Below are 112009 nucleotides of genomic sequence, written 5' to 3'. Positions count from 1 at the left end.
TGGCTGACCGCGAACGCGATCGATGCGCCCTGGACGATGGTGGCCATCTGCGAAGGGTGTGCTGCGGAAACAATTGACCAGCGCAGGGCCGTCCGCGATGCGGTGCGGTACTGCGTAGGCGCGGGATTCATTGCGCGCACGGAGACCAAGATCGGACCTGTGTATGAGCTGACTGGGCAGGGGATGCGGCGAGTGGTGCTGACCGACGCCGAGCGGAAAGAGCGCCAGCGCGAGAAGGATGCGGGTCGTGCCAGGTCTGGCCGCCGGCCGCAGCAGCAGGCTGTAGCAGCCCCCAAGCGGTCGCGCGCTGCACGCGTGGGGATGCAAGCCGCGAATACGCCGGCACCAAGTGCGGTGAAGGCCACGCCGCCGGTGGAGACGATTGAGCAGTTCCTGGCGCGGGGCGGCCGGGTGCAGCGCCTGACGGCGCACTGGGAGCAGATGGAGCGTGCGGCATGAGCGACTGTCCCTTCGTCAACGAGGCTCGCTGGCTCGCGCAGGAAGCGCACGCTGGGCAGGTGGACAAGGCTGGCCGGCCTTACATCGAGCACGTCGCGCGGGTTGCGGCGGCAGTCGAGGGCGACGACGAGGCTGAGGCGGTCGCGTGGCTCCATGACGTACTGGAGGATCAGCCAGCCTTCTCGGCCAACGTCATGCTGTTCCCGCAGGCCGTGGTGGAGGCTGTGTTCGATCTGACGCGCGGCGTGAACAAGAGCCCGGCGTTCTACTACTGGAACATTCGGCAGAACCTGCTGGCGCTCAAGGTAAAGCTGGCAGACATCGCCGACAACAGCGACGAGGCACGCCTGGCTCTGCTGGACCCAGCGACGGCCGATCGGCTGCGCACGAAGTATGCAAAGGCGCGCGCTGCACTGGGGGCCGCATGATCGAGCTGGTGCTGCCCTGGCCGAGCAAGGATCTGTCGCCGAACGTGCGGCTCCACTGGAGCAAGAAGGCCGCCGCGACTGCCATGGCGAGGCAAACCGGCGCGCTGCTGGCGTTCCAGGCAGGTTGGAAGGGACTTCCGCTGCCGCCGGGCCGGCTGTTCCTGTGGCTGGACTTTTATCAACAGCCCCACAAGGCACTGCCCGATGACGACAACATGTTGAGGCGATTCAAGCCCTACCGGGACGGTATTGCTCAGGTCCTGGGGATCGACGACAAGGTGTTCATCACCCGGCACATGGTGCACGAAGAGCGCAGAAAAGGCGGGCAGGTGGTGGTGCGCATTACCGGTGCGGGAAATCTCAACGATCAACTGGGGAGTGAAGATGGCAAACGTCCGTGAGCTGATGGCCCGTCTGGGTCCGTCCACCGTCAAATTCGACACCGGCCGCGGCGGGACGCCCGACCTCACCAACCAGGACATTGCGGCTGCGCTGGGCATGGTTCCTGCCGGGCTGGGCCGGGAGCTGTTGGAGGCCTGCTGGTGGCCGGACGGCGCGGCCCTGCGCCGGCACAAGCTGCGGGACGCGGTGATCGCCCTGGTGACCCCTGAGCTGCGCCGGCAGCAGCGCCGCCTGGCTGACGCGCGCACGGAGCTGGGCCTGGCCGAGGTGTGCATGGGCTGGGCCGGGGCGGTGACGGCTGAGCAGCGGGCCGAGCGCGACCGGGCCGCCCTCCGTCTGGGCCAGATCAAGGCGCAGTGCTGGCCGATCAGCACATTGGAGTCGCTGCCGAGCCTGGCTGGTGCTGTGATAAACGAGATCGCCACCAGGCCGCATTGCCTTACCTGCGAGGGGCGCGGCGAAACGACGGTCGGGGATCTTCGGGTGGTCTGCAAGGTCTGCAGCGGGTCAGGACTGGGCGCGGTAAGCGACCGCCGGCGTGCAGCTGCCATCGGGCGCGATGAGTCTACCTATCGGGCCAAATGGCGCGGAGTCTACGAGTGGCTCCTGCAGCAGATGATCGAGTCGGAGCAGGAGGCGTGTTGGGCGCTGTCGAATGCTCTGAGCCGGGCTGCCTGACCGAGGCGGCAAGGTAGACTCTGGGAAAGCGGGCCGATATGGCTCGCTATTCACGGAGGAAACATGAAGTTCACTGATGAGCAGCGTCTGATCGTCTATATGTTGAGTGGCGTGCAAAGAGCGCTGAAGGTTCAGAGTGAGGTTGATCCAGAGTTCATTCAGCGGGTGGCTGTGGCTGGTGACGAATGGGCCATTCTTGAGAAGTACCCGTGGTTGGATCAGGACGGGAGTAGCGCGCCTGACTTCGTGGTGGAGACCCGGCATATCTTGCAGGCCTTCCGCATCATCTATCGCAGCCTGGAGAATCTATCGGACGCGGATCGCGAGCGAGCGCAAAGCGGCAGTAGTCGTCACGTTCTCACTTTCGATGGATTCGATGGGAACAATGAATCCGACCACTACAGCGCAGCGGCCTTGATTACGCAGGAGGCAGGGCGCTGGCCTGAGTTCGCCGCGTTGGCCGTAAATTCTCACCACCCCACGTTGCACAGATACAGAGCCATCTTGGAAGCGGTGTCTGACCATCAGTCGGCGAATCCAGGCGGGCTGCTCTCTGCTGACCAGCTCATCGAAGTGGCAGGTCGTGCGCGGCGAGCTCAGCTCGACTGAAGTGCGGGAGTGACACTCCCGCAGTTTTGAGGGTAGATTCCCTACCATCGCGCACGACCCAGCCCCGGCCAACCACCGGGGCTTTTTCTTTGCCCGCTTCCCAGACCGGATCAACCCTTGCGCCCAGCCGGCGGCGGGGCGGGCGCCCTGACAGAGAAAGCCCATGGCTCGCATCACTCCCCAACAAGCAGGCGGCGTGAACGTCGTGGCGTTCCTGGACATGCTGGCCTGGTCAGAGGGCACCGACAACGGCAAGCAGCCCACCAAGGATCACGGCTATGACGTGATCGTGGGTGGCAGGCTGTTCACCGGCTATGCCGACCACCCTCGCGAACTGGTGCCGCTGCCCAGGCTGGGCATCAAGTCCACGGCGGCCGGTCGCTACCAGCTGCTGTCGCGGTACTACGACGCGTATCGCCGTCTGCTGGGGCTGCCGGACTTTTCTCCGATCAGCCAGGATCTGATCGCTATCCAGCAGATCAGGGAGCGGCGGGCGTTGGACCTGATCAAGGCTGGCCATGTCGTCAAGGCGATCAGCTTCGTCCGCAACATCTGGGCGAGCCTGCCGGGCGCCGGGTACGGGCAGCACGAGCGGAAGCTGGATGACCTGCTGGCGGCCTACCGCAAAGCCGGCGGCGTGGTCGTGTCATGACCGAGGAAACCGTCCCGTGGTGGATGGCCGGCGGTCTCGCCGCGTTCTGGGTGGCAAGGGAAACGTGGGGGGCGCTGCTCTCCCGCCGTAAAGAGCGGACCGAGACGGACGCCAACGTCGACCTGTTGAACGGCTTGGTGCAGCGAGTGAAGTCGCTGGAGGAATCCCAGGCGGCGACCACGCTGCAGCTGGCCGAGGAAATTAAGTTGCGCATGACGGCGCAGGAAGAGGCCCACCGACTGAGGCTGCGGGTTATGTCGTTGGAGTCGGCCATGCGCCAAGTAGGCGCGGTGATCCCGCCGGAGATGCCCTGATGATCCGTCTCTATGCCCTGCTCGCCGCCGTGGCGATAGCCTTTTCCTTCTGGGCGGGCTGGTCCTGGCGCGGCGACCGCGCGAACGTGGCCGAATCTGACCAGCGGGCGAAAGGCGCAGAGGCGGTTGTCGATCAAGTGAACGAAGCTCGTGCAATCGAGCATAGCCAGGCCGACACCATGGCCACTATCGGAGCGAAGCATGAAGATGACCGCGCTGCGGCCCCGGCCGTCGCTGATGCTGTTGTGGCTGACCTGCGCTCTGGTGCTCTCCGCCTGCGCAACGACCTCGCCGCGTGCCACACCGGCCTCCTGTCCCAAGCCGCAGCCGGCACCCTCGAACGTGATGCGGCCACCCAGCGCCGAGAAGAGTTTGCGGGCCGAGTTGTTCGAATCGGTCGAGACGCTGACGACCAGCTCCGAGCCTGCCAAGCAGTAATCACCGCCGACAGAACCTTCAAGGAGACGAACGATGAATGACCAGCTGAGCGACGACGCACTGGCCCGCGCGTTCAATGCGTGGATGGACGATTACGTGAACCACCCGGAGACCTTCACCAGTACCACGGCTACCGCACTTGCGCATCTTCGCGATCGAATCGATGGCAGGGAGCCGACCTATGGTGAGGTTTCAGCGGCCACGCTCAAGGCCTACCTGAGCCATGGCGGAAGCGCCACTGGTCGAAGCGCTGCGTGACATGGTCGTGTCGTCCCACATCCACACCTGGTCCGATGGTCGGGGGCTGCGGCGCGTGACGGTCAACGGCAAGGAGGTGGATAAGGTGGTTTACGCCGACACCCATAAGGGGATCGTCCGCGTCCACGACATGCCAGCTCGGGTCCACAAGCACGGCAAGCGGTTCATCGAGAGGACCAGGCGCGGCAAGGTCGAGGTGGAGTTCATCTGATGCCAGGCTTTCCATCCAGCCATAAGCCACTGCCGAACCTCGCGCCAATTCATGAAGCGCAAGAGGCGAACAGGTATGGACAGGGGCGCGGAGGAAGGCCGTGGCGCCGGAAGCGTGAAGCCGTCATGGTCCGAGACAAGTACCGCTGCCAGCCGTGCCAGCTGGATGGCCGCGTGACGCTAGCGGTGGAGGTCGATCACATCGTGCCGCAGGCAGAGGGTGGAGACGACGGCGAGTCCAACCTGCAGGCCATATGCGGCGACTGCCATGAAGTGAAGACCAGGGCTGAGGCGGCGCGCGGCGTAACTCGTTCGCGTTTCGGCGCGCGCCCGCGCGGCGCCAAGCCCACCACCCCAGGGGGGGAGGGGGGAAATATCTGAGGCGATGTCACCGGACACCGTCTGCCCAGCCGTTTTATTGCACCGTCAATTCGAAAAATTCAGTTTTTGAGACCCAAACATGGCCCGCCCCCGCAAGCCCACAGCGCTGAAGGTGGTTGCCGGGACCGACAGGCCTGACCGTGCGCCGACCGAGGTGGCTGAACTGCCGCTGGTTTCGGACATTCCGAGGGCGCCGGACTGGCTGCCGAATGCCCACGCCATCAAAGAATGGGATCGGCTCGCGCCGATCCTCCACGCAAACAAGCTGCTGACCGAGGCCGGACTATCCGCCTTGGGCCAGCTCTGCGCCCTGCACGGAAAGACAGTGCAGCTGTACGCCGCCGGCGAGGCGCCAGTCGCATCCATGGTCGCCCAGCTCCGGGGCTTGATGAACGACTTCGGCCTTACGCCGGCAGCGCAAGGAAAAGTGAGGCCGAATGGCGACGCGGAAAAGCCCGGGAACGCGTTCACCGCGCTCGGCAAGCCGAGAGCCCACGCCGCCAAGTGATTACGTTGACGTAGCGATCGCGTATGCGCGAGCTGCTTCTTCAGATAGGTCCGGCCGATTTGGGCGGCTGATCAAGCTGGCGGCTAAGCGGTTTCTGGAAGACCTGAAGCGCGCGAAGAAGAAGGGCGCGCCGTTCTGGTTCTCCCGGGAACATGCGAACCATGCTTGTGGGTGGATCGAGCTTCTGCCGCACGTTGAGGGCAAGTGGGACACGCCGGAGATTCGGTTGCACCCGTCTCACGTGTGGTTCGTTGTCCAGTTGTTCGGGTTCCGAAAGGCTGATGGCACCCGGCGCTTCACGTCGGCGCTATTCGCCGTCGCGCGCAAGAACGCCAAGTCCACGCTCTCAGCGGCGATTCTTCTGTACTGCCAGTGCTGCGAGGACGAAGAGGGCGCGCAGGTTATCTCGGCGGCGACCACCGGCAGCCAGGCTCGCATCATTTTCAATGTCGCCAAACGGATGGCGGAGAAGATGGCGGACCTGCGCGATGCCTACGGGCTCGAATGCTGGGCCAACGCGATCAGCCGGGTCGAGACCGGAGCAACGTTCAAGCCGATCAATGCAAAGGCCAGCACGCAGGACGGGTTGAATCCCTCCCATGTCGGGCTGGATGAGATCCATGCTCATAAGACGCCGGACCTGCTGAACGTTCTACAGTCGGCTGCCGGCGCCAGGCGTAACCCCTTGTGGCTCTTCACGACCACAGAGGGATACGCGAACCCTGGGCCATGGTCAGAGATTCGGCAGTTCGCGACCCAGTTGCTCGAGGGGGTGTTCGGCGAGACGGCGGATCACTTCCTGGCGATCTTCTTCGCCGTCGACAAGGATGACCCGGACTTCGACGAGAAGGCATGGCACAAAGCCAACCCGTTGATGGACGTGAACCCCCATTTGCTGGCGGCGATTCGCAAGGAGTCCGTCGAGGCGAAGGCAATGCCTTCGAAGCTCGCGGAGTTCCAGATCAAGAGGCTGAACCGGCCGGCAGCCGCGGCCAACGGCTTCATCCTGTTGCCCAAGTGGAATGCGTGCTCTGGAGAGGTGGACCTTGACGCGCTGAGAGATGCGCCTTGCTGGGGTGGCCTCGATCTGGCGAGCACACGAGATCTCACATCGCTACGGCTGGTGTGGAGGGTGGACGACAAGATCATCACGTGGGGCCGTCGATGGGTTCCGGAATCGGCTGTGATGCAGCGGACCGAGCGGGGCACTGTTCCTTACGCCGGCTGGGTGGCAGCTGGCTTTATAGAACAGACCGAGGGCGAGGTCACCGATTACGCGGTGATCGAAAGGGCAATTCTCGACGTTCGGGAGAAATTCAACCTGCAGTCGCTGGCCTTCGATCGGTGGAACGCTACGGAGATGGTCAGCAGATTGGTGGCGGCGGAGGTTCCACTGGTCGAGTTCATCCAGGGACCGAAGTCGTATCACCCGGCGATGACTGAGCTGGAGCGCGCCTATATAGGCAAGCGCCTAGTGCACGACGGTGACCCTGTGCTCGCCTGGTGTGCAGCCAACTTGATCGCCCGTCAGGACGTGAATCTGAATATGGCTCCGGACAAGCGCCGCTCTCCGGACAAGATCGACGACATGACTGCATTACTGATGGCCGTCGGTATCAGTATTCCGGTCGCCGAAGAACCCAAGAAGAAGCTCGTCCTAATGACCCTGGGTGGAAACCGATGAATAACGAGAATCGCGCTTACAGCGTGTTGGAGGTCAAGTCCTACGACGACGACCAACGCATCATCACCGGCTGGGCGACCACCCCGGAGGCGGATCGCTACGGCGATATTGTCGAGCCGCTGGGGGCAAAGTTCGCCTCTGAGCTGCCGCTGCTGTGGCAGCACCGCCACGATAGCCCGGTCGGCATCGTCAAGTTCGGCAAGCCGACAGCCAAGGGCATCCCGTTCGAGGCCAGTGTCGCCAACATCACCACGCCCGGCGCGCTGAAGGACCTGTGCGACCTCGCCTGGCAGTCGGTAAAGGAAAAGCTGGTGCGCGGGGTCTCCATCGGCTTCCGCGCGCTGGAGTACAGCTACATGGACGGCGGCGGCATCCGGTTCACCGAAACCGAGATCTACGAGCTGTCCCTGGTCACCATCCCGGCCAACGCCGCGGCGACCATCCAGACCATCAAGGCCATGGACACCGCCGGCGGACGCCGCTCGGTGAACTACGGCGTGCCCCTCATCCAGCGCCAGGCGGTCCGGGTCGAGCGACCGGCCGGCGGCGCAGTGAAGTTGCTGCACTGAAGCACCGGGCCATGCGGCCCTGCGGGGTGGAACCCGCCTCCCAATATTGCAGGCACTGCCCGGCGTGGAACCCGGGCCGAATGGCTGCGCCATCAAGGAATTACCAATGAAGACCATTGCAGAACAGCTGGAAGCGCTCCGCGCGACCCGTGAAGCGCACCAGAAGAAGCTGGGCGAGATCGCCCAGAAGTCGATGGACGAAGGCCGTTCGTTCAACACCGCCGAGCAGGAAGAGTTCGACGACCTGGATGTCCAGATCAAAGCGCTGGACGGTGACATCGATCGCCTGACTCGCCTGCAAGCCGTGCAGGCCAAGTCTGCGGTGCCGGCCGCGCAGATCATCAAGGATCATGGCTCGGCCAACGTTGGCGGCCGCGCCCTGGACGCGGTGCAGGTCAAGAACACGCAGAAGCTGGAAAAGGGTATCGAGTTCGCTCGCTACGCCATGTGCCAGCTGAAGGCGAAGGGAAACCCGGAGCTGGCCTTCCGCCTGGCCGAGAAGCACTATCCGGAAAGCGAACGCGTCGTAAACACCTTGAAGGCGCAGGCCGAAGGTGCGGACCTGGGCAACATCATGAAGGCCGTTGTCGAGGCCGGCACGACCCTGGATGCGACCTTCGCCTCGCCGCTGGTGGATTACCAGACCTTCGCCGGCGACTTCGTCGAGTTCCAGCGTCCGCAGTCGATCATCGGCCAGTTTGGCCAAGGCGGCGTGCCCGGTCTCAACCCGATCCCCTTCAATGTCCGCATCGGCGGCCAGACCAGTGGCGGCAGCGCGAACTGGGTGGGTGAAGGCAATCCCAAGCCGCTGACGGCGTTCGACTTCAATGCGGTCGAACTGCGCTGGGCCAAGGTCGCAGCCATTTCGGTGCTGACCAACGAGTTGATCCGCTTCTCCAGCCCGTCGGCAGAGCGCCTGGTTCGCGACGCTCTGGCCGCAGCAGTCAACGAGCGCCTCGACATCGACTTCATCGATCCGGCGAAGGCCGCTGTTGCGAACGTGTCGCCTGCATCGATCACCAACGGTGCCACTGCGGTTGCGTCCAGCGGCTCGGATGCCGACGCCATTCGCAACGACGTCAAGCGCCTGTGGGCCCCGTTCATTGCCGCCCGCAACCCGCCGCGCAGCGCGGTGTATCTCATGGACAGCACCACGGCGCTGGCGGTCAGCCTCATGCAGAACCCGCTGGGTCAGTCCGAGTTCCCGGGCCTGACCATGAATGGCGGCACCTTCATGGGCGTACCGGTGATCGTGTCCGACTACATCCCGGCAGGCGTGGTCGTGCTGGTGAATGCGCGTGACATCTGGCTTGCTGACGATGGCCAGGTCACCGTGGATGCCTCGCAGGAAGCCTCGCTGCAGATGCTGGACAACCCGACCAACAACTCTGCCGCCGGCACCGCCACCTCCATGGTGTCGATGTTCCAGACGAACAGCACCGCATTCCGTGCGGAGCGTTACATCAACTGGCAGCGTCGTCGCGCATCGGGCGTGGCGTATCTGACCGGCGTGACCTGGGGTGATGTGGCTGACCCGGGCGCCGGTGGCTGATAGCCAGCGGCAGAAACAGGCGGGGCTTCGGTCCCGCCTCCTACGGCATCAGTGAAGTTCCCATGAGCAAGGTCGAGATCGAAAAGCGCGGCAAGGTCGCGCGGGTCCACACGCGTGTGGCCGACATGCTGGTGCAGCGCTTCGGCTACCAGCGTCGCGACATGCAGGCGCAGTCTGCCGTCGCACCGCCGTCGGCACAGCCGGACAGTCATGCGCTCGAAGCAAAGCGCGCCGCAGCCCAGTCGAAGCGTGATGCAGCTGAAGCGACCAAGGCAGCAGCGCAGGCCGCAGCCAAACAGGCACCGAAGAAGGCTGCGAAGAAGGCAATGCCGAAGAAGGATGCAAGCACGCCCGCGTCTGACAAGGACGCATCCGAATGACTGGTTTCTCGCCCCGTGAGCTGGCCACCGAGGCCGGCGTGCGCAAGTTCGGCACCGACTACCTGAAATCGCTGTCTCCGGTAGCTGCTGGCCCGGGGCGAGATGGCTGGCAGCCGCTGGTGCGCGAGCCGTTCACCGGCGCCTGGCAGCGGAACAAGGAAGAGCGGCCCGAGTCCGTGCTGACCTATCCGACGCTGTACGCCTGCCTGAACCGGATCAACAGCGATATCGGCAAGCTGCCGTTCGTGCTGAAGATCGAAGGCGCCGACGGCATCTGGCGAGTGGACACCGCAAACATCGCCTACTGGCCTGTGCTGCGCAAGCCGAACCCTTACCAGACGGCCCAGCAGTTTCGTGAATCGTGGATGCTGTCGAAGCTGACCCAGGGCAACACGTACGTCCTGAAAGGCCGCGACGAGCGGAACGTGGTCACGCGTCTGTGGGTGCTCGACCCGAACCGCGTGCAGCCGATGGTCTCTGACAGCGGCGACGTTTACTACCAGGTGAACTACGGCTTCGGAAACAACCTGCTGCCGGAGGACTACCCCGGCGACCAGCTGGTCATCCCGGCCAGCGAGATCATCCACGACCGCATGAACTGCTTCCACCACCAGCTGATCGGCGTGCCGCCGCTGTGCGCGGCGAACTGGGCGGCGGTCAAGAACCTCAAGATTCTGAAGGACTCGACCACGTTCTTCTCCAACGGCGCCAACCCGGGCGGCATCCTGACCGCGCCGGCGGGGATGTCCGATGAGGACGCGCAGCTGGTGAAGGAGTACTGGAACACCGAGTTCAAGGGATCCAATGCCGGCAACGTCGCGGTGGTAGGCGCCGACATGAAGTTCACCTCCTTTGCCTTCAAGGCTGCCGACTCGCAGCTGGTTGAGCAGATGCGGTATTCGGACGAGCAGGTGTGCCAGCCGTTCGGCATTCCTCCCTTCAAGGTGGGCATCGGCAGCGTTCCCGCCGGCACGAAGCCGGACGAAGTGAACCAGATGTACTACTCCGATGCTCTGCAGGCCCACATCGAAGCGATGGAAAACCTGCTGGACGAGGGTCTCGGCATTAGCCGCCCGCGCGGCATCGAGCTGGACCTGGAACCGCTCCTGCGCATGGATGTCGGCAAGCAGGCGCAGGTGGAAAGCACGCTGGTCGACGGCGATATCAAGACCACCAACGAGGGGCGCAAGGTGTTCGGCCTGCCACCAATCGAGGGCGGCGACACGATCTACAAGCAGCAGCAGGACTTCCCCATCTCCGAAATCCGGAACAACAAGCTGCCGCCCACCGCGGCGCAAGACCCGGATCCGGATCCGGAGGTGGTCGATCCGCCGCCTGACGACAGCGAGGAACGCCGCGCGCTGGCCCAGGAGATCTTCATGTTGAGGGCCCTCGAGGCCGCACGAGCCGAGGTGTTCCGCAATGACTGACCCCAAGGAGTTCGGCAAGCACATCGGCGCGCTGATCCGAGAGGCCACAGCCGCGCTGCGGCTGGAGCTGGAAGAGCTGAAAGCGCGGCCTCTGCAGAAGGGTGAAAACGGCAAGGACGCGGATCCGGTGGACGTGGAAAGCCTGGCTGACCTGGTGGTCAACAAGCTTCTGGGCTCGCCGCGGTTGATCACCTTGCTGGATGTGGCCACGACCGAGGCAGTTTCGAAGCACTTCGAAGCCAATCCGGTGCAGCACGGACGCGATGCGGACCCGGCGGCAATCGATACGGCGGTCAAGGCCGCTGTCGCCGCACTGCCTGTGCCGAAGGACGGCCAGGACGCGCCGCAAGTGACCGACGAGCAGCTGGCAGCTCAGGTCGCCAAGCATCTCGCTGCCAACCCGCCACAGGCGGGTGCTGATGGTGTGGGTATAGCGGGGGCAATGATCGATCGCGGCGGGGACCTGGTGATCACCACCACCAAAGGCGAAGCCGTCAGGCTGGGCAAAGTCGTTGGCGAGGATGGCCGGGACGGCCTCAGCTTCGAATCGGCGGCTGGCGTATATGACGCAGAGCGCGGTTTTGTGATCACCTTGGGCGCCGGTGATCGCCGCGCTGAGCTGGTGCTTCCATACATGGTGCACCGGGGCTTCCATCGCGATGGCATGGGAATGAAGGCGGGCCAGTCGATCACCCACGATGGAGCGCTGTGGATTGCCAAGCGTGACAACGCCTCGAGGCCGTGCCTGGAGAACTCGGAGGACTGGATCCTCGCGGCTCGTAAAGGCCGGGACGGTAAGGACGGGAAGAGCGTCAAGGTGCCGGCCGGGCCGGTGAAGCTGGGGGCCGGAAATGTTTAAGTTCGTCACCGAAGCTGACGCGCGCGAGCAGCTGCGCCTCGACAGCGATGCAGACGAGCGCTGGCTTGCTTTATGGATTCCGGCCGTGTCGTCCTCCGTTGCGGCATGGCTGAAGCAGGAGTGGCGTTTGTACGTGCTGCAGCGAGATAGCAGCGGAGATGTTGTCAGGGACGGTTCCGGCGTCCCGCTCCCTGTTTTGGACGGCGATGGCCTGCCCATCCTGCAGCCGGCCGTGATTGCGGCCACGCTGCTGGAGCTGGCTTCGCAGTACCGCTATCGGGAAGGCGAGGGCGAAAACGTGGTTCCGGCGGACGCTGGGCACGGGTACGTCCTGTCGAAGGCAGCCACAGCACAACTTGCTCCCCTTCGCAGGACTACGGTCGCCTGATGCCGTGCCAAGGGTGTATGCGCCGCCGGGCGTGGATAGAGAAATGGATGGGGATTGCCAATGAACGAGCAAAACGAGCTTTCGGAAGCACTGAAGGCATCGGCAGCAGCCCAACTGGCGCAGGCCGAGGCGATGATGGCTCTCGCCCAGGCGTTGGCGGAGAACGCGGAGGCGACCAACCGGCTGATGGACTACATCTGCCAGAGTGAGGACGTCGAGGCTGATCCGGAGGCGGGCACCTACATGAGCGGGAAGCCGCGGTGATTGCCGCCGGCCGCCTTCGCCACCGGGTGCTGATACAGAACCCCGTGGAGAGCCAGGATCCCGGATCCGGCGCACCCATCACGACGTGGGCCGATCTGGCTACGGTGTTCGCCGAAGTGGTTCCGGCGTCCGTCCGCGAGTTCGTGGCCGCCCAAGCTATCGACAGCGAGGTGACCGCCCGCATTACCATCCGGCACCGTGCTGGCGTCACCGACAAGAGTCGCATCATCCACAGGGGGCAGGTCTACAACGTCCACGGCGTGCTGGCCGACCCGGTCAGCGGGCTGGAATACATGACGCTGCCATGCAGCGAAGGCGTCAACGATGGCTGACAACATCCGGTTCGACGTCAGTGGCCTGGACGGCGTGAAGGCGAAGATGGCCCAGCTGAAGAACGAGGCCAATGCCAAGGGCGGTCGCGCCGCGCTGCGGAAGGCGACCGGCGTCCTGCGTGCTCAGGCGCAGAGCAACGCCCGCCGCCTGGACGACCATGAGACGGGCGAGGAGATCTGGAAGAACATCGATCTGCGCTGGGACGGCCGAGCGTTCAAGCGCGACGGGCAGCTGGCCTTCCGGCTGGGTGTGCTCGGCGGTGCCAGGCAGTACGGCAACACCCGTGAGAACCACCGCAAGCGTCGCACTGGCCAGACCTATGCAACGGAGGGCAGCTCCAGCAATCCCGGCGGCGACACCTGGTACTGGCGCCACGTGGAGCTGGGCACGGCCAAGGTGGCCGCCCGCCCATTCCTGCGGCCGGTGGCCGAGCAGGCCGGACAGAAGGCGGTAGATACCTTCGCGCTCGAGTTCAACCGCGCGCTCGACCGCGCACTTGCCAAGCAGTCAAAGGCGGCAAAGAAATGATCGCCCCAATTTTCCAGGCCTGCATCGCCAACGCCGCGGTGCTGGCTCTGTTTGGCAGCAACCCGACACGGGTCTATCCGTTCGGACTGGTAGAGAAGCCGCCGGCGCGGCCCTACGTCGTCTGGCAGACCATCGGCGGAGAACCGGCTCAGTACCTGGGCGACCGCCCTGACGTGGACGGGTACTCGCTGCAGATCGACGTCTACAGCGACGACCCGGTCTCGCTGCTGCCGGCGACGCGGGCTATCCGCGACGCGATCGAGGGACAGGCCTACGTGACCCGCTGGGGTGACCAGGTGAAAGACCCCGAAACCAAGCTGTACCGCTACTCGTTTGACGTGGACTGGCTCGTGCCGCGCTGAAGACGTTCGTCCGTTTCACCCACCCACGCCCCGCACTGCGGGGTTTTTTTATGCCCGCAGGGAGACATTCATGAGCATGCTGACGCAAGGCACCCAGCTGTACGGCCTGATCAATGGCCAGATCCGCGAGATCGAGTGCATCACCAACTTCAACCCCGGCGCGAACCCCGCGGACCAGATCGAAGACACCTGCCTGTCCGAGACCAAGGCACGGTCCTACAAGAAGGGCCTGCGCACGCCTGGGCAGGCTTCGGTCACGATCAACGCAGATCCGCGCAACGAGAGTCACTATCTGATGTGGCAGCTCGGTGAGGACGATTCCGACGAGAAGATCCAGTGGGCTATCGGCTGGTCTGATGGCGTGGACATCGCCCCCACGCTGGCGCCGGGCGGCTCCATCAGCGGCGTCAACGTCACCAGCGGCGGCACTGGCTATACCAGCGCGCCGACCGTGACCCTGACGGGCGGCGGCGGCAGCGGCGCCACGGCAACCGCCATCGTGGACAGCGGCTCGGTGATCGGGGTCTCCATCACCAATCCGGGCACCGGCTACACGAGTGTGCCGACGGTGGCCTTCAACGGCGGTGCCGGCACCGGTGCGGCGGCAACGGCCCAGCGCAACAGCGAGCCGGAGATGGTGCTGCCCGAGGGTAGGACCTGGTACACGTTCCTCGGCTACGTCGCCGACTTTCCCTTCGACTTCCAGGCCAACGCTGTGGTTTCCACCGCTGCGAGCCTGCAGCGCTCTGGCGCCGGCGTCTGGGTCCGTAAGGTGGTGACCCCGTGACCGCAGCGAAGCCCCAGGGCCGGAAGCGGGCGGCGCCGCCGGCGTCCGTCCCGAGGAGCAAGGTGGTATCCCTTTCGATCGCTGGCCTGCTGCAGGCCGGCGCCTTCACCGGCCGCCCGGTCGAGAAGGAGATCAGCTGGCGCCAGGGCGAGCAGGAGTTCACCGCCACGGTGTTCGTGCGGCCGCTGGGCTTCCAGTCCGCCATCTCCGACGTGCTCGCCGCAGGCGGGCGCCAGGACAGCGTGGCCGGCCGTATCGCGGCCTCCATCTGCGATGAGCAGGGAAAGCCCGTCTTCACCGTAGGTGACATCACCGGTGCGTCGGATGCGGACCGCGGCGCGCTGGATGGCGCCCTGACCCTGGCGCTGCTGAGCGCCATCGGCGAGGTGAACTCGCTGGGAAAAGCTACGAGCTAACACCGGAAGACGAGTTCTGGTGCGAGCTGGTGCTTAACGGCATCGGCGGCGAAACCATTGCTGTGGCGAAGGAACGCCTCAGCGCTCGCGAGGTGAGGCTCTGGGCTGCATACCGGGAACGCCACGGAGGCTTGAACCCGATGATGCGCGCCGATTGGAACGCTGGCCTGCTGGCCAGCCTGTTCGCCAACAGCAAGCGCAAGCCGTCAGCCCCGGCATTCCAAGTAACTGACTTCCTTCGATACCAGAAAGCGGAGCCGATCGGCCTTGATGAGGCGATGGCGAGCTGGGGATAACTGCACATGTCACGACGTTCTCTCGGCACGCTGACCATCGACGTCATTGCCGAGATCGGCGGCTTTGCCTCCGGCTTGGACAAGTCGGAGCGCCAGACGGAGAAGTGGCGCAAGAATGTAGAAAAGCAGGCGAAGATGGCCGGCGTTGCCCTGGGCACGGCAATCGCTGCGGGGGTAGCCGGCCTGGCGGCCGGCATCGCCAAGGTGATCACCAACAGCGCGGCCGCCGAGCAAGAAGTTGCCCAGCTCGATGCGATCATCAAATCGACCGGCGGCGCCGCTGGATACACCCGCCAGCAGCTGCTGGATATGGCGGACACCCTTGCGTCCAAGTCCACGTTCAGCGGTGGCGAGATAGTCGAGGCTCAGACGCGACTGCTGTCCTACTCTGGCGTATTGGGAACCAACATCCCCCGCGCGATGCAGGCCATCATCGATCAGTCGGCTCGCCTGGGCATCAGCGTGAGTCAGTCAGCGGAGACCATTGGCCGCGCGCTGGAGTCGCCGGGCAAGGCCGCGGCGGCACTGGCGCAGTCGGGTTTCGGTGCGGCCTTCACGAAGGAGGTGCGTGGCACCATCGACGAGCTGGTGAAGGCCGGCAAGGAAGGCGAGGCCCAAGTGATGATTCTGGAGATCCTGGAAGAGTCCTACGGAGGTGCCGCCCAGGCCGCCCGTGACACCTTCGGCGGCGCACTGAAGGCGCTGCGTCACGCTCTAGACGACCTCACGACGGCAAAGGATGGAAGTCTCGGTAGCGCCACCACCGCTGTGAACGAGCTGACCACGGCACTCAATGATCCGCGCACCAAGGATGGGTTCGACAAGCTCATCTCCTATGCAGTAGATACCACCGGCAACTTTCTGCGGCTCACTGGCTCGCTTGTCGAGTTCATCGCCAAGACCCGTGATCTGTCACGGCTTGATGCCGGCGGGGCGCTGAAAGACGCGAGCGAAGGGGCGCTGAACCAGCAGATTGCCACGCTGACTGAGCGGCTGAAGCTCGAACAGAAGACGACCTCCGGTTTCCTGGGGCTGCCGCTCACCGGTGCCCAGGAAGAAGAGCGCCTCAAGAGAATCAACGGCCTGACCCAGCAGCGCTTGGATATTCAGCGAGAGCTGACGAGCCGCTACCTCGCTGAGAACTTCAAGGGCATCACTGCCACGGTGGACACCACGGCGGGAACACCTGAAGCCGCGGCTGAGGCAGCTCGAAAGGCGGCCACAGCCGCGGCGGCCGATGCTGAGAGCGCCAAGAAGCGGGCAGAAGCCTACAAGCAGCTGCAGCGTGCCTATGCAGCCGCCGGTCTCGAGCTGAAGCGCCAGATCGAGCTGTTCGATACCAGTACCGATAAGTCAGGCAAGGCCACTGAACTCCAGAAGCTGAACTTCGACTTGGCCGAGGGCGCTCTGAAGGGTCTCAACGACCAGGAAAAGGAACGGCTGCGAGGGCTGGCAAGCACGCTCGATCGCCTCGCTGCAGTGAAGCTGGCCAACGAGGAAGCCGCCAAGTCTGCCGAATTCGCACGGAACGCACAGGCAGCACTGGATAACGCGCGCGACGCCCTCGCGGTTGAATTTGTGGGAGCGGGCGAGGGCGCACAGGCCAGAGAGCGCGCCCGAGACCTTCTTCAGATTGAGGCCGACTACCAGAAACAGCGGCAAGCGCTGTTCGAGCAGTACCAGTCCGGCGACATCACTGAGAGCCTGTACAAGACGGAGACCCAGAGTCTTCAGTCTGCGCTGGATGAGCGGCTCCGGATGCAGGAGGATCACTACCGGAAGCTGGACGAGCTCAGGGGCGACTGGCAGGCCGGCATGGGTGATGCCTGGGCTGACTATGCCACCAAGGCCGCAGACGCCAACCAGCAGGCCTACGACGCGGTCACGGGCTTCCTCGACACCACTACCGGCGACGTGGCCGAGAGCATCGCCGATCTCGTGAAGGGCAACGAGTCCCTGAGCGAATCGGTGAAAAACCTCGTCGTGTCCATGGGCGAGACGGTAATCGACACGCTGTCGCGCATGGCTGCGCAGTGGCTGGTGTACCAGGCAACCCAGAAGCTTGTCGGCGAGGCCACGAGCCAGTCGTCCACTGCTGCTTTGACCGGTAACGCAGTGGCCATGTCGGCCCAGGCGGCAATCGCAGCCTACGCTTCCACCGCTGCGATCCCGATCACCGGCCCCATCGCTGCGCCGGCAGCGGCCGCCGCAGCCCTCGCGGCCACCGCGCCCTATGTTGCTGCGGTGGCCGCATCGTCCGGGCTGTCCGGCATGGCGCATGACGGTATCGATGCTGTGCCGGAGACGGGAACCTGGCTACTGCAGAAGGGCGAGCGAGTCACCACGGCGGCGACCAGCGCGAAGCTGGACGCCACTTTGGAGCGGGTGAACCGCGATTCCAACGGCGGATTCTCGGGGCCACCAATCACCCAAGAGATTCAGATCAACGGCAACCCTGACAACCGCACCCTTGAGCTCGTCAGGAAAGCCGCTCTCGATGGTGCCCAGATGGGCTACGACAGGGTCAAAAGCGACATGGCTCGCGGAACAGGAATCTCCCGAACCATGCGCGGAACACACAACGTCGGAATGAAGGTTCGGTAATGGCACTGATCATGCAACCTCAGTGGCTACCAGAGCCGCTACGCGAGGGCTACGGCCTGCGCCACGTCTCGCCGCTGAAGCGGTCCACGTTTGTCAGTGGCCGATCGATGCCGCGGCGGGCGTACACGGCGACACCCACGGAGGTCGAAGCTCGCTGGCTTCTGGACGATGGGCAGGCCGCGCTGTTCGAGAAGTGGTTCCAAGAAGGGCTGAGCGACGGCGTCGCCTGGTTCGCGTGTCGGCTGCGCAGCCCACTGGGGATGGACTATTACAAGAGCCGGTTCACCGATATCTACGACGGCCCGACGCTGACAAACAGCAACCTGTGGCTGATCACGGCACCGCTCGAGATCTACAGCCGGCCGCTGCTGGCAGACGGCTGGTCTGAGTATCCCGAAGGATTCCTGCAGGCCAACGTCATCGACTTGGCTGCAAACAGGGAGTGGCCCAGGCCATGAGCATTCTTGAACGGCTATACGCCTCCGGCGGCGCGGAGGTGGAGCACGAAACCCTGGCGATCGCGGTCGGCAGCAAGACCCACTACCTCACCAAGGGCTGGGAGGACATCACAGCGGTGCTGGAGACAGGGCAGACGGTGACCTTCAAAGCCTGCGGCATGGATGTGGCCAAGCCCTCCCGCAACGCCGATGGGGTCCAAGACCTCCGCTTCGCACTGACCAACATCGATGGGGTGGTGAGCACCGAGATCCGGGCGGCGCTGGCGGCTCGGCTCGAAATGACCGTCACCCTACGGGCTTACCTGAGCAATGACCTGCTGGCGCCGGCCAAGAAGCCGTTGTCGATGGTGATCAAGGGCGGACAGTGGACCGCAACCGAGGTCCAGGTGACCGCCGGCTTCATGAACATCCTCGCCACGGCCTGGCCGCGCGATCGCTTCAATCTCACCAAGCACCCAGGGCTGCGCTACATCACATGAACATCGATCTGGAAAAGTACCTGGACGTGGTCTGGGTCAGCGGCGGCCGCAAGTTCCCGGAGCTGGATTGCTACGGCGTCGTCAACGAGGTGCGCCGTGACCTTGGCCTCGCGCCATGGGACGAGTACCCGGGTGCGACGCGCGCTGACCTGGCTGAACTGGCGAACGAGGCTGCTCTGCAGCACGCCGGCAGCGACCTCGTGGAAGGCGCGGTTGCGTTCTGCTATCAGGGCAGCGTGGTCACCCACGTGGCGGTGCTCGTGGAGGTCGAGGGCCGCATGTGCGCGCTGGAGTGCAACGACGGCCGCAACGTCACCGTGCTGCCGGTCGCCCGCTTCGAGTGCCGTTTCAATCGGGTGGAGTACTACGCGTGATCCGGATTTTCCCCTCACGCATGCCGGGCGAGGCGCTGGAGACCCATCGCCACGGCAGGACCACGATCGATGGGTGGCTGCGTTCCAACGTGCCGAGCTACGCGAGCGAGGGGCCCCACCCGATCGAGGTCGAGGTGAGCGGCGCTGCAGTGCCGGCGGACGCGTGGGCTTCTACGTGGATCGAAGCCGATAGCGACGTGCGAATCTACCCGATCCCCTACTACGAAGGCGCCGCCGCGGTCGTTTACTGGGTCGTGGTGGCCGTCATGGCTGCCTACGCGATCTACATGGTTGCCACCATGCCCTCGGGCAGCCGGTACGGGCAGGGCGACACGCTCAGCCTGGATACCGCCCGGGCGAACTCCGCGCGCCTTGGCAGCCCCGTACGGGAGGTCCTGGGGCGGTGCCGGGTCTGGGCCGACTATCTGGTGCAGCCGGTGTCGCGCTTTGTCGGCGGCAAGACCTACCGCACGCAGATGTTCGTGTGCGTGGGCAAAGGGAGGCATGTGATCCCGTTCGGCTCCGCTCGGCTGGGCAACACCCCGATCAGTTCCTTCGGCAGCGACGTGGAGATGACCATCTACCCGCCGGGCGCCGACGTGGGCGGCGACGTGCGCTCCGAGAATTGGGTCAACTCGACCGAGGTCGGCGCCACCGCCTCGGGCACTGCCGGCCTGGACCTGAGCGACACGGCGGACGTGGCCACCAGCCTCAACGCCGATTCGGTGACCGTGTCGGGCAACGTGCTGACGCTGAACAACGCGACGGTCACCGATGCGAACGGCAAGGAGCGGCCGGCCACGTCCGTGCCGGCGTCCTGGACCGTCGGCGCCGTGCTGACGCTGAAGGTAGCGGCGACGTTTACCGCGACCACCAGCGGCCTCTATTCCGTCATCGCCGGTAGCGCGGTAGCCGATCTGGCACCGTATGTGGGCATGCCGGTGCTACTGACCTACAACGGCGCCGACTATGGCTTGTTCGTGGCGAGCTATGCGCCCGGTTCGCCCGCCGTTCCAGGTGTAGGCGGGAGCCCCGCGCGGGTCACTGGCTCGGCGGCGGCCACCGGTTTCGACTTCAGCGGCACGCCGGTCACCTTCGCCATCGGCTGGCGCGGCACCAGCTACAGCGTGGCGCTGGTGGCCAACTACATCACCCTGGGCGTGCTGCTCACCGCGATCAACGATCAGCTGGTGGACAGCGGCCTGGTAGCGACGCAGTCGGGCGGGGTGGTCACCATCGCCGAGGCGGCCAGCCCGTATGCCGGCGGAAGCATCACCTTCAGCGGACTGCCGGCGGCGGTGTTCGGCCCCAGCCCGGCGGCCACGTCGGGTGTGGCCACTACCGGTGGCACCCCGGCAACGTTGCCCCGCGTGACGCTGGCCTATGACGGCCCGGGCGGCACTGCCTTCGGCGGGCTGCCCCCGGGCAGCGTCTCGCTGGCCATGTCGCGCGGCCAGAGCGAGTACCGCATCACTGCCGTTTCCGGCCTCACCCTGGTGGTCCAGCGGCTGACCGAGGGCGGCGTGGTCGATACCAGCTGGCCGGGCTGGACCTCACGGACCGCAACCGACTACCGGGCGACGGGTCTGCAGGAGAGCGAAGAATGGCTTGGGCCGTTCCTGGTATGCCCCAACGGAGAGACCACCGACGCCTTCGAGTACGACTTCAACTTCCCGGGCGGCCTGATCTGGTACACCGACAAGGGCAACAAGCGCACATTCACCGTCACCGTGCGGGTGGCGTGGCGTGTCTATGGGTCGGGCGACCCTTGGTCAGTGCGTACCCACAGCTACACCGCCACCTCCGAGGATTCGCTGGGCTTCACCGAGCGCATCACGCTGGGCACTCCGGGACAGATCGAAGTGCGCGTGCGCCGGGTGACCGAGCGCGGCGGCAACTCGGCGCGCGATGCCTGCTTCTGGCAGGGCCTGCGCGCGCGACTGCCGCAGCGGCCGACGCGCTACGATGACCTGACGACAATCGGCCTGACGGTGACCACCGGCACCAAGCTGGCGGCGCAGACGGACCGCCGGTTCAACGTCGAGGCGACCCGGCTGTATGACGACGGCACCGCCCGCAGCATCAGCGGGGCGATGACCCACGTGATGCGCTCACTGGGTCTGCCGGCCGACCAGATCGACACCGATACGCTGACCCACCTGGAGAACACCTACTGGACGCCGCGCGGGGAGTTCTTCGACTTCAGCGCGGAGAAGTCGGGCACCAGCGCCCTCGACCTGCTGCAGATGGCTGCCCAGGCGGGCATGGGGTACTTCCTGCTGATCGACTCCATGTGCTCGGCCGGCCGCGAGGGAATCAAGGCCTGGCGCGGTGGCATCTCACCGCAACGGCAGCTGGAGCCGTTGACCACGGCGTTCACCTCACCGGGGCCGGATGACTTCGACGGCGTGGACGTGACCTACATCGACGAGGTGACGTGGGCGGCCGAGACGGTGGAATGCCGGCTGCCGGGCGGCGACACGCCGTGGAAGGTGGAGACCTTCGAGCTACAGGGCGTGGGCACGCGCGATCGCGCCTACCGGATCGGCATGCGGCGTCTCATGAAGCACCAGGGCCAGCGGCTTACCTACACGACCAAGACCGAGATGATGGGTCTGGTCTACCAGTACGGCGACCGGGTGAAGCTGTTCGACGATATCCCCGGATCCAGCACCACCAGCGGCATGATCGAATCGGCGCGCCTGGACGGCACGCGGGTGCTGATCGAGGTGGGCGAGTATCTGGATTGGACCTTGGCGGCACCGCGGTGCCTGATTCGGTTCCAGGACGGGACGCTCTCCAGCGTGATCGTGCCCACCCGGGTCGACGACCACCGCCTCACCATCGCCGCCTCGGCGCTGCCGGGAGAGCACGCTTTCAACACCTGGATCATGGACGACCCGACCATCGATCCCCCCGAGCTGATCTTCTGCGACAGCACGCGCGCTGGATATGACGCCGTGCTGGCCGAGCTCACGCCAGGCGAAGACGGCTCTGTCGAGCTGGCCGCCCTGCAGTACGACCCCGCCTTCTACCAATACGACGACGCGACCGCGCCGTAGCACCACCGGAGACGCACCCAGATGACCAAATACAACACCGGCAATCCGGTGGGCTCGAGCTCGCCCCTGGATTTGTACGACAACGCCGAGAACCTTGATGCCGGCATCAATGGGCCGGCGGTGACCTGGCGGGATCGGCGCGGCCAGATCCGCAAGAGCTGGGCAGGTGTGGAGACTGATTTTCAGCAGTTTCTCGCGGATGGAAGCACCATCGAGTTCCCGAGCTGGGCAGAAGCAAGTGCAGCCGCCGGCGGTGGTGGTATTCCGCTGAACAGACAGGTCGCCATCGTCGGGGACTCTGGAACGCATACCGATCCAATCTCGGGCCAAGTCGTGCCGAATAGCGGCCGCTTCCTGATGCAGGCTGGCGGCCTGTCGTTCCGCAGCGCAGATGTACTGTCGCAGAAGGCCGATAAGGCCGTCGTTGATCGACGCGTTGCCGATGGAGTTCAGCTTCGAGTGATGTATGACATGGAGTACGCATGGAAGCTCGAAGGAGCGAACCATCGCCATGTGGGTGGCTGGCGGTGGGACGGGACGTTCGCTCCGGTGAAGGTAGAACTGCCGATCAGCACCATTCTGGCGGACGACCCGGACACGCCGCTCATCGATCGTCTTGCTGGGTCGGAACCTGTTTGGCTTCTGACCGAGGAAGCCGGCAAGGTCTACGGGGACAATGTCCGCACCGGACTGCGCGTCCTGGTCGGAACTGGAACCGATCCGTTGTTGCTGAGTTCCGACTATGCGACGTGGTCGGATGGATCAGGCCGCAGGCGAGGGCGCTCTCTTCCATCCGGTCAGACGCAGCCGCTGGGCCCACAGCGCCGAGTGGTGATGTGGGGTGACTCGTTGACCGCTGCGCAGGGGACGGGCATGTCCGGGCTGATCGGCGTGCCCGTTACGAACCGCGGCGTATCGGGTTGGGCCTCTCGGGACGTTGCTATCCGACAGGGTGCGCAGGATGTTGTACTTGGTGCGGTGGGCGGACAGATCCCCGCATCTGGAGCGGTCTCGGTAACTGTGACCAGCCCCGCCAATGGCCTGACGCCCTACGTAAACACTGCATGGGTCGGTGATCTCGTTGGCGTACGGGGAACGTTGGCGCGCGACTTTGCGACCAATACATGGACCTTCACTCGGGCCGCTGCTGGCCAGGCTGTCGGCTGCCCGGCCGGCAGTACCTTCCACGCGGTGGAAGATGAGCAGTACCTCGATTACATCGCTGTGATTGGTGTTGGCCGAAACGATGTATACCTCGCAGACTTCATTCCGCCTTTGCTCGACAGCATTGCCCGAATGGTGGACAACCTTTCCCCACGGGTGCGGCAGTTCGTTGTCGCTTCGGTCACCAACATGCAGACCGAGGGCCCCGGCAACGCCAAGTACGCTCAGATCCTCTCGCTGAACCAGCAGCTCTCCAGCATCTACGGCGCCCGTTACTTCGACCTCCGCCGCGAGTTCATTGTGAAGGGTTTGGACATGGCGTTGGCCAATGGCTGGATCACGGAAATTACTTCAGCCGACACTGCCGCTGTCGCCGATGATCGCCCGCCTCCGTCGCTCATGAGCGACAACACACACCGCAACGCAGCTGGAGTTCTGGTGGACCAGCATCTGCACGCCGCCAACATCATCAGCAAGGGCTACGTCCTATGAGCAATGGAATTTCTATGATCGTTCCGGGCAGCTTTACCGACCCGGCTCTACCCCTTTCCACACCCGACCCTATCGTCGTTCCAGGTTCACTGTTGCTGGCGCGAGCTGTTGACCTTAACGGTATCGTCGATGGATCCACGGCTCATAACGTGGCGGCCGGGTTCGCCGAAGACATCACCGGCACCGATTCTTCGATTGGTTTGAGGCTGTCGGTGTCGAATGAGGTCGCGGCCCATGTGGAGCGGACGCAGAAGAAAGGCCTGCATGTCGCGATATCGCAAACTGCGGCATTGCCGTCTGGAGCGGGCGCATCGCTGGTGTTCCCCAGCTGGCTGATCGACTACATCCTCAGCCACCCCACCCACATCTACTACGTTTCCATGTGGCAGTGGCTGACCAAGCAGGTCGCTGGCAGCGGCAACTCGCTCGGCTACACGGTGGTGAAACCAGCCGGTGGCGCGTTCGACCACCTGCTCGCGATCACCAACACCGGAGCCCTTGGGTCCAACATTGGGGGCTACATGACCGGCAACTCGCTGGGATTGCAGATGATCAATGAAGCGGCGGGCAACAATGGGATCACCAACGTCGGTGGAGGCGATGGTTTCCGTGCAGCGGCGCGCTGGGGGCGCTTGTCGCCCCTGAATACTGCCGCGGCTGATCAGCTTCGCCTGCCTTCCTATATCTGGTATGGAAGCTATATGGAGGACCTGACGGTTTCAGGCCGGACGTACAGCCAGGTTCGTGCCAGCGACGTGGCCAGAATGAACGCCGAGATTGCCGCCGTTGGCGGGCTCTACTTCGGTGACACCTTTACCCCGCCGTCAGCGTTGGCACCGTAGTGGAGTGCGGCTCGTTAAACGAGTCTGCTCAGGCAACCTGCTGAAGCAGATCCTCGCGGTTGTTCCGAGGGGTATTCACGGCACGGCTAACCGGTCCGCAGCATCGCCATCGCATCGTTAGGATCGGCCGCCAACAAGTCACGGGCTTGGCTCGCCTTCAACCACGCCGGCATGTAGTGGTGAATGAAGAAAATGAGCATGCTCGACGCATTGATGACGCAGGAGCGAGTGCCTCGAGTTTTGTGACAGGTGTTCTTGCGAGCACATGACATCTATGAGACAAACGGTTGGCTCACATTCATGAGCAGTTCAATCGAGAGTTGTCTTAGATCAAGGAGTGATGTCGAATGAGCATGATCAGATCATGTGTAAGTGCTATGGCGGTAGTGGCGGGGTTGGCGCTTTATTCCGCTCCGGTTGAAGCCGTTACGTTGCCCTGTGATGGTTGTGACGCTTACCAAATGCGAGAGCTCGCCATGTATTCGGGCGACGGTTCCCACACCATTTACAACGTCAGCGCTGGCATTCTTCGGCACTATCAAGTGTCGGGCTGGGGTGAGTCTCCCATTGAATTTGGTGAGGAGATGAACGTGGTGGAGGCAGAGGCATCGCCTGCAGAGCAAGCTGCAATGCAGGAGTTGCAGGCCGCCGCACAGATATATGGCCAGCCAATGGTCATGAGTATCGAGATTCCAATTCAGGAAATTCGAGACCAGGCTCCTTGGCTTGATCCCAGCATCACTGCGTACGACATCCAGAGTAACGTCAACATTCGGGCTGCTATACAGACGAGGATTGACAGCCGGATTTCTGTTCGTGACGGATTCAAGGCGGGTATGGAGCGCCTCTACTACTTGGTGAATAACCTCTTTGGGGACCAAGCGACGTTTCAAGTAAAGGTGGTGATCAAAGGCGACGATGGAAGTCGGTCCACCTTTGTTAAGTCGTCAGCATTTGGGGACTACAGCTACGTCCCTGGAAGCGGTCGTTTCGCCGACGGGCAGGTGCTGCCCGCCGAGAACACGCAAGAGTACGCTGGTACGTGGACGTTCAATGGCGGGACCAGTGTCGATGACTTCCTCGGTGCGCTGATGGACATCGGTGCGCGCTTTAACGGGATCAGCGGTGGCAATGACAATCTGATTATCGTCTGCCAATGGCGATCAACCGAAGGCACTTTGGAGTGCGCTCAGCAGATGTAGGCTGATAGCAATAGGCTTCAAATGGGTGGCCATCGGAGACGATTGGCCACCTTTAGTTTGGCGATGGCTGGATTGAATCGGGGCTTCAACGGGCCGTCGCGGCAATTGCTCGGCAAGTTCATCGCCCGGCCGACGCGATAGATATCTGCCCGCTGCGTCGCGCTGCCCAGCTACAACGCCAGCGCATCATCCGATTCGGCCGTGCCCTTCCGCAGGCGCATCAGATTCACGGACTGCGCCTCTCAAAAAGACGTCGAAACGCGCGTTGCTAATCGCCTGTCTAGTTCCACAACCCGGACAGTAGAGGATCGCACCACCGTTGATCACTTCTAACTCTGGAAGCTTTGTGGCGTGGAGAGCGCGGTAGCACTCCAGACATGTCGCTTGGATGGAAGTGATGCAGCTGAACTGGTCTTCTTCACGCGATCCGACGACTTCGTGAAGGTAAAAAAGTCCTGTGTTAGACATGGTCACGGTTGGACGCGGCGTTGTTGCGATTGGCGTCACCCTATCCGGGCCGACGGTAGGTCTACGTCAAGAGAGTGTCGCTGAGAGGTTGGTGGAAGCGACAGTCGCTCGTCATGGGCGTGACCGCAGGGACTCCGTGATTTGCTCTCTGACTATTCCCAGGCCTTGCCGCAGGGCGGCGTAGTACATGGGGGTTGCCGCATCTCCGGTGGGCGAGGGTGGGGCCAGGGCATCGCTTGATATGCGGTCCATCGCATTGAGGACTACATCAGGTTCCGGATGAGTGGCAATGACGAGCCGAAGGCCGTACTCAAGGGCTTTGACATGGCCCATGAGCGCCGCGACTTGGCTTTCGAGCTGTCCCCAGCCGGTCGGCCGCTGACCGTCCTTCTTGATGATCCATGGCTTGCTCCGTGAGTTTTTGTGGGAGCGTACCAGTTGGCCACGTTTGAACGGTTCTGTGCCGTCGTGTTCGACCCGGTCGGGCGTTGAGGGGTCTGGCTCGCCCACCGCTGGGCCCTTTGCGTCGCCCCGACGGCCCGTCGCGGAATCTGAGACCCCGGTCCGTATCCTGCGCCCATGCTCCCGCCTTGTAACTCCACTGGCTTCATGACCGCCCCTACGCCTCAAGGCTGGGTGCAGCACGGTGACCACTGGGGGCTGTGGTGGCGAAACCGTCAGATCGCCAGCGTGCAGCCGAGTGCCTATGGCATCCGCGTCGTCCTGTCCTGCAGGAAGCTCTGGCAGGACAAAGAGGTGCGGGCGGCCAGCGTCCGTCAGGGAAAGCGCTACGCAGAGCGCTGGTGTGCGGCCCGGGTACTGGAGGGCGTGCCTCTGAGGGAGGCTGTGGCACGGCTGGTGGCCAACGACGAGCCGGCCCGCAAGCTCTCCCGCACCGAGATCCAGCAGCAGAGACGGCTGGACGCGATCCCCAACCCGAAGCTGTAGGCCAGTCAGCCGGCGTTGCCTGCGTATCGGCTCATGCGACACGCTAGGTCCACCATCTATCGAAAGGTCTGGTCGCTGCGCTTCTAGATGTCCCCCCGAAGTGCCATTTTATAAGCCCCCCGCGAGCCTATACACTTCCTCCTCGGCCACGATGGCTAAAGCAGGGGGAATGGAGGCAATGGAGAGTACCTTGGACCGCGCTCCGCGCATGCGCATTCATTTCAATGTCCACGAGCCGGTCGAGCTGGTGGAGATGACCTTGGCCTTTCAGGGGCTAGGGTTCGAATATCAAGCATTTCTCAAGCGGCGTCTTTTGAAGCAAGAGTCAAAAGAAAACACGTCGAACGTGAAGCTCTACGTTACGCGGATCGAGACCAACTGTATTCTCGCTGAGCTCGCGCCGGCTCTCCCTATGCTTGGCAGCCTCATGCCCGTGCTGTCGGATGTCAACACGGTTCATGATTTCGTGCAGAACATGGCAAAGTCCATCCGATGGCTGAAGGAGCTCGCAAATCGAGACAGTGTCTTAGCTAAGGATGTAACTCGTTCCAAGCGCCATCTTCAACATGTTCGCGACGTGGTCCAGTTGGTAGGAAAGGGCAGGGGGTCAGAGCTTGGGCTCGCGACAATCAAGTATGAAGCGTCGTCTGGCCAGGATCGAGTGCTACTGGAGGCGACTTTTACGGACGAAGAGTGTCGACAAGCAGCACAAGGTGCTACGCGTGCGTTGGCCGCACTGGAACACCGCGAAAAGGCGGACTTCGAAAAGGTCTTGATGTATTTCTATCAGACGAATATCGAGGATCCTAAGGCGCTCGGGAAGACCGGCGACAAAGCCGTGATCGCCCACATATCCCCAGAGCCACTAAACGTCTACATCATCCCGGAAACGGATCGCAGCCGGGTCCGGCATGTGCTGGATGACAAGACACATAACCCTCTTCACACAGGATTCGTTGTAGACGTCAACGTGGAGAAAAGCCCAAAAGGCAAGCCTCGGATCTACCGTGTTGTGAGGCTTCACGAGATTGTGTACGACGACGACTGATCAAACATTGTTTGGTTGCTGCACGTTCGAAGCTCTCATGCCGCACATTAGTCAGCTGCGGTTGCCTCCGTATCGGCGCGTGCGACCGCCGGCGGCGACAGTGGCTCCATGGATCAGAAGAGCATCGGCAAGGCGCGCTGGGCGCGCGCGCGGGCGGCTTCGCTATGGCAGCAGGCCGACGACCTGGACAGGAATCACAGCGGCGACTGGCGGGCGAGGGCGACTCGCCGGCGTGGCGCTGACCGCCTCCGCGCGGAGGCCTCGAGGTTCGACGGCATCGCCAACCGGCTCCAGCCCTGGGACGACGACCAGGCCGCCTGATGGACTGACCCTAAACTGACCCCAGGCTACTGGTAAGTCATTGATTTCCGTAGGCCACCAATGATCGCGGGTGATCGGCTTAGTCGTTGTTTTTGTTGATCTTCCGCGACCTTGACATGGTAGTGCTCTGCATCGGAATAGCCAGCCGAGGCGGTGATACGATTCGCGAAACCGGCCAAGGAGCGAGCATGAACGGCATTTCGGATGGGGTAATGGGTGCGCTGATCGGCGCTGGCGCAGCGATAGTGAGCGGGTTGCTCACGGTCATGTTCGGCGCTTGGATTGCGTCGCGGCAGCTTCGGCACGATCGGGAAGAGCGAGCCATCGATCGCGCGCTGCAGTCCAAGCGGGACAAGCTTTTCACCAGTTTATCCGCCGCGTCCGATGTTGGCCGGTCAATTACGGGCCTTGCGCGACCTGGTTCCAATATTTCAGAGGTGTCGGACCGGTTCAGCGAAGCGGTAAATACCTTGGCATCGGCCGGCAGTGTGGCCAGCTTGGAGGTGGTCACTCGCGGTAGGGATCTTGTAGGTCACGCCGGTCGCCTTTTTCTCATCGCTATGGCAAAGCGCTCCGCCCTCGACGAACAAGCCAGCGCGAAAGAATGGATGGAGTTCGGCGACTGGACTATCGCTCAGCAGGTTGAATTGCAGAGTGCCAACGGCCTCCTGTTGGCGGCCGTCAGGAGGGATTTGGGGATACCAAACTCATCTGATGAGCAAGTCCTCGCGGCAACCGCGGTGGACGTTCAGGGGCTGCAGCGCGCCGCCGCCGAGGCGAGGGCCATCCTGTTTGCCGACTAGTTCTTGATCGGCCTGGACAATTGCCGAACGTTCCGCATTCTGCGTCTGACCGTTGCAGCACAACGCTTTTACGGCTGTGATTGCCAGTAGTTTGCGGAACAAAAATTGGCATCACGCCCTTGCTGTGGCTGGCGTTCCGCTAGGGCTCCAAATCCGGTGCAAATTGCAGGAAATCGGCACAGCTTTGGCACAGATGGCAGCAAGAGGACTGCTGCATATAGCCGGGTCGCCCCCCTCCTAAGGGGAAGGTCGCCCGTTCGAATCGGGCCGGGGTCACCAATGACATTCGTGGCGTCACCGCGCCCCAGCTCGTGGCCCCTGCGGAGCTACCGGATCCCTGGCCCCCTCAGGCGAGCAAGCGGGGACGAGAGAGCGCCCGGTCACGGGTACACGCCCCCCTGATCCCGATAATCATTCCCGGCGCTGCCTTTGCAGGGCCTCGTTGGCACTTTTCTCCGCGAACGGTAGGTATTCCTTCGAGAAAGCCCTCAACTGCTCCAGTCCGGCGGGTACCCCAACCATGCCTGGCCGCTGGGCATACGCCTTGATGAAGGCGCAGCTATCGGGAAGCAATGAGGAGAGCAGCTCGCTGTCCGCAATGCTTGGGTTCCACATCGTGCCGGTCTCGGACATGGGAAGGATGAAGCTCATCTCACCGGTGTAACCGCCGAAACTGTTTTTGGAGTTCACCGTGCCACACGCCACTTCGCCGTCGAACATGGGAAAGATCTCGGTGACCACGATCTTGGCGGAGTCAGGGTCCTTCAGATGCTCTTTGAGCCTGGCTTCCACCTTGGCGATCTGCTTTTCCTGGTCCGATGGGCCGCAACCGCTAATCGTCAGCATCATCGCAATCAATAGCCCGCACCTCTTCATCGCCATTCCTCCCTGAAATATGGCGCGAATGGTAGCTGAGCCCATGGTGCATTTACACCTTCCCCGGCCGCTCATAATCCTCAGGCGTAGCCCCATGCTCGGCCTCCGGCATGTCCTTGTCCTTCCACCGGGCGTCATCGTTCCTCAGCTTGTCCGGCGTGTGGCTCTTCTGCTGGTCGTCTTCTTTCGTAGCGGGCGCTCGCGGTGCAGTAGTCATGACAGGTCCTCGTTCGGTCAGCGATCAAACGTCTGCTTGCCAGACGTACCACCCTGCCCAAAGTTCGGCTGGGTGATGCCGTCATCCTCGCGGACGCCATCCGGTTCCCCTTCACCGGCCTTGCCACCCTTGCCGTGGCCGCGCTGGTTGTAGCCCTCGTTCTCCGTCTTCAGCCGCGCTGCATCCGGATCTTTCTCGTCCTTGTCATCCTTCGGCGGCTTGGCCGCAACGAACGGAGAAATCGGGTCACTGGCCGGGAACGTCTCTTCCAGCGCTTCGTCATGGTTCTCCGAGGTGCGCTGCTTGTCGACCGTGCCTTCCGCCGGCGGGCAGTTGTGCGCGGCGTGAGCGTCTTCGGTGGAGGCGGGCGGGGTTTTGTCGTGCTGCATGGTGTGTCTCCTGCGCGAACGGGTAGGGCGGTGATGCCTCGACGCTAGCCCTGCCGCTGTTACGAAGGAGCGGGGGTGCCGTGAAGGGCGGGTGCTCCCATCGGCTTCACCCGGGAGTTCCTATCGTCCAGACCTCGCCACACGGAGGCTGCCGCGATGCATGAGATGTTCGAGCTGGGAATGGAATGGTGGGAGTTCGTGGTCCGCGCGGTTGCGGTGTATGTGGTGGTCCTGCTGCTGACCCGCATGAGCGGCAAGCGTTCGATGGGGCAGTCCACCCCGTTCGACATCCTCGTGATCGTGCTGCTGGGCACGGCCGTGCAGAACTCGCTGATCGGTGAGGACACCTCGCTGCCCGGCGGGCTCATCCTGGCCGCGACGCTGATCGGCCTGAACTGGTTCGTCGGCTTTCTGGGGGCGCGCAGCAAGCGCCTCAACGAGATCGTGGAAGGCGTGCCGGTGGTGCTGGCGCGGCACGGCACGATCTACTGGGAGCAGGTGAAACGCTGCAATGTCAGCCCGGCGGATCTGGAAGTGGCGATGCGCGCCAACGGCTGTGAAGGTTTCGGGCAGGTCGACCTGGCAGTGCTTGAAACCTCCGGCGAGATCACGGTGAACAAGCGCCGCGCCGACGGCGATGACTGAGCGGGAGCGCTCGTCGGTCACGCTCGCCCTCGCTGGATGTTGACGGTGCGCCGCGTAGCGTCGGGCGCAGTCCCACAACAGGAACACACGCGATGTACATGACACTGGACAGTGAAACGATGGCCCCATTCGATGATGTGATCGCCCAGGTGCCGGACCCGACCCCGGAACCCGTGCCGCCCGCGCCGCCGGTGGAAGAGCCGGGCCGTGGCGATCCGCCTGCGCAGGAGCCGCCGCAGGAAATCCCACCGGAGGGCGACCCCGCACCCGCATCGCCGCCGCAGGAACTGCCGCCGGACCCGGAGACGCCTTCGGCGCCCTCGGTGGAGTAAGCGACCGACGCATGCGGCGCTCGCCGCGCCCGCAGAATGAATGATTCAGTCCTCATGCGCTGCGCAGCGCCATGCGCGCCAGCCTCTGCTGGGCGGCGCGCTCACCCGGATAGACACGCCGCACACGGTGCGGTCACGACGCTGCCACGCCGTACCACGTACCACAGAGGTACTTGGATAACGGAGTCTGCTATGCGCGCACTGACTTACCACGGCAGCAAGGATGTACGGGTCGATACCGTGCCCGATCCCGCGCTGGCCGCCCCGGATGACATCCTCCTGCGCGTGACCGCCACGGCGATCTGCGGCTCGGACCTGCATCTGTATCGCGGCAAGATCCCGGATCTGCATACCGGCGACGTGCTCGGCCACGAGTTCATGGGCGTGGTGGAGGAGGTGGGCGCGGGGGTGATGGATCTGCGCCCGGGCGACCGCGTGGTGATTCCGTTCGTGATTGCGTGTGGTGAGTGCTTCCATTGCCGGCTCGCCGAGTTCGCGGCCTGCGAGACCACCAACACCGGCAAGGGCGCCGCGGTGAACCAGAAGGGCATCCGCCCGCCGGCAGCGCTGTTCGGCTACAGCCATCTCTATGGCGGTGTATCCGGCGGGCAGGCGGAGTTCGTGCGCGTACCGAAGGCCAATGTCGGGCCGTTGCGTATTCCGGATGCGCTGTCCGATGAGCAGGTGCTGTTCCTCTCCGACATCCTGCCGACGGGCTACCAGGCCGCGATCAACGCAGGCGTGAAGCCGGGTTCCACGGTAGCGATCTTCGGTGCCGGCCCGGTCGGGCTGATGAGTGCGGCGTGCTGCCGCCTGCTGGGGGCGGAGACGATTTTCATGGTCGACCACCTGCCGTATCGCCTGGCCTTCGCGCAGCAGACCTACGGCGTGACCCCGATCGATTTCACCCAGGTGGAGGATCCGGCGGAATACATCATCACCCAGACCGACGGCCGCGGCGTGGATGCCACGATCGAAGCGGTCGGCTTCGAGGCCGAGGGCAGTGCGCTGGAATCGGCGCTGACGACGCTCAAGGTGGAAGGCAGCAGCGGCGTGGCGATCCGCCAGTGCATCGCTGCGACCCGTCGGGGTGGCACGGTGAGCATCCCGGGCGTGTATGCCGGCTTCATTCACGGCTTCCTGCTCGGCGATGCGTTCGACAAGGGCCTCACCTTCAAGATGGGGCAGACCCATGTGCAGAAGCTGATGCCAGAGCTGCTCGACCATATCGGCGAAGGCCGGCTGGATCCGGGCGTGATCGTGACCCACCGGCTGTCGCTGGAAGACGCGGTGCGTGGCTACGAGATCTTCGACCGCAAAGAGGAGGATTGCCGCAAGGTGATCCTGACGCCCTGACATGAATGCCGTGGCTTCTCTTGTACCGCCGGCGGCACCGCAGCCGGTGACCGATGGCGACGACCTGCAGGCGCAGGCCCGCGCCTGGATCGAGCATCAACCCTCCTTGCCGCGCCCTGGCAGCGGGGACACGCTGCTGCGCTGGCAGGCGCTGGCGCATATCGCCGCGCGGGATCTCTGCCTGGCCAAGGTGCTGGAAGCACATTACGACGCGCAGGCGATCCTGGAAGAACTGGGCGCCGCGATGCCGGACCACGATCGGCTGGGCGCGGTATGGGCGGCCGAAGGGCCGGCGGCGACCCTGCGCTTTGATCGCGCCAGCGGCACGCTGTCCGGTGACAAGCCGTGGTGCTCCGGTGCCGGCTGGGTGGACCATGCCCTGGTGACGGTGCGCGATGACGGGCGCTCGCGGCTGTTCCTGGTGCCGGTGCGCCGGGCCAACGTGCGTTTCCTGCCGCAGTCGTGGCAGGCCACGGGCATGGGGCGGGTGCCGAGTGGGACCGCCTGTTTCGACCAGGTGCCCGCCGTCGAGATCGGCGCGGCGGATGCCTATCTGCAGCGTCCGGGGTTCTGGCATGGTGGCGCAGGCATCGCGGCGTGCTGGTTCGGCGGGGCGAGCGCGTTGGCCGAGCCATTGCTGCACAGCGCGCGCGCCGACGAACCGGGCACGGCGGCCGGCCTGCTGGGTGAGATCGATCTGGCGCTGTCGCCATGCGCTTCACTGCTGCGCGAGCTGGCCGCGCTGATCGATGCACAGCCCGACCAACCCCATCAGCGTGAGATCGTGCGAGCGCGCAGTGCGGTGGAGCGCGCCGCCTCCGTGACGCTGGATCGGGTCGGCAGGGCGCTTGGGCCGGGCCTGATGTGCATGGACCCGGCGCACGCCCGGCGCTGGGCTGACCTGACCGTCTTCATCCGCCAGAGCCATGCCGACCGCGACTGGCAGCATCTTGGCAACCTGATGCATCGCGAGGGGCGTACGTGGACGCTGTGAACCGTCAGATCGAAGGCGGCGGCGTGACCGAGGCGCAGTGGGCAGCATCGCCGTGGTTGCAGTCGCTGCCGCTTGCGTCCCCTGCGGCGCTGTTCGGCGATGCGCGTCGGCTGGTGGTGGTGTCGCCGCACCCGGACGATGAAGTGCTCGCCTGCGGCGGACTGATGTCGCTTGCGCACCAGACAGGGCTGGCGGTCACGGTGGTCTCGGTGACGGACGGCGAAGCCTGCTATCCCGATCAGCCTGCGTGGTCGCCCGAGCGGCTGCGCGTGGCCCGTGCCGCTGAGCTGGACGATGCGCTGCGTTGCCTGGGCTTGGCGAGCGCAGCGCGGATTGCCTGGCACATCGGCGATGGCGCCGTGACGGCCAGCGAAGCATGGATGGGCGAGCAGCTGGCGGCTTTGCTGCAGCCGGACGATCTGGTGCTGGCGCCGTGGCGCTTCGATGGGCACCCGGACCATGAAGCGGTCGCGCGTGCCTGCGTGCAGGCCTGCACCGCGCGCGGCGCCGCGTTGAAGGAATACCCGGTGTGGGGCTGGCATTGGCTGGACCCGCAGGCGGCACCGTCCGCCTGGGCGCCGGCGACGCGATATGCGTTGGAGGACGACCTGCTGGACCGCAAGCGCGATGCGATCCAGCAGTTCGTGACCCAGACCGGCGCAGTGGCGGGGCTCGAGTGCGAGCCCATCCTGCCTGCCGCTGTGCTGCAGCGGTTTGAACGGAACTACGAGGTATTGATCGGATGAGTGATGTCGCCTACTTCAACGCGTTGTATGAGAAGGAGGACCCCTTCCAGTACCGGACCCGCTGGTACGAGCAGCGCAAGCGCGCGCTCACCTTGGCCAGCCTGCCGCGCGAGCGCTTTGGCCGTGGCTGGGAGCTGGGGTGCTCCAACGGCGTGCTGACCGCGGCCCTGGCCGAGCGCTGCGATCACCTGCTCGCCACCGACCTGAGCGAAGGCGCTGTCGCCGCGGCGCGCGCGATGACCCGGCGCCACGCGCACGTTTCCGTCGAGCAGGCCCGTCATCCACACGACTGGCCAGCAGGCAGGTTCGACCTGATCGTGGTGGGTGAAATGGGTTACTACCTCTCACAAGACGACATGCGTCAGCTGGCGGCGCAGGTGGTTCAATCGCTCACGCCGCAGGGCGTGGTGATCGCATGCCATTGGCGCGTGCCGTTCGAGCAGGCGCGCTGCAGCGCCGCGTTCGTGCACGCGCAGTTTGATGACAGCCTGCCACGCCTGTTCTCGTATCGCGACGAGGACATGCTGCTGGAAGGCTGGTCGGCCGAGACCACCTCGGTGGCCGAACGCGAGGGCCTGCGATGATTGCCGTGACCGTTCCCGCGCACAACGAAGAGCAAATGATCGCGGCCTGCCTGCAGTCGCTGCAGGTGGCGGCGCTGCATCCGGCCCTGCGCAACGAGCCGGTGGTGATCGTGGTGGCGCTGGATCGGTGCCGTGATGCCACGGAATGGATCTGCCAGCGCATGGGCGTGGAAGTGGTCAGCGTGGACGCCGGGTGTGTCGGTGTCGCACGGGCGGCGGCGAGTGAGCGCGCGTTGGCGCTGGGGGCCCGCTGGATCGGCTGCACCGACGCGGACAGCGTGGTGCCGCCGGACTGGCTTGCGCGCCAGCTGCAGTGTGGTGCGAATGCCTTCTGTGGCGTGGTGGCGGTGGGTGACTGGTTGGACTACCCGCAGGCCGTGCGCGAGCAGTTCCTGCAGGGCGAGCATGCGGTGGATGGGCACCCGCACGTGCACGGCGCGAACATGGGTTTCAGCGCAGTGGCGTATCGGCAGTCCGGCGGCTTTGCGCCGCTGGCCACCGGTGAGGACGTCGCGCTGATCCAGGCCATGCACGGGGCCGGCATGCAGGTGGCGCGGCTGGCCAGCCCACGGGTGATGACCAGCGCACGCCGGCACGCGCGTGCACCGCACGGTTTCAGTGACTTCCTGCGCCGCCTGGAACAGCGCGTTGGCTTGGTGGCAGATGAGGTGGCGGGCGACGTGGCCCCGCTGTCACTGCTGGCGCGCTGATGGCGCCCATTGATCTGCTCGGCTGGGCGGCGACCGCCGTGCTGATCGCCACGCTGTGGCGGCAGATATGGAAGCACTGGACGGCCGAGGATGCACAGGCGGTATCGACGTGGTTGTTCGTTGGCCAGATCACGGCCTCGGTGTTGTTCATTGCGTACAGCGCGGCGACCGGCTCGATCGTTTTCGTGGTGACCAATTCGCTGATTCTGCTCACGGCGATTGCCGGGCAATGTCTGGCCTGGATCAAGCGCAGACGGGCAGGGAAGTAACACGCATTTCGCGCCTCGACGACGCGCCGTGCACATCTGTCGCGCAGTGCGTTGAGCTCGCTGAACACTCGCATTTCAGTGTCACGCCGACTTCATGGCCGATGCGGAAAAGTCGACTCACCCCGACAACAACACACGGGCCAAACCGGACCAACAGGAGTACATCGCAGTGAATACCGAATCGAAGACCGCGCATAACTTGAACGACCTGATCGAAATCGCCCGCGATGGCCAGGAGTTCTACACCGAGGCCGCAGGCAAGGTCGAAGATGCCGAGTTGGCGGCGCTCTTCACCCGTATCGCCGGTGTCAAGAATGAGATCGTCCGCTCGCTGAGCGCCACCGTTGTCGCCGCGGGCGGCAAGCCGGCCGACCATGGCACCTTCGTCGGTTCCATGCAGCAGTTCTACGGCAAGGTGCGCGCCACCCTGGGCGACAAGCAGTACGGCTACGTGGCCGAGCTGGAAGAATCCGAAGATCGCCTGCTGAAGGCGTTCAAGGACACGCTGACCGACGCCGACACCTCGCCGGCCGCGCGCCAGGAAGTCCAGCGTCTGCTGCCGCAGGTGCAGGAATGCCATGCTGTCATGCGCGACCGCAAGCACGCCATGAAGCACTGAGTTTCAGACAGGCGGTGCGCTGGCGATTCCCCACGGTCGCCAGTAGTCCGCGCCCTGAAGCGGTACCCGAACAGCCCCGGCCCTGCCGGGGCTGTTCGTTTTTGTCCGACACTGCCGGGTGGCTGCCAGCGCACCGGACGGCCCCGAACGGTAGTGGGGGAATTGGTGCATACTCGGGACAAAGAGCCGCTTGGATTTGTCATGGAACACATGCGTTGGCTGACGCTTCGTCTCAGCAACAATCAATCCATCGGCCCGAAGGTGCTGATGGACCTGTGGGCCAACGCGTGCGAGACCAATCAGTCCTCGGTGACCCGCGAAACGCTGCCCGGGAAATCGACCTCCTACGCCCTGCACGCACCGACCTCGCTGGCCTATCCCAAGCGCGCGGAGCTGCGCATGCGCAAGCTGCTGGAAGAGGCCGGCTACACGTTCACGCTCGGCTCGCTGGCCGACCGCCCGGCACCGCAGCCGGTGCGCTTCCGCTGACGCCGTTCACTGGCGTCGCATTCATTCTTGAACCAAGGTGCCGCAACCGCGCGTTCAGTCGACGCGGTCGGCGGCGACGCTGCGGACCATGATCCGGACCGGCATGCCCGCGGCATGCTGCAGTGATTCCAGCGGTGCCCAGCCCAGCCGGCGATACAGGCCCCCATCATCGGCTTCGGTCTGCAGGTAGAGATCGCGTACGCCAAGCGCGCGACCGCGCACCAGCAGTTCTTCGATGACTTTCTCGGCCAGGCCGCGCCCGCGGTGCGCCGGATGGACATAGACGCCGCCCAGCCAATGCAATCGTTCGGGGCGCTCGGTCCGCTCATGGAACTTGAGCTGCGCTGCGGCGACCGGCACCGCGTCATCCAGTGCGATCAGCAGCAGGGGCAACTCGTCGTCCTGCAGGAACACTTCCAGCCGCTGCTGCTGATCGAGCAGGGTCAGGTCCGGCACGTGGCGTCCCCATTCCTGGAAATACCACTCGGCCAGGATCGGCAGCAGGTCGGGGCGGTCACTGAGAGGAACGATGGTGCAGGCCACGGTGAACGCTCCATGTTGGACGGGTCGGCTGCCATGGTACGCGGATGCGCGGGCGTTTCGCCGCCGCTTGCAGCGGCCTTCACCCAGCGCGCAGACTATCCCCATGCACGCCAGCGCCTGCCACCTGCGGTGTTACGGAACGTCCACCGATGTGGACCGGCATGACTTTGCGCAATGGGTGCTGCCGCTGCGCGGCGATCTGGAGGTCGAGGTCGATGCGTTTGGCGGCCGCCTGGATGTGCTGCAGGGGGCCTTCGTGGCGCCCGGCGAGGGACATGCCCAGACCGGCGATGGCGATCATCTGATGGTGATCGTCGATTGCCCGGCGGGGGTGATCGATGACCACACCCTGGAGCACCTGCGCCGGCAGCGTTGGCTGGCACTGCCGAAGGGAGTGCGCCAGCGCCTGGCCGGTGCGCCCGCACACGGCAGTGAGGGTCTGCTCGCGACCCTGCTGCAGCAGTACGCGCCCGCTGGCAGCGCGGCACGCCTGCATGCCCTGTGTACCCGGCTCTCGGCCAACCCCGGCGCGGACTGGAACGTGGCCCGCATGGCCGCGCTGGTCGGCATCAGCGGCAGCCGCCTGCATGCGGCCTTCGTCCAGGAATTCGGGTTGCCTCCCCAGGCGTGGCTGAGTGCCTGCCGGTTGCGCTGGGCCAAGCACCGGCTGCTCACCAGCAGCGACAGCATCGCCACGATCGCGCTGGATGCCGGCTATTCCGAGCACAGTGCGCTGACCCGAGCCCTGCGCCGGGAAACCGGGCTGACCCCGCAGGCCTTCCGGCGGCAGTAGCCTCGGTCAAGACGTCGCGGTGCGCGGCTTCTACACTGCGCAGCCAATGCATACCGCGTGAGCCGCAATGAAACGATCGATGGGAGTGGGCATCGCCAACGGCATTGCCGCCGGCGCGCTGTGGGGCGTGGTGTTCCTGGCCCCGGCGATGCTGCACAGCTTCAACGCGGTACAGCTCTCCGCCGGCCGTTATCTGGTCTACGGCCTGATTGCCGTCGTTCTGCTTGCGCCGCGCTGGCGGCAGCTCAAGGAGCGGCTGGCCTGGGCCGAGTGGCGGGGTCTGTTGTGGCTGAGCCTGGCCGGCAACCTGGTCTACTTCCTGCTGCTGGCCAATGCCGTGCAATGGGCCGGTGGTGCGGCCGCCTCGCTGATCGTGGGATTGATCCCGGTGGTGGTGACCCTGGCCGGCGTACGCGAGGAAGGCGCGGTGCCACTGCGTCGCCTGGCCCCGGCGCTGCTGCTGTGCCTGCTTGGCGTGGCGCTGGTGGGCTATGAAGCCTTGATGGCCGAACATGCGCAGGGCTCGGCCGGGCGCCGGTTGCTCGGGCTGCTGTGCGCGGTCGGCGCGTTGCTGTCCTGGGCGGTGTACTCCATCGGCAACAGCCGCTGGCTGGCGCGCCGGCCGGATCTGTCCGGGCATGACTGGTCGCTGCTGACCGGCATCACCACCGGCGGGCTCGCGCTCGTGCTGGTGCCCAGTGCGTTTTTGACCAGCGCGACGGTGCATCCGCCGGGCGAGTGGCTGAACTTCTGGCTGATCAGCGCGGGCGTGGCGGTGGTCGCCTCGGTGCTCGGCAATGCCTGCTGGAACCGCGCCAGCCGCAACCTGCCACTGACCCTCACCGGGCAGATGATCGTCTTCGAAACCCTGTTCGCCCTGCTGTATGGCTTTGCCTGGCAGCAACGCTGGCCGACGCTGATGGAAACGGTGGCCATCGTCTGCCTGGTGTCGGGCGTGCTGATGTGCGCGCACGCGCATCGGCCCCCTGCGGCGGTGGCGGAGCATGTGGGGTAGGGCAGGCCTTGCCCCGCCTGGATGGTCACAATCGCAACTTGTTGGCCGACGATCGCCGCGATTTACGTGCCGGGATCTTTTGCGGCGCAGCACTTGACAAGCAGGGCGGCGGCGTAGTTTTCTTGATCCATGGTCATCACCGCCGCCCACGCCTACCTGCTCGTTCCCGCCTCCGCGGGCGGCCAGGCCGTGTCGACCGGTACCACCATCATTACCACCGCCACCACTCGCCCGGTGCGGCCCGTCGTCTTCGCGTAATTTCCGAAAACCACGGCCCCGCACCCAGATCAGGTGGCGGGGGATACTCTCAAGCCTGATGTGACGCGGGGCCTCCCATCGAGGTCAGCATGTCTTCTGTCGCCGCTTCCGCTCTACCTTCCGCCCAGCCCGCCGTCTCCGTCGCCGCGCGGGCCGGGGTGACCACCGTGGTCCACAAGTTCGGCGGCACCTCGGTGGCCGATGCCGAGCGCTATCGTCATGTGGCGCAGCTGCTGCTGGCGCGTGAGGAGACGATGCAGGTCACCGTGGTCTCGGCGATGAAGGGCGTTACCGATGCACTGATCGGGGTGGCCACGTTGGCCGCGGAAGACGGCTCGGCCTGGCGCGAACAGTGGCACGCCTTACGGGCACGTCATCGCGGTGCCGCCGTTGCCTTGCTCGGCGAGCACGCCGGGGCGACGGTGGAGTGGCTGGACCAGCGCTTCGATCAGTTGGCCGAGGTGCTGGGTGCGCTGGCGGTGATCGGCGGCCTGCCCACCGAAGTGCTGGACCGCGTGCAGGGCATGGGCGAGGTGTATTCGGCGCAACTGCTCGGGACGTACCTGCAGACGCTGGGCGAAGACTGCGCGGTGCTGGATGCGCGCGATGTGCTGGTGATCGAACGCGGTGAACTGGGCGTGGACGTGGACTGGGCGCGCAGCGCCGAGCGCCTGGCCCAGTGGCGCCTGCAGCACCCGCAATCGCGCGTCGTGGCCACCGGCTTCGTCGCCCGCGACCGCCAGGACCGCATCACCACGCTGGGCCGCAACGGCAGCGATTACTCCGGGGCGATCTTCGCCGCCTTGTTCAACGCCGACGAGCTGCACATCTGGACCGATGTGGACGGCGTGCTCTCGGCCGACCCGCGGGTGGTGCCCGAGGCGGTCCAGCTCGAAGCGCTGAGCTACGACGAAGCCTGCGAGCTGGCCTACTTCGGCGCCAAAGTGGTGCACCCGCAGACGATGTCGCCGGCGATCGAGCGTGGCCTGCCGATCATCATCCGCAACACCTTCCACCCGGATCATCCAGGCACGCGCATCACCGCCGAGCGCACCGCGTCCGGCCCGATCAAGGGGCTGACCCTGAGCCCGGACCTGGCCGTGATCAACCTGGAAGGCACCGGCCTGATCGGTGTGCCCGGCACGGCCGAGCGCGTCTTCGCGGCGCTGCGCAATGCGCATGTGTCGGTGGTGATGATCTCGCAGGGCTCCTCCGAGCACTCGATCTGCTGCGTGGTGAAGCAGGCCGAGGCGGTGCGGGCGCGCGAATCGCTGCTGCAGGCCTTTGCCCATGAGCTGAGCCTGGGCCAGGTGCAGCGCGTGCAGTTGACCGACAACGTGAGTGTGCTGGCCGCCGTGGGCGATGGCATGGCCGGCCAGCCCGGCGTGGCCGCGCGCCTGTTCGAGTCGCTGGGTCGCGCGCAGGTGAACATCCTGGCGATCGCGCAGGGCTCCTCGGAGCGCAATATCTCGGTGGCGGTGGACAGCCGCCATGCGACCAAGGCGCTGCGCGCGGCGCATGCCGGGTTCTGGCTGTCGCCGCAGACGTTCTCGGTCGGTGTGATCGGCCCGGGCAATGTGGGTGCGGCGCTGCTGGACCAGCTGCAGGCGGCCCAGGTACAGCTGCTCGGCCGCGCCAATGTGGATCTGCGCCTGCGTGCGGTCGCCTCGCGCAGCCGCATGGTCCTGGACGAGCGCGGCCTGAAAGGTGACTGGCGCGCGGCGCTGTCCGGCCCGGCGCAGCCGAGCGATCTGGACGCATTCACCGAACACCTGCTCTCCGCCCATCTGCCGCACGCCCTGATCATCGATTGCAGCGGCAGCGCCGACGTGGCCGACCGCTATGCCGGCTGGCTGGCCGCAGGCATCCACGTGGTCACCCCGAACAAACAGGCCGGTGCCGGCCCGCTGGAGCGCTATCACGCGATCCGCGAGGCAGCGGCTGGCAGTGGCGCGCGCTTCCGCTACGAAGCCACGGTCGGTGCGGGCCTGCCGGTGATCACCACGCTGCGCGACCTGGTCGACACCGGCGATGAGGTGCTGGCGATCGACGGTATTTTCTCCGGCACGCTGGCGTGGCTGTTCAACAAATACGACGGCCAGGTGCCGTTCTCCGCGCTGGTCAGCCAGGCGCGTGGCATGGGCTATACCGAGCCGGACCCGCGCGATGATCTTTCCGGCGTGGATGTCGCGCGCAAGCTGGTGATCCTGGCGCGTGAAGCGGGCCGTGAGCTCAGCCTGGCGCAGGTGCGCGTGGAAAGCCTGGTGCCCGAAGCACTGCGCCAGGCCAGCGTGGACGACTTCATGGCGGGCCTGCCGCAGATCGATGCGGTGTTCGCCGAACGCCTGGCAGTCGCCAAAGCGGACGGCGCGGTGCTGCGCTATGTGGCGCGCCTGACGCCGGACGGGGCTGAGGTCGGCCTGGTCGCGCTGCCGGCCGGGCATGCGTTCGCGAACCTGCGCCTGACCGACAACGTGGTGCAGTTCACCACGCGCCGCTACTGCGACAATCCGCTGGTGGTGCAGGGCCCGGGCGCCGGGCCGGAGGTGACCGCCGCCGGCGTGTTCGCCGATGTGCTGCGCGTGGCGGTGGGCGAAGGAGCACGTCTGTGAGTGAGGGCAGGAGGACGGAAGCACGCGCGTTTGCGCCGGCCTCGGTCGGCAACGTGGGGGTCGGGTTCGACATCCTTGGGCACGCCATCGAGGGCGTTGGCGATACTGTGACAGTGCGGCGGATCGACGAGCCCGGGGTTCGCATCCACGCGATCCGCGGCACCACGGTGGATCTGCCACGGGTGGCCGAGGACAACACCGCCGGTGCGGCGTTGATTGCGCTGCGTGCCGCGCTGGATCTGCCGTTCGGCTTCGAGGTGGAGATCGACAAGGGCATCGCGCTGGGCTCGGGCATGGGCGGTTCGGCCGCGTCGTGTGTGGCCGCGCTGGTCGCGGCCAATGCGCTGTTGCCGCAGCCGTTGTCGCGCGAGGCGCTGTATCCGTTCGCGCTGACCGGCGAGGCGGTGGCCAGTGGTGGCCGCCATGGCGACAACCTCGGGCCGATGCTGCTGGGCGGGCTGGTACTGAGCACGGCGGACCGGCTGGTACCGGTGCCGGTTCCGGCGGCGTGGCACAGCCTGCTGGTGCATCCGGACGCGGTGCTGGAGACGCGCCGCGCGCGCGCCGCGCTGCAGGGGCATTACGCGTTGGGCGAGTTCGTCGCGCAGAGCGCGAATCTGGCGCTGGTGCTCAGTGGCTGCTTCACCTCCGATGCCGCACTGGTCCGTGCCGGCCTGCGTGACGTGCTGGTCGAGCCGCGTCGGGCCGGTCTGATCGCCGGGTTTGCGGCGGCCCGCGATGCTGCGTTGAATGCCGGGGCGATGGGCGCCAGCATCTCCGGTGCGGGGCCGAGCGTGTTTGCCTGGTTCGAGCAGCGCGATGCCGCGCTTGCCGCGCAGGCGGCAGTCCAGCAGGCGTTCGCGGACGCGGGCTTCGACAGCCAAGGCTGGGTGTCACCCTTGAATGCGCCCGCCGCGCGCGTGCTGTGACACGTCCACTCTTTCTACTTTGGGATATCCGATGAAGTTCGTTTCCACGCGTCACGCCGCGCCCGCCGCCTCGCTCAGCCAGGCGCTCGCCGCCGGCCTTGCCCCGGATGGTGGTCTGTACGTTCCCGAACACCGCCCGCAACTGCAGAGCTGGTCAGCGCAGGGTTCCTTCGCACAGACCGCCGCGGCGGTACTGGCCCCGTATTTCCATGACGATGCCCTGGAGAGAGCACTGCCCGAACTGTGCGAGCAGGCCTTCGATTTCGATGCCCCACTGCGCCCCCTGGCGACCGCCGATGATCATGTGCTGGAGTTGTTCCATGGCCCGACGGCGGCATTCAAGGATTTCGGTGCGCGCTTTCTCGCGGCGTGTCTTGCCCGCCTGCAGCAGGGCCGTGAGCGACCGTTGACGATCGTGGTGGCGACCTCGGGCGATACCGGGGCGGCCGTTGCCGCGGCCTTTCATCGGCAGCCGGGGATCCGCGTCGTGGTGCTGTACCCGGATGGCCGCGTCTCGCCGCGCCAGGCGCATCAGCTGGGGTGCTTCGGCGACAACATCCACACACTGCGCGTCGCCGGGTCGTTCGACGATTGCCAGGCGATGGTGAAACAGGCGCTGGGCGATCGCGAGCTGCAGCACGCAGTGCCGTTGAGCTCGGCCAACAGCATCAGCCTGGGTCGCTGGCTGCCGCAGATGAGCTATTACGCCAATGCGGCCCTGGTGCATCAAGCGCAGACCGGCCACGTGCTCAATCTGGTGATTCCGACCGGCAACCTGGGCAATGCGATGGCGGCTATCCTGGCGCGGGCGATGGGCCTGCCGCTGGGGCAGATCGCGCTGGCGACCAATGCCAATGAGGTGTTGCCGCGCTATTTCCATGGCGAGGCCTACCAGGCACAAACCAGCGTGGCGACGATTGCCAACGCGATGGACGTGGGGGCGCCCAGCAATTTCGAGCGGCTGCGCTGGCTCTACAACGACGATGACGTGGCACTGCGGGGCGCGTTCACGGCCGAGGCCGTGGATGATGCGGCGATCCGCGAAGTGATCAAGCGGCGCCATGACCTGCATGGCGAGGTGTTCTGCCCGCATACGGCGACGGCGGTGGCGCGCCTGGAGCACCTGCGGGCCGCGGGCGCACAGGGGCATTGGGCGGTGGCGGCGACTGCGCACCCGGCCAAGTTCGAATCGGTGGTGGAGCCGTTGATCGGGCAGGTGCTGGACGTGCCGCCGGCCTTGGCCGCGCTGCTGGAGCGGCCCGCGCAGGCCGAAGCGTGCGCACCGGAGTATGGGGCGCTGCGTGAGGTGCTGTTACGCGGGTGAGGCGGGGTCAGTACGACTCGTCGGCCGACAGCTTCTGCAGGCCGGCTTCGTCCAGGATCTCGACGGTGTTCAGATGGGGCAGGGCGATCAGGCCCTGCTGGCGCAGCTTGGTGAAGGTGCGGCTGACGGTTTCCATGGTCAGGCCGAGATGGTCGGCGATGTCGCCGCGGCCCATCGGCAGGGTCACGCGCAGGCCCGGCTCACCGAGCAGCGCTTCGCGCGCGGCCAGGCGCAGCAGGAAATCGGCGACCTTCTCGGCCGGCTGCAGCCGGCCCAGCGCCATGGCGGCATCCTGCGCGGCATCCAGCTCCTGGCAGGCGCGTTGCAGCAGCTTGCGCTCCAGGTGCGGGAAGCGCGAGCGCAGGTCCTTCATCTGCGGCAGGGCCACGCGGCAGACCCGGCTGTCGGCGATGGCCTCGATGTCATAGCGGTGGTGATCGCTGCCGCTCAAGCCCAGGAAGTCGCCGGGCAGTACGAAGCCGCTGATCTGGCGGCGGCCATCGGCCAGCGTGCGGACCAGGCGCAGCGCACCGGCGGTAATCGTATAGACATGTTGGCGCGGCTCACCCGCACGGGCCAGGGTGGACCCCAGCGGCAGTGCCTGGGACACGGTGACCCGCTCCAGCGCCTGCACTTCATCCGGCGACAGCGCCGAGCAGACCGCCAGGTGCCGTACCGAGCAATGCAGGCAGTCCCGCAGCGGCGAGCAACCGGGGGCGGCGGGGTCTTCAACAGCGGAAAGCGCGGTACCGGAGTGGGGCCGGGTCATGTCAGGTCAGCAAGCGGGACCTGCCTATGATACGTCATGCCGCCATTGGCCCGGTCCCGATGCCCGGATGCGGCTCGTTGCGCTGGCTGCGGCTAGAATATGCCGCTCGCTCATCCCCCCGTTTCCGCAGGAGTCCCGCAAGTGATCAAGCCCCGTACGCCGCCCGGCATCATGGAATTGCTGCCGCGCGAGCAGATCGCGTTCCAGCGCATGCTGGACGTCATCCGCCGCAACTACGAGCGGTTCGGGTTCCTGCCGGTGGAAACCCCGGTGTTCGAGCTGTCCGATGTGCTGTTGACCAAGTCCGGCGGTGAAACCGAGCGCCAGGTGTATTTCGTGCAGTCCACCGGCGCATTGGCAAACGCGGCCGAAGCCGGCGACAAAACGCTGCCCGAGCTGGCCCTGCGCTTCGACCTGACCGTGCCGCTGGCCCGCTACGTGGCCGAGCACGAGCACGACCTGACCTTCCCATTCCGTCGTTACCAGATGCAGCGCGTGTACCGCGGCGAGCGTGCCCAGCGCGGTCGCTTCCGCGAGTTCTACCAGTGCGACATCGATGTGATCGGCAAGGACGCGCTGAGCATCCGCTATGACGCCGAACTCCTGGCGGTGATCCATGCGGTCTTCGCCGAGCTCAGCATCGGCGCCTTTAGTATCCAGCTCAACAACCGCAAGCTGCTGCGCGGCTTCTTTGAAAGCCTGGGCGTGGCTGATGGCGAGCGCCAGCTGGCGGTGCTGCGCGAAGTGGACAAGCTGGACAAGCGCGGCCCCGACTACGTGCGCGAGACGCTGGTGGGCGAAGGCTTTGAGATCCCGGCCGAGCAGGTCGAGCGGATCCTGGCCTTCGTGGCGGTCCGCTCCAGCAGCCACGCCGACGCGTTGGCCCAGCTGGACGCGCTGCTGGCCGATCCGGCTGCCAGCGAGACGCTGAAGGTGGGCGTGGCCGAACTGCGCGAAGTGCTGGAGCTGGTCAAGGCGCTGGGCGTGCCGGAAACCGCGTACTGCCTGAACTTCTCCATCGCGCGCGGCCTGGATTACTACACCGGCACCGTGTACGAAACCACGCTGACCGACCACCCGCAGATCGGCTCGATCTGCTCCGGTGGCCGTTACGAAGACCTGGCCAGCCACTACAGCAAGTCCAGGCTGCCGGGCGTGGGCATTTCCATCGGCCTGACCCGTCTGTTCTGGCAGCTGCGCGAAGCCGGCCTGATCGCCGGGATTGAAGACAGCAGCGTGCACGCGTTGGTGGCGCTGATGGACGACGCCAGCCTGCCGCAGTCGCTGGAAATCGCCCGCCGCCTGCGCGCCGGTGGCATCAACGCCGAAGTGCAGATGGAGCCGAAGAAGATCGGCAAGCAGTTCCAGTACGCGGCCAAGGCCGGCATTCGTTTCGTCGTGCTGGCCGGTGACGACGAGCTGGCGCGGGGCGTGGTCGCGGTCAAGGATCTGCTGCGCGAGCAGCAGTTCGAGGTCTCGCGCGAGGAACTGGCCAGCACCCTGCAGGTGGAACTGGAGCAGGCCAAGGTCATGCCGTGAGGCGGCTGGGGGTGGCGGCAACGCTGCTGCTCCTGCTGACCGCGTGCCGGACCGATCCTGCGCTGCATGGCCAGCGGATCGGTCCGGGCCAGTACCGGCTGACGGTCGACCGCTGCCACGTGATCGACCGGGAGCAGCTGCAGCGTGACCTGCGCGGATTGGCCGGGAAAAAGTGCCCGGACGGGGCAGGGGAGCTGCAGGCCGTCCAGTCCATCCCGAGCCGCCAGGGCAGCCTGTTCGGCGAGTGCCTGCGCAGCGGCGCCCTCCGCGCCGAGGTAACGTGCCGGTAGGTACCGACCGTTGGTCGGTAAGCCGATGAGCGTACCGTGCCGGTAGGTACCGACCGTTGGTCGGTACGCCGATGAACGCCCGATACCCAAAACAAACGCCCGCTCCGCGGGCGTTTTTCGTTCCCGCCCCTGAACCAACCTGATCCGAGCAGCCACCCGGTTTGACCCTGGAGCTTCGTTTGCGCTAATGTAATAGCACGCTATTACATTGATACGATGAAACTACGCCCCGCCCCCCGAGAAAAAGACGCCCAGGCCGATCTGGCCTGCCTGGCTGCGGCCTTCGCCGCGCTGTCCAGCGCCGAACAGGTCACCGCGTTCCTGCGCGACCTGTGCACCCCGGCCGAGCTGGAGGCGCTGTCGGACCGCTGGAAGGTGGTGCCGCTGCTGCAGCAGGGCGTGCCGTATCGCGAAATCCACGAACTGACCGGCGTCAGCGTGACCACCACCGGGCGCGTGGCGCGTTCGCTGGAGCATGGCCACGGCGGCTATGCCGCCGCCATTGCCGCCACGCCGTCTTCCCCCGAATCCGAGTAAGTGAGCCTCCCCATGAGTGCAACCCAGACCGCCCCGGCACGTGACCGGCTGCGTATCGCCATCCAGAAGAACGGGCGGCTGGCCGAGCCCGCCCGCAGCCTGCTGACCGCCTGCGGGCTGAGCTGGCGGCAGAGCCGCGACAAGCTGTTCTGCTACGGCGAGTCGCTGCCGGTGGACCTGCTGCTGGTCCGCGATGACGACATCCCCGGCCTGATCGCCGATGGCGTCTGCGATTTCGGCATCGTCGGCCGCAACGAGCTGGACGAGCAGGGCGCCGCCCGCCGCCGGATCGGCCTGCCGGATGCCTACCAGGCGCTGCGCGGGCTGAACTTCGGCCAGTGCCGGTTGATGCTGGCGGTGCCGGAGGAGTGGGAATGGACGGGCGTGGAGCAGCTGGCCGGCAAGCGCATCGCCACCAGCTACCCCGCGATCCTGGCCGACTGGCTGGCCGCGCGCGGCGTGGATGCCCAGGTGGTCGAGCTGTCGGGTTCGGTCGAAATCGCCCCGCGCCTGGGCACCGCCGACCTGATCTGCGATCTGGTGTCCAGCGGCGCCACCCTGGCCGCCAACCAGCTCAAGCCGGTCGAAACCCTGCTGGAAAGCGAGGCGGTGCTGGCCGGCCCGGTCCGCACGCCCGATGACGCCCGCGCCGGTCTGATGGCGATGCTGCTGCGTCGCCTCGATGGCGTGGTGAACGTGCAGGACAGCAAGCTGCTGATGTTCCGCGCCGCGCTGGACCGGGTCTCCGAGTTGACCCGCCTGCTGCCCGACGCCGATCCGCTGGTGCAGTTGCCCGATGACGGCGGCCACCTGCGTTTGCAGACCATGTGCCACGGTGCGTTGACCTGGCAGCGGTTGGAGGACCTGGAGCGCGCGGGCGCGCAGGGCTTGATGGTATTGAGTGTGGAGCGGTCGCTGGCATGAATCGTTTGACGTGGTCCCAATTGGATGCCGGCGCCCAGGCGCAGGCGCTGCAACGCCCGGTCCAGGCCGTGGCGGCGCGCACCCGTGAGTCCGTTGCCGCGTTGATCGCGGCAGTGCGCCAGGGCGGTGATGCCGCACTGCGTGAGATCACCCTGCGCTTCGACGGCGTGGCACCGGCGACCTTCGAGGTCAGCGAGGCGGAGTTCGCCGCCGCCGAGCAGGCCGTCTCGGCCGAGCTGCGCCAGGCGATGATCGATGCGGCCGCGCGCATCCGTACCTTCCACCAGGCCGGAATGACCCAGGGCTATGCGGTCGAGACCGCGCCCGGCGTGCGTTGCGAACGCGTGGTGCGGCCGATCGGTCGGGTGGGTCTGTATGTGCCGGCCGGCAGCGCGCCGTTGCCGTCCACCGCGCTGATGCTGGGGGTGCCCGCACAGCTGGCCGGCTGCCGGGAAGTCGTGTTGTGCACGCCGCCACGCAAGGACGGCAGTGCCGATCCGGCCGTGCTGGTGGCCGCACGCCTGACCGGCGTGCACCGCGTGTTCAAGCTGGGCGGTGCCCAGGCGATCGCGGCGATGGCGTATGGCACTGACAGCGTGCCGGCGTGCGACAAGCTCTATGGCCCGGGCAATAGTTACGTGACCGAAGCCAAGCAGCAGGTCGCCCAGGACGGTGCCGCGGCGATCGACATGCCGGCCGGGCCGTCCGAAGTGCTGGTGATTGCCGATGCGGGTGCCACGCCGGCGTTCGTCGCCGCCGATCTGCTCTCGCAGGCCGAGCACGGCCCGGATTCGCAGGTGCTGCTGCTGACCGACGACGCGGCGATGGTGGACCGGGTCGAGGCGGCGGTTGAAGCGCAGCTGGCGCAGCTGTCGCGTGCGGACATCGCCGCGCAGGCGCTGGCGTCCTCGCGCCTGATCCTGGTCGATTCGCTGGACGACGCCTTCGCGATCAGCAACCGGTATGCGCCGGAGCACCTGATCCTGGCGCTGCGCGAGCCGCGCGCGTGGTTGGACAAGGTGGACGCGGCCGGGTCTGTGTTCCTGGGCGACTACACCCCCGAAGCGCTCGGCGATTACTGCAGTGGCACCAACCACGTGCTGCCGACCGCCGGCGCTGCCCGCGCCTACAGCGGCGTCAGCGTGGCCAGCTTCCAGAACCTGATCAGCGTGCAGTCGGCCACGGCCGCTGGCATCGCAGCGATCGGCGAGTGTGCCCGCGTGCTGGCACGCGCCGAAGGCCTGGACGCCCACGAAAACGCGGTGACGCTGCGCATGGAGGTGGCCGCATGAGCACTGCCTCCATCCTGTCCCTGGTGCGTGCCGACCTGCAGGCGTTTGCGGGGTATTCCTCGGCGCGCAGCAGTGCGCTGGTCGGCGATGTCTGGCTCAACGCGAATGAATCGGCCTGGGCCAATCCGGCCGACGTCGCCGGTGGGGCGCGCCGCTATCCCGACCCGCAGCCAGCGGCGCTGCGTGATCGGCTGGCCGAGCTGTACGGCTGCTCGTCCGAACAACTGCTGATCGGCCGCGGCAGCGACGAGGCCATCGATCTGCTGGTACGCGCGCTGTGCGAGCCGGGCCGCGATGCGGTGGTGACCACGCCGCCGGTGTTCGGCATGTATGCCGTCTGCGCGCGCCTGCAGAACGCGCCGTTGATCGAGGTGCCGCTGGTCGATCAGGGCGATGCGCTGGTCGCCGATATCGATGCCGTCATTGCCGCGGCGCTGTCGGGCAACGCCAAGCTGGTGTTCCTGTGCTCGCCGTCCAATCCCGCGGGCAGTGTGATCACCCTGGCCGAGATCGAGCGGGTGGCCACGGCATTGCAGGGCAGGGCGCTGGTGGTGGTGGATGAGGCCTACGGGGAGTACGCCGAGCAGCCGTCCGCGACCACGCTGTTGAGCCGTTACGAGAACATCGCCGTGCTGCGCACGCTGTCCAAGGCGCATGCGCTGGCGGCCGCCCGCATTGGCAGCCTGATCGCCGATGCCGCGCTGATCCAGCTGCTGCGCCGCTGCCAGGCGCCATACCCGGTGCCCGCGCCCTGTGCCGAGTTGGCATTGGCCGGTCTCGGCGCCGAGAGCCTGGCCGTGACTACCCGGCGCATCGCGCAGATCAAAGCCGAACGTACCCGCCTGCAGTCCGGCCTGGCCGCGCTGCCCGGTGTGGTGCGTGTCTATCCCTCGCAGGGCAACTACCTGCTGGTCCGTTTTGCCGACGCCCAAGGCGCGTTTGATGCGCTGCTCGCGGCCGGCGTGGTGGTGCGTGACCAGCGTGCCGCGCCGCAGCTGGGCGATGCACTGCGCATCACCCTCGGCAGTCCGGAACAGAACGACCGCGTACTCGCCGCCCTGATGGCCCGGAGGGCTGCCGCATGACCCCGATTCTGTTCGTCGACCGCGACGGCACCCTGATCGAAGAGCCCGCCGATTTCCAGATCGACGCCTACGAGAAGCTGCGCTTCGTGCGCGATGTGATCCCGGCGATGCTCAAGCTGCGCGATGCGGGCTATCAGTTCGTGATCGTCAGCAACCAGGATGGCCTGGGCAGCGAAGGCTATCCGCAGGCCAGCTTCGATGGCCCCAACGACCTGATGCTGCAGATCTTCGCCAGCCAGGGCATCACCTTCCGTGACGTACTGATCGACGGCACCTGGCCGCAGGACAACGCACCGACCCGCAAGCCGGGCATCGGCCTGATGCTGCCGTATCTGCAGGACCGCAGCATCGACTGGGCACGCTCGGCGATGGTGGGCGACCGCCTGACCGATATCCAGTTCGCCGAGAACATGAAGATCCGCGGTTTCCAGCTGCGCACCGAGCAGTTTGGCGGCGACTGGGACTGGACCTCGATCGCGCATGAGCTGGCCGATGCGCCGCGCCGCGCCACCGTGCAGCGCAATACCAAAGAAACGAAGATCCGGGTTGACGTCGATCTGGACCGCACCGCCGAGCCGCAGACCCACACCGGGCTGCCGTTCTTCGATCACATGCTGGAGCAGATCGGCAAGCACGGCGGCTTCGCACTGAGTGTGCAGGCCGAGGGCGACCTGCACATCGATGAGCACCACACCATTGAAGACACCGGCCTGGCGCTGGGCCAGGCCCTGCGCGAGGCACTCGGCGACAAGCGTGGCATCGGCCGTTACGGCTTCACCCTGCCGATGGACGAGACCCTGGCCAGTGCCGCGCTGGATTTCAGCGGCCGCCCGTATTTCGTGTTCGAAGGCGAGTTCAAGCGCGAGCGCGTGGGTGACATGCCGACCGAGCTGGTGCCGCACTTCTTCCGCTCGCTGTGCGATGCGGCCGGGTTGAATCTGCACCTGAGCGTGCGCGGCGACAACGACCACCACAAGGTCGAGGCCTGCTTCAAGGCGCTGGCGCGCGCGCTGCGCCAGGCCTTGCCGCGGCAGGGCACCGCGCTGCCGAGCACCAAGGGGGCACTGTGACCGAGGTTGCGCTGATCGATGCGGGTGGGGCCAACCTCGGTTCGGTCCGCTATGCGCTGGAACGGCTGGGCGTGCAGGTGCGGCTGGTGCGCGATGCGCAGGGGCTCGAAGGTGTCTCGCGGGTGATCCTGCCCGGCGTCGGCGCGGCCCCGCACGGCATGGCGCGTCTGCATGCGCAGGGTCTGGTGCAGCCGCTGCGCGAGCTGCAGGTACCGCTGCTTGGGATCTGCCTGGGCATGCAACTGCTGTTCGATGGCTCTGAAGAGGGCCATGTCGAATGCCTGGGCCTGTTGCCCGGGGTCGTTCGCCACCTGCGTCCTGCCACCGGCATCCGTGTGCCGCACATGGGCTGGAACCGGCTGCTGCCCCTGCGCGCGTCGCCGCTGCTGGCGGGCGTGCCGGCCCGGGCCAGCGCGTACTTCGTACACAGCTACGCCGCCCCCCTGGGCGAAGACACCGTGGCGGCGTGCGATCACGGCGGGCTGTTCGCGGCCGTCGTGCAGCGCGGCCGGCACAGTGGCGCCCAGTTCCACCCGGAGCGCTCGGCCGATACCGGCGCGCGCATCCTGCGCAATTTCATCGAGAACGAACCGACATGAGTTTCATCGTCTATCCCGCCCTGGATATCCGCAAAGGCCGCGTGGTACGGCTGCTGCAGGGTGACTACGCGCAACAGACCACCTACGGCGATGACCCGCTGCCGCGCGCGCAGGCCTTTGCCGCGGCGGGCGCGGGCTGGATGCACCTGGTGGATCTGGATGCGGCCCGTGCCGGTGGTTACACGCTGGCACCGCTGCTCTCCTCGATCGCGTCGCAGACCGGCCTGAAGGTGCAGACCGGCGGCGGTGTGCGCTCGCGCGATGACGTCGCGCGCATCCTCGACGCCGGTGCCACCCGCGTGGTGGTCGGCTCGGTGTCGGTGCGCGAACCGGCGACGGTGATCGGCTGGCTGCGCGAGTTCGGCCCGGACCGGCTGACCATCGCGCTTGACGCGCGCCAGGCCGAGGATGGCCGCTGGCTGCTGCCGGTGCATGGCTGGACCGAGACCGCCGAGGACACGCTGGACGTGTTGGCCCAGCGCTACGCCGAGGCCGGCATGCAGCACCTGCTGTGCACGGATATCGCGCGCGACGGCATGCTGTCCGGGCCGAACATCGATCTCTACCAGCATCTGGCCACACTGCTTCCCGGCGTGGCGGTGCAGGCCTCTGGCGGCGTGCGTGATGCCGACGATGTCGCCCAGGCCAAGGCGGTCGGCTGCGGCGGGGCGATCCTCGGCAAGGCATTGCTGGAGGGGCGCATGACCCTGGAAGGAGCGCTGGCATGTTGAGCCGCCGCCTGATTCCGTGCCTGGATGTGCGCGATGGTCGCGTGGTCAAGGGCGTGCGCTTCCGCGATCACGTGGACATGGGCGATATCGCCGAGCTGGCGATGCGTTACCGCGACCAGGGCGCCGATGAACTCGTGTTCTACGACATCGGCGCCAGCCCGGAAGGGCGCGCGGTGGACGTGGCCTGGATCGAGCGCATCGCGCGCCTGATCGACATTCCGTTCTGCGTGGCCGGCGGCATCAGCGATGTGGAGACCGCACGGCGCGTACTGCATGCCGGCGCCGACAAAATCTCGATCAACTCGCCGGCCCTCGGTCGGCCCGAGCTGATCGAGGAGCTGGCCGATGCCTTCGGCGTCCAATGCGTGGTGGTCGGTATCGATTCGGTGCGCGAGACGGACGGCGAATGGCGGGTGCGCCGCTTCAGCGGCGATCCGGACAAGACCCAGGCGGTGGCGGTCCGTACCCTGGACTGGGTGGTGGAGGCACAGCGCCGCGGGGCCGGCGAGATCGTGCTCAACTGCATGGACAGCGATGGCGTGCGTCGCGGCTATGACGTGGCCCAGCTGCGCCAGGCCCGTGCGCTGTGCCAGGTGCCGCTGATCGCCTCCGGCGGCGCGGGCGAGATGCAGCACTTCGCCGATGTGTTCGACCAGGCCGACGTTGACGGCGCATTGGCCGCCAGCGTGTTCCACAGTGGGGCCATCGCCATTCCCGCGCTCAAACAGTTCCTGCGCGAGCAGCAGATCGAGGTTCGAGATGTCTATTGAAGTGGGTTTGATTGACGTGCAGCCGTCGCGCGAGGCGCTGGCGCAGCTGGACTGGGGCAAGGGCGATGGCCTGCTGCCGGTGGTGGTGCAGGACACCGACACGTTGCGCGTGCTGATGCTCGGCTATGCCAATGCGGCGTCGCTGGAGCAGACCCTGGCCACGGGCCATATGACCTTCTTCAGCCGCAGCAAGCAACGGCTGTGGACCAAGGGTGAATCCTCCGGCAACGTGCTGGCGGTGACCGCCGTGCGGATCGACTGCGACAACGACACCCTGCTGGTGAGTGCGCGCCCGGCCGGGCCGACCTGCCACACCGGCAGCGAGAGCTGCTTCCCGCAGGCACCGGGCAACTTCCTGGGCCGCTTGGATACCGTGGTGCGCGAGCGCGAACAGCAGCGCCCGGCCGGCAGCTACACCACCTCCCTGTTCGAGGGTGATATCCGCCGGATCGCACAGAAGGTGGGCGAGGAAGGGGTGGAGACCGCGCTGGCCGGCGTGGTGCAGGACGATGAGGCGCTGCTGGGCGAGTCGGCCGATCTGCTGTTCCATCTGACCGTGCTGCTGCGTGCGCGTGGGCTGTCGCTGGATGATGCGGTCGCGGTGCTGGCGGCGCGCCACGCCGGGTAGGGCAGGGCTGCACATCGTTTAACGTCGGTGAAACGCGGTGCAGGCGATGATGTGCGGCTCTACAATTCCCCACCCCCGACCGGACCGCCCCCGATGACCCGTACTGCCGCCTGGCTGGCTTGCCTGCTGTTGATGACTTCGCCTGCCTGGGCTGCTGAAACGACCGTCACCGGCAAGGTGTATCAGGAGCGCGACGGCAAGCCCGGGCGCGGCCCGACCGATCCCGGCCTGGCCGGTGTGCAGGTCTCCAACGGCGAAAGGATCGTGCGCACCGCCGCCGATGGCAGCTACAGCCTGCCGGTGCGCGAGGGCCAGACCGTGTTCGTGATCAAGCCGGACGAGTACCGCTTCCCGGCCGCCGCCAACGGGTTGCCCTCGTACTGGCGCCACTACGCGCCGCAGGGATCGCCGAAGCTGAAGTACGACGGCATCCGCGCCACCGGCGGCGCCACCCGCAACTGGGATTTCGCGCTGGAACCGGCCAAGGGCACCGATGCGGCACGCAACGGTTTCGAGATGCTGGTGTTCACCGATTCGCAGACCGCCAGCCGCCAGGACATCGGCTACTACCAGCGCGCCATCGTCGAGCCGATCATCGGCAAACACCCGGCGCGACTGGGCACGACCCTGGGCGACATCGTCAATGACGACCTGAGCCTGTACCCGGACATCAACAAGGTCACCGCGCAGCTGCAGGTGCCGTGGTTCCACGTGCCGGGCAACCATGACCTGGACATGGACGCCGGCAACGATGCGCACTCGCTGGACAGCTGGCGCGCCGTGTATGGCCCGGATACCTATGCGGTCGAAGAGGGGGGCGCGAGTTTCGTGTTCCTCGATGACGTGGTCTACGACCCCGAGGCCAAGCCGAGCTACGTGGGCGGCCTGCGCGCGGACCAGTTCACCTTCCTCGGCAATTACCTCAAGGGCCTGCCGCGTGATCGCCTGATCGTGCTCGGCATGCACATCCCGCTGTTCGATGCGGCACCCGGCCGGGAGACGTTCCGCCATGCCGATCGCACGCGCCTGTTCGCGCTGCTCAAGGACTTTCCGAACGTGCTGGTGCTCAGCGGCCACAGCCACACCCAGCAGCACTACTACCACGGCGCGGCCGAAGGCTGGCAGGGCAGCAAGCCGCTGCACGAGTACAACGTGGGCGCGGCCTGCGGGGCATTCTGGTCGGGCGTGAAGGACAGCAGCGGCATCCCCGATGCAACCATGAGCGATGGCACCCCGAATGGCTATGCGGTGCTGTCGGTCAAGCCCGGTGGCGACTACGGCCTGCGCTATTACGTGGCGCGTGCACCGGACGATTACCAGATCGCCCTGCATGCGCCGAAGGTGCTGCGCCAGGGCGCGTATCCGGCGTGGGGCGTGTACGCCAACGTGTTCATGGGCCAGGCCGATTCGCTGGTGGAATACCGCGTGGACGATGGCGCCTGGCAGCCGATGAAGCGTGTCGAGCAGCCCGATCCGCGGCTGCTGCAGGAGAACGTCGCCGACGATACCGCCGAGCGCCTGCGCGGTTTCGACCGCTCGCCGGAAGCCACGCCGTCGCCGCACCTGTGGCGCGGCGCGCTGCCGACCAACCTGCCGGTAGGCGAGCACAAGGTGGAGGTGCGTGCCGTGCAGGGCGATGGCCCGACGGCCACGGCCAGCACCAGCTACCGCCTGCAGACCGCCAAGCCCTGATCACGGCGCCGTGGGTTCAGTACGGCGCTGTATGGCGCAGGCGGCTTTGCATTCCCCCGGCGATGCCTGAGAATCGCCGGGATTCAATCGATTCAACCAAGGCAAGCGAGTGAGCGCAGCGGTACCGGTTCCGGCTCAACCTGATGTGGCGCGGACCGCGGCCCACCGGGATTCCCCCCCTGATACGCTGATCGTGGCCGATGTGGGCGGCACGTTCGCCCGCGTCGCGTTGGCCACCGTGCGGGCGGGCGCTGCGCCACAGCTGAGCGGCCTGCAGCGCTATACCTGCGCCGAGCACCCCAGCCTGGCCGCGATCCTGGCCGCTTTCATCGCCAGACTGCCGGCAGCGCCGGACAGTGCCGTGGTCGCGATCGCTGGCCTGCTGGATGGTGACCACCTGGTCAACACCAATCTGCCGTGGCCGGTCTCGGTCGCCCGGACCCGTCACGATTCCGGGCTGGCGTCGCTGGCGCTGATCAACGATTTCGAAGCGGTGGCCTATGCGATTCCGCACGTGGCGCCGGACACGCTGGTGGCCCTCAACGGGGGCGCCGATGCTACCCCGCGCTGGCCGGCGCTGGTGCTCGGCCCGGGCACCGGCCTGGGCGCAGCGCTGCGCTTCGAGGGCGGCGAGCGGCCGGTGCTGGCCAGCGAGGCCGGCCATGCTGCATTGAACGCGTGCAACGGGCTGGAACTGGAGGTGCTCTCGCGCCTGCTGCAGCGCTGGGAGCACGTGGACAACGAGCGCGTGCTGTCCGGTGGCGGGCTGATGAACCTGTATCCCTGCCTGTGCGACATCCGTGGGGTCACACCCCACTGGACCAGCACCGAGGCCCTGATCGCGGCCGCCCACGAGGGCGTGGATCCGGTGGCGGTCGAGACGCTGGAGGTGTTCTGCGCCTGGCTCGGCAGTCTGGCCGGCGACCTGGCCACGACCTTCGGTGCGCGCTCGGTCTACCTGGCCGGCGGGATCTCCACGCGGGTGGACCGGTTCCTGCGCGATGGCCGTTTCCGCGCGCGGTTCCTGGCCAAGGGCGTGATGCACGATGTGCTGCGCCAGGTGCCGATCTGGCGGGTGGACCACGGCGAGCTCGGTGTTCTTGGCGCGGCGGTCTGGCATGCGGAGCATCGCTGTATCGTCGTGTAATTCCCTCTTTGTCCGTTCACTGGAGACGTACCCATGACTGACCGCAGGCGATTTCTCCAGGCCAGTGCCCTGGCCGCTGGCGCCCTCGCGCTGCCGACGTTGCAGGCGCGTTCCGCCTCCGGTGCGCGCGTGGTGTCCACCTGGGATTTCGGCGTAGGGGCCAACCAGGTCGCCTGGAAGACCCTCTCAACCGGCGGCTCCGCGCTGGATGCGGTGGAAGCCGGTGCGCGCTGGGCCGAGAGCGACCTGTGCAATCCCACCGTCGGGCGCTGCGGCAATCCGGACCGTGACGGTGTGCTGAGCCTGGATGCCAGCATCATGGACGGCGATGGCCGCTGCGGTTCGGTGGCAGCGCTGAGCGATATCGCGCACCCCGTCTCGGTGGCGCGTCGCGTGATGGAGCAGACCCCGCACGTGATGCTGGTGGGCGAGGGCGCGCAGCAGTTCGCGGTGCAGCAGGGCTTCGAGCGCAGGAAGCTGCTCACCCCGGAAGCCGAGAAGGCCTGGCGCGAGTGGCTCAAGACCGCGCAGTACACCCCCGAGATCAATGCCGAGCGGCGCAGCCGTCCCGGTGACAGCAGCAACCACGACACGCTGGGCATGCTCGCCATCGATGCCCAGGGGCGTCTGGCCGGTGCCTGCACCACCAGTGGCATGGCCTGGAAGATGCACGGCCGCGTGGGCGACAGCCCGATCATCGGTGCGGGCCTGTACGTGGACAACGAGGTCGGTGCGGCGACGGCCTCGGGCGTGGGTGAGGAAATGATCCGCAACGCGGCCTCCTTCCTGGTGGTCGAGCTGATGCGCCAGGGCCGCTCGCCGGCCGAGGCCTGCCGCGAGGCGATCGCCCGAGTGGTGCGCAAGCGCCCTGAGGCAAGCAAGACCCTGCAGGTGTGCTTCCTCGCGTTGAACAAGCACGGTGAGGTCGGCGCCTACGCGCTGCATCGCGGCTTTGTCTACGCGGTCTGCGACAAGGACCGGCAGGACGACCTGCGCGATTCCGCTTCGGTGTACACGAGCGAACAGACGTGAGCGCGTCGCGCCGGGTGCTGGAGATCGCGTCGAATTCGGTGGCCTCTGCGTTGGCCGCCCAGCAGGGCGGCGCGGATCGGATCGAACTGTTCGACAACCTCGCCGAGGGCGGCAACACGCCGTCGCAGGGCAGCATCGCGGTCGCCCGTGAGCGCCTGCAGATTCCCCTGTTCGTGCTGATCCGGCCGCGTCCCGGCGATTTCCTCTACACCGCGCTGGAGGCCGAGATCATGCTGCGCGATATCGCGTACTGCCGTGCGCTCGGCTGCGACGGTGTGGTGATCGGCGCTCTGGATGCCGACGGTGGCATCGACATGGCGTTGTGCCGGGAACTGGTGTCCGCAGCAGGCCCACTCGGCATCACCTTCCACCGCGCCTTCGATGCCGCGCGTGATCTGCCGGCGGCACTGGAACAGATTGTGACACTGGGCTGCCAGCGCATCCTGAGTTCGGGCGGGGAGGCCAGTGCGCTGGCCGGTGCCGATGTGCTGGCCGCCCTGGTGGCGCAGGCAGGCGACCGCATCTCACTCATGGCTGGTGCGGGAATCACGGCGGCCAACGCCGTGGAGGTCGCCGAGCGCAGTGGGTGCACCGAACTTCACGCCTCAGCGAAGACGACGCAGCCCTCGGCGATGCGTCACCACAATCCCGCCCTGATGGGACTGTCACCGGACTGGACCGCCACCGACGTGGCGCAGGTCAACGCACTGCGCGCGGCGCTGGATTAAAAAAAAACGGCAGCCGCCTGTGCAAGCGCAGCTGCCGTGGAGGACCGTTGCCCCGCCCGGAGGCGGGGGCGGGTGACGCTTAGAACTTCCAGTTCACGCCGAAGTACAACTGGCGGCCGGTGTAGGTGTTGGACACCAGGCGGGCCTTGGTGTCGTTGCCCAGATGGATGCGCTGCTCGGACTTGGTCGCGTTCAGCACCGAGGCGGTGAAGGTCAGTGCTTCGGTGAAGTTGTAGGCCACGTTGAGATCCAGCTGGTCGTACGGTTCGGAGTACTGGCTCATGCCATTGACCGGACCGCCCACGACTTCACCGCGGCGGTTGTACGACGCGCGTGCCAGGAACGTCTCGTTCTCGTAGAAGATGGTGACGTTGGCCTGGTTCTTGGCGCTGCCCACCAGCGGCGAGGAACCAATCTCTTCGCCATCGAGCACGATGGCGGCCAGGTTGGTGTCGTTGTAGGTGTAGTTGGCCTGGATACCGAAGCCCATGTCGAAGGTGTACTGACCGTACAGCTCCACGCCCTGGGAGACGCCATCACGACCGTTGGCCTGGGTCTCGTACTTCTGCACCGTGACCGTTTCGCCACCGACATTCATCTGCTGGTCGCGGACCACCGGGACCGTGAAGTTGTCCACGTTCTTGCGGAACAGGCCCAGGCCCGCCACCGCGCCGGGCTTGAAGTACCACTCCAGGCCGACGTCGAACTGGGTCGCTTCGAACGGCTCCAGGTTCTTGTTGCTGCCATAGCCGTACCAGCCGGGCGTGTCCGTGCCGCCGGCAACGCGACGGTCGTTGCTGTATTCTTCGCTGATGTAGTTCAGCGCGCCGGGGGCGGCGATGCTGGTGTAGCTCGGGCGTGCGATGACCTTGGAGGCCGCACCACGCAGCACCAGCGTATCGGTGATGTCCCAGGCGATGTTGAAGCTCGGCAGGAAGTCCGTGTAGGTCTTGTCCATCGAGGTGAACGCGTACGTTTTCTCGCGCGCCAGGCCGTCCGGCAGGCGCACGAAGCCGCTCTGGCATACGTAGCCGGTGTTGGAGGCGATCAGCGGCGCTGCAGCAGGTTCGTTGCAGCCCATCGGCGAGCCGGCGGCGTTGTCCTGGAAGTAGTCGTTGAACTTCTCCACCGAGTCGCTGGATTCGGCGAACTGCTTGGTCCGGACCACGCGCACGCCGACGTTGCCGCGAAGGCGCTCGGTACGGAAGTTGGCCTGGAAGTAGCCCGAGTAGATCTTCTCGTTGACGTTGTAGACGAAGTCCTCTTCCTTGCGGCTGTGCGACCCGCCGTACTTCTCGTTGAGGTAGTTGATGTAGGCGGGATAGTTGATGCCCGGGAACACGTTGGCGTTGAAGCCGCCGGCGATGTTGCTGATCGGGTTGGACAGGAAGAAGCCCGGCTGGGCGACACCGGCGGTGGCATCGCAACCGGCCTGGTAACGGTTGTTGTCGTAGTCGGCCGGATCCTTGCCCTGGCACACCCAGTAGGTGTTGCCGGTATTGCGGTGCACATCGCCGTCGCGGTACTTGGCACCGAACTGGATGGAGTCCAGCCAGCCGCTTTCAAACAGCTTGGTGAAGTCGGCCTGGAAGTAGTTCTGCTTGACCTCGGTCTGCATCCACGACGAGCCGGTCGAGCCGGTGTCGATCTCGGCGATGCCGGCCATCAACTGGTCCTGCAGGTTCGGCGAGAAGGTGGCGCTCGGCGTACCGGTCAGATCCCACGCGCTGTACGAGTTGCCGGACTGCCAGACCCCGTCGACCTGGCGCCGCGGCTTGGCGGACATGCCGAAGTTCATCGACGGGCCGCCTTCGGACCAGGTACGGCCACCGGTGAAGGAGGCCTTCCACAGCGGGCTGATATCCCACTCGACGGTCAGGTCGCCGGTCTGCGAGAGCGCCTTTTCCTTGCTGTAGGTACCGGTCAGCTGCGGGGTGGGGATGGTGCAGTCGTCCGGACCCCAGCCGCCCGGTGCCACGCCAGCGGCCGCGGCCTGTTCTTCGCTGCAGTAATACGTCTTGCCGGCCAGCTTTTCGTACTGCGCGCCGGTCACGATGCTGCCGGAGGGGTCGAAGCTCAGCCCGTTGAGCAGGCGGCCACCGTCCCAGTTGCCATCGCCGTTGAAGCGGGCGAGGTTCCATTCCGGGATCTTCAACATGTTCTGGGTGTAATTGCCTTCCAGCTCGAAGCGGAAGTAATTGGCGGTCAGCGTCAGGTTGTCGGTCGGCTTGAACTGGAAGGTCAACTGGCCGCCGGTGCGCTCGCGCTTCTCTTCCTTCACGGCGAAGTTCACCGAGGTCGGCATGAAGAACTCGCTGTAGTTGCGGCCGCTCTGGTCATTGAAGCCGGACTGGCCCCACCAGTAGTGGATACCGTCCTGCAGCTGCGGATTGCCGTACGCATCCACCGCGTCGGTGCCGTTGCCGTACCACTGGTAGTCCTCGGTGCTCGCCTGCATGGTGCGGCTGGTGCGGGTCTGCTTGGTCGCGCCGACCAGCACGCCGAAGCGCTCATCCTTGCTGTGCCAGGAGTACAGCGCCGACGCCTGCGGATCCACGTCGTGGCTGGTGTCCGAGGAAGTGCCCTCCAGGTTCACGTAACCGGAGTTGGCTTCCATGTCGAGCGGACGACGGGTGTGCAGGATCACGGTGCCGCCGATGCCGCCTTCATCCAGGCGCGCCTCCGGCGATTTGAACAGCTCGGCGCTGGAGAGCATGTTGGCCGGCAGCAGCGTGTAGTTGAACGAACGGGTGGCCTCGTTGTTGGTTTCCGAGGTCGCCACGTAGTTGCCGTTCAACTGGGTCAGGGTCAGGTCCGGGGCCAGGCCGCGGACACTGACGGTCTTGCCTTCGCCGCCGCTGCGCTCGATGACCACGCCCGGCACGCGCTGCAGCGCGTCGGCCACGTTCTTGTCGGGGAACTTGCCCACGTCTTCGGCGGTGATCACTTCCACCACGGCGTTGGCGTCGCGCTTCTGTTGCAGACTTTTTTCGATGGCGTAGCGGTAGCCGGTGACGGTCACGCTGTCGAGCGTGGTGGCATCGGGTGTGCCGGTGGCCGGGGTGGCTTGTTGCGCGAACGCGGCCGGCACGACGGCCGTGGCCAAGGCGCTGGCAATGGCCGCGGACAACGCAACGCGGCGGTGCATGCGTGACATCTTCATTCCACTCTCTCCCTCTCCTGGATTGAAACGGTGGCGATACGAATTCTTTGAATCGATCTAATGGGTGGAGCCAAATTCTCTCGAGCGTCGAGTTGCCTGGCGCGTCCCGCATGCATCGCGTGGGCAGTCCCCCGGCTCCCCACTTCCGGCAATCGTGACCGTTTTAAGTTGGATCGATCTAAACGATTGGCGGGGGATTTTTAGCACGACCGCGCAACGGAAGCATGCTGCTCCGCAATATGGACACGGGGCGTGCTTTCGGTTGACCCCGGCCGATCCCGCGACGTTGCTGGGTCCGGGGCTTTAGCCCGGTATATCGACCGATGAGGCGGGTTGTCGGCTGTCGGCAGCGGGCACTGCCAGGCACTGCGCAGCTTGGGGCAGGGTCGGGTACTGGCGATCAGCCATCGATGTTGCAGCGCAGAATGCATCCGTTGAAATCTCCGTGCTTTACTTAAATCGATCTAAATTCACCGGGGTGTGGATTGGGTCGCCCCAGTCCAGGGAACCAGCGGCGCCCGCCGCCACTGGTTCGCGCTGCCGCCACGTCCGCCAAGGAGTCCGTGTCCGTGACCCGTTTTTCTCAACGTCTTTCCGTTGTTCCCGCCGCCGGTGCCGTCCGGGCCCGCCGCCGCCCGCTGGCTGGGCTGGTCTGCCTGCTGGCGCTGAGCTGCGCGCCGCTGTTGCTTCAGGCCGCGCCTGCGGCGCTGGAGCGCGAGGTCAACACCTTCATCGGCAGCAAGGACGATGGCAATACGTTCCCGGGTGCCTCGGCGCCGTTCGGCCTGATCCAGGTCAGCCCGATCGGTGAGCACTACGCTGGCTGGCGCTACGACGATCCCAAGATCCGCGGCTTCGGCCATTCCTTCCTGTCCGGCGCGGGCTGCTGGGAGCAGGGCGGCCAGGTCTCGGTCCTGCCGGTGACCGGCAGCATCGGCCCGGGCGGTGACTTCAATACCGACGACGCCAAGAGCTTCGACCACAAGCGCTACGCCTCCAGCTACACCCACGAGGGTGAAGTCGGGCAGGCGGGCTACTACAAGGTGCGCCTGACCAACTACGGCGGCATCGATGCCGAGGCCACCGCACGCACCCGTGCCGCGGCCGAGCGTTACACCTTCGCCGCCGATGCGGGCACCGGCCACGTGCTGGTCAACCTCGGCCAGGCCAACGAGCGCCATTCGGTGATCGGCAGCGTGGTCGATGTCGTCGGCGACCGTGCGGTGGAAGGCAAGCTGGTCACCAAGAGCTTCTGTGGCGGGCATCAGTACACCACCTGGTTCCGCATCGAGTTCGACCGCCCGTTCAAGGCGTTCGGGACCTGGGGCGAGGGCGGCGGCCTGCCGGGTGCACGCCATGGCATGGAAGGCGAGCTCAAGCCCAGCGGCGCCTGGCTCAGCTTCGATCTGGCCAAGGGCCGTGCGGTGACCGCGGTCAGCGCGATCTCCCACGTGGATGCCGAAGGTGCGCGCGCCAATCTGCGCAGCGATGGCATGCAGGGTGAGCGCCTGCTCGGCTTCGATCAGATGCGCCAGATGGCCCAGCAGCAGTGGCGCAAGGAATTGGCGGCCGTGCGTGTCCAGGGCGGCAGCAGCGACGACCGCACCGTGCTGTACACCGCGCTTTACCACGCGTTGCTGCAGCCGCTGACCGGCAGCGATGCCGACGGCCGTTACCGTGGCTACGACGACACCATCCATCGCGCTGACGGCTGGACCTACTACGAGTACTTCTCGCTGTGGGATACCTACCGTGCGCAGAACCAGTGGCTGGCCCTGACCAAGCCGGAGGTCGCGCGCGACATTGGCCGGACGCTGCTGGCCATCGAGGAGCAGGGCGGTTGGCTGCCGCGCTGGGGGTACGCCAACTTCGAAACCAACGTGATGACCGGCGACCCGGTGACGCCGTTCCTGGTCGACCTGTGGCGTTTCGGTGCGCTGGCCGGCCGCGAGGGCGAGGCCTACACCGCGCTGCGCAAGAACGCCTTCGAGGTGCCGCCGATGAACTCGCGTCACGCGGGTCGTTCGGGCAACCCGAGCTACCTGGCCAACGGCTACGTGCAGTACGACCGCGCCTTCCCCTCCAAGGGCATGGACGTGGACCCGCACCACGGTGGCTCGGCGACGCTGGAGTACGCACTGGCCGACTGCGCACTGGCACAGATGGCCGATGGCCTCGGCCATGCCGCCGATGCCGGCGTGCTGCGTGAGCGTGGCCGCAACTGGCACAAGGTATGGGACCCGTCGGTGCGTGACGAGGAGGGCGATTTCAACGGCTTCCCGCGGCCGCGCATGGACGATGGCGCGTGGTACCTGCCCGCCGATGGCAGCTACAGCCCGCGCTCGCACCATGGCTTCCATGAAGGCACCGCGTGGCAGTACCAGTGGCTGGTGCAGCAGGACGTGCCGGGCCTGGTCCAGGCCATGCACGGCCGCGACCAGACCGCGCGGCGTCTGGATACCTTCTTCGCGTACGACGCCCTCGTGACATCGCCGCTGACCGCCGCGCGCAAGGAGTGGGTGGTCGGGCCGTACAGCTATTACAACCAGTTCCGCTACAACCCCAACAACGAGCCGGACCTGCACGCGCCGTGGATGTACACACTGATCGGGCAGCCGTGGAAGACCGCCACCGTGGTGCGCGCCGCGCAGCAGCTGTTCACCAATGCGCCCAACGGCGTCACCGGCAACGATGACCTGGGCACGATGTCGGCCTGGTACCTGTTCAGTGCGCTGGGCCTGTACCCGGCGGTGCCGGGCAGCGGCGAGTTCCTGTTGCATACGCCGCGCTTCGCCCGCGCCGAGATCGATCTGGGCCAGGGCAGGACGCTCACCCTGAAGGCGCCGGGCGCCGACGGCCGCCAGCTGCAGTATGTCCAGAACGTGCAGGTGGATGGCCGCGCGCATGCGCCGGTGTGGCTGGACTGGGCGCAGCTGCAGCGCGGTGGCACCATCGCCTTCGCCCTGGGCAGCACCGCGCAGGAGAACGGCTGGGGTACGCAGGCCGAGGCGCTGCCGGCGTCCTTCTGCGCCACCCCCGGCGCGGTACTGGAATGAGCCACGCGCCGGCCCGCGCCGTGGCCAGCCCACCGGGGTTGACCGTCGGCACGGGCACGGACCGCTGGTCAATGCGATCGTTTAGGCTTGCACCTTGCTTGAGGAACCCGACGACCCGATGAAAGACAAGGCCACCCCCGCCGGCAAAGGCACGCGCGCGGTCACCGTGACCGACATCGCCGAAGCGATCGGCGTGTCGCGCGCGACCGTCTCGCTGGTGCTGCGTGGCAGCCCGCTGGTGAACGTCGACACCCGTGCCAAGGTGGAGGCCGAACTGCGACGCCAACGCTACGTGTACAACCGCGGCGCGGCCAATCTGCGTCGCCGCACGTCCTCAAGCGTGGCCCTGGTCATCAACGACCTGTCCAACCCGTTCTTCGCCGAGTTCGCCTCCGGGGTGGACGAAGCGCTGGGCGGCAAGGGCTTCGTGACCCTGCTCGGCAGCACCGGTGAATCGCCGGAGCGGCAGCAGGCGGTGCTGACCACGTTGATGGAGCACATGCCTGCCGGGCTGATCCTGTCGCCCGCCGAAGGCAGCGATGCCGGGCAGCTGCGCCAGGTGCTCGGGCACGCCAACGTGCTGCTGTTCAACCGCGAGCTGCCCGGTGCCGACTGGGACTTCCTGACCCTGGACAACCAGCAGGGCGCTTACCTGGCCACGCGTCATCTGATCGAGCAGGGCCACCGCCGCATCGCGTTCTATGGCGGCCATGCGGTCTCCAGTTCCTGCCATCAGCGCCGGACCGGCTATGCGCAGGCCCTGGTGGAAGCTGGCATGCCGGTGCAACCGGAGTGGCTGATTGAAACCTCGCCCAGCCGCCTGGATGCGGCCGCGCGCACCGGGGAGCTGTTTGCACTGGATGCCGTCCCGACCGCAGCGGTCTGCTACAACGACAGCGTCGCGCTGGGTCTGATGCTGGGCCTGGCCTCGCGTGGCGTGCAGCCGGGCCGCGACTTCGCGGTGACCGGTTTCGATGATATTTCCGAGGCTTCGGTGGCATCGCCGCCGCTGACCACGCTGACCGTCAACCCGCGCGAGCGCGGGCGACAGGCGGCCGAACTGCTGTTGCTGCGTCTGGATCATCCCGACGCGGCGCCGGCCCGTACCGTTGCACCGGTCCAGCTCCGCGTTCGCGAGAGCAGTGGCTCGATGACCGTCTGATGGCTCCCACAATCACCTGCTCGCGCACTGAGGCGCGTACCTGAATGCCCATCTCTCCTACGCCCCGCCTCCCATCCTCATCCGCCGCCGCGCCCGTGGTGAACACACGCGTTGCGCTGGCCGTGGCGACCACGATCTTCTTCATGTGGGGCTTCCTCACCTGCCTCAATGACATCCTGATCCCGCATCTGAAGGCCGTGTTCGATCTGACCTACGCCCGCGCGATGCTGGTGCAGTTCACCTTCTTCGGCGCGTACTTCCTGATGTCGGTGCCGGCCAGTCGCCTGGTCGCACGGCTGGGCTACAAGAACGGCATCGTGGCCGGTCTTGCCATCGCCGCAGTGGGCGCGCTCGGCTTCTGGCCCGCGGCCGAGCTGCGCGTGTATGAAGCCTTCCTGGGTGCGCTGTTCGTGCTGGCCACGGGTATCACTGTCCTGCAGGTGGCGGCCAATCCCTACGTGGCGCTGCTCGGTCCGGAACAGACGGCGTCGAGCCGACTGACCCTGGCCCAGGCGCTGAACTCGCTGGGGACCGCGATCGCGCCGATCTTCGGTGGCCTGCTCATCCTGGGCAACACCGTCAAGAGTGCGGACGAGATCAATGTGCTGCCGATAGCCGAACAGCTGGCCTATCGCACCCAGGAAGCCCAGTCGGTGCAGGGCCCGTATGTCGGCCTGGCGATCGCGCTGGTCCTGCTTGCCGTGTTCGTCTATCTGTTCCGCCTGCCGGCACTGAATGAGACGACCGAGCAGAACAGCGGCGACAAGCACACCCTGATGGAGGCGCTGCGTCACCGCCACGTCCGGTTCGGCGTGCTCGGCATCTTCTTCTACGTGGGTGCGGAAGTGGCGGTCGGCAGCGTGCTGGTGAACTACCTGTCGCTGCCGAACATCGGCGGCTTCAGCGAACAGCAGGCCACGCATTACGTCTCTGCGTACTGGACGATGGCGATGATCGGCCGCTTTGCCGGTTCGGCCATCATGACCCGCTTCTCGCCGCGCCTGCTGCTGACCCTGTTCGCCAGCATGAACGTGGCGCTGCTGGCGCTGACCATGCTCACCCAGGGGCAGGTGGCGTTGTACTCGGTGGTGGCGATCGGCCTGTTCAATTCGATCATGTTCCCGACGATCTTCGCGCTGAGCATCGAACGCCTGGGCACGCTGACCACCAAGGCCTCGAGCCTGCTGATCATGGCGATCGTCGGCGGGGCGCTGATCCCGGTCCTGCAGGGCAAGCTGGCCGACCATATCGGCCTGCAGCCGTCCTTCATCCTGCCGCTGCTGTGCTACGGCTACATCATCTTCTACGGCCTGTGGGGCTCGCGCCCGGCCGCTGGAATCCGCCAGGGAGCTTGAGGCCACGATGTCCAAGATTGTTTGTTTCGGCGAGATTTTGATCGATCTACTTGCCCAACCGCCGGCCACCCCGGACACCCCGCGTGCCTTCCTGCAGTATGCCGGCGGTGCGCCCGCCAACGTCGCCGTTGCGGCGGCGCGGCTTGGTGCGGACACCCATTTTGCCGGGATGCTCGGCCAGGACATGTTCGGCGATTTCCTCGCCGAGAGCCTGGCCAGTGCCGGCGTGGCGACCGACTGCATCGTGCGTACCGACGCGGCCAAAACCGCGCTGGCGTTCGTGGCACTGGATGCCAGCGGCGAACGCAGCTTCAGCTTCTACCGCCCGCCGGCGGCCGATCTGCTGTTCCGCAGTGCGCACTTCCACCCGAACTGCTTTGAAGGCACGCGCAGCTTCCATGTGTGCTCCAACAGCCTGACCGAGGCCGAGATCGCACAGGCCACGTTGGAGGGCATGCGCCGCGCCCATCAGACCGGTGCGATGGTCAGCATTGATCTCAACCTGCGCCCGGCGCTGTGGCCGACCGGTGTCGACCCGTTGCCGCGGTTGTGGGAAGCGCTGTCGCTGGCCGACCTGGTCAAGCTCTCGCGTGAAGAACTGGAGTACCTCGCGGCCGCGGTGCCGGGCGGTGACGCGGCCGTGATCGAGCGGCTGCTGGGTGCGCAGGCGCAGGCGGTGGTGATCACCGACGGCGCCGCGCCGATCCGCTGGCATACCCGCCACACCCACGGCGTACTGACCGGTTTCCGCGTGACCACGGTTGATTCCACCGCGGCGGGCGATGCCTTTGTCGGCGGCCTGCTGTTCGGCATCGGCGAGCGCGGCGGTGACGGCACTGGATTTGGCGCGTTCTGCCAGGACCCCACGGCGCTGGTGGATGCGATCCGTTTCGGTGCGGCCGTCGGTGCATTGGCCGTGACCCGCAAGGGTGCCTTCGCCGCGATGCCCAGCCTTCATGAAGTCCAGCAACTGCTGCAGCAACAACAGGATGACGCCGCATGACCACGCCGGTTCCGCCGACCCCCGACTTCCGCTCGCCCGCGTTCCTGCGCGCCCACATCGCCCAGACGATGGCGTTCTACCAGCCGCATGAAATCGACCCCAACGGCGGTTTCTTCCACTACTACCGTGACGATGGCAGCGTGTACGACGCCAGCCACCGCCATCTGGTCAGCAGCACCCGGTTCGTGTTCAACCACGCCATGGCCTACCGCGAGTTTGGCAAGCCGGAAGATCTGGCCGCAGCCGAACACGGCATCCGCTACCTGCGCGAGGTGCACCGCAATCCGGCGACCGGCGGTTATGCCTGGACGCTGCGCGATGGTGTGGTCGAAGACGCGACCAACCACTGCTACGGCGTGGCGTTCGTGCTGCTGGCCTACAGCTGCGCGCTGAAGGCCGGCATCAACGACGCCCGTACGTGGATGGACGAGACCTGGCAGCTGCTGGAGACGCGCTTCTGGGAGCCGGCGTTCGGCCTGTACAAGGACGAAGCCGACGCCGATTGGACCTTCAGCGATTACCGCGGCCAGAACGCCAACATGCACATGTGCGAGGCGATGCTGGCCGCCTTCGAGGCCAGTGGCGAGCAGCGCTACCTGGATCGTGCGCTGCTGCTGGCCGACCACATGACCCGCCGCCAGGCGGCGCAGGGCGATGGCCTGGTGTGGGAGCACTACGACACCCAGTGGCAGATCGATTGGAACTACAACCGCGACAACCCCAAACATCTGTTCCGTCCGTGGGGTTTCCAGCCCGGGCATCAGACCGAGTGGGCCAAGCTGCTGCTGATCCTGGATCGCCACGTACAGGCCGACTGGCTGGTGCCGACCGCGCGGCATCTGTTCGATGTGGCGGTGGAACGCAGCTGGGATGCCGAGCGTGGCGGGCTGTATTACGGCTTCGCGCCGGATGGCAGCGTCTGCGATGACGACAAGTACTTCTGGGTGCAGGCCGAATCGCTGGCCACCGCCGCGCTGCTGGCCAAGCGCACCGGCGATGCCGTGTACTGGGACTGGTACGACAAGCTGTGGGGCTACGCCTGGCAGCACATGATCGACCATCGCTACGGTGCCTGGTATCGCATCCTGGATGCGGACAACCGCACGTACAGCGACGAGAAGAGCCCGGCCGGCAAGACCGATTACCACACCATGGGCGCGTGCTACGAAGTGCTCAACGTGGTGCGTTGAATCTGGTAGCGCCGACCGTTGGTCGGCTACCCCAACCCCGGTAGAGCCGACCGTTGGTCGGCTGCCCCAAAACCCCGGTAGAGCCGACCGTTGGTCGGCTGCCCCAAAACCCCGGTAGAGCCGACCGTTGGTCGGCTGCCCCAAAACCCCGGTAGCGCCGACCGTTGGTCGGCGGCTCCCGCAGCCAGGCAGGTCCCCATGCGCGCGCACAGCCGTCTCCATGTCGTTGCACCGGCCAGCTGGCTGTTGCTGGTCCTGCTGGCAGCATGGGCACTGCCCGTGGCAGCCGCCCCGCTGGCGGCGGAGTGGTCATTCCGCCTGCTGCCCGGTGACGCGCGCGGTGCCGCGCGCCCTGACCTGCAGCAGTGGCGCCCGGCGCGGGTGCCCGGGGCCGTACATACCGATCTGCTGGCGCAGGGGCAGATTCCCGATCCTTACGTGGGTGCGCCGGAAGCCGGGCTGCAGTGGATCGGCTTGGCCGACTGGGAGTACCGCACACGATTCGATGTGGATGCGGCAACCTTGGCACGCGAGCACGCCGAGCTGGCGTTCGAAGGCCTGGATACGTTCGCCACCGTCACGCTCAACGGCCAGCCGCTGCTGCAGGCCAACAACAGTCATCGCACCTGGCGTGCACGGGTGGACGGCAAGCTGCGGCCTCGCGGCAATGACCTCCGGATCGTGCTGCGTTCGCCGATCCGCAGCCTGCTGCCGGACGTGCAGGCGATGCCGCACAAGATCGCCGGCAACTACCCCTCGCCGTATGGCGATGAGCCCAAGGACGCGATGGTCGGCAATTTCGTGCGCAAGCCGGGCTACCACTTCGGCTGGGACTGGGGCCCGCGTTACGTGACCGCGGGCATCTGGCGGCCAGTGACACTGGAGAGCTGGGACGCGCAGCGGCTGACCGCGCTGGCCGTGCAGACCCGTACGCTGGATGCAACCCGGGCGGATCTGGAGATCACGGTCGAGATCGAGAGTGCCGCGGTCGGCAGCGCTGCGGTGCAGATCGAGGTGCTGGATCCGGAGGGCAGGCGCGTGGCGCGCATCGACCGCAAGCCGATGTTCAAGGCCGGGGACAACCGCATCGCGGTGCCGGTGGCGCTGCAGAAGCCGCGGCGCTGGTGGCCGGCCGGGCAGGGCGAGCAGGCCCGCTATACCGTGCGTGCCACCCTGGCGCCTGAGACAGCGAAGGCGACGCACATCGAGCAACGCACCGGCCTGCGTACCGTCGAGCTGCGCCGCGAAGTGGATCGCAACGGCGGACAGGGCTTCGCGTTCGTGATCAACGGGGTGCCTATCTTCGCCAAGGGCGCCAACGTGATCCCGTTCGACATGTTCCCCGCGCGTGTGGACGCGGCGCGGATCCGCCGCGAGCTGACCGCTGCGCGCGATGCCAACATGAACATGCTGCGCAACTGGGGCGGCGGCTATTACGAAGATGACGTGTTCTTCGACATCGCCGACGAACTCGGCCTGCTGGTCTGGCAGGACTTCATGTTCGGGGGCGGCATGCAGCCCGGCTACGATCCGGCGTTCCGGGCGAATGTGGTGCATGAGGCGCGCGACAATGTGCGCCGCCTGCGCCATCACCCCAGCGTGGTGCTGTGGTGTGGCAACAATGAAGAAGAGACCGCGTGGAAGGACTGGGGCCATGGCCGTGACCTGACCGCCGCCGATCCCGCGTTCGCCGCGAAGGTCTGGCAGGGCTATGTGGACCTGTTCGGCAACGATCTGCGCCAGGTGGTGGCCGACGAAGGGCTGGGCGTGCCGTACTGGTCCAGCTCGCCGAGCAATGATCTGGACGAGAAGGCCAACGATTCCACCCGCGGCGACAAGCACTACTGGCAGGTATGGGGCAATCCGGCGCTGCCGGTAACGGCGTACCTGCACGAGACCCCGCGCTTCATGTCCGAGTACGGCCTGCAGGCCTGGCCGGTGCTGCGCACGCTGGACGGCATCATTCCGGCCGCCGAGCAGCAGGTGGACAGCGCCACGGTGCGCGCCCACCAGAAGTTCATGGCGGGCGAGGGCAACCAGCGCCTGCTCAAGTACATCGAGGAGGAGTACGGCACGCCGCGTGACTTCCCCACGTTCGTCTATCTGAGCCAGGTCATGCAGGCCGACGGCATCCAGCTCGCCGCCCTGCATCACCGGGCCTCGCGCCCGTACACGATGGGCTCGCTGTACTGGCAGCTCAACGATGTGTGGCCGGGTGCGTCGTGGTCCAGCATCGACTACGCCGGCCGCTGGAAGGCACTGCATTTCCACGCCAAACGTTTCTTCGCCGATCACGCGGTGGCGGCGTTGCGCGACGATGGGGTCACCCGGGTGAGCCTGCTCAATGATCGTCAGCAGGGCCTGCAGGCCACATGGCGGCTGCGCGTGCTCGATCTTGATGGCACCCAGCGCAGTGAGCAGCGGCACACCGTGGCCTTGCCGCCGCTGTCCGCGCTGGAGGTGGGCCGGTTCGCCGATGCGGACCTGTTGAAGGGGGCCGATCCTGCGCGGACCGTGGCGGTGCTCGAGCTGTTCGATGGCGCGACGCTGTTGTCGCAGCAGGTGGTGTATTTCGTCCCGGCCAAGGCGCTGGCGCTGTCACCTGCGACGATTGATGCTGAGCTGCGCGCCGACGGCAACGGCAACGGCGACGGCGACGGCTACGTGTTGACGCTGCGCGCGCCGAAGCTGGTGCGTGCGCTGTGGATCGACTTCGACGGCGTGGATGCCACCCTGGACGACAACGCGCTGGACCTGGTGCCGGGAGAGACCGTCACCATCCGCCTGCGCAGTGAGGCGGACCTGGACACGCTGCGTGATGCGCTGCGCTTCACCTCGCTTGCGGATACGAAGGCAAGGTAACGCGACCGGCGACCGGCATGGCGTCAGCCGATGGGGGTAAAGGCGATCGGTAGAGCCGACGGTAGAGCCGACTGTTAGTCGGCTGTTAGTCGGCTGCTCTTCTTCGATCGGCATGGCGTTAGCCGACGGTAGAGCCGACTGTTAGTCGGCTGCTCTTCTTCGATCGGCATGGCGTTAGCCGATGGTAGAGCCGACTGTTAGTCGGCTGCTCTTCTTCGATCGGCATGGCGTTAGCCGACTAACAGTCGGCTCTACCGTCGGCTCTACCTTCGGCTCTACCCTTCGGCTCTACCGGTCGGGTTTACCCATCGGCTCTACAGCGTGATCTGCTGGAAATTCTCGACGCGGTCGTGCCCGTGTGTGGCCTCGCCGCTGCGCGGCAGCGGGTAATCGTCCAGGCGGTCGATCAGGTGCGTCTGCAGACCGGCGTCGCGCGCGGCATCCAGCTCTTCCACCACATCGGACAGGAACAGAATCTGCGCGGCCGGCACATCGATCGCCTCGACAATACGGCGGTAGCTGTCGGCCTCACGCTTGCCGCCCACTTCGGTATCGAACCAGCCCGAGACCAGCCCGGTCAGGTCACCGGCTTCGCTGAAGCCGAAGAACAGCTTCTGCGACGGCACCGAGCCGGAGGAATACACGTACAGCGGCTTGCCCTCGGCATGCCAGCCCTTCAGTACGGCGGCCACTTCCGGATAGAAATGCGCCTTGTAATCGCCGTTGCGGTAGCCGGCTTCCCAGATCATGCCCTGCAGCGCCTTGAGCGCGGTGTGCTTGCGATCCTGGTCGATCCAGCCCTGCAGCGTCTCCACGATCAGGCTGTCCTGGCAGGCGCCACCGATCTCCACCGCTACCGCGTCCAGCCAGCGGCGCACCTGCGGTTCCTGGCCATGCGCGGCGACAAACGCCGGCAGTGCCTTGCGCGCATATGGGAACAGCACGTTCTTGACGAACGAAATGCTGCTGGTGGTGCCCTCGATATCGGTGAGGATGACGGTCGGTTGCGGCATGGATCAGTCGGCCTGGTGCTGTGCGGGGTGGTAACGCGGGAAGGTCTGGGCGATGTCGCTGCCGGTGAAATGGCCGACCCAGCCATCCGGCTCGGTGAAGAAGCGGATCGCCACGAAACTCGGCTCCTCGCCCATGTCGAACCAATGCGTGATGCCATCGGGCACGGCGATCAGGTCGTTCTTGACGCACTCGATCTCGTAGACCTTGCCGTCCACGTGCAGGGTGAACAGCCCGGAGCCGGCGACGAAGAAGCGGACTTCATCTTCCTTGTGGAAGTGCTCGTCCAGGAACTTCCTGCGCAGCTCGGCGCGGTTCGGGTTGTCCGGCGCGATCGAGGCGACATCCACGCTCTTGAAACCGTGCGTGGCGACGAGACGGTCGATATCGACCTTGTAGGCGGCGAAGACCTCGTCCTGGCTGGCGCCCGGCGCGACCTCATGGGCCGCCTGCCAGCGCTCGAACGTGACGCCGATCCGCTTGAGTTCGGCAGCGATCGCCTCGCCATCCCGGCTGTCGAACAGCGGGACATCCGGGGCGGTGTCATCAAAGATACGGAGTCGGCTCATGGCGGCGGCATCGAGGCGAAGAGGGGAAGGAAAGGGTACCAGTGCGGCGCCGGGGTGGGGGCGACGCACTGATGCCGATGCGCGGAATACAGATTCTCTTCAGGAATCTGAGCGCGATCAGCCACGCAGCTTGCGCAGCTCCAGCTCACAGTGCAGCAGGAATTCGAACGCTTCCATGTGGCGGCGCGCCTCGGCCATGGTGCGGCCCCACGCGTACAGGCCGTGGCCGTCGATCAGATAGCCCCACAGCGGCTGGGTGTCGAGCAGGGCGTCGACCTGGGCCGAGAGCACATCCATGTCCTGGGTATTGGCGAACACCGGCACATCGACCGCCATCTCGTGCGTGCTGTTGCCGTGGAAGGCCTTCAGCAGCTCGTAGCCCTCCAGACGGATATGACCCTGCGGCGCATACAGGCGCGAGGCGATGGTCTGCACCGGCGAATGGGTGTGCAGCACGCAGCCGATCTCGGGGAAACGGCGGTACAGCTGGGTGTGCAGCAGCGTCTCGGCGGACGGGCGCAGCGGGCGGCCGACGGCCTGGCCGTCGAAATCCACCACCATGATGTCGTCTTCCACCAGCCGGCCCTTGTCCTTGCCGGACACGGTGATCGCCGCATGGCGGTCATCCAGGCGGTGGGAGAAGTTGCTGCTGGTGGCCGGGGTCCAGCCGGCGTGGGCCAGCTCGCGGACGTTGTCGATCAGCAGCTGGGCCAGTTCGCTCAGGCGCGCGGTGTCGTACGGGAAGGTGGGGGTGTTCATGGGGGCTATTTTACGGCGCTTCCATCGATTTCGCGCGGTCCGTGGTCGTGCCGGCCGCTGGCCGGCTCCGCATGAGCGTCCAGGGGGTACGTGGCGCCGGCCAGCGGCCGGCACTACTTGCGCAGGCGGCTATGGCGATACCCATAACTGAAGTAGATCGCGAAACCGCCCAGCGTCCAGAAGCCCATGAGCATCCAGTTGTGCGCCGTCATCGCCGTCAGCAGCGCGATGCAGCTGAGCACGCCCAGGCTGCAGATCAGCCACGCCATCGGCATCCGGAACGGACGCGGCAGGTCCGGCTGGGTGCGGCGCAGGATCAGTACGCCCGCGCAGACCGCCGCGAACGCGATCAGCGTGCCCATCGAGGTCAGTTCACCGAGGACATCGAGCGGGAACACCGCCGCCAGCAGCGCGATGCCGATGCCGGTGATCACGGTGTTGATGTGGGGGGTGCGGTACTTGGGATGGATCTTGGTGAACAGCGGCGGCAGCAGCCCATCGCGGCCCATGATCATGAAGATGCGCGGCTGCGCGATCACCATCACCAGCACCACCGAGGACAGCCCGATCAGCGCGCCGATTTCCACGACCACGCGCAGCCAGCCCAGCTGCGGATGCGCCGCCACGGCGGTCACCACCGGCTCATCGGTCCCCAGCAGCTGGTACGGCACCAGTCCGGTCATCACTGCGGCCATGGCGATGTACAGCACGGTGCAGATCACCAGCGAGAGCATCATGCCGATCGGCATGTCGCGCTGCGGCTTGTGCGATTCCTGCGCGGCCACCGAGACCGCCTCGAAACCGATGTAGGCGAAGAACACCATCGCCGCACCGCGCAGCACGCCATCGAAGCCGTACTTGCCCGGGCCTTCGTTCTCCGGAATGAACGGGGTCCAGTTGGCCGGATCCACGTACTTCCAACCCACCACGATCACCAGCAGGATCAGCGCGGTCTTGAGCACCACCATCGCCATGTTCATGGCCGAGGATTTGCTGATGCCCACGTAGCACAGCCAGGTCAGCAGCAGTACCAGCACGGCGGCCGGGATGTTGGCGATGGCGCCGGTCGGGCGCAGCTGGCCATCCAGTGGCGCGCTGACCAGCGCGGCCGGGAGATGGATGTCGAAATGGCTGAGCAGACTCAGGAAATAGCCGGTCCAGCTGACCGCCACGGCGGAGGCGGAGACGCCATATTCGAGCACCAGCATCCAGCCGATGAACCAGGCCGAGAGCTCGCCGAAGGTGGCATAGGTATAGGTGTAGGCACTGCCGGAGACCGGCACCATCGCCGCGAATTCGGCGTAGGCCATCGCGCAGAACGCGCAGCAGATCGCGGCCAGCACGAACGACAGCATGATCGCCGGGCCGGCGTGGTTGGCCGCGGCCTGGCCGGTGATCACGAAGATGCCGCCGCCGATCACCGCACCGATGCCCAGCGCGGTCAGGCCCCAGGGGCCGAGGGTACGGCGCAGGCTCAGGCCGTTGGCGTCTTCATGGGCGGCGTGCGGATGCTTGGTGGCCCACAGTTGCTTGAACATGGTTTGGTTTTTCTTCTCAGGCGCGACGTATCAAACGACCGGGCCGGCACTGGGCCGGCCCGGCAGCACTCAGGCGTTCTTCTTGTTCAGCTTGCTGTGGCGGATGCCGTAGCCGAAGTAGATCAGGGTTCCCAGCAAGGTCCAGCCAACAAACAGGTGCCAATGCTCACGGAATGCCATGCCGAACAGCGTCAGGCATGCCAGCGCTCCCAGCGGGCAGATCAACCAGACAGCCGGCACGCGGAAGGGCCGCTCCAGTTCCGGGCGGGTATAGCGCAGTACCAGCACGCCCACGCAGACGGTGGCGAACGCGAGCAGCGTACCCATCGACACGAGTTCACCGAGGACATTGAGGGGCATCAGGCCGGCCAGCGCCGCTGCGATGACACCGACAATGATGGTGGCCACATACGGGGTCTTGAACCGGGCATGCACCTTGCCGAACAGCCTGGGCAGCAGCCCGTCGCGCGAAATCGTGTAGGCGATGCGGGTCTGGCCCATCATCATCACCAGCACCACGGAGGACAGGCCCGCGATGGCGCCCACTTCGACGAAGGTCTTCAGCCACGACAGCTGGGGATGGGCTTCCAGAGCGGTCACCACCGGCTTGGCGGTACCGAGCTGGGTGTAGGGCACCAAGCCAGTGAGTACAAGGCAGACGATCACGTAGATGATGGTGCAGATGGCCAGCGAACCGAGCAGGCCGATCGGCATGTTGCGCTGTGGATCCTTGGTTTCACCCGCGGCGGTGGACACCGCATCGAACCCGATGAACGCGAAGAAGACGATGGAACCCGCCCGAAGGACGCCGCTCCAGCCGAATTCACCGAACGTGCCCGTGTTTTCCGGAACGAACGGGGTCCAGTTGGCGGGATCGATGTACGCCACGCCGACGCCGATGAACAGGCAGATCACCGCGACCTTGATCGCGACGATGATTGCGTTGATGAACGTGGACTGGGTGATGCCGACGTAGAGCAGGCCGGTGACGGCCGCCACGATCAGAACGGCGGGGAGGTTGAACAGCTTGCCCGAGGAGACGAATTGCCCTGCCTCCCAAGCCACAGGAGCCGACGCCAACGCGTCCGGGAAGGGCAGGTGCAGGGTCGTTGTGATGAAGCTGATCAAGTATGCCGACCAGGCCACCGCGACAGATGCCGAAGCGAACAGATACTCCAGTACCAGGCACCAGCCGATGAACCAGGCCATGCCTTCGCCCAACGTGGCGTAGGAGTAGGAGTAGGCGCTCCCGGAGACCGGCATCATTGCCGCGAACTCCGCATAGCACAGACCGGCAAGGGCACAAGCGAGTCCGGCCGCAATGAAGGACAGGGTGACAGCAGGGCCGGCATGGAAGGCGGCCGCTTGGCCGGTCATGACGAAGATACCCGCACCGATCACCGCGCCAATACCCAGCAGGATCAGGTGTTTCGCTGTGAGGGTCCGCCTCAGTGTGGGCTCGCCGTCCAGGCTGCCTTCGATGGGCTCGCCGGCATCGACGTGCGGTGCCGGTGCGACCGGTTTGACCCTCAACAGAGACTTCAGCATGCAGTGCTTCCCTAAATGAACAAAGGTGAGGCGCGCGGTACATTGCCGCACGCCCTGATGGCGACTGGGCGCCCCAGCGGTGCGGGGCCCGCTGTACCTTAGCCAAAGCTGAAGCCGCTGTACAAGCACAATTGCAGCATGGCCGAGCGATAATCGGCCAAATCCGCACGATGCCTGCACCTGCCATGTCGCTGAACCCCGAATCCGTTGCCATTCCTGACGCCGCCCTGCGCAGTCAGCTTGATGCTTACGCTCGCCGGCACCCCGAGCACGCGGCATTGGCTGACGAATTCAGCACATTGCTGGATGATCCTGAAAACCCGTTCCTGCGCGAGCGCCTGGCCGGGCACTTCACCGGCAGCGCGTGGCTGGTGAGCACCGACGGGCAGCGCGTGCTGCTGACCCACCACCGCAAACTGGACCGCTGGCTGCAGTTGGGCGGCCACGCCGATGGCGAGCGCGATCTGGCCCAGGTGGCGCTGAAGGAGGCCGAGGAGGAATCCGGGCTGACCGCGCTGGTGCTGGAGGATGGCAAGTTGTTCGACATCGACAAGCACTGGATTCCCGAACGCAAGGACGTCCCGGGGCATTGGCACTACGACGCCCGCTACGTCGTGCGGGCGCTGGGCAGTGAGCAGTTCGCGATCAGCGAGGAATCGCTGGCGTTGGCCTGGCGCGAGATCCGTGACGTGGCCAACGCGGCGATCGAGACCCCCGATGGGGATGACTCCCTCCCGCGCATGGCCAAGCGCTGGCTGGCGCGGCGATAGCGCATTCGCGCTTCCGCCCCCGCGCCGTTGGCGCGCCCCCTTGACTCAAGGGGGGCTCCACACCAGATGTATGGCGCCGTGGAGCTGCACCATCAACTGATGACGCACGTTGTCAGCGAAGCTGAATCAGTACAGCACGCGGGTGCGCAACGTGCCCGGGATGGCCGCCAGTTCGTCGCGGACCGCGCCGGCCTGGGCTTCGCTGGCGGTGATGTCGATCACCACGTAGCCGACCTTGGGGTCGGTACGCAGGAACTGGCCGTCGATGTTGACGTTGTGGCGCGAGAAGATCTCGTTGACCTTGGAGAGCACGCCCGGCACGTTCTGGTGGATGTGCAGCAGGCGCAGGCTCTCGGCGTGCTCGGGCAGGGTCACTTCCGGGAAGTTGACCGCCGACAGGGTGCTGCCGTTGTCGCTGTAGCGCACCAGTTTGGCCGCCACTTCCACGCCGATGTTGTCCTGCGCTTCCAGCGTGCTGCCGCCCACGTGGGGGGTCAGGATCACGTTGTCGTGTGCGGTGAGCGGGGAGACGAACGCATCGCCGTTGCCCTTGGGCTCGACCGGGAACACGTCCAGCGCCGCACCGCCCAGGTGGCCCGAGCGCAGCGCTGCATCCAGCGCGTCGATGTCGACCACGGTGCCGCGCGCGGCGTTGATCAGGTGCGCGCCGGGGCGCATCCGGGCCAGTTCATCGGCGCCGATCATCCATTGGGTGGCGGGCGTCTCGGGCACATGCACGGTGACGATGTCCGCACGTGCAAGCAGGTCGTCCAGGCTGATCGCCGCACGGGCATTGCCCAGCGACAGCTTGGTTTCCACGTCGTGGAAGATCACTTGCATGCCCATCGCCTCGGCCATCACGCCGACCTGGGTGCCGATGTGGCCATACCCGATGATGCCCAGCGTCTTGCCGCGCACCTCATGGCTGCCGGCGGCCGACTTGGACCAGCCGCCGCGATGGCATTCGGCGTTCTTCTGCGGGATGCCGCGGGTCAGCATGATCGCCTCGGCGATCACCAGCTCGGCCACGCTGCGGGTATTGGAGTAGGGCGCGTTGAACACCGGGATGCCGGCCAGTTCCGCTGCTTCCAGGTCCACCTGGTTGGTGCCGATGCAGAAGCAGCCGACCGCCATCAGGCGCTTGGCGTTGGCCAGCACGTCCGCGCTGAGCTGGGTGCGCGAGCGGATGCCCACGATATGCGCCTCGGCGATGCGCGCCTTCAGTTCATCTTCCGGCAGCGCCTTGCTGTGCAGTTCGATCTGCGAATAGCCGGCCGCGGTGAACACGTCGATCGCGGTCTGGCTGACCCCCTCGAGCAACAGTACGCGGATATCCTGCTTCGGGAACGAGGTCTTTTTCGGCGACATGGGCGGCGTGCGACGTGTGGCGGCGGGAGCCCTCAACTATGCCAGAAGCCGGCCGCGATGGTGCGGTGCGCCAATCGATGTTCAAACGGTTTCAGATGCACCTATTTGGGCGAGGCCGACGCGCCGCGAGAACAGCGCCCGCTACTGGACGCGGCCCGGAGGGGCTGGCAGGCTTGCGGGCTCCCCCGGCACCACCAGACGCCCCATGACCGATCCGCGCCTCGATTCGCTATTGCTCGCTTGCCCCGGGCTGCGCCTGAAGACCGATCCAGCCGATCTGGAGCACTACGGCCGCGATTGGACCCGGCGCTGGACCCCGGCACCGTTGGCGATCGCCTTGCCGGGCACGGTGGAGGAGGTGCAGGCGATCCTGCGCTGGGCGAGCGCCCAGGGCGTGGCCGTGGTGCCCTCCGGTGGCCGCACCGGCCTCTCCGGTGGCGCGGTGGCAGCGCACGGCGAGCTGGTGCTCAGCCTGGAGCGGATGAACAAGCCGCTGGCCTTCGATGCGGTCGACCGCACGCTGACCGTCCAGGCGGGCATGGCGCTGGAGGCGGTGCACAACGCGGCGCTCGAGCATGGCCTGATCTACCCGGTGGATTTCGCCGCGCGTGGTTCGTGCTCGATCGGCGGCAACATCGCCACCAATGCCGGTGGCATCCGCGTGATCCGCTACGGCAATACCCGCGAGTGGATCGCCGGCCTGAAGGTGGTGACGATGGCCGGTGAGCTGGTCGAGCTCAACAAGGGCCTGATCAAGAATTCCAGCGGCTATGACTTCCGCCAGCTGCTGATCGGCTCGGAAGGCACGCTCGGCGTAATCGTCGAAGCCACCTTGAAGCTCACCGATCCGCCGCCGGCCAGCAACGTGATGCTGCTGGCGCTGCCCTCGTTCGAGGTGTTGATGCAGGTATTCGCCGCCTTCCGCGAGCGGCTGCAGCTGCAGGCCTTCGAATTCTTCACCGACCGGGCGCTCGAGCACGTGCTGGCGCATGGCGCGCAGGCACCGTTCGACGAGGTCCATCCGTATTACGTGGTGACCGAATTCGCGGCCGGCGACGAGGCGCAGGAAGCCGCCGCGATGGCTGCCTTCGAAGACTGCATGGAGCACGGCTGGGTCAGCGATGGCGTGGTCAGCCAGAGCGATGCCCAGGCCGCGCAGCTGTGGCGCCTGCGCGAGGGCATCACCGAAGCGGTGGCGCGCTACAAGCCCTACAAGAACGATGTCTCGGTGCGGATTTCGGCGATGCCGGCCTTCCTCGCCGAAACCCAGGCGCTGATCGGGCAGGCGTACCCGCAGTTCGAAGTGGTCTGGTTCGGCCATATCGGCGACGGCAACCTGCATATCAACGTGCTCAAGCCGGACGAGACCGCCGACGCCGAGTTCCTGACCCAGTGCGAGCACGTCACCAAGCTGCTGGCCGGTGTGCTGGCCCGCTTTGACGGCAGCATCTCGGCTGAACACGGAATCGGCCTGGTCAAGAAGGGCTATCTGGACAGCACGCGCAGCGCGCCGGAAATCGCCCTGATGAAGGCGGTCAAACGTGCGTTTGATCCCCAAGCGCTGCTGAATCCCGGCAAGGTCTTTGACCTCTGAGACAAGACAGGATTTCACGCAGCCTATACGCTCTGTGTTTTCCACCGCGAACGACACTCCGATGATGCGTCCGATCCTGCTTGTTGCCGTGCTCGCCCTGCCGTTGTCGGCGATGGCCTCCAGTTTTGCCGGCAGCTCTGCCGGCTCCGCGTCCGGTGCGTCCTCGGCCGGTTCGTCCAGCTCGGGCGATGACAAGATCGTGCTTGATGCGCGCGATGATGCTGCCGCCTTCGTGGCCAGCGACGGTGCGATCCGTGGCGCCCGTCTGGAAGCGGCGCTGCTGCACCTGCGCGAGCAGGGTGTCGCGCAGCAGCAGGCCAGTGACATGGCGCTGGCCAGGACCCTGCTGGCCCGCTGATGCAGCCCTCTGGTCAGGTCCGCCGCTGGCGCTGGGCGGTCCTGATCGCGTGGCTTGCCGCGCCCTTCGCACAGGCGGCCCTGCAGCTGGAGCTGCAGCCGCAGGGATTGAACGCAGCGCAGATCGTGGCCGCCGAGCGTGTCCTGAAGCAGGTGCACACGCGCCTGCCGGCGGCGTGGCAGGCACGTTTCCAGCACCCGGTGCAGGTGCGCTGGTCGGACACGCTGCCCGCGCACGTGCATGGCCGGGCCCGCAACGGCACGATCACCCTGCAGCGCGCGTTGCTGGGCGCCGTGCAGGACGATCAACCGCTGCCACGCCCGCTCGAAGCCGCGCTGATCCATGAATTGACCCATGTGCTGGACCGTTCGCCGCAGGGTGGCTGGTCGCGCGATGCACGGCTTCGCGATCTGGCCGGCTGGCAGAGACGCCCGTGGAAGCTGGGTCGCACGGCGAACGCCTTCCGCGAGCGCAGTCCGGACGATTACGAACGCACGCGACCGGCCGAGTTCCTGGCGGTCAACGCCGAGCACCTCCTGCTCGATCCGGATTACGCCTGCCGCCGGCCGGCCGTCGCTGCGTGGTTTGCCGCGAACCTCGGGCCGAGCGACCAGGCCGTGGGATGCGACAGCCGCCTGCCGTTGATGCAGGCCGAAGAGGAGGTCGGCGCGGCGACGCTGCTCGAGCTGGATCCGGCCCGGATCTACGCGGTGGACTACCTGCTTGCCGAAGGCAATGACCAGCTGATGAGCCGCTGGGGCCACAGCATGCTGCGCCTGGTGATCTGCGCGCCGGGCCGGCCGCGTGGGCCGGCCTGCCGGATGGATCTGTCCCATCACCGCGTGCTGTCCTACCGTGCCTTCGTCGGCGATGTACAGATCTCCAGTTGGCGGGGGTTGACCGGCGCCTATCCTTCGCGCCTGTTCGTGCTGCCACTCAACCAGGTCATCAACGAATACACCCAGGTGGAACTGCGGGGGCTCTCTTCAGTGCCGTTGGCACTGGATCCGCCGGACATCGCCAGCCTGCTGGAGCGTGTCGCGCAGGTGCACTGGAGCTATGACGGGCGCTATCTGTTCGTCAGCAACAACTGCGCGGTGGAGACCGGCAAGCTGCTGCAGGAAGGCGTGCCACGGCTGGCGTCGCCGGGGTTGAACCGGCTCACGCCGCGCGGGCTGCTGACCCGCCTGGCGCGCCAGGGCGTGGCGGACGCCAGCGTGCTGGCCGATCGCGGGCAGGCGATGCGACAGGGCTACTACTTTGCCTCCGCCGAGGATCATTACCAGCAGTTGTTCGATGCGGCGCGCCAGCAGCTGCCGCTGGGCACGACATCGGTCGGCGAGTGGTTGCGGCAGCCGGCCAGCGAGCGTGCACGCTGGGTAGAGCAGGGTGATCTGCGCGCCACCGCCGCCCTGCTGTTGCTGGAACAGGCCGCCCTGCGTCGCGAAGAGCTGCGCGCACGCGACGTGTTGAAACGGCTGCTGGGCGATCCGGCCAGGGACGATGCGGCGGCGCGCGACGCGCTGCGCGCGTTGCTGGAGGACACCGGCCAGCTGATCAGCCCGGCGGCACTGGTGACGGGGGCCGGCTACGGGCTGCCTTCGGCGGACGAGCGGGTGCAGGCCAGCGAGGCGGCGGCGCGGCTCAGCGCACAGGGGGTGCCGGCCTGGCAGGCGTTGCAGCTGCAGCTCAAACACCGCCTGCCGCAGGCACAGCAACGCGAACTGGCCACGATCGACCGCAATCTGGCCCGGCTGGGTGTGCGGATGCGCGAACTGGCCCGGCAGGACGGTGTTACTGCCGGGGCAGCTCGATGACGAAGCGCGCTCCGCCCAAGGTGCTGGCGCCGCAGGCGACGTGGCCGCCATGCGCATCGGCGATTGCCTTGACCACCGCCAGCCCCAGCCCGCTGCCACCCCGCTGACGCGAGCGCGAGCCGTCGCCGCGTAGGAAGGGATCGAAGATCTGCTCGCGCAGCGCCGCATCGATGCCGGGGCCTTCATCGTCGATGGCGATCTGCACATGGGTGGCGGTGTCGTGCACGGCAATGCGGACCCGGCCGGGCGTTGCATAGCGGCGCGCATTTTCCAACAGCGCCATCAGTGCCTGGCGTACCCGGGTCGGGTCGCAATGCGCGGGATGCTCCTCGCGGGAGGTCTCCAGTTCCAGCACGAAGCCGCTGCTGCGGAAACCCGGATCCACCAGGCTCATCACCGAGTGCACTTCCTGCACTACGTCATTGCGGGCACGGCGGACATCCAGGCGCGCGCTGTCGGCCAGGCTGAGCACGCGCAGGTCCTCGATCAGCCGCGACAGCCCCTCGACCTGCGCCAGCAGGCTGCGGAACTGGCCTTCGTCCGGCGCAAACACGCCTTCGGCCAGGCCCTGCAGCCGACCGCGCAGGATGGTGACCGGCGTGCGCAGTTCATGCGCGATCGCCGCGTGCCACATCACCCGGTCGGCCTCGATGTTCTGCAGCCGCCGCGCCATCGCGTTGAAGTCGTCCACCAGCAGCGCGACTTCGCCGAGCGAGCGGTCACTCACTGCCGCACGTGCGCCGAGATCGCCATCGGCCAGTCGGCCAATGCTGTCCACCACCGCGTTGAGCGGGGTCAGGATGCGCTGGGACAGACGCACGGACGCGGCGACCGCCAGCGTCAACCCGATCAGGGTCACGCCGACCATCCAGACCAGTTCCGGGCCACTGGGCACCCAGCTGACCGGCTCGTCCACGCCGCCGGGATAGAAGGCCACCAGCACCGCGTACAGCAGGTAGGAGCTGAGGATCACCATCACGATGACCGCCAGCACCATCATCGACATCGACAGCACGATGTGCCGGCTCAGGCCCGAGCGGCGCATCAGTGGTCCGCCGCCAGCCGGTAGCCGACGCCGCGGACGCTGGCCGGGACATTGGCCAGGCCCACATCATCGAGTTTGCGGCGCAGCTTGCTGACGTGGCTGTCCACGGTGCGCTCCAGTGCTTCGCTTTCCGGCAGGCACTCGTGCATCAGTTCGCTGCGGCTGAAGATGCGCATCGGCGCCAGCGCCATGCAGTGCAGCAGCTTGTATTCGGTCAGGGTGAGCAGGAGCTCGTGACTGTAGCCATCGCCTTCGACATGCACCGTGTGGTGTTCCGGATCGATCACCAGGCTGCCCACGCGCAGGATCTCCGGTGCGCTCTGGCGCGGCGCATTCAAGGTGCGCCGCAGTACCGCACGCACCCGTGCGGCCACTTCCGCCGGGTTGAACGGTTTGACCACGTAGTCGTCCGCGCCCATCCGCAGGGCGGTGAGCTTGTCCAGGTCCTGGTCCAGCGCGGTCAGCATGATCACCGGCGTATCGCCGCGCTGGCGCAGGGTGTTGAGCACGGTCCAGCCGTCCATGCCCGGCATCTGCACGTCAAGCAGGACCAGGTCCGGCCGCGCGCTGCGGTGCAGGGCCAGGGCGTTCAGGCCATCCTGCGCGCGTAGCGTGCGCAGGCCCTCGCGGGCCAGGTAGGCCGCGACGATATCGGCGATCTCGGGTTCGTCCTCGACGATCAGGACCAGGGCGTTGAGCGAATGATCCCAGCGCGCGGTGGGGGCGCCGGGTGAATCGGAGGCGGGCATGCAGGGCAGGGCCGTAAGGTGCTTGAGCTCCATCGTATCTCCACACTTCCTCCATCGAAACCCCACCGAGGCCGCGCAGACTGCCGCCATCGTGATTTCGGCCGGTATCCCGGCAGCTGTGCTGCAGATGAAGAGCAAGAACAGGCATGCCGCCCCGGTGGCGGTGATCCAGGCGCTGCGCGCGCACGGCGACGTGCCGCGGCGACGATGGCAGGTGCGCACATGAGCGCGGTGTTGCAACCGGCACACGTCGAGGCGGCCGAGGCACGGCTGTGGGATGCGCTGATCCAGTGGCAGCCGCAGCAGCTGAGCGCACTGCTGTCACCGGCACTGTTCCTGACCGACCTCGACGGCCAGCGTCAGGATGCCTCCCCGTGGCTGGCGGGCTGGAACGCGCGGCGCATCCGCATCGCCGCGATCGAGCGGCAGCAGACCGAGCAGCTGGCCTGCGGCGCGATGGTGCTGGTCACCGGCGAGCTGCGCATCCACCTCGATGGCGAGCACGGCAGGCAGCTGCATGCGATGCGCCTGCTGCGGGTCTGGGCGCGCTGCACGGGCGCGCCGGGCGTCCATCTGCTCTCGCTGTGCATGCTGCCGGCGGCGCCGCGTCCGCACTGAACCGCGTGTTCAGCGATGCCTGCGAGGTCAGCATCGCTTCACCTGTTCTCACGGCGCGGCAGGTACGATCAAGTGTTGTCGACGTTATCGCAAGGAGTACCTCATGCGCGCATCTCCCTGGTTGTTGAGCCTGGCCATTACCGGCGCACTCGCCGCCTGCCAACCGGCCAGCCAGAGCAGCCCCGCCGCCACTGGCAGCGAAGCGCCGCCCCCGAGCGATGCCTCCACCACCGATGAGCGCAGCTATGCGTTCCGCTGTGGCGAGCATGAAGTGCATGCCACTTACCGCGGACAGGATTCGGCGACGGTGGTGGTCGATGACCGCACCTTCGCGATGTCCTCGCAGCCGGCGGCGTCGGGCGCGAAGTATGGCGATGGGCAGGGCAACGAATTCTGGACCAAGGGCACCACCGACGGGATCCTGATCCTGAAGGGCGAGCCGGACCGTACCTGCACCGGCACCGGCGAACAGGGCGGCGAAGCACCGCCGGCCAATGCGACCGCCAATGCGGCTGCGCAGGCCGATGCCGCAGGCGGATTCCGCGCGACCGGCAATGAGCCCGGCTGGCTGGCCAAGGTCGGGGCGGGTGCCACGCCGGCGCTGCACATCGAGATGGACTACGGCGAGCGCACGCTCGAGATTGCCAGCCCCACGCAGGGCCGTGACGGTTGGTCCGGTACCGCCGCCGATGGCACCCCGGTCAAGCTGACCTTCCAGCGTACGGTGTGCCAGGACGACATGAGCGGCCAGGCCTTCGGTGCCACGGCCATGCTCACGGTCGGCGCGCGCCAGTACCACGGCTGTGGTGATTTTGCCGGCGCGCCATCGTTGGCGGCCAAGCCCTGATCCAGCAAGCTCGGATCCCGTTGAAGGCACCGGATGCGCGCATGCGCGTCCGGTGAATCATCACATGCCGCGCGGGCAGGGGTTGGGCAGCGCCCGGCTGTCGGCATCCAGGATCAGCTCATTGCGGGTGCCCAGCAGCATCAGCTCGGTGTGCACCAGGCAGTTGTCGGCATGACGGTGCAGGAGCTGATTGAAGAGCCTGGCACGGTCGTCGCAGCTCTCGTGGATCGCGTACGCCAACTCGCGCGCACGGTCTTCGTCGTACGCTTCTTCGCCAGCGAAGTGCTGGCAGGCGCTTTCGCGCGCCAGGAAGGCCTGCACATCGCCGGGCATCGCGCAGTACATGCGGATGTCCTCGGCCACGAACACCTCCGCTGGCACGTCGCAACGCGCCCCGCTGGCGGTATCAGCCAACGTGGCAGGTGCGCGCGGGGTACCCGATGTCTCACGCTCCACTGCCCGCGGCGAGCACGCCGCGAGCAGCAGGAACAGGACGATCAGTGCGGACCGTTTAGTCGGCACGGCCGGCGAATTCACCGGTGGTGGTGTTGACCAGCACACGTTCGCCGTTGGCGATGTACTCCGGCACCATGATTTCGATGCCGGTGCTGAGCTTGGCCGGTTTCGGGCGCTTGGTGGCGGTGCCGCCCTTGAGCTCCGGCGGCGTCTCGACCACTTCCAGCACCACGCTGGTCGGCAACTGCACGCCCACCGGGGTTTCGTCGATCACCTGCACGTAGATGCCGGTCAAGCCATCGGTGATGTAGCCGGCGTCATCGCCGAGCACATCCGCATCGACCATGTACGGGGTGTAGTCCTCGTCATCCAGGAAGACGAAGGCGTCGCCATCCATGTACGAGTAGGTCGCCTGGCGGCGCAGCAGCTCGACTTCCGGCAGGTTGTCGTCGGCATCGAAGCTGGAATCGAGCTTGTTGCCGCCCGGCACGCTGTACATGATGAAACGGAAACGGACATTGCCGCCGCGGCCCTGCGGGGAGCTGCGTTCGATGTCGCGGATCTGGTAGACGCCGTTGTTGAATTCGACGACGTTGCCTTTCTTGATGTCGCTGGCTTTCATGGGAATGAAGGTCGGTTCGTGGAGGTGGCGGGTGCCGGAACCGGGCACCCAGCGGGTTGCGTGCTCGCTTACTTCGGCGCCAGACGCACGGCGCCGTCAAGGCGGATGGTCTCGCCGTTGAGATAGGTGTTGCCCAGGATATAGGCGACCAGGCCGGCGAAATCTTCCGGCTTGCCCAGGCGCGGCGGGAACGGGATGGAGGCGGCCAGCGATTCCTGCACGGCCGGCGGCATGCCATCGACCATCGGGGTCCAGAAGATGCCCGGGGCGATGGTCATCACGCGGATGCCGAACCGCGACAGTTCGCGGGCCATCGGCAGGGTCATGCTGACCACGCCGCCCTTGGAGGCGGCATAGGCGGCCTGGCCGATCTGGCCTTCATAGGCCGCCACGCTGGCGGTGTTGATGATCACGCCGCGCTCGCCATCCTCGCCCGGGGTGTTGTGCTGCATGCGGTTGGCGGCGGCCTTGGCGACGTTGAAGCTGCCGACCAGGTTGACCATCACCGTGCCCTGGAAGTTGGCCAGCGGCATCGGCGCTTCCTTGCCAAGCACGCGGCCCGCGCCCAGGATGCCGGCGCAGTTGATCGCGGTGTTCAGCCCGCCCAGGAAGTCGCAGGCGGCATCGATCTGCGCGGCCACGGCGGCTTCGTCGCTGACATTGGTGCTGTAGTAGCGCGCGTTGGACTCGCCAAGCGCGGCCACGGCGGCCGCGCCCTTGTCGTCATTGAGATCGAACAGGGCCACCTTGGCGCCGTGGGCGACCAGGTGCTGGGCCACGGACAGGCCAAGGCCGGAAACACCGCCGGTGATGACGGCGCGGACAGAAGACAGCTGCATTGCACGATCCCGCTGGTTCAAGAACCGCCGATTCTAGCGGAAGCGGCCGCCATCACCGTTGTGCACTGCCCACGGCGACCTTGGCACGCAGCGCCAGCCGCCGGGCGAACTCGTCCGCCGCCAGCCCCGGCGCGAACAGGAAGCCCTGGCCGACCGAGACCCCCAGCGTGGTCAGGAACTGGCGCTGGGCCTCCGATTCGATGCCCTCGGCGACCAGCCCGAGGCCCAGGCTGCGCGCGATGCCGCAGACGGCCTCGCAGACCGCCACGTCCGAACGGTTGGTCGGCACGCCCTCCACGAACAGCTGGCTCAGCTTGAGGCCATGGATCGGCAGCCGGCGCAGATAGTTCAGCGCGCTGTAGCCTTCGCCGAAGTCGTCGATGGTCAACAGCACGCCCATCTCGCGCAGCTGCGCGAAGGTACGCAGGGTATCCGGGGCATCTTCGATCAAGACCCGCTCGGTGAACTCCAGCTCCAGTGCGCTGCCGGGCAGGTGGAATTCGTCCAGTACGGCGCGCACGTTCCGGGCCAGATCCTCGCCAACGAACTGCCGGTAGGACACATTGACGGCCACCCGCACGATGCCCAGCCCGTCGTCCTGCCACTGGCGCACCTGTCGGCAGGCCTCGCGCAGCACCCACAGGCCGATCCGGACGATGTCGCCGGTACTCTCGGCATGGCCGATGAAGATGTCCGGGCGCAGTTCGCCCAGCTGCGTGTTGCGCCAACGAATCAGCGCCTCGGCGGCGATCAGCTGGCCGCTGTGCAGGTTGACCTGCGGCTGGTAGACCAGGTGGAACTCGTCGTCGTCCAGCGCCCGGTGCAGCCGGCTCTCGATCTGCAGCCGATCATGCTGGCGCTGGGCCAGCGCGGGCGAGAACACCTGCCAGCCATTGCGGGTGCGCCGCTTGCAGTCGTACATGGCGATGTCCGCGTTCTGGATCAGCTGTTGCGGGCGCAGCCCATCCTGCGGCGCACGCGCGATGCCGATGCTGGTGGTCACCGGGAATTCGTCGGCACCGAAGCGGAACGGGGTGCTGAACGCACGGGTGATCGCATCGGCCAGCCGCTCGGGCTGATCGGCCTGGTCGCGGGTATCGCAGACCACCAGGAACTCATCGCCGCCGAACCGGGCCAGCAGCCCCTCGGTACCGATCGCAGTGGCGATGCGGCGGGTGGCATCGATCAGCAGCTCATCGCCGGCGTTGTGGCCGAGCAGGTCGTTGACGATCTTGAAGCGGTCCAGATCGATGTACAGCACGGCCACCCGGCAATGGGTGGGGTTGGCCATGCGTGTGGCCAGGTCATTGAGCACCGCATCGCGGTTCATGATGCCGGTGAGCGGATCGGTGCGCGCCTGGATGCGCAGCGTCTCTTCGGCCTGCTTGCGCGCGGTGATGTCCTGCACGGTGCCAGCGATGCGGGCGGCATCGACATCACCGGCCTCGGCTTCGCCGATCATGCGCACCCAGAACGAGTGGCCGTCGCTGCGCTGGCCCTGCAGCTCCAGTTCGAAGGACACCTGCCGGTCGATCACCTCCAGCAGCGCCTGCTGCAGCAGCGCGCGATCATCCAGGCGCAGGCACTCCAGCAGCTCGGCCATGTCGTGCATCGGCAGGTTCTGGCCAAGGATGCGGGTCGCTTCGTCGGTGAGGTACAGGCGCTGCAGGCCGCGGTCCCACTCCCAGCCGCCGATGTGCGCCAGCGACTGCGCGCGGTCGAACAGGGTGTTGTTGCGCTTGAGCTCGGTGATGTCGCTGAACAGCCCGAACACGTGGTCCGGCGCATCGCGCCCGTTGCCGTACACCGGCACGTTGGTGGTGGAGATCCAGATCATCCGGCCGCGCGGGCGGTGGTAAAGGCCGACGATGGTGCTGCGCACGATGCGCCCGGTCTGCAGCGAGACACTGGCGGGCCATTGGTCGCGGGTGAGCGGGTGGCCGTGCTCGTCCACGCTGATCCAGTCCTCCGGCGCCAGCATCGCCTGCAGGCTGCCGCCATTGCCGGCGGTGCCCAGAATGCGGTGCGCGGCCGGGTTGGCCGAGACCACCCGCAACTGGCGGTCAAACAGGATCACGCCCTTGTCGATGGATTCCATCAGCAGCCGGTAACGCGATTCGGCCTGCCAGCGGCTGCTCAGGTCGCGCGCCACCGCCACGATGCAGTGCTCGCCCTGGTGCTCGAAGCCGGCCGAATGCACCTCCACCGGGAAGCGGCTGCCATCGCCGCGCATGTTGGTGACTTCGATGACGTAGGTCTCGCCCCGATGCAGGGCTTCCCAGACCGGGTCCAGGTGGTCGCCGGGCAGGTCCGGGTTCAACAGTTCGATCGGCTGGCCGACGATCTCCTCGCGGGGGCGCCCATAGGCACGCACGCCCGCCTTGTTGAGGTCCAGTACCACGCCGCGTTCGCTGAGGATACTGACCGGGTCGGGGACGGCATCGAACAAGGCGGCATAGCGACGCAGGGCCAGCTGCCGCTCGTCCATCGCTTCCTGCAGGGCCTGCTGGACCTCCTCCAGCAGGCCGCGCAGGTCGCCCGGCGAGTGGGCCAGGGCGCGTTCCAGGGCAGCCAGCGCGTGGACGTGGGGGGTGAGGTGATCACCCACCGCAGCGTCCTTGCGCGGGCCGCCACTTTTCATGTCGCCGCCAGCGCCCTGCCGGTCTTGCTGCCGGTCTCGCGCCCCAGCCGTGCGGCCAGCCAGCGCCCGGTGGCGGCCAGCGCCGGCAGATCGATGCCGGTGCGCATGCCGATGCCATGCAGCATGTAGACCACGTCTTCGCTGGCGACGTTGCCGCTGGCGCCCTTGGCATACGGGCAGCCACCCGCACCGGACACCGCCGAATCGACCACGCGCACGCCTTCTTCCAGGCAGGCATCGATGTTGGCCAGCGCCTGGCCATAGGTGTCATGGAAGTGCACGGCCAGCGCGGCCATCGGCAGTTCGCTGGCGACCGCGTTGAGCATCGCGCGTGCCTTGCGCGGCGTGCCGACGCCGATGGTGTCGCCGAGCGAGATTTCGTAACAGCCCATGTCATGCAGCGCGCGCGCGACACGGACCACCTCGCTCACCGCGACCTCGCCCTGGTAGGGGCAGCCGAGCACGGTGGACACATAGCCACGCACCTTGACCCCGTCGGCTTTGGCCCGCGCCAGGATGGGCGCGAAGCGCGCCAGCGACTCGTCGATGCCGGCATTGGTGTTGGTGCGGTTGAAGGTTTCCGAGGCGGCAGTGAACACCGCCACCTCCTGCACGCCCACCGCGCGTGCGCGGTCGTAACCCTGTTCGTTGGGCACCAGCACCGGGTAGTCGATGCCCGGGCGGCGCTCGATGCCGGTGTAGACCTCGGCGGCGTCGGCCAGTTGCGGCACCCAGCGCGGGCTGACGAAGCTGGTCGCCTCGATGGTGCGCAGGCCGGTCAGCGAGAGCTGGCGGATCAGTTCGATCTTGTCGGCGGTGGCCACCGGCTGGGCTTCGTTCTGCAGCCCGTCACGCGGGCCGACCTCGACGATGCGGACGAAGTCATCCATGTGCCAGCCCTCCGCGAACGGAGCGACGGACGACCAGCAGGGGGCGGGGCGGGGTAGAGATCACGGAGATTCCTGTCAGACGAAAGGCGGCCCACGTTCCCCGGCGGGCCACGAAAGGGGGATACGCGGGATGGGCGACAAAGCGGCCATCCCGCCGGCGATGGGCGGTCAGCCCGGGAGGTGGCAGACCGCTTCGATGTTGTTGCCATCCGGGTCAAGCACGAACGCCCCGTAATAGTGGGGGTGGTAATGCTCGCGGATGCCCGGGGCACCGTTGTCCGTGCCGCCGGCTGCCAGTGCGGCGCGGTGGAAAGCGTCCACATCGGCCCGGCTGCCCGCGCTGAAGGCGACGTGCACGCCGCCATGGGCGCCCGGGGCGTTGCCGATCCAGAAGTCCGGCTTGCCGCTGCGGCCAAAGCCGGCATGGTCATGGTCGCCGGTCTGCGCGGCCGAGACCTGCATCACCACCGAGATGCCCAGCGGGGCAAGGACCTGCTGGAAGAACGACAGGCTGCGGGCGAAATCGCCGCAGCGGATGCCAACGTGGTCGAGCATGGTACGTCTCCTCAGTCCTGGGTGACCCAGTGCGGGGCACGCTTGTCCAGGAAGGCGCCGAGGCCTTCCTGACCTTCGGCCGAGACCCGCAGGCGGGCGATCAGGGCGGCGTTGTCGCGGTCGGTGGCGTCGCGGTCGCGGCCCAGTGCGACCCGTCGGACCAGCGCCTTGGCAGACGAAGCGGCCACCGGACCGGCCTTGTCGAGCAGGCCGAGCTGGCGCTGGACGGCCTCGTCGATCCGTTCAGGCTCGATCAGCTGGTGGACCAGGCCGATGCGCAGGGCGGTCTCGGCGTCGAAATGCTCGCCGGTGGCGAACCAGCGCCGCGACTGGCGTGGGCCGATCGCGTCGATGACATAGGGCGAGATCACGGCGGGCAGCAGGCCCAGGCGGCTCTCGGTCAGGCCGAAGCGGGCGCTGGTGCTGGCGATGGCGATATCGCAGCAGGCCACCAGGCCGACCCCGCCACCGAAGGCGGCGCCCTGGACACGGGCGATGGTCGGCTTGGGCAGCTCATCCAGGGTCCGCATCAGGCGGGCCAGGGCGAGGGAGTCCTGGCGGTTGTCCTCCTCGCTGGCGGCGGCCATGCCACGCATCCACTGCATGTCCGCGCCCGCCGAGAACGAGGCGCCTTCGCCGGCCAGCACCACCGCCCGGACGTGGTCGTCGCGGCCGGCGGCCTCCAGGGCGGCCGTCAGCTGGGCGATCAACGAGGCGTCGAAAGCGTTGTGCAGGGCCGGGCGGTTCAGCCACAGGGTCAGCACCGAGGCGCTGCGTTCAATCCGTAGTGCATCACTCATGGGTCGGCTTGCTCCAGTACATGTACAGATCATAGCGGGCCATCGGTCACGGGCAATGGCGCGGCGCGTCGATGGTAGAATTGATAACCATTCCTATCATCGAGAAGGCGCTCCGTGACGTTGTCCGATCTGGCGCTGTACAGCTCCGCCGTGGTGGAGTCCGTGCAGGAAACACACGCAAACGATGCGATCGCCCGCCGACTGAAGGAGCTTGGCTTCGTCAAAGGGGAAGAGGTGCGTCTGGTCGCCCGTGGTCCCGTCGGCGCCGAGCCGCTGCTGGTGCAGGTAGGGTTCACGCGCTTCGCGCTGCGCCGCAGTGAAGCCGCCCGCATCGTGGTGACCGCGCTGCAGGCCCAGCAGGCCCGCGCATGAGTACCGCCAGCAACGCCCTGCGCATCGCCCTGGTCGGCAACCCGAACAGCGGCAAGACCGCGCTGTTCAACCAGCTCACCGGCAGCCGCCAGAAAGTGGCCAACTACACCGGCGTCACCGTTGAGCGCAAGGAAGGCCGCCTGCGTGCACCGTCCGGGCGCGAGTTCGCCGTGCTCGATCTGCCGGGCGCCTATAGCCTGCAGCCGGCCAGCCTGGACGAAGCCATCACCCGTGATCTGTGCCGGGGCTTCTACCCGGGCGAGGCCGCGCCGGACGTGCTGCTGTGCGTGATCGATGCGACCAACCTGCGCCTGCACCTGCGCTTCGCGCTGGAGCTGCGTGAGCTGGGCAAGCCGATGATCGTGGCGCTTAACATGGTCGACGCGGCCGAGCGCCGCGGCATCAAGATCGACGTGCAGGCGCTGGAACAGGCCCTGGGCGTGCCCGTGGTGGAGACCGTGGCGGTGCGCCGCAACGGCGCGGCCCAGCTGGTCGAGCGCCTGGATGCGATGGTGCCGCACCTGCAGGCCCCGGTGGCGGTGCCTGCCGCCGAGGCCGATTACCACGCCCAGGTGCGCGACATCCTGGCCGCTTCGGTGAGCATGCCGACACGTACGGCGAAGATCGATGACGCGCTGGATCGCTGGCTGCTGCATCCGGTATTCGGTCTGCTGACCCTCGCCGTGGTGATGTTCCTGATCTTCCAGGCGGTGTATGCCTGGGCGACGCCGGTCATGGACCTGATCGAGGCCGGTACCGCGGCACTGGGCGGCTGGATCGGTGGTGCGCTGCCGGAAGGCCCGCTCAACAGCCTGCTTACCGACGGCATCATTGCCGGCGTGGGGGGCGTGATCGTGTTCCTGCCGCAGATCCTGATCCTGTTCGCCTTCATCCTGGCGTTGGAAGAATCCGGTTACCTGCCGCGCGCGGCTTTCCTGCTGGATCGCATGATGGCCGCGGCCGGTCTGTCCGGGCGCTCGTTCATCCCGTTGCTGTCCAGCTTCGCCTGCGCGGTGCCGGGCATCATGTCCACCCGCAGCATCCAGGACCCGCGCGACCGGCTCGCCACGATCCTGGTGGCCCCGCTGATGACCTGTTCGGCGCGCCTGCCGGTGTATGCGCTGCTGATCGGCGCCTTCATCCCGCAGAAGCAGATCTGGGGCGTCTTCAACCAGCAGGGCCTGGTCCTGTTCGGCCTGTACGCGGCCGGCATCCTCAGCGCGCTGCTGATGTCCTGGACGATGAAGAAGTGGCGCCGCGACAAGAGCGAGCATCCGTTGATGCTGGAACTGCCGTCCTACCGCATCCCGCACCCGCGCGATCTGGCGGTCGGGCTGTACGAGCGCGGCATGATCTTCCTCAAGCGTGTGGGCGGCATCATTCTGGCGCTGACCATCCTGCTGTGGGTACTGCTGTCGTTCCCGGGGGCGCCGGAGAACGCGACCATGCCGGCGATCGACTACAGCTTCGCCGGTCAGATCGGCCATGCCATGGCGGTGTTTTTCGCGCCGCTGGGCTTCAACTGGCAGATCTGCATCGCATTGATCCCGGGCCTGGCCGCGCGTGAAGTGGCGGTGGCCTCGCTGGCCACGGTGTACGCGCTGTCCGCCGCCGATGACGATGCCGCCAGCCAGGCGCTGACCCCGCTGATCAGCGATGGCTGGTCGCTGGCCACCGCGCTGTCGCTGCTGGTCTGGTACATCTACGCCCCGATGTGCATCTCCACGCTGGCCACGATCAAGCGTGAGACCAACTCGTGGAAGCAGATGGGCTTTGCCACGTTCTACCTGTTCGCGGCCGCCTACATCGCCTCGCTGATCACCTATCAGGTGACCGTGGCACTGGGCGGCGGCTGATGGAGACCGGTCTGCTGCTGCAGTACATCGTGATCGCGCTGGCCGTGCTTTTCAGCGCGTGGGTGGTGATGAAGAAGCAGTTCCCGGGTACCGTGCGCAAGGCACGCGGGGCGATCGCGCTGGGGCTGGTCAAACCGCAGCGCGCCGTCTGGTTGCAGGCGCTGGGGCGCAGGATCGCGCCACCTGCCACGGGTGGCGGTGGTGCGTGTGGCGGCTGCGACAGTTGTGGGCCGACGCCGCCGAAGCAGCACTGAGGGGCGGGATCCACGCCTTGCGTGGATTCCCCTGCAGGAACACAGTCAGCGGCCCTGGTTGCCCAGTCGCTCCACCTGCCGCAACCAGGCCTCACGCTGCGCCAGCGTGGTGCTGCGCACCGGGCCAAATCCGCTGATCCTGACCGGCTTGATCCCGCAGAATTCCAGGATCGTGCGGCGGATCTGCTGATATCCCGGCATGCGGTACACCCAGCGGTAGTACCAGGGCGGGGTGTCCAGGGTAGTGATCACCCGCGCGCTGCGCCCACTGAGCAACCGGTCCCACCACACCGAATCCTTGCGATAGCGGAACGCGACGCCAGGCAGGAAGGCACGGTCAAAGAAGCCCTTCAACAGTGCCGGCATGCCGCCCCACCAGGTCGGGTAGACCAGCACCAGGTGGTTGCACTGGGCAATGGCGGCCATGATCTCCTGCAGGTCCGGCTCCAGCGGCTGGATCTGCCGGTAGCCATGGCGCAGGACAGGATCGAAATCGGCCTCGCCCAGGGCGAACAGGTGGACGCAGTGCCCGGCCGCCTGCGCGGCGTCCCGGTAGCGCTCGGCGATTGTGCCGCACAGGCTGTCACGGTCGGGGTGGCCAAGCAGGATGACGATGGAGCGGGACATGGGCGAACTCGCAGGAGGGGAGCGCAAGCCTGCGGTCTGCCCCATGGGGCAGAGTCAAGCGGCCCGGCAGTCGCCAGCAGCCATGCAGCTTTCCAGTGCGCCGGTATCCCCGTGGACGACGAGTTCGGCCACCTCATCGCGTAGAACGGTGAGTGCCTGGTCAAGCTGGTGGAGGCGCTCCATGTCTGCGCGTACCGCCAGTTGGCGCGTGACCAGCAGTGTCTGTACGCGTGGCCAATCGATGCCGCCATCGGCACGACGCAGGCAGGCCACGTCGGCAAGGCGGAACCCCAGCGTCAGCGCCTGGCGGATCAGCTGGACCAGGTGGAGATCCTGTTCGCTGTAGTCGCGGTAGCGATTGACCCGCGGGATCGGCGCCAGCAGGCCCCGTGCTTCATACAGGCGGATGGCCTTCTGGCTCGCGCCGCTGCGTCGGGCGATGTCGGAGATGCGCATGGATCAATCCCGCATCAGCCCGCCATGCACCGTCAGGTGATGACCGAGGTCGGGTGCGCTGCGGGCGACGGGAAGGCGCTGTTTCAAACGCTGCATGGAGAGGCTGCCAGAGACGGACCGGTCGGCCAGCGTAGCAAGCCGTGGGTGGTTTTCCTCTTGTACATCGTCGCTGCCACCCGCTAGCCTGCATGCATGACTACCACTCCCCTACGTTTGCTCATCCACGGTGCCTCCGGCCGCATGGGCCAGGCGCTGCTCCGCCTTGCCGCTGACAATCCCGCCCTGCAGGTGGTGGCCGCGGTGAACCGCCGCTCGCCGGCCCAGCGCGTGGTCGAGGGCGTGCCGCATTTCGCCAGCAGCGAGCTGGCTGGTGCCCCCCAGTTCGATGTCGCCATCGATTTCAGCCTGCCCGAGGGCTTCGATCCGGTGCTGGCGCTGTGCGTGGAGCGCGGTGCGGGCTTCGTGTCCGGCACCACCGGCATCAGTGAGGCGCAGCGCCAGGCACTGATCCAGGCGGCCGGCCGGATTCCACTGGTCTGGGCCTCCAACTTCAGCCTGGGCGTGGCGGTGCTGGACGAGCTGGTCGAGCGGGCTGCCGCTGCACTGGCCGGCTGGGACTGCGACATCGTCGAATCCCATCACACCCAGAAGAAGGACGCGCCCTCCGGCACGGCCCTGACCCTGGGCGCGGCGGCGGAGAAGGGCGGGGCGCACCCGCACTACGCCAGCCTGCGCGCCGGCGACATCGTCGGTGAGCACCTGGTCCAGTTCACCGGGCTGGGCGAGCGCATCGAGCTGACCCACCGTGCCACCAATCGGGACATTTTTGCCCGTGGGGCCCTGTTTGCGGCCAGCCAGCTGCCGGGCCGCGCGCCGGGCAGCTACCGGGTCCGGGATCTGCTGGATGGGGCCACGCCGCCCGCCGTCTGAATTGGGGGCCTCCGGGCAGGATGGGCGCGCGCCTGAACCGGCGCTGCGCCCTCCGTCGGCCTGAACAGGGCAATTGCACGCGGATACTGGCGTCGCACCCGGCTTGCCTTTACAATTCCCGCTCGCCGAATCACGACAGCCGGACCGGTCCAGAACCGCAGTCCGCGCTTTTTTGCAGCCGCTTTTTCGTGAAGCGCAGGCGTGACTTCGGCGACCCCTCGGTAGCCAAAGTGAGATTTCCGTGACCCAAGCCGCAATCCTCGTCCTCGAAGACGGCACCGTATTCGAGGGCGAATCCGTAGGCGCGCCCGGCCTGTCCGTTGGTGAGGTGGTGTTCAACACCGCCATGACCGGCTATCAGGAAGTGTTGACCGATCCTTCCTACGCCCGGCAGATGGTCACGCTGACCTACCCGCATATCGGCAACACCGGCATGACCGACCAGGACGATGAAGCGGCCAAGGTGTGGTCGGCCGGCCTGATCGTGCGCGATGTGCCGCGCCGCCCGAGCAACTGGCGCAGCCAGGTGTCGCTGCAGGATTGGCTGATCCAGCGCGGCGTGGTTGCCATCTCCGGTATCGATACCCGCAAGCTGACGCGCATCCTGCGCGAGCGCGGCGCCCAGAACGGTGCGCTGATGGCCGGCGAAGGCCTGAGCGTGGACACGGCGCTGGAAGCGGCACGCAAGTTCCCCGGCCTCAAGGGCATGGATCTGGCCAAAGTCGTCAGCACCGACAAGCGCTACACCTGGACCGAGGGCCAGCTGGATCTGGACAGCAATGCCTTCGTCAACGCCGCACCGCGTTTCAAGGTGGTGGCCTATGACTTCGGCGCCAAGCTGAACATCCTGCGCATGCTGGCCGAGCGCGGCTGCGAGCTGACGGTTGTGCCGGCGCAGACCCCGGCCGCCGAAGTGCTGGCGATGCATCCGGATGGCGTGTTCCTGTCCAACGGTCCGGGCGATCCGGAACCGTGCGATTACGCGATCGCCGCGATCAAGACCTTCCTCGAGAAGAAAGTGCCGGTCTTCGGCATCTGCCTGGGCCACCAGCTACTGGCGCTGGCCTCCGGCGCAAAGACGGTCAAGATGGGCCATGGCCACCACGGCGCCAACCACCCGGTCCAGGATCTGGACGGCGGCCGCGTGATGATCACCTCGCAGAACCATGGCTTCGCGGTCGATGAGGCGTCGCTGCCGGCCAACCTGCGCGTGACCCACCGTTCGCTGTTCGATGGCACCAACCAGGGTATCGCCCGCACCGACGTGCCGGCGTTCTCGTTCCAGGGCCATCCGGAAGCCTCGCCGGGCCCGCACGACGTCGGCCCGCTGTTCGATCGCTTCGTGACCCTGATGGCCGAGGCCAAGGCGTGATGCGCAGCCCCGCGCTGCTGCTGTCGCTGTTGTGCCTCACCGGTGTGGCCCAGGCCGCGCCGGCCACGGATGCCGAGGTGCGGGCGGTGGTCCAGTCGCTGGGCCTGGGCACGCTGGGCACGGACATGGCCAAACTGATGGTCGAGAACGTGCCGGCGCTCAATGCGCTGCCCGAGACCGATCGCCAGTGCGCGTATGCGCCGATCAAGGGCCTGCTCGACGCGCAGTTCCGTCGCTCGGTGATCAGCGGCCTCGGCAACGACGGCGACCAGGTGATCGCGGAGTGGTCGCGCTTCCTGGGGACCCCGGGCGGCAAGAGCCTCGCCTCGGCCTTCGCCGGTGCCAATCCATCGACGATTGCCGCCAAGGCCAACGCCGACCTGAGTGAAAAGGAACGCGCCGACGTGGCGGCGTTTCTGACCAGCCCGGCCTACACCCGCTTCATCGCCACGCTCGACATCGAATCGGAGCTGCCCGACGACATCGGCGTGCAGCTGGCGAAAGGACTGCAGGACCAGTGCCGGATCGCGCTGAACCCCGACGATATTTCCTGATCGACAGCGTGCGATCACCCCCATCTGCCTCGCTGTCCAGACTTAGAGAAGACAATGCCCAAGCGCACTGACCTTAAAACCATCCTCATCATCGGTGCAGGCCCGATCGTCATCGGCCAGGCCTGTGAGTTCGACTACTCTGGCGCGCAGGCCTGCAAGGCACTGCGCGACGAGGGTTACCGCGTGGTGCTGGTCAACAGCAATCCGGCCACCATCATGACCGACCCGGAGATGGCCGACGCCGTCTACATCGAGCCGATCAACTGGCAGACGGTCGAGAAGATCATCGCCAAGGAAAAGCCCGACGCGCTGCTGCCGACCATGGGCGGCCAGACCGCGCTGAACTGCGCGCTGGACCTGGCCGACAACGGCGTGCTGGAGAAGTACAACGTCGAGCTGATCGGCGCCAAGCGCGATGCGATCCGCATGGCCGAAGACCGCGAGCTGTTCCGCGTGGCCATGGGTGAGATCGGCCTGGAGTGCCCGTCCGCTGCGGTCGCGCACACGCTGGAAGAAGCGATCGACATCCAGACCCGCGTCGGCTACCCGACCATCATCCGTCCCAGCTTCACCCTGGGCGGCAGCGGTGGCGGCATCGCCTACAACCGCGAAGAGCTGGTCGACATCGTCACCCGCGGCCTGGAACTGTCGCCGACCACCGAAGTGCTGGTGGAAGAGTCGGTGCTGGGCTGGAAGGAATTCGAGATGGAGGTGGTGCGCGACACCGCCGACAACTGCATCATCGTCTGCTCGATCGAGAACCTGGACCCGATGGGCGTGCACACCGGTGACTCGATCACCGTGGCCCCGGCCCAGACCCTGACCGACAAGGAATACCAGCGCCTGCGCGATGCCTCCATCGCCGTGCTGCGCAAGATCGGCGTGGATACCGGCGGTTCGAACGTGCAGTTCGGCATCAGCCCGACCACCGGCCGTGTGGTCGTGATCGAAATGAACCCGCGCGTGTCGCGTTCCTCGGCGCTGGCCTCCAAGGCCACCGGCTTCCCGATCGCCAAGGTCGCGGCCAAGCTGGCCGTGGGTTACACCCTGGACGAATTGAAGAATGAGATCACCGGCGGCCTGACCCCGGCCTCGTTCGAGCCGTCGATCGATTACGTCGTCACCAAGATCCCGCGCTTCGCCTTCGAGAAGTTCCCGGCGGCCGATGCGCGCCTGACCACCCAGATGAAGTCGGTGGGCGAGGTGATGGCGATGGGCCGCACCTTCCAGGAGTCGCTGCAGAAGGCGCTGCGTGGTCTGGAAACCGGCAAGATCGGCCTGGACCCGACCGGTCTGGACCTGTCCAACGAAGACGACATCACCACCATCAAGCGCGAGCTCAAGGCCCCGGGCCCGGAGCGCCTGTTCTTCGTGGGTGATGCGTTCCGCGCCGGTTTCAGCGTGGAAGAGGTGTTCGCGCTCTCGCACATCGACCCGTGGTTCCTGGACCAGATCGAAGAGATCATCCAAGCCGAAGCCGAGGTGGCCGCCGACGGCATCGACGCGCTGGATGCGGCACGTCTGCGCAAGCTCAAGCGCGCCGGTTTCTCCGATGCCCGCCTGGCCGAACTGACCGGCACCAACGAAGCGGCCGTGCGCGCGCTGCGTCGTGCCCACAAGGTGCGCCCGGTGTACAAGCGCGTGGATTCCTGCGCCGCCGAGTTCGCCACCAGCACCGCGTACCTGTACTCGACCTATGAGGACGAGTGCGAAGCGGCGCCGAGCAACCGCGACAAGATCATGATCCTGGGCGGCGGTCCGAACCGCATCGGCCAGGGCATCGAGTTCGACTACTGCTGCGTGCACGCCGCGCTGGCGCTGCGCGAGGATGGTTATGAAACCATCATGGTCAACTGCAACCCGGAAACCGTGTCCACCGATTACGACACCTCCGACCGCCTGTACTTCGAGCCGCTGACGCTGGAAGACGTGCTGGAGATCGTCGAGCTGGAACAGCCCAAGGGCGTGATCGTCCAGTACGGTGGCCAGACCCCGCTGAAGCTGGCGCGCGCGCTGGAAGCCAACGGTGTGCCGGTGATCGGCACCTCGCCGGACTCCATCGATCTGGCGGAAGACCGCGAGCGCTTCCAGCAGCTGGTCGACAAGCTCGGCCTGAAGCAGCCACCGAACCGCATCGCCCGCAACGACCAGGAAGCCCTGCTGCTGGCGCGCGAGATCGGCTACCCGCTGGTGGTGCGCCCGAGCTACGTGCTGGGCGGCCGCGCGATGGAAATCGTCTACGGCGAATCCGATCTGGCCCGCTACGTGCGCGACGCGGTGAAGGTCTCCAACGATTCGCCGGTGCTGCTGGACCGCTTCCTGGACAACGCGGTGGAAGTGGACGTGGACATCATTGCCGACAAGGACGGCAACGTGCTGATCGGCGGCGTGATGGAGCATATCGAAGAAGCCGGCGTGCATTCGGGCGATTCGTCCTGCTCGCTGCCGCCGTACTCGCTGTCGGCCGAGACCCAGGCCGAGCTGCGTCGCCAGGTGGTGGAGCTGGCCAAGGCCCTGAACGTGGTCGGCCTGATGAACACCCAGTTCGCGATCCAGGCTGGCGAGAACGGCGAAGACATCGTCTACCTGCTGGAAGTGAACCCGCGTGCCTCGCGCACCGTGCCGTTCGTCTCCAAGGCCACCGGCATGCCGCTGGCCAAGATCGCCGCGCGCTGCATGGCCGGCAAGACGCTGGCCGAGCAGGGCGCGACGAAGGAAATCGTGCCGGGCTACTACTCGGTCAAGGAAGCGATCTTCCCGTTCGCCAAGTTCCAGGGCGTCGATCCGATCCTCGGGCCGGAGATGCGCTCCACCGGTGAGGTGATGGGCGTGGGCCGCAGCTTCAGCGCCGCCTTCGCGCGTGCGCAGGAAGCCGGTGGCATCAAGGCACCGCCGCTGGGCAAGGCCTTCGTTTCGGTCCGTGACCCGGACAAGAAGCGCGTGCTGCCGGTCGCCAAGGCACTGCTCGAGCGCGGCTACACCCTGGTGGCCACCCGTGGCACCGGCGCGTGGCTGCAGGAGCACGGCATGGCCTGCGAGATCGTCAACAAGGTGGTCGAAGGCCGTCCGCACATCGTCGATTCGATCAAGAACGGCGAGATCGTCTACATCGTCAACACGACCGAGGGTCGCGCGGCGATCAATGACTCCTTCTCGATCCGTCGCGAAGCGCTGCAGCATCGCGTGACCTATTCGACCACCATCGCCGGCGCCATGGCGCTGGTGCAATCACTGGAATTCCGCGGCACCGGCCCCGTCTGGTCGCTGCAGGAACTGCACAAGGAGTTGAACGCATGAGAGCACCGATCACCCTGAAGGGCGCGCAGCGTCTGCGCGAAGAGCTTGACCACCTGAAGTCGGTCAAGCGCCCGAAGGTCATCGCGGCGATCGCCGAGGCACGCGAGCACGGCGATCTCAAGGAGAACGCCGAGTATCACGCCGCGCGCGAGGAGCAGGGCTTCATCGAAGGCCGCATCAAGCAGCTGGAAGGCGAGCTGTCGCATGCCGAGATCATCGACATCACCAAGCTCAACGCCGGCAGCAAGGTGGTGTTCGGCGCCACCGTCGAGCTGTCGGACGTGGAAAGCGATGAAGAAAAGCGCTACCAGATCGTGGGTGACCTGGAAGCGGACATCAAGCTGGGCCTGATCGCGATCTCCTCGCCGCTGGCCCGTGCCTTGATCGGCAAGCTGGAAGGCGATGCGGTCACCATCGACGCACCGGCCGGCCAGCGCGAGTACGAAATCGTCAGCGTCCAGTACCTGGACTGACGGCGATGGCCACGGCGACGTTGTTGCTGCCGGCACGCAGCCGGTTTCCGGCGGCGCCGTTGCCCGATGACGTCGCCAAGGCGCTGGGGCGTGCGCAGCGCCGCAGCGCCGAGGCAGGCGAACGCGCCCAGCTGCGTCGGCATTTCCAGACGCAGCCGGACGCGTGGTCTGCTGCCGCCCTGACCCGCCAGCTGGATGTCGGCGATGCCGACGGGGCGGTGTGGCTGCGGGCCGATCCGGCCAACGTGGTGCCGGACATGCACGGTGCTCGCCTGATGGGGCACGGGGATACCCTGCGTCCCGATCTGGCCGATGTCATGCATCTGCTGCCGGCGTTGCAGCCGTTGTTTGCCGGGTTCGGTTTCGTGCTGGATGCCCCGGTGCCGTCACGCTGGTACCTGCGCCTGCCGCCAGGCACCACGCTGCCCGCGTTCGCCGAGCCTGATGAAGTGCTTGGCGATGATCTGTTTGCCCATCTGCCTGAAGGCGATGCGGGCCGCCGTTGGCGCGCCCTGCTGACCGAAGCGCAGGTGGTGTTGCACCAGCACGAGTGGAACCAGCAGCGCGTGGCCGACGGCAAACGTGCGATCAACTCGTTGTGGTTCTGGGGCGGCGGTGAGCTGCCGGAGCGCGTGACCACCGCGCATGCCCAGGTCCGCAGCCGCGATGCGCTGCTGCAGGCGCTGGCCAAGGCCGCGGGTCTGCAGGCCGATGGCGAGCAGACCGTGGATGCCCTGGTGGACCTGCGTCAGCTGCGTTCGCTGGAACAGTTGGGCAATGAGGCGATCCGCCCGTTGCTGGCGGCGATTGCTCGCGGGGAATTGAAGCGGCTGGTGCTGGATTTCGAGGACGGCGCCCGCGTGGAGATCGACAAGACCCAGCGCTGGCGGTTCTGGAAGAAGCCGGTGCAGTTGCACGACCTCTGAGTGCGACGATCGGCAGCCGGCCAGCGGCCGGCTCTACCCATGGCAGGGCGGTATCATGGTCACGCACGTCATCGATCGAGCCCGTTTTGACCCAGTCTGAAGCACCCCGTATCCAGCGCCGTCCTGCCGCCGCCGTCGGCGAGTGGCCGTCCTCCATGCTGCCGCTGCTGCAGCGCCTTTACGCTGCGCGCGGGGTGACCGATGCCGCGCAGGCCCAGCCGAAGCTGGCCCAGCTGCATGCGCCGGATCTGCTGGGCAGCATGCAGGCCGCGGTAGCGCTGCTGGCCGATGCGATCGCCACCAACGAACGCATCCTGATCGTCGGCGATTTCGACTGCGATGGCGCCACCGCCTGTGCGGTCGGGGTGCGCGGCCTGCGCATGCTCGGCGCGCGCGATGTGGTGCACGCGGTGCCCAACCGCATGCTGCATGGCTATGGGCTGTCGCCATCGCTGGTGGCCGAGCTGGCCCCGCTCAATCCGGGTCTGCTGGTCACGGTCGACCATGGCATCGCCTGCCACGCTGGCGTCAATGCGGCCAAGGCACTCGGCTGGAAGGTGCTGGTCACCGACCACCATCTGCCGGGCGAACATCTGCCGCCGGCCGATGCCATCGTCGACCCCAACATCAGCGGCGATGCCTTCCCGAGCAAGGCGTTGGCCGGCGTCGGGGTGATCTTCTATGTATTGATGGCCCTGCGCCGCCACCTGCGCGAGCAGGGCGCGTTTGCCACGACGCCAGAGCCGGATCTGCTGACCCTGCTGGACCTGGTCGCGGTGGGTACGGTCGCCGATCTGGTCGCGCTGGATGACAACAACCGCGCCCTGGTCTCGGCCGGCCTGCGCCGGCTGCGCAACGGGCAGGGGTGCGTGGGGCTGCAGGCGTTGATCGAGGCCAGCGGGCGTGACGCCTCGCGGCTTACCGGCAGTGACATCGGTTTCGCGCTCGGCCCACGTTTGAACGCGGCCGGCCGGCTGGAAGACATGGCGCTGGGCATCGAGCTGTTGCTCACCGAAGACCGTGCCCACGCGCGTGAGATCGCCACGACGCTGGAATCGATCAACACCGAGCGCCGCGCCGTCCAGCAGCTGATGACCGACGACGCCGAACTGGCGGTGTCGCGGGCGGTGCTCAGTGCCGAGGGCGTGCGCCCGGTCGCCGCCTGCCTGTTCGATGCCGAATGGCATCCCGGCGTGGTCGGGCTGGTGGCTTCCAAGATGAAGGATCGCCTGCACCGGCCGGTGATCGCGTTCGCACCTTCAGAGCCCGGCGGCGACTCGCTGCGTGGCTCGGCGCGCTCGATCCCCGGCTTCCATATCCGTGACGCGCTGGCCTTGGTCAACGCGGCGCACCCGGGCCTGATCGATAAATTCGGTGGCCACGCCATGGCCGCCGGCCTCAGTCTGCCGCACGCGCAGTTGGCCGCGTTCGAGCAGGCCTTCGTGGAGGTGGTGGAGCGCACGCTCGATCCGCTGTCGTTGCAGCAGCTGCTGCTGACCGATGGCGAGCTGTTGCCGCAGGAACTGGATTTCGCCCATGCCGAGGCGCTGCGCCTGGCCGGGCCGTGGGGGCAGGGCTTCCCCGAGCCACTGTTCGATGGTCACTTCCAGGTGGCGCGCTGGCAGGTGCTCAAAGAGAAACATCTCAAGCTGAGCCTGCGCGTGCCGGGCCGCCCCGAGCCGGTCAGCGCCATCCACTTCAGCGGCTGGACCGGCAATGCGCCGGCCAACCACGTCCATATCGCCTACCGGCTGGTCAGCGATGACTACCGGGGCGGTGGCGCGATCCAGCTGATCGTGGAGCACTGCGCGGATGCCTGACCTGAGCCGCACCGCGCAGACCCACATGCGCCTGTCGCCTACCGAACGCTTCGATCTGCAGAGTCGCATCGTGCTGCAGGGTGACGAGACCGCACGCACCGAACTCTCCGCCCGCGAGGGCTTCGAATTCCCGGACCTGGAAGGCTCGCGCCAAAGTGTGGCGTGGCTGCTGCGGCAGGAACTGGCCGCACGGATCGAGGGCGGAGACGGCGCGTCCACCGGTCCGATCACCGTCGACGATGCGGTTGCTGCGGTGATGGCGCGGCTACGCCGGACCCGCTGCGTGGCCACGGCCTACCAGCCCTCGGACGACCCGGATGACTACCGGGATGCCGACGATCAGACCGGTACGCTGGCGTACACCTGCCACCTGCCCGATGCCGCCGCGTTGCGTCCCGCGCATGCAGCGCTGCGCGCGGCCCAGGACGGCCCGGATCGGCATCAGGCCGCGCAACGTCTGCTTGTCGCTTACGTCGAACACCTCTCCAGCGCACCGGACAGGCCTGTGCACGCACATCACGCCGTAGTCTCGCGCCCGTACTCGGCCGACCACGCCGTCATGCAGAGCATGGCGGTCATGGAGACGATCCTGCCCGCGCTGTTCCCGTTCGACGGCTGGGAAGACGGCGACGACTGAGCATCGCCGGGCCAATGGTGATCGCGTCGATCGAGTGGTTTATTCCTGCACCTTGGTCACCAGTGTCGGCATCTCCCAGGCGCCGCCAGCGGCGACCAGGCGGCACAGCCCGGTGCTGCTCTCTTCCGTCTTGACGAACTGCGTGCCGGTCCAGCCCCAGGTGGTGGAGTACCAGCAATCGCCAAGGCCACGACCTTTGTGCGCCTCCTGGATGGTGCGCACCTCATCACCGACCGCTGCCGTGGTGACCAGCCGCGGCTGGTGCGGCGCGCGGTCGTTGATCACCCAGTAGCCGTCACCGGTGTTGTACGCGCCGCGCCAGCAGCTCAGCGAGACCAGCAGTTTGTCGGCACTGAGCCGCTGCACCGTCAGCGCTTCGGGTTCCTCGCCGGGCGACACGCTGCCGCTGGGTCCCAGCGCTTCGCAATCGTCGGCTGAAGTCACTGCTGCGAGGGCGGCACGCAGCGCCGGCGATGCGGCCAGCGCGGTATCCGCCGGGCGGGTGGCCACCGGCTTGCCCAGCTGCACGACCGGCACCGGCAGTGCGGGCGGCACCGAGGATTCGGCGAGCGTGCCCTTGCGCATCAACGCGCCGGGTGTGCCAAGGCGACCCTGGAACGCATCCATCTTCAACAGCACGGCCGAGGCGCCCTGATCAGAGACCGTCCAGCGCGCGCCATCGTCGCCGATCAGCTCGATGCGGCTGTTGCGTGTCAGTGAGGCGAGCAGGGCAGCGAGCTGCTTGGCGGAAAAAGTAGCGGTGCCATCGGCGGCATCGAACTGCATCGGGCCCAGCGAAGTACCGTTGATCTGCAGGCTGAGCCGCTGGGTGGCGGTGTTGTCGTCGTACTGGCCCAGCATCAGTTCGGCCTGCACCGGCTGGTCCGGCCCGCCGGGACGGGTGAGCAGGATCGAGACCGGGTCGCCGCCATTGTCATCGGCCTGGTAACCGGCGGCGCGACAGGCACGGGTGTTGTCGCAGGCCAGCGTCCAGTCGTGGTGGGTGAACGTCACGCCCTCGACGGGCGCGGCGGCGTAACCGGGCAGGGCGAGCCCCATCAACAGCGGGGCGGTCAACAACAGGCGCATGCGGCAACCTTGGTCCATCAATCCGTGGAGGGCGATCTTGGCCCAGCGCGGGTGAGGCGTCCATGACCGAAACAGGCGATTGCCGCCGCTCAACCCCGTTCTCTTGTGCCGTGCGTTCAATGGAGTGTCATCGGATCAGGAGCGTCACATGGGACTCGCACTGCGCAGTATCGGTCTGCTTGCGCTGCTGTGCTGGCAGCTGCCCAGCGCCCACGCACAGGCGCGGCGTTTCCCGCCGCCACGGCCGCCGATCCTGCAGGTCGCTGGCGCCGAGGTGCCGGTGCGGCTGACCGAGGCCCGTATCGACAGCCGTGTCATGGCGGGGCTGGGTGAAACCACGATCGAGCTGACCTTCCACAATCCCAATGCGCGGGTGCTGGAAGGGCAGTTGGCGTTCCCGCTGGCTGGGGGCCAACAGGTGGCCGGGTTCGCACTGGATATCGATGGTGAGCTGCGCGACGCGGTGCCAGTCCCCAAGGCGCAGGGTCGCCAGGTGTTCGAGGCGATCGAGCGCCGCCAGGTTGACCCAGGGCTGCTGGAACAGACCGCCGGCAATCAGTTCCGGCTGCGGCTCTATCCCATCCCGGCGCGTGGTGAGCGTCGCGTCCGCCTGGTGCTGCGCGACAGCCTGCCGACCGTCCCGCAGGGCCTGCAGTGGTCACTGCCCGTGTTCTTTGCGCGCCAGGCCGAGCAGGTAACGGTGACGCTGGAGGCCAGCGGGACGGGCAAGCCGGTCGCCGTGGGCATCAATCCACTCGCGTTCACGTTGAAGGCCGGTGCCTACGCGGCGCAGTGGCAGGGGCGGGGCGCCGATCTGCCTGCCCAACTGCAATGGAGCCTGCCGCTCGCGCGCAGCACTGACGTGGTCACCGGCCTGCATGAGGGGCAGCGCTATCTGCTGGCCAGCGTGCCGGTGCGTGCATCCACCGCGGCACGTGTCCTGCCTCGGCGCATCGGCCTGCTCTGGGATGCATCGGGCTCGGCAGGGTCACGCGACCGCGCAGCCGAACTGGCGGTACTGGATCGGTACTTCCAGGCCCTCGGCACGGGCCAGGTCCAATTGACGGTGCTGCGTGACCGCAGCGAAACGCCGCGGCAGTTCCCGGTGACCCAGGGCGACTGGTCAGCACTGCGCGAGTACCTGCGGGCACTGCCCAACGATGGCGCCAGTGCACTGGGCGACTGGACCGCCAACCCGGCCATCGGCGAGTACCTTCTGGTCAGCGATGGCCTGGCCAACTACGGCAGCCAGAGGCTGCCCACGCTGTCGCCCGATCAACGCCTGTATGCGCTGAGCAGCGCCGGTGCGAAGACCGACACGCCGCGCCTGCGCGCCTGGACCAGCGCCCATCAGGGCCAACTGCTGCAGGTGAGCAGCGAGGCGGAGGTGCCCGGCGTGCTGCCGCTGCTGCTCCAGCAGCCGGTCGACGTGGCCGATGTCGTGGCACGTGGCGTGGAGGATGTGAACGTGGATGTCTCCAGCGCCACACAGGGCTGGATCCGTGTCACCGGCCGCGTGCTGCGTCCCGATGCGACGGTGCTGCTGTCGCTGCGCGGTGGCGGCAACGATCCGCAGCCGATCACGCTCAACGTCGCGAACGCACGGGTGGCCGAAGGCGGCCTGGTCGCCCACGCGTGGGCGAATGCCCGCTTGGCAGCCCTGGCGGCGGACCCGGCCGGGGCACCGGCGGCCAAGGTGCTGTCGCAGCAGTTCGGTGTGGTGACCGCCGATACCTCGCTGCTGGTTCTTGAAACGTTGGACGACTACCTGCGTTACGGCATCCGTCCGCCGGCCCCGCTGCGCGCGGCCTACGATCAGCGCCATGCAGTGACGGTGGCGGACGTGGCCACGGAGCGGAAACGCCGCCTGGATGGCATCGCCCGCCAGTTCGCCGAGCGCGAGCAGTGGTGGAATACCCGCTGGCCCAAGGATGCGCCACCGCGGCCCAAGCCGGACGTGCACGCCGTCGCCGCGCCAGTCGCCATGGCGATGGCCGCGCCACCGCCGGCACCTGCGGCGCCGATGTCGCTGGACCGTGTGGAGCTGACCGCCTCGGCGGTTGCCGATCAGGCAGAGGCCACCACTGAACGTCGCGCCAAGTCCGCACCCAAGGCCAACAATGGCCAGATCACCCTGACGCTCGCGCCGTGGGAACCGGATTCGGCCTATGCACGCCG

General features: G+C 66.6%; 116 protein-coding genes (2 of these 116 only partly in view). 93 read left to right on the top strand and 23 right to left on the bottom strand.

Annotation, left to right across the window (positions count from 1 at the left end; all coding sequences use genetic code 11):
* The 37 genes from ABE483_RS05280 to ABE483_RS05100 all read left to right on the top strand — a co-directional run.
* Positions 1 to 459: the 3' portion of a hypothetical protein gene (locus ABE483_RS05280; RefSeq protein ID WP_346481260.1), read on the top strand. The gene continues 42 nt to the left of window position 1, outside the view; only the last 459 of its 501 coding nucleotides appear in the window; the start codon falls outside the window, past its left edge; the stop codon is at positions 457 to 459.
* Positions 456 to 887, top strand: coding sequence for a phosphohydrolase (locus tag ABE483_RS05275; protein ID WP_346481259.1), 432 nt, complete (start codon positions 456 to 458; stop codon positions 885 to 887). The genes ABE483_RS05280 and ABE483_RS05275 overlap by 4 nt, the downstream gene beginning before the upstream one ends.
* Positions 884 to 1288: a hypothetical protein gene (locus tag ABE483_RS05270; protein WP_346481258.1), complete on the top strand. Its 405-nt coding sequence runs from the start codon at positions 884 to 886 to the stop codon at positions 1286 to 1288. The genes ABE483_RS05275 and ABE483_RS05270 overlap by 4 nt, the downstream gene beginning before the upstream one ends.
* A complete protein-coding gene (locus ABE483_RS05265) occupies positions 1272 to 1967 on the top strand; it encodes a hypothetical protein (RefSeq protein ID WP_346481257.1) in 696 nt (231 codons plus the stop codon). Before ABE483_RS05270 ends, ABE483_RS05265 begins: the two co-directional genes overlap by 17 nt.
* Positions 1968 to 2030: 63 nt before the next feature.
* On the top strand, positions 2031 to 2576 hold the full coding sequence (locus ABE483_RS05260; protein ID WP_346481256.1) for a YfbU family protein: 546 nt from the start codon (positions 2031 to 2033) through the stop codon (positions 2574 to 2576).
* Between the two features lie 163 nt (positions 2577 to 2739).
* On the top strand, positions 2740 to 3228 hold the full coding sequence (locus ABE483_RS05255; protein WP_346481255.1) for a glycoside hydrolase family 104 protein: 489 nt from the start codon (positions 2740 to 2742) through the stop codon (positions 3226 to 3228).
* A complete protein-coding gene (locus ABE483_RS05250; RefSeq protein ID WP_070427046.1) occupies positions 3225 to 3542 on the top strand; it encodes a hypothetical protein in 318 nt (105 codons plus the stop codon). Before ABE483_RS05255 ends, ABE483_RS05250 begins: the two co-directional genes overlap by 4 nt.
* Positions 3542 to 4021 (top strand): lysis system i-spanin subunit Rz, encoded by a 480-nt coding sequence (locus ABE483_RS05245; RefSeq protein ID WP_346481254.1) that lies wholly within the window; start codon positions 3542 to 3544, stop codon positions 4019 to 4021. The genes ABE483_RS05250 and ABE483_RS05245 overlap by 1 nt, the downstream gene beginning before the upstream one ends.
* Positions 4014 to 4238 carry a hypothetical protein gene (locus tag ABE483_RS05240; RefSeq protein WP_346481253.1) on the top strand — a complete coding sequence of 75 codons (225 nt, stop codon included), beginning with the start codon at positions 4014 to 4016 and terminating at the stop codon, positions 4236 to 4238. Before ABE483_RS05245 ends, ABE483_RS05240 begins: the two co-directional genes overlap by 8 nt.
* Positions 4204 to 4449, top strand: a complete 246-nt coding sequence (locus ABE483_RS05235) for a hypothetical protein (RefSeq protein WP_346481252.1) — start codon at positions 4204 to 4206, stop codon at positions 4447 to 4449. Before ABE483_RS05240 ends, ABE483_RS05235 begins: the two co-directional genes overlap by 35 nt.
* Before the next feature lie 459 nt (positions 4450 to 4908).
* Positions 4909 to 5337: a hypothetical protein gene (locus ABE483_RS05230; RefSeq protein ID WP_266084487.1), complete on the top strand. Its 429-nt coding sequence runs from the start codon at positions 4909 to 4911 to the stop codon at positions 5335 to 5337.
* Positions 5267 to 7021, top strand: a complete 1755-nt coding sequence (locus ABE483_RS05225; RefSeq protein ID WP_346481251.1) for a terminase TerL endonuclease subunit — start codon at positions 5267 to 5269, stop codon at positions 7019 to 7021. The genes ABE483_RS05230 and ABE483_RS05225 overlap by 71 nt, the downstream gene beginning before the upstream one ends.
* Complete coding sequence (locus tag ABE483_RS05220) at positions 7018 to 7590, top strand: HK97 family phage prohead protease (protein ID WP_346481250.1); 573 nt, start codon at positions 7018 to 7020, stop codon at positions 7588 to 7590. The genes ABE483_RS05225 and ABE483_RS05220 overlap by 4 nt, the downstream gene beginning before the upstream one ends.
* 106 nt (positions 7591 to 7696) lie before the next feature.
* Positions 7697 to 9142 (top strand): phage major capsid protein, encoded by a 1446-nt coding sequence (locus tag ABE483_RS05215; RefSeq protein WP_346481249.1) that lies wholly within the window; start codon positions 7697 to 7699, stop codon positions 9140 to 9142.
* Positions 9143 to 9204: 62 nt separating this feature from the next.
* On the top strand, positions 9205 to 9522 hold the full coding sequence (locus tag ABE483_RS05210) for a hypothetical protein (RefSeq protein WP_346481248.1): 318 nt from the start codon (positions 9205 to 9207) through the stop codon (positions 9520 to 9522).
* On the top strand, positions 9519 to 10952 hold the full coding sequence (locus ABE483_RS05205) for a phage portal protein (protein WP_346481247.1): 1434 nt from the start codon (positions 9519 to 9521) through the stop codon (positions 10950 to 10952). Before ABE483_RS05210 ends, ABE483_RS05205 begins: the two co-directional genes overlap by 4 nt.
* A complete protein-coding gene (locus ABE483_RS05200; RefSeq protein WP_346481246.1) occupies positions 10945 to 11811 on the top strand; it encodes a hypothetical protein in 867 nt (288 codons plus the stop codon). Before ABE483_RS05205 ends, ABE483_RS05200 begins: the two co-directional genes overlap by 8 nt.
* Positions 11804 to 12199, top strand: a complete 396-nt coding sequence (locus ABE483_RS05195; RefSeq protein ID WP_346481245.1) for a hypothetical protein — start codon at positions 11804 to 11806, stop codon at positions 12197 to 12199. Before ABE483_RS05200 ends, ABE483_RS05195 begins: the two co-directional genes overlap by 8 nt.
* Positions 12200 to 12259: 60 nt before the next feature.
* Entirely contained in the window at positions 12260 to 12463 is a 204-nt protein-coding gene (locus tag ABE483_RS05190) for a hypothetical protein (protein WP_346481244.1), read from the top strand.
* The gene (locus ABE483_RS05185; RefSeq protein WP_216636695.1) at positions 12460 to 12795 is read left to right on the top strand and encodes a phage head closure protein; all 336 of its coding nucleotides are present in this window, start codon (positions 12460 to 12462) and stop codon (positions 12793 to 12795) included. Before ABE483_RS05190 ends, ABE483_RS05185 begins: the two co-directional genes overlap by 4 nt.
* Positions 12788 to 13324 carry an HK97-gp10 family putative phage morphogenesis protein gene (locus ABE483_RS05180; protein WP_346481243.1) on the top strand — a complete coding sequence of 179 codons (537 nt, stop codon included), beginning with the start codon at positions 12788 to 12790 and terminating at the stop codon, positions 13322 to 13324. The genes ABE483_RS05185 and ABE483_RS05180 overlap by 8 nt, the downstream gene beginning before the upstream one ends.
* Complete coding sequence (locus ABE483_RS05175) at positions 13321 to 13686, top strand: DUF3168 domain-containing protein (protein WP_346481242.1); 366 nt, start codon at positions 13321 to 13323, stop codon at positions 13684 to 13686. The genes ABE483_RS05180 and ABE483_RS05175 overlap by 4 nt, the downstream gene beginning before the upstream one ends.
* Positions 13687 to 13756: 70 nt before the next feature.
* Positions 13757 to 14473 carry a phage tail tube protein gene (locus ABE483_RS05170; RefSeq protein WP_346481241.1) on the top strand — a complete coding sequence of 239 codons (717 nt, stop codon included), beginning with the start codon at positions 13757 to 13759 and terminating at the stop codon, positions 14471 to 14473.
* A gap of 62 nt (positions 14474 to 14535) precedes the next feature.
* Positions 14536 to 14889, top strand: coding sequence for a phage tail assembly chaperone family protein, TAC (locus tag ABE483_RS05165; protein WP_346481240.1), 354 nt, complete (start codon positions 14536 to 14538; stop codon positions 14887 to 14889).
* Between the two features lie 29 nt (positions 14890 to 14918).
* Positions 14919 to 15185 carry a hypothetical protein gene (locus ABE483_RS05160; protein ID WP_266084474.1) on the top strand — a complete coding sequence of 89 codons (267 nt, stop codon included), beginning with the start codon at positions 14919 to 14921 and terminating at the stop codon, positions 15183 to 15185.
* A 6-nt stretch (positions 15186 to 15191) separates the two neighbouring features.
* Positions 15192 to 17789 carry a phage tail tape measure protein gene (locus tag ABE483_RS05155; protein WP_346481239.1) on the top strand — a complete coding sequence of 866 codons (2598 nt, stop codon included), beginning with the start codon at positions 15192 to 15194 and terminating at the stop codon, positions 17787 to 17789.
* Complete coding sequence (locus ABE483_RS05150; protein WP_346481238.1) at positions 17789 to 18247, top strand: hypothetical protein; 459 nt, start codon at positions 17789 to 17791, stop codon at positions 18245 to 18247. The genes ABE483_RS05155 and ABE483_RS05150 overlap by 1 nt, the downstream gene beginning before the upstream one ends.
* Positions 18244 to 18726 carry a DUF1833 family protein gene (locus tag ABE483_RS05145; RefSeq protein ID WP_346481237.1) on the top strand — a complete coding sequence of 161 codons (483 nt, stop codon included), beginning with the start codon at positions 18244 to 18246 and terminating at the stop codon, positions 18724 to 18726. Before ABE483_RS05150 ends, ABE483_RS05145 begins: the two co-directional genes overlap by 4 nt.
* A complete protein-coding gene (locus tag ABE483_RS05140; protein WP_346481236.1) occupies positions 18723 to 19100 on the top strand; it encodes a hypothetical protein in 378 nt (125 codons plus the stop codon). Before ABE483_RS05145 ends, ABE483_RS05140 begins: the two co-directional genes overlap by 4 nt.
* On the top strand, positions 19097 to 22162 hold the full coding sequence (locus ABE483_RS05135) for a host specificity factor TipJ family phage tail protein (RefSeq protein ID WP_346481235.1): 3066 nt from the start codon (positions 19097 to 19099) through the stop codon (positions 22160 to 22162). Before ABE483_RS05140 ends, ABE483_RS05135 begins: the two co-directional genes overlap by 4 nt.
* 21 nt (positions 22163 to 22183) lie before the next feature.
* Positions 22184 to 23818, top strand: a complete 1635-nt coding sequence (locus ABE483_RS05130) for a hypothetical protein (RefSeq protein WP_346481234.1) — start codon at positions 22184 to 22186, stop codon at positions 23816 to 23818.
* 14 nt (positions 23819 to 23832) lie between these two features.
* Entirely contained in the window at positions 23833 to 24660 is an 828-nt protein-coding gene (locus ABE483_RS05125; RefSeq protein ID WP_346481233.1) for a hypothetical protein, read from the top strand.
* Between the two features lie 347 nt (positions 24661 to 25007).
* On the top strand, positions 25008 to 25862 hold the full coding sequence (locus ABE483_RS05120) for a hypothetical protein (protein ID WP_346481232.1): 855 nt from the start codon (positions 25008 to 25010) through the stop codon (positions 25860 to 25862).
* Positions 25863 to 26939: 1077 nt separating this feature from the next.
* A complete protein-coding gene (locus ABE483_RS05115) occupies positions 26940 to 27278 on the top strand; it encodes a hypothetical protein (RefSeq protein WP_346481231.1) in 339 nt (112 codons plus the stop codon).
* 190 nt (positions 27279 to 27468) lie between these two features.
* Positions 27469 to 28326 carry a hypothetical protein gene (locus ABE483_RS05110; protein ID WP_346481230.1) on the top strand — a complete coding sequence of 286 codons (858 nt, stop codon included), beginning with the start codon at positions 27469 to 27471 and terminating at the stop codon, positions 28324 to 28326.
* Between the two features lie 108 nt (positions 28327 to 28434).
* Complete coding sequence (locus tag ABE483_RS05105; RefSeq protein ID WP_346481229.1) at positions 28435 to 28647, top strand: hypothetical protein; 213 nt, start codon at positions 28435 to 28437, stop codon at positions 28645 to 28647.
* A gap of 188 nt (positions 28648 to 28835) precedes the next feature.
* Entirely contained in the window at positions 28836 to 29450 is a 615-nt protein-coding gene (locus tag ABE483_RS05100) for a hypothetical protein (RefSeq protein WP_346481228.1), read from the top strand.
* A gap of 411 nt (positions 29451 to 29861) precedes the next feature.
* On the opposite strand, the gene ABE483_RS05095 is transcribed toward ABE483_RS05100, so the two are convergent.
* Positions 29862 to 30371, bottom strand: a complete 510-nt coding sequence (locus tag ABE483_RS05095; protein WP_346481227.1) for a hypothetical protein — start codon at positions 30369 to 30371, stop codon at positions 29862 to 29864.
* 189 nt (positions 30372 to 30560) lie between these two features.
* Positions 30561 to 30932, bottom strand: a complete 372-nt coding sequence (locus ABE483_RS05090; RefSeq protein ID WP_346481335.1) for a hypothetical protein — start codon at positions 30930 to 30932, stop codon at positions 30561 to 30563.
* A gap of 156 nt (positions 30933 to 31088) precedes the next feature.
* On the opposite strand from ABE483_RS05090, the gene ABE483_RS05085 reads away from it, so the two are divergent.
* The 10 genes from ABE483_RS05085 (at position 31089) to ABE483_RS05040 (ending at position 37676) form a co-directional block, all read left to right on the top strand.
* The gene (locus tag ABE483_RS05085; protein WP_313218138.1) at positions 31089 to 31577 is read left to right on the top strand and encodes a YetF domain-containing protein; all 489 of its coding nucleotides are present in this window, start codon (positions 31089 to 31091) and stop codon (positions 31575 to 31577) included.
* Between the two features lie 92 nt (positions 31578 to 31669).
* A complete protein-coding gene (locus ABE483_RS05080) occupies positions 31670 to 31909 on the top strand; it encodes a hypothetical protein (protein WP_313218140.1) in 240 nt (79 codons plus the stop codon).
* 192 nt (positions 31910 to 32101) lie between these two features.
* On the top strand, positions 32102 to 33265 hold the full coding sequence (locus ABE483_RS05075) for a zinc-dependent alcohol dehydrogenase (RefSeq protein ID WP_346481226.1): 1164 nt from the start codon (positions 32102 to 32104) through the stop codon (positions 33263 to 33265).
* 1 nt (position 33266) lies between these two features.
* Positions 33267 to 34259: an acyl-CoA dehydrogenase gene (locus tag ABE483_RS05070; RefSeq protein WP_346481225.1), complete on the top strand. Its 993-nt coding sequence runs from the start codon at positions 33267 to 33269 to the stop codon at positions 34257 to 34259.
* Positions 34247 to 35005, top strand: coding sequence for a PIG-L family deacetylase (locus ABE483_RS05065; RefSeq protein WP_313218144.1), 759 nt, complete (start codon positions 34247 to 34249; stop codon positions 35003 to 35005). Before ABE483_RS05070 ends, ABE483_RS05065 begins: the two co-directional genes overlap by 13 nt.
* Positions 34993 to 35589, top strand: coding sequence for a class I SAM-dependent methyltransferase (locus tag ABE483_RS05060; RefSeq protein ID WP_346465232.1), 597 nt, complete (start codon positions 34993 to 34995; stop codon positions 35587 to 35589). Before ABE483_RS05065 ends, ABE483_RS05060 begins: the two co-directional genes overlap by 13 nt.
* Positions 35586 to 36299: a glycosyltransferase gene (locus tag ABE483_RS05055; protein WP_346465134.1), complete on the top strand. Its 714-nt coding sequence runs from the start codon at positions 35586 to 35588 to the stop codon at positions 36297 to 36299. The genes ABE483_RS05060 and ABE483_RS05055 overlap by 4 nt, the downstream gene beginning before the upstream one ends.
* A complete protein-coding gene (locus ABE483_RS05050; RefSeq protein ID WP_346481224.1) occupies positions 36299 to 36568 on the top strand; it encodes a PQ-loop domain-containing transporter in 270 nt (89 codons plus the stop codon). Before ABE483_RS05055 ends, ABE483_RS05050 begins: the two co-directional genes overlap by 1 nt.
* Before the next feature lie 169 nt (positions 36569 to 36737).
* The gene (locus tag ABE483_RS05045) at positions 36738 to 37187 is read left to right on the top strand and encodes a PA2169 family four-helix-bundle protein (RefSeq protein WP_019183020.1); all 450 of its coding nucleotides are present in this window, start codon (positions 36738 to 36740) and stop codon (positions 37185 to 37187) included.
* 201 nt (positions 37188 to 37388) lie between these two features.
* Positions 37389 to 37676: a hypothetical protein gene (locus ABE483_RS05040; protein WP_046272599.1), complete on the top strand. Its 288-nt coding sequence runs from the start codon at positions 37389 to 37391 to the stop codon at positions 37674 to 37676.
* Positions 37677 to 37730: 54 nt separating this feature from the next.
* On the opposite strand, the gene ABE483_RS05035 is transcribed toward ABE483_RS05040, so the two are convergent.
* Entirely contained in the window at positions 37731 to 38219 is a 489-nt protein-coding gene (locus tag ABE483_RS05035) for a GNAT family N-acetyltransferase (protein WP_313211825.1), read from the bottom strand.
* Positions 38220 to 38322: 103 nt separating this feature from the next.
* Here ABE483_RS05035 and ABE483_RS05030 point away from each other — a divergent pair, with 103 nt between their 5' ends.
* The 6 genes from ABE483_RS05030 to thrC all read left to right on the top strand — a co-directional run bounded on the left by ABE483_RS05030 (position 38323) and on the right by thrC (position 45150).
* Complete coding sequence (locus ABE483_RS05030) at positions 38323 to 39012, top strand: AraC family transcriptional regulator (protein WP_346481223.1); 690 nt, start codon at positions 38323 to 38325, stop codon at positions 39010 to 39012.
* A gap of 67 nt (positions 39013 to 39079) precedes the next feature.
* Positions 39080 to 40027 carry a DMT family transporter gene (locus ABE483_RS05025; protein ID WP_313211821.1) on the top strand — a complete coding sequence of 316 codons (948 nt, stop codon included), beginning with the start codon at positions 39080 to 39082 and terminating at the stop codon, positions 40025 to 40027.
* 129 nt (positions 40028 to 40156) lie between these two features.
* The gene (locus tag ABE483_RS05020) at positions 40157 to 40285 is read left to right on the top strand and encodes a hypothetical protein (RefSeq protein ID WP_313211819.1); all 129 of its coding nucleotides are present in this window, start codon (positions 40157 to 40159) and stop codon (positions 40283 to 40285) included.
* Between the two features lie 89 nt (positions 40286 to 40374).
* Positions 40375 to 42897: a bifunctional aspartate kinase/homoserine dehydrogenase I gene (thrA, locus tag ABE483_RS05015; RefSeq protein ID WP_346481222.1), complete on the top strand. Its 2523-nt coding sequence runs from the start codon at positions 40375 to 40377 to the stop codon at positions 42895 to 42897.
* Positions 42894 to 43826, top strand: a complete 933-nt coding sequence (locus tag ABE483_RS05010) for a homoserine kinase (protein WP_346481221.1) — start codon at positions 42894 to 42896, stop codon at positions 43824 to 43826. The genes thrA and ABE483_RS05010 overlap by 4 nt, the downstream gene beginning before the upstream one ends.
* 31 nt (positions 43827 to 43857) lie before the next feature.
* The gene (gene thrC, locus ABE483_RS05005) at positions 43858 to 45150 is read left to right on the top strand and encodes a threonine synthase (RefSeq protein WP_346481220.1); all 1293 of its coding nucleotides are present in this window, start codon (positions 43858 to 43860) and stop codon (positions 45148 to 45150) included.
* Between the two features lie 7 nt (positions 45151 to 45157).
* On the opposite strand, the gene ABE483_RS05000 is transcribed toward thrC, so the two are convergent.
* The gene (locus tag ABE483_RS05000; RefSeq protein ID WP_019183011.1) at positions 45158 to 45919 is read right to left on the bottom strand and encodes a helix-turn-helix domain-containing protein; all 762 of its coding nucleotides are present in this window, start codon (positions 45917 to 45919) and stop codon (positions 45158 to 45160) included.
* Positions 45920 to 46060: 141 nt separating this feature from the next.
* Here ABE483_RS05000 and hisS point away from each other — a divergent pair, with 141 nt between their 5' ends.
* The 15 genes from hisS (at position 46061) to ABE483_RS04925 (ending at position 59983) form a co-directional block, all read left to right on the top strand.
* On the top strand, positions 46061 to 47458 hold the full coding sequence (hisS, locus tag ABE483_RS04995; protein ID WP_346481219.1) for a histidine--tRNA ligase: 1398 nt from the start codon (positions 46061 to 46063) through the stop codon (positions 47456 to 47458).
* Complete coding sequence (locus ABE483_RS04990; RefSeq protein ID WP_314404750.1) at positions 47455 to 47748, top strand: hypothetical protein; 294 nt, start codon at positions 47455 to 47457, stop codon at positions 47746 to 47748. Before hisS ends, ABE483_RS04990 begins: the two co-directional genes overlap by 4 nt.
* A 216-nt stretch (positions 47749 to 47964) precedes the next feature.
* Entirely contained in the window at positions 47965 to 48285 is a 321-nt protein-coding gene (locus tag ABE483_RS04985; RefSeq protein WP_070472979.1) for a YerC/YecD family TrpR-related protein, read from the top strand.
* Between the two features lie 12 nt (positions 48286 to 48297).
* Positions 48298 to 49209: an ATP phosphoribosyltransferase gene (hisG, locus tag ABE483_RS04980; protein WP_102788409.1), complete on the top strand. Its 912-nt coding sequence runs from the start codon at positions 48298 to 48300 to the stop codon at positions 49207 to 49209.
* On the top strand, positions 49206 to 50501 hold the full coding sequence (gene hisD / locus ABE483_RS04975) for a histidinol dehydrogenase (RefSeq protein WP_346481218.1): 1296 nt from the start codon (positions 49206 to 49208) through the stop codon (positions 50499 to 50501). The genes hisG and hisD overlap by 4 nt, the downstream gene beginning before the upstream one ends.
* A complete protein-coding gene (gene hisC, locus ABE483_RS04970; protein WP_346481217.1) occupies positions 50498 to 51586 on the top strand; it encodes a histidinol-phosphate transaminase in 1089 nt (362 codons plus the stop codon). The genes hisD and hisC overlap by 4 nt, the downstream gene beginning before the upstream one ends.
* Complete coding sequence (gene hisB, locus ABE483_RS04965) at positions 51583 to 52656, top strand: bifunctional histidinol-phosphatase/imidazoleglycerol-phosphate dehydratase HisB (RefSeq protein ID WP_070472965.1); 1074 nt, start codon at positions 51583 to 51585, stop codon at positions 52654 to 52656. The genes hisC and hisB overlap by 4 nt, the downstream gene beginning before the upstream one ends.
* Entirely contained in the window at positions 52653 to 53255 is a 603-nt protein-coding gene (hisH, locus tag ABE483_RS04960; protein WP_313211798.1) for an imidazole glycerol phosphate synthase subunit HisH, read from the top strand. The genes hisB and hisH overlap by 4 nt, the downstream gene beginning before the upstream one ends.
* The gene (gene hisA, locus ABE483_RS04955) at positions 53252 to 53986 is read left to right on the top strand and encodes a 1-(5-phosphoribosyl)-5-[(5-phosphoribosylamino)methylideneamino]imidazole-4-carboxamide isomerase (protein WP_346481216.1); all 735 of its coding nucleotides are present in this window, start codon (positions 53252 to 53254) and stop codon (positions 53984 to 53986) included. The genes hisH and hisA overlap by 4 nt, the downstream gene beginning before the upstream one ends.
* Positions 53980 to 54756 carry an imidazole glycerol phosphate synthase subunit HisF gene (gene hisF, locus ABE483_RS04950; RefSeq protein WP_346481215.1) on the top strand — a complete coding sequence of 259 codons (777 nt, stop codon included), beginning with the start codon at positions 53980 to 53982 and terminating at the stop codon, positions 54754 to 54756. Before hisA ends, hisF begins: the two co-directional genes overlap by 7 nt.
* Before the next feature lies 1 nt (position 54757).
* On the top strand, positions 54758 to 55384 hold the full coding sequence (gene hisIE, locus ABE483_RS04945; protein ID WP_313219177.1) for a bifunctional phosphoribosyl-AMP cyclohydrolase/phosphoribosyl-ATP diphosphatase HisIE: 627 nt from the start codon (positions 54758 to 54760) through the stop codon (positions 55382 to 55384).
* A gap of 93 nt (positions 55385 to 55477) precedes the next feature.
* The gene (locus tag ABE483_RS04940; RefSeq protein WP_346481214.1) at positions 55478 to 57076 is read left to right on the top strand and encodes a calcineurin-like phosphoesterase family protein; all 1599 of its coding nucleotides are present in this window, start codon (positions 55478 to 55480) and stop codon (positions 57074 to 57076) included.
* 145 nt (positions 57077 to 57221) lie between these two features.
* Entirely contained in the window at positions 57222 to 58223 is a 1002-nt protein-coding gene (locus tag ABE483_RS04935; RefSeq protein WP_346481213.1) for a glucokinase, read from the top strand.
* 33 nt (positions 58224 to 58256) lie between these two features.
* A complete protein-coding gene (locus ABE483_RS04930) occupies positions 58257 to 59255 on the top strand; it encodes a N(4)-(beta-N-acetylglucosaminyl)-L-asparaginase (RefSeq protein WP_313218176.1) in 999 nt (332 codons plus the stop codon).
* Positions 59252 to 59983 carry a copper homeostasis protein CutC gene (locus ABE483_RS04925; RefSeq protein ID WP_346481212.1) on the top strand — a complete coding sequence of 244 codons (732 nt, stop codon included), beginning with the start codon at positions 59252 to 59254 and terminating at the stop codon, positions 59981 to 59983. Before ABE483_RS04930 ends, ABE483_RS04925 begins: the two co-directional genes overlap by 4 nt.
* 79 nt (positions 59984 to 60062) lie before the next feature.
* On the opposite strand, the gene ABE483_RS04920 is transcribed toward ABE483_RS04925, so the two are convergent.
* Complete coding sequence (locus ABE483_RS04920; RefSeq protein ID WP_346481211.1) at positions 60063 to 63146, bottom strand: TonB-dependent receptor; 3084 nt, start codon at positions 63144 to 63146, stop codon at positions 60063 to 60065.
* Between the two features lie 569 nt (positions 63147 to 63715).
* On the opposite strand from ABE483_RS04920, the gene ABE483_RS04915 reads away from it, so the two are divergent.
* From ABE483_RS04915 to ABE483_RS04890, 6 genes are all read left to right on the top strand, one after another.
* The gene (locus tag ABE483_RS04915) at positions 63716 to 66202 is read left to right on the top strand and encodes a GH92 family glycosyl hydrolase (protein ID WP_346481210.1); all 2487 of its coding nucleotides are present in this window, start codon (positions 63716 to 63718) and stop codon (positions 66200 to 66202) included.
* 118 nt (positions 66203 to 66320) lie between these two features.
* On the top strand, positions 66321 to 67364 hold the full coding sequence (locus tag ABE483_RS04910) for a LacI family DNA-binding transcriptional regulator (RefSeq protein ID WP_346481334.1): 1044 nt from the start codon (positions 66321 to 66323) through the stop codon (positions 67362 to 67364).
* Between the two features lie 44 nt (positions 67365 to 67408).
* The gene (gene fucP / locus ABE483_RS04905; protein WP_346481209.1) at positions 67409 to 68719 is read left to right on the top strand and encodes an L-fucose:H+ symporter permease; all 1311 of its coding nucleotides are present in this window, start codon (positions 67409 to 67411) and stop codon (positions 68717 to 68719) included.
* A 7-nt stretch (positions 68720 to 68726) separates the two neighbouring features.
* A complete protein-coding gene (locus tag ABE483_RS04900; RefSeq protein ID WP_346481208.1) occupies positions 68727 to 69722 on the top strand; it encodes a carbohydrate kinase in 996 nt (331 codons plus the stop codon).
* The gene (locus tag ABE483_RS04895) at positions 69719 to 70912 is read left to right on the top strand and encodes an AGE family epimerase/isomerase (RefSeq protein WP_346481207.1); all 1194 of its coding nucleotides are present in this window, start codon (positions 69719 to 69721) and stop codon (positions 70910 to 70912) included. Before ABE483_RS04900 ends, ABE483_RS04895 begins: the two co-directional genes overlap by 4 nt.
* Positions 70913 to 71110: 198 nt before the next feature.
* On the top strand, positions 71111 to 73774 hold the full coding sequence (locus ABE483_RS04890; RefSeq protein ID WP_346481206.1) for a glycoside hydrolase family 2 protein: 2664 nt from the start codon (positions 71111 to 71113) through the stop codon (positions 73772 to 73774).
* 314 nt (positions 73775 to 74088) lie between these two features.
* Here ABE483_RS04890 and mtnC read toward each other — a convergent pair whose 3' ends face one another.
* The 5 genes from mtnC to ABE483_RS04865 all read right to left on the bottom strand — a co-directional run bounded on the left by mtnC (position 74089) and on the right by ABE483_RS04865 (position 79199).
* Positions 74089 to 74787: an acireductone synthase gene (gene mtnC, locus ABE483_RS04885; protein WP_346481205.1), complete on the bottom strand. Its 699-nt coding sequence runs from the start codon at positions 74785 to 74787 to the stop codon at positions 74089 to 74091.
* Positions 74788 to 74790: 3 nt separating this feature from the next.
* A complete protein-coding gene (locus ABE483_RS04880) occupies positions 74791 to 75354 on the bottom strand; it encodes an acireductone dioxygenase (RefSeq protein ID WP_313218192.1) in 564 nt (187 codons plus the stop codon).
* Between the two features lie 117 nt (positions 75355 to 75471).
* A complete protein-coding gene (locus ABE483_RS04875) occupies positions 75472 to 76113 on the bottom strand; it encodes a methylthioribulose 1-phosphate dehydratase (RefSeq protein WP_123729133.1) in 642 nt (213 codons plus the stop codon).
* A 113-nt stretch (positions 76114 to 76226) separates the two neighbouring features.
* Complete coding sequence (locus ABE483_RS04870) at positions 76227 to 77651, bottom strand: amino acid permease (protein ID WP_313211775.1); 1425 nt, start codon at positions 77649 to 77651, stop codon at positions 76227 to 76229.
* A 69-nt stretch (positions 77652 to 77720) separates the two neighbouring features.
* Complete coding sequence (locus ABE483_RS04865) at positions 77721 to 79199, bottom strand: amino acid permease (protein ID WP_346462689.1); 1479 nt, start codon at positions 79197 to 79199, stop codon at positions 77721 to 77723.
* Between the two features lie 185 nt (positions 79200 to 79384).
* Here ABE483_RS04865 and ABE483_RS04860 point away from each other — a divergent pair, with 185 nt between their 5' ends.
* Positions 79385 to 79969, top strand: coding sequence for an NUDIX hydrolase (locus ABE483_RS04860; RefSeq protein ID WP_346481204.1), 585 nt, complete (start codon positions 79385 to 79387; stop codon positions 79967 to 79969).
* A 126-nt stretch (positions 79970 to 80095) separates the two neighbouring features.
* Here the strand turns inward: ABE483_RS04860 and serA are convergent, their stop codons facing one another.
* On the bottom strand, positions 80096 to 81337 hold the full coding sequence (gene serA / locus ABE483_RS04855; protein ID WP_313212845.1) for a phosphoglycerate dehydrogenase: 1242 nt from the start codon (positions 81335 to 81337) through the stop codon (positions 80096 to 80098).
* A gap of 205 nt (positions 81338 to 81542) precedes the next feature.
* On the opposite strand from serA, the gene ABE483_RS04850 reads away from it, so the two are divergent.
* The 3 genes from ABE483_RS04850 to ABE483_RS04840 all read left to right on the top strand — a co-directional run bounded on the left by ABE483_RS04850 (position 81543) and on the right by ABE483_RS04840 (position 85106).
* Positions 81543 to 82931 (top strand): FAD-binding oxidoreductase, encoded by a 1389-nt coding sequence (locus tag ABE483_RS04850; RefSeq protein ID WP_313218197.1) that lies wholly within the window; start codon positions 81543 to 81545, stop codon positions 82929 to 82931.
* Positions 82932 to 82992: 61 nt separating this feature from the next.
* Entirely contained in the window at positions 82993 to 83289 is a 297-nt protein-coding gene (locus tag ABE483_RS04845; protein WP_272713931.1) for a DUF2388 domain-containing protein, read from the top strand.
* Positions 83289 to 85106 carry a DUF4105 domain-containing protein gene (locus ABE483_RS04840; RefSeq protein WP_346481203.1) on the top strand — a complete coding sequence of 606 codons (1818 nt, stop codon included), beginning with the start codon at positions 83289 to 83291 and terminating at the stop codon, positions 85104 to 85106. Before ABE483_RS04845 ends, ABE483_RS04840 begins: the two co-directional genes overlap by 1 nt.
* Here the strand turns inward: ABE483_RS04840 and ABE483_RS04835 are convergent.
* Positions 85084 to 86151 (bottom strand): ATP-binding protein, encoded by a 1068-nt coding sequence (locus tag ABE483_RS04835; RefSeq protein WP_313212837.1) that lies wholly within the window; start codon positions 86149 to 86151, stop codon positions 85084 to 85086. The two genes, ABE483_RS04840 and ABE483_RS04835, sit on opposite strands and share 23 nt — an antisense overlap.
* Positions 86151 to 86900 carry a response regulator gene (locus ABE483_RS04830; protein WP_313212835.1) on the bottom strand — a complete coding sequence of 250 codons (750 nt, stop codon included), beginning with the start codon at positions 86898 to 86900 and terminating at the stop codon, positions 86151 to 86153. The genes ABE483_RS04835 and ABE483_RS04830 overlap by 1 nt, the downstream gene beginning before the upstream one ends.
* A 22-nt stretch (positions 86901 to 86922) precedes the next feature.
* On the opposite strand from ABE483_RS04830, the gene ABE483_RS04825 reads away from it, so the two are divergent.
* The 3 genes from ABE483_RS04825 to ABE483_RS04815 all read left to right on the top strand — a co-directional run bounded on the left by ABE483_RS04825 (position 86923) and on the right by ABE483_RS04815 (position 88365).
* Complete coding sequence (locus ABE483_RS04825) at positions 86923 to 87126, top strand: hypothetical protein (RefSeq protein ID WP_313218202.1); 204 nt, start codon at positions 86923 to 86925, stop codon at positions 87124 to 87126.
* The gene (locus ABE483_RS04820) at positions 87123 to 87518 is read left to right on the top strand and encodes a nuclear transport factor 2 family protein (RefSeq protein ID WP_346481202.1); all 396 of its coding nucleotides are present in this window, start codon (positions 87123 to 87125) and stop codon (positions 87516 to 87518) included. Before ABE483_RS04825 ends, ABE483_RS04820 begins: the two co-directional genes overlap by 4 nt.
* 103 nt (positions 87519 to 87621) lie before the next feature.
* Positions 87622 to 88365: an MliC family protein gene (locus tag ABE483_RS04815; RefSeq protein WP_346481201.1), complete on the top strand. Its 744-nt coding sequence runs from the start codon at positions 87622 to 87624 to the stop codon at positions 88363 to 88365.
* Between the two features lie 60 nt (positions 88366 to 88425).
* Here ABE483_RS04815 and ABE483_RS04810 read toward each other — a convergent pair whose 3' ends face one another.
* The 7 genes from ABE483_RS04810 to ABE483_RS04780 all read right to left on the bottom strand — a co-directional run bounded on the left by ABE483_RS04810 (position 88426) and on the right by ABE483_RS04780 (position 95168).
* Positions 88426 to 88887 carry a hypothetical protein gene (locus ABE483_RS04810; RefSeq protein ID WP_346462198.1) on the bottom strand — a complete coding sequence of 154 codons (462 nt, stop codon included), beginning with the start codon at positions 88885 to 88887 and terminating at the stop codon, positions 88426 to 88428.
* Positions 88877 to 89443, bottom strand: coding sequence for an elongation factor P-like protein YeiP (yeiP, locus tag ABE483_RS04805; RefSeq protein ID WP_121036675.1), 567 nt, complete (start codon positions 89441 to 89443; stop codon positions 88877 to 88879). Before yeiP ends, ABE483_RS04810 begins: the two co-directional genes overlap by 11 nt.
* A gap of 68 nt (positions 89444 to 89511) precedes the next feature.
* Positions 89512 to 90282 carry an SDR family NAD(P)-dependent oxidoreductase gene (locus ABE483_RS04800; RefSeq protein WP_102788428.1) on the bottom strand — a complete coding sequence of 257 codons (771 nt, stop codon included), beginning with the start codon at positions 90280 to 90282 and terminating at the stop codon, positions 89512 to 89514.
* 52 nt (positions 90283 to 90334) lie between these two features.
* The gene (locus ABE483_RS04795) at positions 90335 to 92923 is read right to left on the bottom strand and encodes an EAL domain-containing protein (RefSeq protein ID WP_313218208.1); all 2589 of its coding nucleotides are present in this window, start codon (positions 92921 to 92923) and stop codon (positions 90335 to 90337) included.
* Positions 92920 to 93813: a hydroxymethylglutaryl-CoA lyase gene (locus ABE483_RS04790; protein WP_313212825.1), complete on the bottom strand. Its 894-nt coding sequence runs from the start codon at positions 93811 to 93813 to the stop codon at positions 92920 to 92922. Before ABE483_RS04790 ends, ABE483_RS04795 begins: the two co-directional genes overlap by 4 nt.
* Before the next feature lie 168 nt (positions 93814 to 93981).
* Positions 93982 to 94368, bottom strand: coding sequence for a VOC family protein (locus ABE483_RS04785; RefSeq protein ID WP_346481200.1), 387 nt, complete (start codon positions 94366 to 94368; stop codon positions 93982 to 93984).
* 11 nt (positions 94369 to 94379) lie between these two features.
* Positions 94380 to 95168: an enoyl-CoA hydratase-related protein gene (locus tag ABE483_RS04780; protein ID WP_313218210.1), complete on the bottom strand. Its 789-nt coding sequence runs from the start codon at positions 95166 to 95168 to the stop codon at positions 94380 to 94382.
* Positions 95169 to 95282: 114 nt separating this feature from the next.
* On the opposite strand from ABE483_RS04780, the gene ABE483_RS04775 reads away from it, so the two are divergent.
* Genes ABE483_RS04775 through ABE483_RS04765 form a run of 3 tightly spaced genes read left to right on the top strand, consistent with a single transcriptional unit; the run spans position 95283 to position 97650 of the window.
* The gene (locus ABE483_RS04775) at positions 95283 to 95540 is read left to right on the top strand and encodes a FeoA family protein (RefSeq protein ID WP_313212722.1); all 258 of its coding nucleotides are present in this window, start codon (positions 95283 to 95285) and stop codon (positions 95538 to 95540) included.
* Positions 95537 to 97396 (top strand): ferrous iron transporter B, encoded by a 1860-nt coding sequence (locus ABE483_RS04770; protein WP_346481199.1) that lies wholly within the window; start codon positions 95537 to 95539, stop codon positions 97394 to 97396. The genes ABE483_RS04775 and ABE483_RS04770 overlap by 4 nt, the downstream gene beginning before the upstream one ends.
* Positions 97396 to 97650 (top strand): DUF6587 family protein, encoded by a 255-nt coding sequence (locus tag ABE483_RS04765; RefSeq protein WP_313218214.1) that lies wholly within the window; start codon positions 97396 to 97398, stop codon positions 97648 to 97650. Before ABE483_RS04770 ends, ABE483_RS04765 begins: the two co-directional genes overlap by 1 nt.
* A 45-nt stretch (positions 97651 to 97695) precedes the next feature.
* On the opposite strand, the gene ABE483_RS04760 is transcribed toward ABE483_RS04765, so the two are convergent.
* On the bottom strand, positions 97696 to 98277 hold the full coding sequence (locus ABE483_RS04760; RefSeq protein WP_346481198.1) for an NAD(P)H-dependent oxidoreductase: 582 nt from the start codon (positions 98275 to 98277) through the stop codon (positions 97696 to 97698).
* 54 nt (positions 98278 to 98331) lie between these two features.
* Positions 98332 to 98733 carry a MerR family transcriptional regulator gene (locus tag ABE483_RS04755; RefSeq protein WP_313212718.1) on the bottom strand — a complete coding sequence of 134 codons (402 nt, stop codon included), beginning with the start codon at positions 98731 to 98733 and terminating at the stop codon, positions 98332 to 98334.
* A 192-nt stretch (positions 98734 to 98925) separates the two neighbouring features.
* On the opposite strand from ABE483_RS04755, the gene dapB reads away from it, so the two are divergent.
* The 8 genes from dapB to ABE483_RS04715 all read left to right on the top strand — a co-directional run bounded on the left by dapB (position 98926) and on the right by ABE483_RS04715 (position 108742).
* Complete coding sequence (gene dapB, locus ABE483_RS04750; protein ID WP_313212717.1) at positions 98926 to 99663, top strand: 4-hydroxy-tetrahydrodipicolinate reductase; 738 nt, start codon at positions 98926 to 98928, stop codon at positions 99661 to 99663.
* A 241-nt stretch (positions 99664 to 99904) separates the two neighbouring features.
* Positions 99905 to 101035, top strand: a complete 1131-nt coding sequence (gene carA / locus ABE483_RS04745) for a glutamine-hydrolyzing carbamoyl-phosphate synthase small subunit (protein ID WP_313212716.1) — start codon at positions 99905 to 99907, stop codon at positions 101033 to 101035.
* Complete coding sequence (locus ABE483_RS04740) at positions 101035 to 101589, top strand: hypothetical protein (RefSeq protein ID WP_346462690.1); 555 nt, start codon at positions 101035 to 101037, stop codon at positions 101587 to 101589. Before carA ends, ABE483_RS04740 begins: the two co-directional genes overlap by 1 nt.
* 54 nt (positions 101590 to 101643) lie before the next feature.
* On the top strand, positions 101644 to 104886 hold the full coding sequence (gene carB, locus ABE483_RS04735; protein ID WP_313218218.1) for a carbamoyl-phosphate synthase large subunit: 3243 nt from the start codon (positions 101644 to 101646) through the stop codon (positions 104884 to 104886).
* Between the two features lie 8 nt (positions 104887 to 104894).
* Positions 104895 to 105359 carry a transcription elongation factor GreA gene (gene greA / locus ABE483_RS04730; protein WP_026069738.1) on the top strand — a complete coding sequence of 155 codons (465 nt, stop codon included), beginning with the start codon at positions 104895 to 104897 and terminating at the stop codon, positions 105357 to 105359.
* A gap of 5 nt (positions 105360 to 105364) precedes the next feature.
* Positions 105365 to 106285, top strand: a complete 921-nt coding sequence (locus ABE483_RS04725) for a phosphoglycerate mutase (protein WP_313212713.1) — start codon at positions 105365 to 105367, stop codon at positions 106283 to 106285.
* Positions 106286 to 106440: 155 nt separating this feature from the next.
* A complete protein-coding gene (gene recJ, locus ABE483_RS04720) occupies positions 106441 to 108105 on the top strand; it encodes a single-stranded-DNA-specific exonuclease RecJ (RefSeq protein WP_313212712.1) in 1665 nt (554 codons plus the stop codon).
* Positions 108098 to 108742 (top strand): hypothetical protein, encoded by a 645-nt coding sequence (locus tag ABE483_RS04715; protein WP_346462204.1) that lies wholly within the window; start codon positions 108098 to 108100, stop codon positions 108740 to 108742. Before recJ ends, ABE483_RS04715 begins: the two co-directional genes overlap by 8 nt.
* Positions 108743 to 108781: 39 nt before the next feature.
* Here the strand turns inward: ABE483_RS04715 and ABE483_RS04710 are convergent, their stop codons facing one another.
* Positions 108782 to 109831, bottom strand: a complete 1050-nt coding sequence (locus ABE483_RS04710; protein WP_346481197.1) for a DUF1176 domain-containing protein — start codon at positions 109829 to 109831, stop codon at positions 108782 to 108784.
* Between the two features lie 148 nt (positions 109832 to 109979).
* Here ABE483_RS04710 and ABE483_RS04705 point away from each other — a divergent pair, with 148 nt between their 5' ends.
* A protein-coding gene (locus ABE483_RS04705) for a VIT domain-containing protein (protein ID WP_346481196.1) crosses the window boundary here: on the top strand, positions 109980 to 112009 show its 5' portion. It continues 850 nt past the right edge of the window; 2030 of the gene's 2880 nt are visible here — the first part of the coding sequence; it begins with the start codon at positions 109980 to 109982; the stop codon falls past the right edge of the window.

This window comes from Stenotrophomonas sp. TWI602 (assembly GCF_039674045.1).
In the GTDB taxonomy this organism is placed as follows: domain Bacteria; phylum Pseudomonadota; class Gammaproteobacteria; order Xanthomonadales; family Xanthomonadaceae; genus Stenotrophomonas.
The sequence above is the reverse complement of the archived record's forward strand: the minus strand, read 5'-3'. Positions and strand labels throughout refer to the sequence as shown.

Excerpts from the sequence above, each read along its gene's own strand:
- ABE483_RS04985 (WP_070472979.1), top strand. The coding sequence starts at position 47,965 with ATGAAACTACGCCCCGCCCCCCGAGAAAAAGACGCCCAGGCCGATCTG.
- dapB (WP_313212717.1), top strand. The coding sequence starts at position 98,926 with ATGACTACCACTCCCCTACGTTTGCTCATCCACGGTGCCTCCGGCCGC.
- ABE483_RS04865 (WP_346462689.1), bottom strand. The coding sequence starts at position 79,199 with ATGCTGAAGTCTCTGTTGAGGGTCAAACCGGTCGCACCGGCACCGCAC.
- ABE483_RS04815 (WP_346481201.1), top strand. The coding sequence starts at position 87,622 with ATGCGCGCATCTCCCTGGTTGTTGAGCCTGGCCATTACCGGCGCACTC.
- ABE483_RS04840 (WP_346481203.1), top strand. The coding sequence starts at position 83,289 with ATGCAGCCCTCTGGTCAGGTCCGCCGCTGGCGCTGGGCGGTCCTGATC.
- ABE483_RS04860 (WP_346481204.1), top strand. The coding sequence starts at position 79,385 with ATGTCGCTGAACCCCGAATCCGTTGCCATTCCTGACGCCGCCCTGCGC.
- ABE483_RS04910 (WP_346481334.1), top strand. The coding sequence starts at position 66,321 with ATGAAAGACAAGGCCACCCCCGCCGGCAAAGGCACGCGCGCGGTCACC.
- ABE483_RS04790 (WP_313212825.1), bottom strand. The coding sequence starts at position 93,813 with ATGGATGACTTCGTCCGCATCGTCGAGGTCGGCCCGCGTGACGGGCTG.
- ABE483_RS04880 (WP_313218192.1), bottom strand. The coding sequence starts at position 75,354 with ATGAGCCGACTCCGTATCTTTGATGACACCGCCCCGGATGTCCCGCTG.
- ABE483_RS05255 (WP_346481255.1), top strand. The coding sequence starts at position 2,740 with ATGGCTCGCATCACTCCCCAACAAGCAGGCGGCGTGAACGTCGTGGCG.
- ABE483_RS04875 (WP_123729133.1), bottom strand. The coding sequence starts at position 76,113 with ATGAACACCCCCACCTTCCCGTACGACACCGCGCGCCTGAGCGAACTG.
- ABE483_RS04755 (WP_313212718.1), bottom strand. The coding sequence starts at position 98,733 with ATGCGCATCTCCGACATCGCCCGACGCAGCGGCGCGAGCCAGAAGGCC.
- recJ (WP_313212712.1), top strand. The coding sequence starts at position 106,441 with ATGCTGCCGCTGCTGCAGCGCCTTTACGCTGCGCGCGGGGTGACCGAT.
- hisG (WP_102788409.1), top strand. The coding sequence starts at position 48,298 with ATGAGTGCAACCCAGACCGCCCCGGCACGTGACCGGCTGCGTATCGCC.
- ABE483_RS05040 (WP_046272599.1), top strand. The coding sequence starts at position 37,389 with ATGGAACACATGCGTTGGCTGACGCTTCGTCTCAGCAACAATCAATCC.
- ABE483_RS05190 (WP_346481244.1), top strand. The coding sequence starts at position 12,260 with ATGAACGAGCAAAACGAGCTTTCGGAAGCACTGAAGGCATCGGCAGCA.
- ABE483_RS05070 (WP_346481225.1), top strand. The coding sequence starts at position 33,267 with ATGAATGCCGTGGCTTCTCTTGTACCGCCGGCGGCACCGCAGCCGGTG.
- yeiP (WP_121036675.1), bottom strand. The coding sequence starts at position 89,443 with ATGAAAGCCAGCGACATCAAGAAAGGCAACGTCGTCGAATTCAACAAC.
- ABE483_RS05145 (WP_346481237.1), top strand. The coding sequence starts at position 18,244 with ATGAGCATTCTTGAACGGCTATACGCCTCCGGCGGCGCGGAGGTGGAG.
- ABE483_RS04850 (WP_313218197.1), top strand. The coding sequence starts at position 81,543 with ATGACCGATCCGCGCCTCGATTCGCTATTGCTCGCTTGCCCCGGGCTG.
- hisB (WP_070472965.1), top strand. The coding sequence starts at position 51,583 with ATGACCCCGATTCTGTTCGTCGACCGCGACGGCACCCTGATCGAAGAG.
- ABE483_RS05210 (WP_346481248.1), top strand. The coding sequence starts at position 9,205 with ATGAGCAAGGTCGAGATCGAAAAGCGCGGCAAGGTCGCGCGGGTCCAC.
- ABE483_RS05215 (WP_346481249.1), top strand. The coding sequence starts at position 7,697 with ATGAAGACCATTGCAGAACAGCTGGAAGCGCTCCGCGCGACCCGTGAA.
- ABE483_RS05200 (WP_346481246.1), top strand. The coding sequence starts at position 10,945 with ATGACTGACCCCAAGGAGTTCGGCAAGCACATCGGCGCGCTGATCCGA.
- ABE483_RS04785 (WP_346481200.1), bottom strand. The coding sequence starts at position 94,368 with ATGCTCGACCACGTTGGCATCCGCTGCGGCGATTTCGCCCGCAGCCTG.
- ABE483_RS05155 (WP_346481239.1), top strand. The coding sequence starts at position 15,192 with ATGTCACGACGTTCTCTCGGCACGCTGACCATCGACGTCATTGCCGAG.
- ABE483_RS05030 (WP_346481223.1), top strand. The coding sequence starts at position 38,323 with ATGCACGCCAGCGCCTGCCACCTGCGGTGTTACGGAACGTCCACCGAT.
- ABE483_RS05180 (WP_346481243.1), top strand. The coding sequence starts at position 12,788 with ATGGCTGACAACATCCGGTTCGACGTCAGTGGCCTGGACGGCGTGAAG.
- carB (WP_313218218.1), top strand. The coding sequence starts at position 101,644 with ATGCCCAAGCGCACTGACCTTAAAACCATCCTCATCATCGGTGCAGGC.
- ABE483_RS05050 (WP_346481224.1), top strand. The coding sequence starts at position 36,299 with ATGGCGCCCATTGATCTGCTCGGCTGGGCGGCGACCGCCGTGCTGATC.
- ABE483_RS05025 (WP_313211821.1), top strand. The coding sequence starts at position 39,080 with ATGAAACGATCGATGGGAGTGGGCATCGCCAACGGCATTGCCGCCGGC.
- ABE483_RS04890 (WP_346481206.1), top strand. The coding sequence starts at position 71,111 with ATGCGCGCGCACAGCCGTCTCCATGTCGTTGCACCGGCCAGCTGGCTG.
- ABE483_RS04780 (WP_313218210.1), bottom strand. The coding sequence starts at position 95,168 with ATGAGTGATGCACTACGGATTGAACGCAGCGCCTCGGTGCTGACCCTG.
- ABE483_RS05080 (WP_313218140.1), top strand. The coding sequence starts at position 31,670 with ATGTACATGACACTGGACAGTGAAACGATGGCCCCATTCGATGATGTG.
- ABE483_RS04835 (WP_313212837.1), bottom strand. The coding sequence starts at position 86,151 with ATGCGCCGCTCGGGCCTGAGCCGGCACATCGTGCTGTCGATGTCGATG.
- ABE483_RS05000 (WP_019183011.1), bottom strand. The coding sequence starts at position 45,919 with ATGACCCGGCCCCACTCCGGTACCGCGCTTTCCGCTGTTGAAGACCCC.
- ABE483_RS05125 (WP_346481233.1), top strand. The coding sequence starts at position 23,833 with ATGATCGTTCCGGGCAGCTTTACCGACCCGGCTCTACCCCTTTCCACA.
- ABE483_RS05115 (WP_346481231.1), top strand. The coding sequence starts at position 26,940 with ATGACCGCCCCTACGCCTCAAGGCTGGGTGCAGCACGGTGACCACTGG.
- ABE483_RS05270 (WP_346481258.1), top strand. The coding sequence starts at position 884 with ATGATCGAGCTGGTGCTGCCCTGGCCGAGCAAGGATCTGTCGCCGAAC.
- ABE483_RS04715 (WP_346462204.1), top strand. The coding sequence starts at position 108,098 with ATGCCTGACCTGAGCCGCACCGCGCAGACCCACATGCGCCTGTCGCCT.
- thrC (WP_346481220.1), top strand. The coding sequence starts at position 43,858 with ATGAAGTTCGTTTCCACGCGTCACGCCGCGCCCGCCGCCTCGCTCAGC.
- ABE483_RS04795 (WP_313218208.1), bottom strand. The coding sequence starts at position 92,923 with ATGAAAAGTGGCGGCCCGCGCAAGGACGCTGCGGTGGGTGATCACCTC.
- ABE483_RS05175 (WP_346481242.1), top strand. The coding sequence starts at position 13,321 with ATGATCGCCCCAATTTTCCAGGCCTGCATCGCCAACGCCGCGGTGCTG.
- thrA (WP_346481222.1), top strand. The coding sequence starts at position 40,375 with ATGTCTTCTGTCGCCGCTTCCGCTCTACCTTCCGCCCAGCCCGCCGTC.
- ABE483_RS05090 (WP_346481335.1), bottom strand. The coding sequence starts at position 30,932 with ATGCAGCACGACAAAACCCCGCCCGCCTCCACCGAAGACGCTCACGCC.
- ABE483_RS05265 (WP_346481257.1), top strand. The coding sequence starts at position 1,272 with ATGGCAAACGTCCGTGAGCTGATGGCCCGTCTGGGTCCGTCCACCGTC.
- ABE483_RS04820 (WP_346481202.1), top strand. The coding sequence starts at position 87,123 with ATGAGCGCGGTGTTGCAACCGGCACACGTCGAGGCGGCCGAGGCACGG.
- ABE483_RS04725 (WP_313212713.1), top strand. The coding sequence starts at position 105,365 with ATGGCCACGGCGACGTTGTTGCTGCCGGCACGCAGCCGGTTTCCGGCG.
- ABE483_RS05230 (WP_266084487.1), top strand. The coding sequence starts at position 4,909 with ATGGCCCGCCCCCGCAAGCCCACAGCGCTGAAGGTGGTTGCCGGGACC.
- ABE483_RS05140 (WP_346481236.1), top strand. The coding sequence starts at position 18,723 with ATGAACATCGATCTGGAAAAGTACCTGGACGTGGTCTGGGTCAGCGGC.
- serA (WP_313212845.1), bottom strand. The coding sequence starts at position 81,337 with ATGTCGCCGAAAAAGACCTCGTTCCCGAAGCAGGATATCCGCGTACTG.
- ABE483_RS04870 (WP_313211775.1), bottom strand. The coding sequence starts at position 77,651 with ATGTTCAAGCAACTGTGGGCCACCAAGCATCCGCACGCCGCCCATGAA.
- ABE483_RS04760 (WP_346481198.1), bottom strand. The coding sequence starts at position 98,277 with ATGTCCCGCTCCATCGTCATCCTGCTTGGCCACCCCGACCGTGACAGC.
- ABE483_RS05220 (WP_346481250.1), top strand. The coding sequence starts at position 7,018 with ATGAATAACGAGAATCGCGCTTACAGCGTGTTGGAGGTCAAGTCCTAC.
- ABE483_RS04770 (WP_346481199.1), top strand. The coding sequence starts at position 95,537 with ATGAGTACCGCCAGCAACGCCCTGCGCATCGCCCTGGTCGGCAACCCG.
- ABE483_RS05250 (WP_070427046.1), top strand. The coding sequence starts at position 3,225 with ATGACCGAGGAAACCGTCCCGTGGTGGATGGCCGGCGGTCTCGCCGCG.
- ABE483_RS04940 (WP_346481214.1), top strand. The coding sequence starts at position 55,478 with ATGACCCGTACTGCCGCCTGGCTGGCTTGCCTGCTGTTGATGACTTCG.
- ABE483_RS05100 (WP_346481228.1), top strand. The coding sequence starts at position 28,836 with ATGAACGGCATTTCGGATGGGGTAATGGGTGCGCTGATCGGCGCTGGC.
- ABE483_RS04920 (WP_346481211.1), bottom strand. The coding sequence starts at position 63,146 with ATGAAGATGTCACGCATGCACCGCCGCGTTGCGTTGTCCGCGGCCATT.
- hisA (WP_346481216.1), top strand. The coding sequence starts at position 53,252 with ATGAGTTTCATCGTCTATCCCGCCCTGGATATCCGCAAAGGCCGCGTG.
- hisC (WP_346481217.1), top strand. The coding sequence starts at position 50,498 with ATGAGCACTGCCTCCATCCTGTCCCTGGTGCGTGCCGACCTGCAGGCG.
- ABE483_RS04900 (WP_346481208.1), top strand. The coding sequence starts at position 68,727 with ATGTCCAAGATTGTTTGTTTCGGCGAGATTTTGATCGATCTACTTGCC.
- ABE483_RS05275 (WP_346481259.1), top strand. The coding sequence starts at position 456 with ATGAGCGACTGTCCCTTCGTCAACGAGGCTCGCTGGCTCGCGCAGGAA.
- hisD (WP_346481218.1), top strand. The coding sequence starts at position 49,206 with ATGAATCGTTTGACGTGGTCCCAATTGGATGCCGGCGCCCAGGCGCAG.
- ABE483_RS05260 (WP_346481256.1), top strand. The coding sequence starts at position 2,031 with ATGAAGTTCACTGATGAGCAGCGTCTGATCGTCTATATGTTGAGTGGC.
- ABE483_RS05205 (WP_346481247.1), top strand. The coding sequence starts at position 9,519 with ATGACTGGTTTCTCGCCCCGTGAGCTGGCCACCGAGGCCGGCGTGCGC.
- ABE483_RS05130 (WP_346481234.1), top strand. The coding sequence starts at position 22,184 with ATGACCAAATACAACACCGGCAATCCGGTGGGCTCGAGCTCGCCCCTG.
- ABE483_RS05245 (WP_346481254.1), top strand. The coding sequence starts at position 3,542 with ATGATCCGTCTCTATGCCCTGCTCGCCGCCGTGGCGATAGCCTTTTCC.
- ABE483_RS05055 (WP_346465134.1), top strand. The coding sequence starts at position 35,586 with ATGATTGCCGTGACCGTTCCCGCGCACAACGAAGAGCAAATGATCGCG.
- fucP (WP_346481209.1), top strand. The coding sequence starts at position 67,409 with ATGCCCATCTCTCCTACGCCCCGCCTCCCATCCTCATCCGCCGCCGCG.
- ABE483_RS05095 (WP_346481227.1), bottom strand. The coding sequence starts at position 30,371 with ATGGGCTCAGCTACCATTCGCGCCATATTTCAGGGAGGAATGGCGATG.
- ABE483_RS05225 (WP_346481251.1), top strand. The coding sequence starts at position 5,267 with ATGGCGACGCGGAAAAGCCCGGGAACGCGTTCACCGCGCTCGGCAAGC.
- ABE483_RS05150 (WP_346481238.1), top strand. The coding sequence starts at position 17,789 with ATGGCACTGATCATGCAACCTCAGTGGCTACCAGAGCCGCTACGCGAG.
- ABE483_RS05120 (WP_346481232.1), top strand. The coding sequence starts at position 25,008 with ATGAGCATGATCAGATCATGTGTAAGTGCTATGGCGGTAGTGGCGGGG.
- ABE483_RS04765 (WP_313218214.1), top strand. The coding sequence starts at position 97,396 with ATGGAGACCGGTCTGCTGCTGCAGTACATCGTGATCGCGCTGGCCGTG.
- ABE483_RS05240 (WP_346481253.1), top strand. The coding sequence starts at position 4,014 with ATGAATGACCAGCTGAGCGACGACGCACTGGCCCGCGCGTTCAATGCG.
- ABE483_RS05075 (WP_346481226.1), top strand. The coding sequence starts at position 32,102 with ATGCGCGCACTGACTTACCACGGCAGCAAGGATGTACGGGTCGATACC.
- ABE483_RS04845 (WP_272713931.1), top strand. The coding sequence starts at position 82,993 with ATGATGCGTCCGATCCTGCTTGTTGCCGTGCTCGCCCTGCCGTTGTCG.
- ABE483_RS04710 (WP_346481197.1), bottom strand. The coding sequence starts at position 109,831 with ATGCGCCTGTTGTTGACCGCCCCGCTGTTGATGGGGCTCGCCCTGCCC.
- ABE483_RS05085 (WP_313218138.1), top strand. The coding sequence starts at position 31,089 with ATGCATGAGATGTTCGAGCTGGGAATGGAATGGTGGGAGTTCGTGGTC.
- ABE483_RS05235 (WP_346481252.1), top strand. The coding sequence starts at position 4,204 with ATGGCGGAAGCGCCACTGGTCGAAGCGCTGCGTGACATGGTCGTGTCG.
- ABE483_RS04930 (WP_313218176.1), top strand. The coding sequence starts at position 58,257 with ATGACTGACCGCAGGCGATTTCTCCAGGCCAGTGCCCTGGCCGCTGGC.
- ABE483_RS05105 (WP_346481229.1), top strand. The coding sequence starts at position 28,435 with ATGGATCAGAAGAGCATCGGCAAGGCGCGCTGGGCGCGCGCGCGGGCG.
- ABE483_RS04740 (WP_346462690.1), top strand. The coding sequence starts at position 101,035 with ATGCGCAGCCCCGCGCTGCTGCTGTCGCTGTTGTGCCTCACCGGTGTG.
- ABE483_RS04895 (WP_346481207.1), top strand. The coding sequence starts at position 69,719 with ATGACCACGCCGGTTCCGCCGACCCCCGACTTCCGCTCGCCCGCGTTC.
- ABE483_RS04830 (WP_313212835.1), bottom strand. The coding sequence starts at position 86,900 with ATGCCCGCCTCCGATTCACCCGGCGCCCCCACCGCGCGCTGGGATCAT.
- mtnC (WP_346481205.1), bottom strand. The coding sequence starts at position 74,787 with ATGCCGCAACCGACCGTCATCCTCACCGATATCGAGGGCACCACCAGC.
- ABE483_RS05020 (WP_313211819.1), top strand. The coding sequence starts at position 40,157 with ATGGTCATCACCGCCGCCCACGCCTACCTGCTCGTTCCCGCCTCCGCG.
- hisF (WP_346481215.1), top strand. The coding sequence starts at position 53,980 with ATGTTGAGCCGCCGCCTGATTCCGTGCCTGGATGTGCGCGATGGTCGC.
- ABE483_RS04800 (WP_102788428.1), bottom strand. The coding sequence starts at position 90,282 with ATGCAGCTGTCTTCTGTCCGCGCCGTCATCACCGGCGGTGTTTCCGGC.
- ABE483_RS05195 (WP_346481245.1), top strand. The coding sequence starts at position 11,804 with ATGTTTAAGTTCGTCACCGAAGCTGACGCGCGCGAGCAGCTGCGCCTC.
- ABE483_RS05170 (WP_346481241.1), top strand. The coding sequence starts at position 13,757 with ATGAGCATGCTGACGCAAGGCACCCAGCTGTACGGCCTGATCAATGGC.